106 protein-coding genes and 1 pseudogene (2 of these 107 cut by a window edge) are annotated in these 115,343 nt (G+C 66.5%); 44 read left to right on the top strand and 63 right to left on the bottom strand.

Translation table 11 applies throughout. From position 1 onward, the window contains the following. Both serB and ctaD read right to left on the bottom strand, forming a co-directional pair. On the bottom strand, window positions 1-547 hold the 5' portion of the coding sequence (gene serB / locus FHU31_RS11020; protein WP_167158217.1) for a phosphoserine phosphatase SerB. 686 nt of this gene lie to the left of the window's left edge; only the first 547 of its 1,233 coding nucleotides appear in the window; the start codon lies at window positions 545-547; its stop codon lies beyond the left edge, outside the window. A gap of 4 nt (window positions 548-551) precedes the next feature. Then, on the bottom strand, window positions 552-2,297 hold the full coding sequence (gene ctaD / locus FHU31_RS11015; protein ID WP_167158215.1) for an aa3-type cytochrome oxidase subunit I: 1,746 nt from the start codon (window positions 2,295-2,297) through the stop codon (window positions 552-554). Window positions 2,298-2,436: 139 nt separating this feature from the next. Between ctaD and FHU31_RS11010 the strand changes: the two genes are divergently transcribed. Continuing rightward, window positions 2,437-3,522, top strand: a complete 1,086-nt coding sequence (locus tag FHU31_RS11010) for an iron-siderophore ABC transporter substrate-binding protein (protein ID WP_167158213.1) — start codon at window positions 2,437-2,439, stop codon at window positions 3,520-3,522. A gap of 13 nt (window positions 3,523-3,535) precedes the next feature. Here the strand turns inward: FHU31_RS11010 and FHU31_RS11005 are convergent, their stop codons facing one another. The 10 genes from FHU31_RS11005 to FHU31_RS10960 form a co-directional block, all read right to left on the bottom strand. Continuing rightward, window positions 3,536-4,573 carry an isopenicillin N synthase family dioxygenase gene (locus tag FHU31_RS11005; protein WP_167158211.1) on the bottom strand — a complete coding sequence of 346 codons (1,038 nt, stop codon included), beginning with the start codon at window positions 4,571-4,573 and terminating at the stop codon, window positions 3,536-3,538. Next, window positions 4,570-5,088, bottom strand: coding sequence for a hypothetical protein (locus FHU31_RS11000; RefSeq protein WP_263988032.1), 519 nt, complete (start codon window positions 5,086-5,088; stop codon window positions 4,570-4,572). The genes FHU31_RS11005 and FHU31_RS11000 overlap by 4 nt, the downstream gene beginning before the upstream one ends. Next, window positions 5,085-6,098 (bottom strand): allantoicase, encoded by a 1,014-nt coding sequence (gene alc, locus FHU31_RS10995; protein ID WP_167158207.1) that lies wholly within the window; start codon window positions 6,096-6,098, stop codon window positions 5,085-5,087. The genes FHU31_RS11000 and alc overlap by 4 nt, the downstream gene beginning before the upstream one ends. Window positions 6,099-6,204: 106 nt before the next feature. Continuing rightward, window positions 6,205-7,503, bottom strand: coding sequence for an allantoinase AllB (gene allB / locus FHU31_RS10990; RefSeq protein WP_167160904.1), 1,299 nt, complete (start codon window positions 7,501-7,503; stop codon window positions 6,205-6,207). Continuing rightward, window positions 7,503-8,339: an N-acyl homoserine lactonase family protein gene (locus FHU31_RS10985; RefSeq protein ID WP_167158205.1), complete on the bottom strand. Its 837-nt coding sequence runs from the start codon at window positions 8,337-8,339 to the stop codon at window positions 7,503-7,505. The genes allB and FHU31_RS10985 overlap by 1 nt, the downstream gene beginning before the upstream one ends. Then, window positions 8,339-9,919 (bottom strand): ABC transporter substrate-binding protein, encoded by a 1,581-nt coding sequence (locus FHU31_RS10980; RefSeq protein WP_167158203.1) that lies wholly within the window; start codon window positions 9,917-9,919, stop codon window positions 8,339-8,341. Before FHU31_RS10980 ends, FHU31_RS10985 begins: the two co-directional genes overlap by 1 nt. Further along, complete coding sequence (locus FHU31_RS10975) at window positions 9,916-10,587, bottom strand: cysteine hydrolase family protein (RefSeq protein WP_167158201.1); 672 nt, start codon at window positions 10,585-10,587, stop codon at window positions 9,916-9,918. Before FHU31_RS10975 ends, FHU31_RS10980 begins: the two co-directional genes overlap by 4 nt. After that, the gene (locus FHU31_RS10970; protein WP_167158199.1) at window positions 10,588-11,592 is read right to left on the bottom strand and encodes an ABC transporter permease; all 1,005 of its coding nucleotides are present in this window, start codon (window positions 11,590-11,592) and stop codon (window positions 10,588-10,590) included. Between the two features lie 2 nt (window positions 11,593-11,594). After that, window positions 11,595-12,464: an ABC transporter permease gene (locus FHU31_RS10965; protein WP_167158197.1), complete on the bottom strand. Its 870-nt coding sequence runs from the start codon at window positions 12,462-12,464 to the stop codon at window positions 11,595-11,597. Continuing rightward, window positions 12,464-14,440 (bottom strand): dipeptide ABC transporter ATP-binding protein, encoded by a 1,977-nt coding sequence (locus tag FHU31_RS10960; protein WP_167158195.1) that lies wholly within the window; start codon window positions 14,438-14,440, stop codon window positions 12,464-12,466. The genes FHU31_RS10965 and FHU31_RS10960 overlap by 1 nt, the downstream gene beginning before the upstream one ends. A gap of 195 nt (window positions 14,441-14,635) precedes the next feature. On the opposite strand from FHU31_RS10960, the gene FHU31_RS10955 reads away from it, so the two are divergent. Further along, window positions 14,636-15,304, top strand: coding sequence for a TetR/AcrR family transcriptional regulator (locus tag FHU31_RS10955; protein ID WP_167158193.1), 669 nt, complete (start codon window positions 14,636-14,638; stop codon window positions 15,302-15,304). Here the strand turns inward: FHU31_RS10955 and uca are convergent. Beyond that, window positions 15,295-18,903, bottom strand: a complete 3,609-nt coding sequence (uca, locus tag FHU31_RS10950; RefSeq protein WP_263988033.1) for an urea carboxylase — start codon at window positions 18,901-18,903, stop codon at window positions 15,295-15,297. The genes FHU31_RS10955 and uca overlap by 10 nt on opposite strands. A 151-nt stretch (window positions 18,904-19,054) precedes the next feature. Between uca and FHU31_RS10945 the strand changes: the two genes are divergently transcribed. The 3 genes from FHU31_RS10945 to FHU31_RS10935 all read left to right on the top strand — a co-directional run bounded on the left by FHU31_RS10945 (window position 19,055) and on the right by FHU31_RS10935 (window position 21,953). Continuing rightward, entirely contained in the window at window positions 19,055-19,336 is a 282-nt protein-coding gene (locus FHU31_RS10945; protein ID WP_167158191.1) for a YciI family protein, read from the top strand. 174 nt (window positions 19,337-19,510) lie between these two features. Then, window positions 19,511-20,560 (top strand): NAD(P)-dependent alcohol dehydrogenase, encoded by a 1,050-nt coding sequence (locus tag FHU31_RS10940; RefSeq protein ID WP_167158189.1) that lies wholly within the window; start codon window positions 19,511-19,513, stop codon window positions 20,558-20,560. Between the two features lie 82 nt (window positions 20,561-20,642). Further along, window positions 20,643-21,953 (top strand): cytochrome P450, encoded by a 1,311-nt coding sequence (locus FHU31_RS10935; protein ID WP_263988034.1) that lies wholly within the window; start codon window positions 20,643-20,645, stop codon window positions 21,951-21,953. Here FHU31_RS10935 and FHU31_RS10930 read toward each other — a convergent pair. Together FHU31_RS10930 and FHU31_RS10925 are read right to left on the bottom strand one after the other, a co-directional pair. Beyond that, a complete protein-coding gene (locus FHU31_RS10930; protein ID WP_409371227.1) occupies window positions 21,950-22,288 on the bottom strand; it encodes a DUF3349 domain-containing protein in 339 nt (112 codons plus the stop codon). The genes FHU31_RS10935 and FHU31_RS10930 overlap by 4 nt on opposite strands. Before the next feature lie 94 nt (window positions 22,289-22,382). Continuing rightward, entirely contained in the window at window positions 22,383-23,432 is a 1,050-nt protein-coding gene (locus tag FHU31_RS10925; RefSeq protein WP_167158183.1) for a cupin domain-containing protein, read from the bottom strand. Window positions 23,433-23,646: 214 nt separating this feature from the next. Between FHU31_RS10925 and FHU31_RS10920 the strand changes: the two genes are divergently transcribed. Then, on the top strand, window positions 23,647-24,291 hold the full coding sequence (locus tag FHU31_RS10920; RefSeq protein ID WP_372517238.1) for a response regulator: 645 nt from the start codon (window positions 23,647-23,649) through the stop codon (window positions 24,289-24,291). A 2-nt stretch (window positions 24,292-24,293) separates the two neighbouring features. Here FHU31_RS10920 and FHU31_RS10915 read toward each other — a convergent pair whose 3' ends face one another. Continuing rightward, window positions 24,294-24,650: a response regulator gene (locus FHU31_RS10915; RefSeq protein ID WP_208410199.1), complete on the bottom strand. Its 357-nt coding sequence runs from the start codon at window positions 24,648-24,650 to the stop codon at window positions 24,294-24,296. Between the two features lie 85 nt (window positions 24,651-24,735). Here FHU31_RS10915 and FHU31_RS10910 point away from each other — a divergent pair, with 85 nt between their 5' ends. Then, window positions 24,736-26,226, top strand: coding sequence for a sensor histidine kinase (locus FHU31_RS10910; RefSeq protein WP_308206738.1), 1,491 nt, complete (start codon window positions 24,736-24,738; stop codon window positions 26,224-26,226). On the opposite strand, the gene FHU31_RS10905 is transcribed toward FHU31_RS10910, so the two are convergent. Next, the gene (locus FHU31_RS10905) at window positions 26,216-26,407 is read right to left on the bottom strand and encodes a hypothetical protein (protein ID WP_167158181.1); all 192 of its coding nucleotides are present in this window, start codon (window positions 26,405-26,407) and stop codon (window positions 26,216-26,218) included. The two genes, FHU31_RS10910 and FHU31_RS10905, sit on opposite strands and share 11 nt — an antisense overlap. 261 nt (window positions 26,408-26,668) lie before the next feature. Here FHU31_RS10905 and FHU31_RS10900 point away from each other — a divergent pair, with 261 nt between their 5' ends. Further along, window positions 26,669-27,301, top strand: a complete 633-nt coding sequence (locus FHU31_RS10900) for an SOUL family heme-binding protein (RefSeq protein ID WP_167158179.1) — start codon at window positions 26,669-26,671, stop codon at window positions 27,299-27,301. Between the two features lie 40 nt (window positions 27,302-27,341). Here the strand turns inward: FHU31_RS10900 and FHU31_RS32170 are convergent. Next, window positions 27,342-27,407 (bottom strand): annotated as a pseudogene (locus FHU31_RS32170) (hypothetical protein); the annotation flags it as partial. A gap of 50 nt (window positions 27,408-27,457) precedes the next feature. Here FHU31_RS32170 and FHU31_RS10895 point away from each other — a divergent pair. Together FHU31_RS10895 and FHU31_RS10890 are read left to right on the top strand one after the other, a co-directional pair. Further along, window positions 27,458-28,735, top strand: a complete 1,278-nt coding sequence (locus tag FHU31_RS10895; protein WP_167158177.1) for an AlbA family DNA-binding domain-containing protein — start codon at window positions 27,458-27,460, stop codon at window positions 28,733-28,735. 483 nt (window positions 28,736-29,218) lie between these two features. Then, on the top strand, window positions 29,219-31,141 hold the full coding sequence (locus tag FHU31_RS10890; RefSeq protein WP_167158175.1) for an AAA family ATPase: 1,923 nt from the start codon (window positions 29,219-29,221) through the stop codon (window positions 31,139-31,141). 100 nt (window positions 31,142-31,241) lie between these two features. Here the strand turns inward: FHU31_RS10890 and FHU31_RS31845 are convergent, their stop codons facing one another. Continuing rightward, a complete protein-coding gene (locus FHU31_RS31845; RefSeq protein WP_263988044.1) occupies window positions 31,242-31,430 on the bottom strand; it encodes a helix-turn-helix domain-containing protein in 189 nt (62 codons plus the stop codon). Between the two features lie 453 nt (window positions 31,431-31,883). Here FHU31_RS31845 and FHU31_RS10880 point away from each other — a divergent pair, with 453 nt between their 5' ends. The 3 genes from FHU31_RS10880 to FHU31_RS10870 are packed head-to-tail and all read left to right on the top strand — an operon-like array spanning window position 31,884 to window position 33,734. Further along, window positions 31,884-32,465 (top strand): hypothetical protein, encoded by a 582-nt coding sequence (locus FHU31_RS10880; protein ID WP_167158173.1) that lies wholly within the window; start codon window positions 31,884-31,886, stop codon window positions 32,463-32,465. Further along, a complete protein-coding gene (locus tag FHU31_RS10875; RefSeq protein WP_167158171.1) occupies window positions 32,462-33,307 on the top strand; it encodes a hypothetical protein in 846 nt (281 codons plus the stop codon). Before FHU31_RS10880 ends, FHU31_RS10875 begins: the two co-directional genes overlap by 4 nt. Beyond that, the gene (locus FHU31_RS10870) at window positions 33,294-33,734 is read left to right on the top strand and encodes a hypothetical protein (RefSeq protein WP_167158169.1); all 441 of its coding nucleotides are present in this window, start codon (window positions 33,294-33,296) and stop codon (window positions 33,732-33,734) included. Before FHU31_RS10875 ends, FHU31_RS10870 begins: the two co-directional genes overlap by 14 nt. A 92-nt stretch (window positions 33,735-33,826) precedes the next feature. On the opposite strand, the gene FHU31_RS10865 is transcribed toward FHU31_RS10870, so the two are convergent. From FHU31_RS10865 to FHU31_RS10845, 5 genes are all read right to left on the bottom strand, one after another. Next, window positions 33,827-34,180 carry an LppA family lipoprotein gene (locus tag FHU31_RS10865; protein WP_208410198.1) on the bottom strand — a complete coding sequence of 118 codons (354 nt, stop codon included), beginning with the start codon at window positions 34,178-34,180 and terminating at the stop codon, window positions 33,827-33,829. Window positions 34,181-34,342: 162 nt separating this feature from the next. Next, a complete protein-coding gene (locus tag FHU31_RS10860; protein ID WP_167158167.1) occupies window positions 34,343-34,633 on the bottom strand; it encodes a hypothetical protein in 291 nt (96 codons plus the stop codon). Window positions 34,634-34,750: 117 nt separating this feature from the next. Further along, window positions 34,751-35,713, bottom strand: a complete 963-nt coding sequence (gene nrdF, locus FHU31_RS10855; RefSeq protein ID WP_167158165.1) for a class 1b ribonucleoside-diphosphate reductase subunit beta — start codon at window positions 35,711-35,713, stop codon at window positions 34,751-34,753. Window positions 35,714-35,827: 114 nt separating this feature from the next. Next, window positions 35,828-37,300 carry a flavin-containing monooxygenase gene (locus FHU31_RS10850; RefSeq protein ID WP_167158163.1) on the bottom strand — a complete coding sequence of 491 codons (1,473 nt, stop codon included), beginning with the start codon at window positions 37,298-37,300 and terminating at the stop codon, window positions 35,828-35,830. A 78-nt stretch (window positions 37,301-37,378) separates the two neighbouring features. Beyond that, window positions 37,379-38,134, bottom strand: coding sequence for a TetR/AcrR family transcriptional regulator (locus tag FHU31_RS10845; protein ID WP_167158161.1), 756 nt, complete (start codon window positions 38,132-38,134; stop codon window positions 37,379-37,381). A 128-nt stretch (window positions 38,135-38,262) separates the two neighbouring features. Here FHU31_RS10845 and FHU31_RS10840 point away from each other — a divergent pair, with 128 nt between their 5' ends. After that, complete coding sequence (locus FHU31_RS10840; protein ID WP_167158159.1) at window positions 38,263-39,447, top strand: geranylgeranyl reductase family protein; 1,185 nt, start codon at window positions 38,263-38,265, stop codon at window positions 39,445-39,447. Here FHU31_RS10840 and FHU31_RS10835 read toward each other — a convergent pair. Next, window positions 39,398-40,270, bottom strand: coding sequence for a GNAT family N-acetyltransferase (locus tag FHU31_RS10835; RefSeq protein WP_167158157.1), 873 nt, complete (start codon window positions 40,268-40,270; stop codon window positions 39,398-39,400). The two genes, FHU31_RS10840 and FHU31_RS10835, sit on opposite strands and share 50 nt — an antisense overlap. Window positions 40,271-40,603: 333 nt before the next feature. Between FHU31_RS10835 and FHU31_RS10830 the strand changes: the two genes are divergently transcribed. Continuing rightward, window positions 40,604-41,659 carry a GGDEF domain-containing protein gene (locus tag FHU31_RS10830; protein ID WP_263988036.1) on the top strand — a complete coding sequence of 352 codons (1,056 nt, stop codon included), beginning with the start codon at window positions 40,604-40,606 and terminating at the stop codon, window positions 41,657-41,659. Window positions 41,660-41,679: 20 nt separating this feature from the next. Here FHU31_RS10830 and FHU31_RS10825 read toward each other — a convergent pair whose 3' ends face one another. Both FHU31_RS10825 and FHU31_RS10820 read right to left on the bottom strand, forming a co-directional pair. Next, window positions 41,680-42,567 (bottom strand): phytanoyl-CoA dioxygenase family protein, encoded by an 888-nt coding sequence (locus tag FHU31_RS10825; protein WP_167158145.1) that lies wholly within the window; start codon window positions 42,565-42,567, stop codon window positions 41,680-41,682. A 139-nt stretch (window positions 42,568-42,706) separates the two neighbouring features. Beyond that, complete coding sequence (locus FHU31_RS10820) at window positions 42,707-43,420, bottom strand: LysR family transcriptional regulator substrate-binding protein (RefSeq protein WP_167158143.1); 714 nt, start codon at window positions 43,418-43,420, stop codon at window positions 42,707-42,709. Window positions 43,421-43,463: 43 nt separating this feature from the next. Between FHU31_RS10820 and FHU31_RS10815 the strand changes: the two genes are divergently transcribed. Together FHU31_RS10815 and FHU31_RS10810 are read left to right on the top strand one after the other, a co-directional pair. Further along, window positions 43,464-43,850, top strand: coding sequence for a DUF5997 family protein (locus FHU31_RS10815; RefSeq protein ID WP_167158141.1), 387 nt, complete (start codon window positions 43,464-43,466; stop codon window positions 43,848-43,850). Between the two features lie 129 nt (window positions 43,851-43,979). Further along, a complete protein-coding gene (locus FHU31_RS10810; protein ID WP_167158139.1) occupies window positions 43,980-45,233 on the top strand; it encodes an MgtC/SapB family protein in 1,254 nt (417 codons plus the stop codon). 257 nt (window positions 45,234-45,490) lie between these two features. Here the strand turns inward: FHU31_RS10810 and FHU31_RS10805 are convergent, their stop codons facing one another. Then, window positions 45,491-45,967, bottom strand: coding sequence for a DIP1984 family protein (locus FHU31_RS10805; RefSeq protein WP_090357106.1), 477 nt, complete (start codon window positions 45,965-45,967; stop codon window positions 45,491-45,493). Between the two features lie 240 nt (window positions 45,968-46,207). Here FHU31_RS10805 and FHU31_RS10800 point away from each other — a divergent pair, with 240 nt between their 5' ends. Together FHU31_RS10800 and FHU31_RS10795 are read left to right on the top strand one after the other, a co-directional pair. Next, window positions 46,208-46,564, top strand: coding sequence for a hypothetical protein (locus FHU31_RS10800; RefSeq protein ID WP_167158137.1), 357 nt, complete (start codon window positions 46,208-46,210; stop codon window positions 46,562-46,564). A 3-nt stretch (window positions 46,565-46,567) separates the two neighbouring features. Further along, the gene (locus tag FHU31_RS10795; RefSeq protein WP_167158135.1) at window positions 46,568-47,056 is read left to right on the top strand and encodes a DUF2510 domain-containing protein; all 489 of its coding nucleotides are present in this window, start codon (window positions 46,568-46,570) and stop codon (window positions 47,054-47,056) included. A 122-nt stretch (window positions 47,057-47,178) separates the two neighbouring features. Here the strand turns inward: FHU31_RS10795 and nrdE are convergent, their stop codons facing one another. From nrdE to FHU31_RS10765, 6 genes are all read right to left on the bottom strand, one after another. Continuing rightward, a complete protein-coding gene (gene nrdE / locus FHU31_RS10790; RefSeq protein ID WP_167158133.1) occupies window positions 47,179-49,347 on the bottom strand; it encodes a class 1b ribonucleoside-diphosphate reductase subunit alpha in 2,169 nt (722 codons plus the stop codon). Then, window positions 49,314-49,757: a class Ib ribonucleoside-diphosphate reductase assembly flavoprotein NrdI gene (gene nrdI, locus FHU31_RS10785; protein ID WP_167158131.1), complete on the bottom strand. Its 444-nt coding sequence runs from the start codon at window positions 49,755-49,757 to the stop codon at window positions 49,314-49,316. The genes nrdE and nrdI overlap by 34 nt, the downstream gene beginning before the upstream one ends. A gap of 33 nt (window positions 49,758-49,790) precedes the next feature. After that, window positions 49,791-50,030, bottom strand: a complete 240-nt coding sequence (gene nrdH, locus FHU31_RS10780; protein WP_090357115.1) for a glutaredoxin-like protein NrdH — start codon at window positions 50,028-50,030, stop codon at window positions 49,791-49,793. 376 nt (window positions 50,031-50,406) lie between these two features. Further along, window positions 50,407-53,553, bottom strand: coding sequence for an ATP-binding protein (locus tag FHU31_RS10775; protein ID WP_167158130.1), 3,147 nt, complete (start codon window positions 53,551-53,553; stop codon window positions 50,407-50,409). Between the two features lie 3 nt (window positions 53,554-53,556). Next, on the bottom strand, window positions 53,557-54,810 hold the full coding sequence (locus FHU31_RS10770; RefSeq protein ID WP_167158128.1) for a glycosyltransferase: 1,254 nt from the start codon (window positions 54,808-54,810) through the stop codon (window positions 53,557-53,559). A gap of 100 nt (window positions 54,811-54,910) precedes the next feature. Next, the gene (locus tag FHU31_RS10765) at window positions 54,911-55,450 is read right to left on the bottom strand and encodes an NADPH-dependent FMN reductase (protein ID WP_167158126.1); all 540 of its coding nucleotides are present in this window, start codon (window positions 55,448-55,450) and stop codon (window positions 54,911-54,913) included. Between the two features lie 91 nt (window positions 55,451-55,541). On the opposite strand from FHU31_RS10765, the gene FHU31_RS10760 reads away from it, so the two are divergent. Beyond that, entirely contained in the window at window positions 55,542-56,150 is a 609-nt protein-coding gene (locus FHU31_RS10760; protein WP_167158124.1) for a TetR/AcrR family transcriptional regulator, read from the top strand. Continuing rightward, window positions 56,147-57,184 (top strand): DNA polymerase IV, encoded by a 1,038-nt coding sequence (locus tag FHU31_RS10755; RefSeq protein WP_167158122.1) that lies wholly within the window; start codon window positions 56,147-56,149, stop codon window positions 57,182-57,184. Before FHU31_RS10760 ends, FHU31_RS10755 begins: the two co-directional genes overlap by 4 nt. Before the next feature lie 17 nt (window positions 57,185-57,201). Here FHU31_RS10755 and FHU31_RS31500 read toward each other — a convergent pair whose 3' ends face one another. Then, window positions 57,202-57,645: a GNAT family N-acetyltransferase gene (locus FHU31_RS31500; protein ID WP_208410197.1), complete on the bottom strand. Its 444-nt coding sequence runs from the start codon at window positions 57,643-57,645 to the stop codon at window positions 57,202-57,204. 54 nt (window positions 57,646-57,699) lie between these two features. Here FHU31_RS31500 and FHU31_RS10745 point away from each other — a divergent pair, with 54 nt between their 5' ends. Continuing rightward, window positions 57,700-58,854: an AAA family ATPase gene (locus tag FHU31_RS10745; RefSeq protein ID WP_167158120.1), complete on the top strand. Its 1,155-nt coding sequence runs from the start codon at window positions 57,700-57,702 to the stop codon at window positions 58,852-58,854. Window positions 58,855-58,927: 73 nt separating this feature from the next. Continuing rightward, window positions 58,928-60,460 (top strand): alkaline phosphatase, encoded by a 1,533-nt coding sequence (gene phoA, locus FHU31_RS10740; protein WP_208410196.1) that lies wholly within the window; start codon window positions 58,928-58,930, stop codon window positions 60,458-60,460. Here phoA and FHU31_RS10735 read toward each other — a convergent pair. Beyond that, window positions 60,447-61,310 (bottom strand): SDR family oxidoreductase, encoded by an 864-nt coding sequence (locus FHU31_RS10735; RefSeq protein WP_167158118.1) that lies wholly within the window; start codon window positions 61,308-61,310, stop codon window positions 60,447-60,449. The two genes, phoA and FHU31_RS10735, sit on opposite strands and share 14 nt — an antisense overlap. A gap of 26 nt (window positions 61,311-61,336) precedes the next feature. Beyond that, window positions 61,337-61,981 carry a TetR/AcrR family transcriptional regulator gene (locus tag FHU31_RS10730; RefSeq protein WP_167158116.1) on the bottom strand — a complete coding sequence of 215 codons (645 nt, stop codon included), beginning with the start codon at window positions 61,979-61,981 and terminating at the stop codon, window positions 61,337-61,339. A gap of 133 nt (window positions 61,982-62,114) precedes the next feature. Between FHU31_RS10730 and FHU31_RS10725 the strand changes: the two genes are divergently transcribed. Further along, complete coding sequence (locus FHU31_RS10725) at window positions 62,115-63,596, top strand: cytochrome P450 (protein WP_167158114.1); 1,482 nt, start codon at window positions 62,115-62,117, stop codon at window positions 63,594-63,596. A 67-nt stretch (window positions 63,597-63,663) separates the two neighbouring features. On the opposite strand, the gene FHU31_RS10720 is transcribed toward FHU31_RS10725, so the two are convergent. The 3 genes from FHU31_RS10720 to FHU31_RS10710 all read right to left on the bottom strand — a co-directional run bounded on the left by FHU31_RS10720 (window position 63,664) and on the right by FHU31_RS10710 (window position 66,104). Beyond that, a complete protein-coding gene (locus tag FHU31_RS10720) occupies window positions 63,664-64,050 on the bottom strand; it encodes a homocitrate synthase (RefSeq protein ID WP_167158113.1) in 387 nt (128 codons plus the stop codon). A 159-nt stretch (window positions 64,051-64,209) separates the two neighbouring features. Beyond that, a complete protein-coding gene (locus FHU31_RS10715) occupies window positions 64,210-64,995 on the bottom strand; it encodes a Fic family protein (RefSeq protein WP_263988037.1) in 786 nt (261 codons plus the stop codon). After that, window positions 64,995-66,104: a putative nucleotidyltransferase substrate binding domain-containing protein gene (locus tag FHU31_RS10710; RefSeq protein WP_167158111.1), complete on the bottom strand. Its 1,110-nt coding sequence runs from the start codon at window positions 66,102-66,104 to the stop codon at window positions 64,995-64,997. Before FHU31_RS10710 ends, FHU31_RS10715 begins: the two co-directional genes overlap by 1 nt. Before the next feature lie 142 nt (window positions 66,105-66,246). Here FHU31_RS10710 and FHU31_RS10705 point away from each other — a divergent pair, with 142 nt between their 5' ends. Together FHU31_RS10705 and FHU31_RS10700 are read left to right on the top strand one after the other, a co-directional pair. Next, on the top strand, window positions 66,247-67,782 hold the full coding sequence (locus tag FHU31_RS10705) for an amino acid permease (RefSeq protein ID WP_167158109.1): 1,536 nt from the start codon (window positions 66,247-66,249) through the stop codon (window positions 67,780-67,782). 96 nt (window positions 67,783-67,878) lie between these two features. Then, window positions 67,879-68,613 carry a sulfite exporter TauE/SafE family protein gene (locus FHU31_RS10700; protein ID WP_167160891.1) on the top strand — a complete coding sequence of 245 codons (735 nt, stop codon included), beginning with the start codon at window positions 67,879-67,881 and terminating at the stop codon, window positions 68,611-68,613. A 21-nt stretch (window positions 68,614-68,634) separates the two neighbouring features. On the opposite strand, the gene FHU31_RS10695 is transcribed toward FHU31_RS10700, so the two are convergent. Then, on the bottom strand, window positions 68,635-69,987 hold the full coding sequence (locus FHU31_RS10695; protein WP_167158107.1) for a neutral zinc metallopeptidase: 1,353 nt from the start codon (window positions 69,985-69,987) through the stop codon (window positions 68,635-68,637). Window positions 69,988-70,116: 129 nt separating this feature from the next. Then, window positions 70,117-70,896 (bottom strand): SDR family NAD(P)-dependent oxidoreductase, encoded by a 780-nt coding sequence (locus tag FHU31_RS10690; protein WP_167158105.1) that lies wholly within the window; start codon window positions 70,894-70,896, stop codon window positions 70,117-70,119. A 139-nt stretch (window positions 70,897-71,035) separates the two neighbouring features. Here FHU31_RS10690 and FHU31_RS10685 point away from each other — a divergent pair, with 139 nt between their 5' ends. Next, on the top strand, window positions 71,036-72,553 hold the full coding sequence (locus FHU31_RS10685; RefSeq protein WP_167160889.1) for a molybdopterin-dependent oxidoreductase: 1,518 nt from the start codon (window positions 71,036-71,038) through the stop codon (window positions 72,551-72,553). Here FHU31_RS10685 and FHU31_RS10680 read toward each other — a convergent pair. From FHU31_RS10680 to FHU31_RS10670, 3 genes are all read right to left on the bottom strand, one after another. Further along, entirely contained in the window at window positions 72,550-74,007 is a 1,458-nt protein-coding gene (locus FHU31_RS10680) for a purine-cytosine permease family protein (protein WP_234901184.1), read from the bottom strand. The two genes, FHU31_RS10685 and FHU31_RS10680, sit on opposite strands and share 4 nt — an antisense overlap. Window positions 74,008-74,129: 122 nt before the next feature. Beyond that, on the bottom strand, window positions 74,130-75,911 hold the full coding sequence (locus FHU31_RS10675) for a nitrilase-related carbon-nitrogen hydrolase (RefSeq protein ID WP_208410195.1): 1,782 nt from the start codon (window positions 75,909-75,911) through the stop codon (window positions 74,130-74,132). 178 nt (window positions 75,912-76,089) lie between these two features. Continuing rightward, window positions 76,090-77,013 carry a LysR family transcriptional regulator gene (locus FHU31_RS10670; protein ID WP_167158099.1) on the bottom strand — a complete coding sequence of 308 codons (924 nt, stop codon included), beginning with the start codon at window positions 77,011-77,013 and terminating at the stop codon, window positions 76,090-76,092. Between the two features lie 164 nt (window positions 77,014-77,177). Between FHU31_RS10670 and FHU31_RS10665 the strand changes: the two genes are divergently transcribed. After that, window positions 77,178-78,341: an iron-containing alcohol dehydrogenase gene (locus FHU31_RS10665; protein WP_167158097.1), complete on the top strand. Its 1,164-nt coding sequence runs from the start codon at window positions 77,178-77,180 to the stop codon at window positions 78,339-78,341. 21 nt (window positions 78,342-78,362) lie between these two features. Here the strand turns inward: FHU31_RS10665 and FHU31_RS10660 are convergent, their stop codons facing one another. Continuing rightward, complete coding sequence (locus FHU31_RS10660) at window positions 78,363-78,791, bottom strand: MarR family winged helix-turn-helix transcriptional regulator (protein ID WP_167158095.1); 429 nt, start codon at window positions 78,789-78,791, stop codon at window positions 78,363-78,365. Between the two features lie 97 nt (window positions 78,792-78,888). Here FHU31_RS10660 and FHU31_RS10655 point away from each other — a divergent pair, with 97 nt between their 5' ends. Beyond that, on the top strand, window positions 78,889-79,980 hold the full coding sequence (locus FHU31_RS10655) for a substrate-binding domain-containing protein (protein WP_208410194.1): 1,092 nt from the start codon (window positions 78,889-78,891) through the stop codon (window positions 79,978-79,980). A 43-nt stretch (window positions 79,981-80,023) separates the two neighbouring features. Here FHU31_RS10655 and FHU31_RS10650 read toward each other — a convergent pair whose 3' ends face one another. Next, entirely contained in the window at window positions 80,024-80,476 is a 453-nt protein-coding gene (locus FHU31_RS10650; protein ID WP_167158091.1) for a pyridoxamine 5'-phosphate oxidase family protein, read from the bottom strand. Between the two features lie 103 nt (window positions 80,477-80,579). Between FHU31_RS10650 and FHU31_RS10645 the strand changes: the two genes are divergently transcribed. From FHU31_RS10645 to FHU31_RS10630, 4 genes are all read left to right on the top strand, one after another. Beyond that, window positions 80,580-82,100, top strand: coding sequence for an ATP-dependent DNA ligase (locus tag FHU31_RS10645; protein WP_167158089.1), 1,521 nt, complete (start codon window positions 80,580-80,582; stop codon window positions 82,098-82,100). A gap of 91 nt (window positions 82,101-82,191) precedes the next feature. Next, window positions 82,192-83,631: an LCP family protein gene (locus FHU31_RS10640; protein WP_167158087.1), complete on the top strand. Its 1,440-nt coding sequence runs from the start codon at window positions 82,192-82,194 to the stop codon at window positions 83,629-83,631. Between the two features lie 77 nt (window positions 83,632-83,708). Further along, window positions 83,709-86,003: a carbon starvation CstA family protein gene (locus FHU31_RS10635; protein WP_167158085.1), complete on the top strand. Its 2,295-nt coding sequence runs from the start codon at window positions 83,709-83,711 to the stop codon at window positions 86,001-86,003. Beyond that, the gene (locus tag FHU31_RS10630; protein WP_208410193.1) at window positions 86,003-86,140 is read left to right on the top strand and encodes a YbdD/YjiX family protein; all 138 of its coding nucleotides are present in this window, start codon (window positions 86,003-86,005) and stop codon (window positions 86,138-86,140) included. Before FHU31_RS10635 ends, FHU31_RS10630 begins: the two co-directional genes overlap by 1 nt. On the opposite strand, the gene FHU31_RS10625 is transcribed toward FHU31_RS10630, so the two are convergent. The 3 genes from FHU31_RS10625 to FHU31_RS10615 are packed head-to-tail and all read right to left on the bottom strand — an operon-like array spanning window position 86,137 to window position 89,335. Beyond that, complete coding sequence (locus tag FHU31_RS10625; RefSeq protein ID WP_208410845.1) at window positions 86,137-87,366, bottom strand: cytochrome P450; 1,230 nt, start codon at window positions 87,364-87,366, stop codon at window positions 86,137-86,139. The two genes, FHU31_RS10630 and FHU31_RS10625, sit on opposite strands and share 4 nt — an antisense overlap. Window positions 87,367-87,421: 55 nt before the next feature. Further along, window positions 87,422-88,294 carry an SDR family oxidoreductase gene (locus FHU31_RS10620; protein ID WP_167158079.1) on the bottom strand — a complete coding sequence of 291 codons (873 nt, stop codon included), beginning with the start codon at window positions 88,292-88,294 and terminating at the stop codon, window positions 87,422-87,424. A gap of 3 nt (window positions 88,295-88,297) precedes the next feature. Next, window positions 88,298-89,335: an LLM class F420-dependent oxidoreductase gene (locus tag FHU31_RS10615; RefSeq protein WP_167158077.1), complete on the bottom strand. Its 1,038-nt coding sequence runs from the start codon at window positions 89,333-89,335 to the stop codon at window positions 88,298-88,300. Between the two features lie 58 nt (window positions 89,336-89,393). On the opposite strand from FHU31_RS10615, the gene FHU31_RS10610 reads away from it, so the two are divergent. After that, window positions 89,394-90,902, top strand: a complete 1,509-nt coding sequence (locus tag FHU31_RS10610) for an acyl-CoA carboxylase subunit beta (protein WP_167158075.1) — start codon at window positions 89,394-89,396, stop codon at window positions 90,900-90,902. 30 nt (window positions 90,903-90,932) lie between these two features. On the opposite strand, the gene FHU31_RS10605 is transcribed toward FHU31_RS10610, so the two are convergent. Genes FHU31_RS10605 through FHU31_RS31490 form a run of 3 tightly spaced genes read right to left on the bottom strand, consistent with a single transcriptional unit; the run spans window position 90,933 to window position 93,414 of the window. Further along, window positions 90,933-92,006: a TIGR03857 family LLM class F420-dependent oxidoreductase gene (locus FHU31_RS10605; RefSeq protein WP_409371228.1), complete on the bottom strand. Its 1,074-nt coding sequence runs from the start codon at window positions 92,004-92,006 to the stop codon at window positions 90,933-90,935. After that, window positions 92,006-92,377, bottom strand: coding sequence for a nuclear transport factor 2 family protein (locus FHU31_RS31495; RefSeq protein WP_263988039.1), 372 nt, complete (start codon window positions 92,375-92,377; stop codon window positions 92,006-92,008). Before FHU31_RS31495 ends, FHU31_RS10605 begins: the two co-directional genes overlap by 1 nt. Next, window positions 92,374-93,414, bottom strand: a complete 1,041-nt coding sequence (locus FHU31_RS31490) for a phosphotransferase (RefSeq protein WP_234901182.1) — start codon at window positions 93,412-93,414, stop codon at window positions 92,374-92,376. Before FHU31_RS31490 ends, FHU31_RS31495 begins: the two co-directional genes overlap by 4 nt. Before the next feature lie 66 nt (window positions 93,415-93,480). Between FHU31_RS31490 and FHU31_RS10595 the strand changes: the two genes are divergently transcribed. After that, the gene (locus FHU31_RS10595) at window positions 93,481-94,095 is read left to right on the top strand and encodes a TetR/AcrR family transcriptional regulator (protein ID WP_263988040.1); all 615 of its coding nucleotides are present in this window, start codon (window positions 93,481-93,483) and stop codon (window positions 94,093-94,095) included. Between the two features lie 59 nt (window positions 94,096-94,154). Here FHU31_RS10595 and FHU31_RS10590 read toward each other — a convergent pair whose 3' ends face one another. Both FHU31_RS10590 and FHU31_RS10585 read right to left on the bottom strand, forming a co-directional pair. Continuing rightward, window positions 94,155-94,598: a nuclear transport factor 2 family protein gene (locus FHU31_RS10590; protein WP_167158069.1), complete on the bottom strand. Its 444-nt coding sequence runs from the start codon at window positions 94,596-94,598 to the stop codon at window positions 94,155-94,157. Between the two features lies 1 nt (window position 94,599). Beyond that, entirely contained in the window at window positions 94,600-95,421 is an 822-nt protein-coding gene (locus FHU31_RS10585; protein WP_167158067.1) for a mycofactocin-coupled SDR family oxidoreductase, read from the bottom strand. Window positions 95,422-95,504: 83 nt separating this feature from the next. Between FHU31_RS10585 and FHU31_RS10580 the strand changes: the two genes are divergently transcribed. The 3 genes from FHU31_RS10580 to FHU31_RS10570 are packed head-to-tail and all read left to right on the top strand — an operon-like array spanning window position 95,505 to window position 98,747. Further along, window positions 95,505-96,503, top strand: coding sequence for an aromatic ring-hydroxylating oxygenase subunit alpha (locus FHU31_RS10580; RefSeq protein ID WP_167158065.1), 999 nt, complete (start codon window positions 95,505-95,507; stop codon window positions 96,501-96,503). After that, window positions 96,500-97,090 carry a cysteine hydrolase family protein gene (locus FHU31_RS10575; RefSeq protein ID WP_167158063.1) on the top strand — a complete coding sequence of 197 codons (591 nt, stop codon included), beginning with the start codon at window positions 96,500-96,502 and terminating at the stop codon, window positions 97,088-97,090. The genes FHU31_RS10580 and FHU31_RS10575 overlap by 4 nt, the downstream gene beginning before the upstream one ends. Further along, entirely contained in the window at window positions 97,083-98,747 is a 1,665-nt protein-coding gene (locus FHU31_RS10570) for a medium-chain acyl-CoA ligase Mig (RefSeq protein ID WP_167158061.1), read from the top strand. Before FHU31_RS10575 ends, FHU31_RS10570 begins: the two co-directional genes overlap by 8 nt. Here the strand turns inward: FHU31_RS10570 and FHU31_RS10565 are convergent. Then, entirely contained in the window at window positions 98,734-100,209 is a 1,476-nt protein-coding gene (locus tag FHU31_RS10565; protein WP_167158059.1) for an aldehyde dehydrogenase family protein, read from the bottom strand. The genes FHU31_RS10570 and FHU31_RS10565 overlap by 14 nt on opposite strands. A 177-nt stretch (window positions 100,210-100,386) precedes the next feature. Here FHU31_RS10565 and FHU31_RS10560 point away from each other — a divergent pair, with 177 nt between their 5' ends. Next, window positions 100,387-101,610, top strand: a complete 1,224-nt coding sequence (locus FHU31_RS10560) for a cytochrome P450 (RefSeq protein WP_167158058.1) — start codon at window positions 100,387-100,389, stop codon at window positions 101,608-101,610. Between the two features lie 39 nt (window positions 101,611-101,649). Here FHU31_RS10560 and FHU31_RS10555 read toward each other — a convergent pair whose 3' ends face one another. Further along, a complete protein-coding gene (locus FHU31_RS10555; protein WP_234901381.1) occupies window positions 101,650-103,140 on the bottom strand; it encodes an aldehyde dehydrogenase family protein in 1,491 nt (496 codons plus the stop codon). Window positions 103,141-103,442: 302 nt separating this feature from the next. Between FHU31_RS10555 and FHU31_RS10550 the strand changes: the two genes are divergently transcribed. The 5 genes from FHU31_RS10550 to FHU31_RS10530 all read left to right on the top strand — a co-directional run bounded on the left by FHU31_RS10550 (window position 103,443) and on the right by FHU31_RS10530 (window position 108,831). Next, the gene (locus tag FHU31_RS10550) at window positions 103,443-104,588 is read left to right on the top strand and encodes a thiolase family protein (RefSeq protein WP_167160885.1); all 1,146 of its coding nucleotides are present in this window, start codon (window positions 103,443-103,445) and stop codon (window positions 104,586-104,588) included. A 92-nt stretch (window positions 104,589-104,680) separates the two neighbouring features. Then, a complete protein-coding gene (locus FHU31_RS10545; protein ID WP_167158054.1) occupies window positions 104,681-105,913 on the top strand; it encodes an amidohydrolase family protein in 1,233 nt (410 codons plus the stop codon). Between the two features lie 3 nt (window positions 105,914-105,916). Further along, a complete protein-coding gene (locus tag FHU31_RS10540; RefSeq protein ID WP_167158052.1) occupies window positions 105,917-107,131 on the top strand; it encodes a cytochrome P450 in 1,215 nt (404 codons plus the stop codon). Between the two features lie 36 nt (window positions 107,132-107,167). Then, window positions 107,168-108,391 (top strand): HNH endonuclease signature motif containing protein, encoded by a 1,224-nt coding sequence (locus FHU31_RS10535; RefSeq protein WP_167158050.1) that lies wholly within the window; start codon window positions 107,168-107,170, stop codon window positions 108,389-108,391. A gap of 137 nt (window positions 108,392-108,528) precedes the next feature. Then, entirely contained in the window at window positions 108,529-108,831 is a 303-nt protein-coding gene (locus FHU31_RS10530; protein ID WP_167158048.1) for a PLD nuclease N-terminal domain-containing protein, read from the top strand. Window positions 108,832-108,838: 7 nt separating this feature from the next. On the opposite strand, the gene FHU31_RS10525 is transcribed toward FHU31_RS10530, so the two are convergent. The 6 genes in view from FHU31_RS10525 to FHU31_RS10500 are tightly spaced (at most 15 nt apart) and all read right to left on the bottom strand, a layout consistent with a single transcriptional unit that may run on beyond the window. Continuing rightward, the gene (locus FHU31_RS10525) at window positions 108,839-110,011 is read right to left on the bottom strand and encodes an acyl-CoA dehydrogenase family protein (RefSeq protein ID WP_167158046.1); all 1,173 of its coding nucleotides are present in this window, start codon (window positions 110,009-110,011) and stop codon (window positions 108,839-108,841) included. 2 nt (window positions 110,012-110,013) lie between these two features. Next, window positions 110,014-111,084, bottom strand: a complete 1,071-nt coding sequence (locus FHU31_RS10520) for an acyl-CoA dehydrogenase family protein (RefSeq protein ID WP_167158044.1) — start codon at window positions 111,082-111,084, stop codon at window positions 110,014-110,016. Continuing rightward, the gene (locus FHU31_RS10515; protein ID WP_167158042.1) at window positions 111,084-111,935 is read right to left on the bottom strand and encodes an amidohydrolase family protein; all 852 of its coding nucleotides are present in this window, start codon (window positions 111,933-111,935) and stop codon (window positions 111,084-111,086) included. Before FHU31_RS10515 ends, FHU31_RS10520 begins: the two co-directional genes overlap by 1 nt. Then, complete coding sequence (locus tag FHU31_RS10510) at window positions 111,932-113,554, bottom strand: acyl-CoA synthetase (protein WP_167158041.1); 1,623 nt, start codon at window positions 113,552-113,554, stop codon at window positions 111,932-111,934. The genes FHU31_RS10515 and FHU31_RS10510 overlap by 4 nt, the downstream gene beginning before the upstream one ends. Window positions 113,555-113,562: 8 nt before the next feature. Further along, window positions 113,563-114,813 carry an amidohydrolase family protein gene (locus FHU31_RS10505; protein ID WP_167158039.1) on the bottom strand — a complete coding sequence of 417 codons (1,251 nt, stop codon included), beginning with the start codon at window positions 114,811-114,813 and terminating at the stop codon, window positions 113,563-113,565. A 15-nt stretch (window positions 114,814-114,828) separates the two neighbouring features. Next, window positions 114,829-115,343, bottom strand: partial view of an enoyl-CoA hydratase gene (locus FHU31_RS10500; RefSeq protein ID WP_167158037.1) — the 3' portion only. Its footprint extends 298 nt past the window's final position; only the last 515 of its 813 coding nucleotides appear in the window; its start codon lies beyond the right edge, outside the window; its stop codon occupies window positions 114,829-114,831.

Here is a 115,343-nt window from a genome sequence, read left to right as displayed (position 1 = left end):
GCCGTTTGGCCCGCCGGGACAGGCTGTAGTCCTCCAGCGCGATATCGATGCCCAGTTCGACGGCGACCTGCGCCATCGCCGCCTGCAACTGGCCGTACGCCGCGCCGGCCGGCACCGACACCCGCAGTTCCAAACCGGTCACCGGGTAGTCGGACACGCCCCGGATGGTGTCGATGTTCACACCGAGCCCGGCGGCCTTGCGGGCCACCACACCGAATGCCTCGGCGGTGATCGGCCGGCCCAGCACCACGATGGTGTGGGTGGACGGCTCGCGCATCACCGGCAGATCGGCACTGCGCTCGATGGTGACATCCAGCCCCACCCGGTGGATGGCGGCTCGGATGTCGTCGGCGAACACCGTGCCGTCGGCCACCTCGGCGGAGGCCGAGACGAACACCGCCAGCGTGAGCCGACTCCGGACCACCACCTGCTCGACGTTGAGCAACTCGACGTGATGCCGTGAGAGCACCTCGAAGAGCGCCGATGTGACGCCGGGCTGGTCGAGTCCGGTGACGGTGATCAGGACCGACACCTTCGAATTACTCACCGATTCAGGTGCGGACGTTCTCGTCGTCGAGCCGGGTGACGTCGCCGTCGGCAGGACCGTGTGCCCGGCCGATGTGCGCCTCGGCGCGCATCCGCTCCACCATGTGCGGGTAGTGCAGCTCGAATGCCGGCCGCTCCGAACGGATCCGGGGCAGCTCGGTGAAGTTATGCCGCGGCGGCGGGCAGGACGTGGCCCACTCCAGCGAGTTGCCGTAGCCCCACGGATCGTCGACCACGACGGGCTCGCCGAAGCGCCAGCTCTTGAACACGTTCCAGACGAACGGCAGCGTGGAGATGCCCAGGATGAAGGCGCCGATGGTCGAGATGACGTTCAGCGTGGTGAACCCGTCGGTGGGCAGGTAGTCGGCGTAGCGGCGCGGCATGCCCTCGTCACCCAGCCAGTGCTGGACCAGGAAGGTGGTGTGGAAGCCGATGAAGGTCAGCCAGAAGTGCAGCTTGCCCAGCTTCTCGTCGAGCAACCGGCCCGTCATCTTCGGGAACCAGAAGTAGATGCCCGCATAGGTGGCGAACACGATGGTGCCGAAGAGCACGTAGTGGAAGTGCGCGATGACGAAGTAGCTGTCGGTGACGTGGAAGTCCAGCGGCGGGCTGGCCAGCAGCACACCGGACAGGCCACCGAGCAGGAAGGTGATCAGGAAGCCGACCGAGAACAGCATCGGTGTCTCGAAGGTCAACTGCCCCTTCCACATGGTGCCGATCCAGTTGAAGAACTTGATCCCGGTGGGCACCGCGATCAGGAACGTCATGAACGAGAAGAAGGGCAGGAGCACCGCACCGGTGGCGTACATGTGGTGCGCCCACACCGCCACCGACAGGGCCGCGATACCCAGCGTCGCGTAGATCAGCGTGGTGTAGCCGAAGATCGGTTTGCGGCTGAACACCGGGAAGATCTCACTGACGATGCCGAAGAACGGCAGCGCGATGATGTACACCTCGGGGTGGCCGAAGAACCAGAACAGGTGCTGCCACAGCAGCACACCGCCGTTGGCCGGGTCGTACACGTGCGCACCCAGATGACGGTCGGCGGCCAGACCGAACAGCGCCGCGGTCAGGATCGGGAAGGCGATCAGGATGAGGATCGAGGTCACCAGCACGTTCCAGGTGAAGATCGGCATCCGGAACATCGTCATACCCGGGGCGCGCATGCAGACGACCGTGGTGATGAAGTTGACGGCACCCAGGATGGTGCCCAGACCACCGACGGCCAGGCCCATGATCCACAGGTCACCACCGGCACCCGGCGAGTGAATGGCGTCGGTCAGCGGCGAGTAGGCGGTCCAGCCGAAGTCGGCGGCGCCCCCGGGGGTGATGAAGCCGCCCATCGCGATCAGCGCACCGAACAGGAACAGCCAGAAGGCGAAGGCGTTGAGCCTGGGGAAGGCCACGTCCGGCGCACCGATCTGCAGCGGCAGCACAAGATTCGCGAACCCGGCGAAGATCGGGGTCGCGTAGAACAGCAGCATCACCGTGCCGTGCATGGTGAACAGCTGGTTGAACTGCTCGTTGGAGAGGAACTGCAGCCCCGGCAGCGCGAGCTCGGTGCGCATCAGCAGCGCCATCAGGCCACCGACCAGGAAGAAACTGAAGCAGACGACGCAGTACATGATGCCGATCAGCTTGTGATCGGTCGTCGTGATCAGCTTGTAGATCAGGTTGCCCTTGGGGCCCATCCGCTGCGGGAACGGACGCCGTGCCTCGAGTTCTCCGATTGGGGGCGCTTCGGCTACCAACAGATCCTCCATAAAAAGTCGACGGGTCATCCCGGCACTGGTCTGTTCGTGATCTTATCCCCCGTGACCGCCCGCGGCGGCATGGGTCCTACAAACTGTCGTAGTTTCGCTTCGACGGCTGGATGTTACCGTCGGCGACGTGCTGTTTCCCACCGCGCGCATCGCCCGGCTCACCGGCCGGGTCGTCGGGGTCACGTCCATCGTTTCGGCAGTGGCACTGACCTTGTTGACCGGCTGTGGCAGTCAGGAGCAGGCCGCGCCGAGCCCCGCCTCCGGCGCGCCGGTCACCAGCACCACCCGCATCGCCAGCGCCGGGGTGTTGGGCAACCAGCGCCGCCCCGATGACTCGTGCGCCGCCGAGCCGGCACCGGCCGATCCCGCTCCGCGACAGGTCGGTAACGCCCCGGCCGCCGGTGTGCCCACCACGACGGAGGTACAGGGCGACCCACAGCGCATCGTGGCGCTGTCCGGCGATCAGCTCGACGCGTTGTGCGCGCTGGGCCTGCAGGGCCGGATCGTCGGGACGACGCAGCCGCAACCCTCCTACTTGGGCGCGGTGATCCACGGTTCACCCGGCCTGGGTGATCCGGCATCACCCGATCTGGCTGCCGTCGGGCGTGCCACCCCGGACCTGATCCTCGGCTCGTCGGCGCTGACACCGACCGACTTCGGCGCGCTGAACCAGATCGCGCCCACCGTCTTCACCGGGGCGTCGGGGGCGGGCTGGCAGGACACCCTGCGCACCGTCGCCGCGGCGGTCGGGCGACCCGAAGCCGCCGCCCGGGTGCTCGACGAGTTCACCCAGGACGCCCGCAAGACCGGGCAGCAGAACGACGCCACGCATTTCCAGGCATCGGTGGTGCAGTTCACCGAGAACACCGTGCGGGTCTACGGGGCCGACAACTTCCCGGCGAGCGTGCTGCACGCGGTCGGCGTGGATCGCCCTGCCGCCCAACGCTTCACCGACAAGCCGTACATCGAGCTGGCACCGGATGCCGACCTGTCCGCCGCCGACGGCGATATCGTCTACCTGTCCTTCGACTCCCCCGCCGCCAAGGAGCGCGCGGCCGGCGTGCTGGACAGCCCGGCGTGGCGCAAGCTCTCGGCCAACCGGGACAACCGGGTGTTCATCGTCAACAACGAGGTGTGGCAGACCGGGCGCGGTGTGGTGGCCGCCCGCGGCATCCTCGATGACCTGCGCTGGCTGAACGCGCCGATCAACTAGACCGCGCGCCGGGTCATTCGACGCCCTGCAGCGCCTGCTGGCCGAACTGCCCCAGGCCCAGCGAGCCCTCCGGGAGCACCAGCTGCCCGGTCTCGATCCGGCGCCGCAGATAGGCGAAGGTCTGCGCGGTCTGCGCGAACAGGTGCTCCCCGGCCCGCAATGTCGGGCGGGGCTTGGCATCCGCGGAAGCGAACTGCGGCAGCGGTTTGACCTCGGTGTGGTAGTCGACGTTGAAGAACAGCGGGAACGAGTAGCGCTCTTCGGCGACCTTGCGGACGCGGTGGCTGGTGGCCACGAACGCGCCGTTGGTCCACAGCTCCAGCAGGTCACCGATGTTGACGACGAAGGCCCCGGGCACCGGCGGGACGTCGATCCACTCGCCCGCCCCGTTGAGCACCTCCAGTCCGGGGGCGGTCGGCTTGAGCAGGGTGAAGCACTCGTAGTCGGTATGGGCGCCGATCCCGATGCTGTCCTTCGCATCCGGATTGTGCGGGTAATGGATGAGGCGTAACTGGCTCGGGGTCTTGGTGGCGTGCCGGGAGAACACCTCGGGATCCTCACCGAGCGCGACCGCGAATGCCCACAGCAGCCGCTGCCCCACTCCCAGCAGCGCCTGGTAGTACGCGGTGACCGCCTCGGCGAAACCCGGCAGTGCCGGCCAGGCGTTGGGGCCCAGCATCGGATTGCCGGCCAGGTAATCCGGATCGTCGGCGGGCAGGTCCAGCGCGGTGTCGAACGCCTCCTTCAGATCCGGGGTGGTCCCCTCGAGTCCTTCCTCACCGACGGGCACATAGCCGCGGTGGCACCGGGACAGCCCGATGTAGTTGCGCATCTTCTCTTCCACCGGCAGCGCGAAGAACTCCTTGACCGCAGCCAGCATCTGCTCGAACAGCGACTCGTCGACGCCGGTGCCGCTGATGTAGAAGAAGCCGACCTCCGCTGCCGCCCGGCCGATCTCGGCGGCCACCCGCTCCTGCTCGGTACGCTCCGGTGAGTACAACCCGCTGATATCGATGACGGGCACCGATGTGAATGACGTGACGCCACTCATGAATCCACGTTCCCTTCCGATTTCTCCACTGTCCAGCGCACGCCGTTGGCCTGGATATCCTTGCCGGATATGACGATTCCGAGTGCCCGGTGGTCGGCACCGATGACCACCTGGGTGCGGTCGGCCCAGCCGAACAGGGCTCCGGCACGAACCAGCAGCGCCTGCGCACCGTCCGGCCCGGACAGGTGCAGCGCTCCGGCCGGGGTGGCCGCGCCCGGATCACGGACCCAGTGCTCGACGTAGTCCTCGTGCACACCGGTTTCGATCAGGGTGTCGCCGTCCCACGTCATCACGCCCGCATCCGGGAACGGCCCCGGGGGCTGCACGTCGATGGCGCGGTGCCATGCGAAGATGTCGCCGTTCTGGTGCAGGGTGCCCGCGAAGCCGCGCGAGTCGACATAAGCCGTCGGCCCCTGCAGCCACAGCACACCGGGTTCGGTGTTGCGGGTGCCATCCGGCTCGATCAGCAGGGTGCGCCGCCACAGCCCGACGCAATCGGTCATCAGGACCGTCACGAACTTTCCTCCCATCGGTCCCGCAGCGTGCGCAGTCCGTCGGCGGTGGGTACGCCGAACGCCCGCACCCGGGCGATTCCACCGTCGGGGTAGGCCTGCACCCGTAGCGCCGTCACGGCGGGCACGTCGACGCAGAACACCTGCCGCGCGTCGGGGATCAACCGGGTGCGCGACAGCACCGGGACGTCGAATGCGACCAGCCCCCAGCCGTGTTCACGATCGGGCGTACACCGGCTGCCCAGCACCGACACCTCCCGACTGGCGTTGAACACGAAGTACGACGTGTCGACCTCGATCTGCCGGAGGTCGGCGGGCACCGCGAAGGAGATGATCACCGCATCATGGGTCTCGGGCCCGATATCGCGGCGCCTGCGGGTCTCCCAACCGTCGCCCATATTGTGCGGCCGGTTCGGGGCGACCAGCGAAGCGGCGCTGGAATAGAAGCTGTCGCTGCACCATTCGACGCACCCGCCCTGCTCAAGGCCGGACACCTCGACGGTGACATCGGCCCACAACGCCGGGTCCGGCACCACCTCGCCGTAGGCGCGTAGCCGGGCGACGCCGCCGTCGGACTGTAATCGCAGCCGCAGGTGCGTCCACCGGCGCCGATCCGTCACGGCCAGCAGGTTGTGCGAATCCGCTTTGAGCGCCGTCGTTTCCACCACCGGCGTCCAGACCACCGCAGGTCCGGCCGGATCGTCGGTGCGGTCCAGGGCACACGCGTCCACCGCGCAGGCGGTCGGGTGGTTTCCGGAGAAGAACCGGGTATCGACGTCGACGGTGTGCAGGCGGCCGGGCACGCCCAGCCGGATGATCACCCAGTCACCGCCGGGCCCGGCGTGCCGGCGGGTCTCCCACCCGTCGACCACTTCACCGCGCAGGTCATAGGTGCCCGGCACGAAGGCGGGTTCCGACGGGTCGACGAGCCGTTCCTTGAACCCGAAGGATTCGTCGCTGGCGGCCACCACACTGCCACCGACGACACGGGAGGCGAGATCCACGTCGGTCACAGGTTCAACGATCCCGAGAGCGGCCAAGGGCTGCGCGGGTTGGCCGCGTCACGACATCCCTCACCCCGACCGCCGACAGATAGAGAGGGATTGAGCACCAGGAATCTCACACCGGCTCTCCTATCCGGGTCAGGGCCGGTACACCGGCCACCCACGTCTGCAGCACCGCACCCCGCAGACTGACACCCTCATACGGGCTCACCGGGTGCCGGTGCCGCAGCGCGCCGGCGTGCACCGTCTCGTGCGCGTCGGGGTCGAAGGCACACAGATCGGCCCGCAGGCCCAGCGCGATCCGGCCCCGGTCGGCGTAGCCGGCCAGTGCGGCGGGCCGCTGCGACATCCACCGACTCACCTCGGCCATCCCGAAACCGCGTCGGGCGGCCTCGGTCCACGCTGCCCGCGGACCGAGCTGCAACGAGCTGATACCGCCGAAGGCGCGTCCGAAATCTCCGGCCGCCTTATCGCGCGGGGCGCACGGCGAATGATCGGACACCACCAGGTCCAAGGTTCCGTCCGCCAGTGCCGACCACAGCAGTTCGCGATTGGCACCGTCGCGGATCGGCGGGCAGACGGCGAACTCGGTGCCGCCGTCGGGCACCGTCTCGGCGTCGAAAGTCAGGTAGTGCGGACAGGTTTCGGCGGTGACGGCCACGCCGTCGGCTTTGGCTGCGGCCAGCAGAGGCACCACGTGGGCGCTGGAGACGTGCACGATGTGCGCGCGGGCTCCGGTCTCGCGCGCGGTCTCGACGACGAGGCCGACCGCGTCCTCCTCGGCGGCATCGGGTCGTGACGCCAGGAACGATCGGTAGGAACGGCCGACCGGGCGGGGGCCGGCGTCGATCACCGCATGGCTCTCGGCGTGCACCAGCAGCAGCGAGTCCAGGTCGGCGATGCGGGCCATGGCGGCACGGAACTGCGCGGGACTCAGGTGGCCGAAGTCCGGGTTGCCCGAGTCGGCGAGAAAACACTTGAAACCCCGCACGCCGGCCCGTACCAGCGAAGCGAGTCGGTCCAGGTTGTCCGGGACGACACCACCCCAGAACCCGATGTCGACAACACAGTTGCCTTCCGCGGCCGACCTTTTGAGATTCAAGGCGGACACACTGGTGGTCACCGGGTCGGAGTCCAGCGGCATGTCGACCAGTGTGGTGATACCGCCCGCGGCCGCGGCCGCGGTGGCACTGGCGAAGCCCTCCCAGTCGGTGCCGGGATCGTTGATGTGCACGTGGGTGTCGACGAATCCCGGCAGCAGCACCGCGTCGGGCGGCAGCCGGATGTCCTGTGCCGCCGAATGATCGGCGTCGAGGGCGTCGATGTGGGCGATCTGCCCGCCGGCGATCCCGACCGACGCCGGAACCAGGTGCCCGTCGATGAGCACCCGGTCCGCGCGCAGAACGCACTCCATCACGTTCCGACCGGCCCGAACCTGTCGTGGAAATGCTGGGTGAGCTCGGGCCACACGTGCGGATCGTGACCGGGGATCAGCTGGTAGCCCTTGTCGGCGGCCAGCCTCTTGAGCCTGCGGATCGGCTCGACGGTGTCCTGCGGATCGACGTCGATGAATCCACCGATGGCCAGTTCGTGCTCGATGTTCTCGGTGAGATCGGCGGCGTCGAACGCGAACACGAAACCGTCGCCACCCACCGACTCGTCGAGCTCCACCACGAAGCTCTGATGCCCCGGGGTATGCCCGTAGGTCGGCACGGCGGTGATACCGGGGGCGATCTCGGCCTCACCGTCGGCCAGGCGCCACTCGATGTTCGGGTCATCGAAGTCCACCCGCACGATCGCATGGCGTTCCGGTTCCGGATGATTCGACAGCCCGTACTCGAGTTCACGACGCTGGGCGTGCACCGGCACCTTGCCGGCGAACAACTTCAGCCCGCCCGCATGGTCATGGTGCAGGTGGCTGACGGCGACGGTGTGGATGGCATCGAAATCCACCCCCACCTCGGCAAGCCGCTGCTCGATCGGCTCGCCGGGCCCGGGCAGCACCGGGCGGTACTCCACCGTGGGGAAGAACCGCCGGTACAGCGCCGGGTCCCGGACCAGGGCGGTGTTGAAGCCGGTGTCCAGCAACACCCACCCGCCGTCGGTCTGCAACAGCACACCGGGCACCGGTTCGCGCAGTCGTTCCTCGGGCGGGGCGCCGTACACCGACACCGACTTCGGCAGTTCCTCCCAACCCAGCGTGAGCAGGATGATCCGGCGCACACCACTCTTGCGGACCAGCGTGGCCATCAGCCCACCGACAGCGCGGCCAGCCGCAGCGAGTTCGGGTTGGTGACCACGTGGGACTGCTCGACGCCCTTGAGCCAGGGCTGGGCCACCATGAAGTCGTTGACATCAGCGACGTTCAGCCAGCAGCCCGTCTTGACCGCTTCCTCACCGGCCGTCGAGAAGTCCGCGTCCGAATCGGCGGGCAGACCCTTGGCCAGGGCCGCGGTGACCGCCGGCGACGAGCAGCCGAAGAAGTTCAGACCGCCGTCGGCGTCCCAGGAGATATGGCCCCAGGTGTAGGGCGACGGGGCGTCCGGCCAGCCCACATAGGTCATGATCTCCGGCGCCGACTGGCCGTCGCTTCCGACCCAGCCATAGATCTCCGAGGTGGGATAGGCCTGCACCTTGGCGTTCAGGCCGGCCGCGGCCAGCTGCGTCTGGATCAGGTTGCTGATCAACTGATTGTCGGGATTGCTGGAGTCGTAGCCGATGGTGACGGCCTTCTGGTCGGCGGGCAGCCCGCCGGCGATGCCGGACAGCACCGACGGATCGTGCGCCACGTTCTGCTTGCCGAACTCGGCCGCCATCATGTTCGGCGGGTAGATCTGCTCGGCCTTCTTGCCGCGCCCGAAGTACGTCTGCTTGACCAGTTCGTCGACGTCGATGGCCTGCAGCACGGCGGTGCGGTTCTTGGCGTCGGTCATCATGCCCTTGCGCGGGTTGATGTAGACGTAGTTCGCCATCATCGACGGGAGTGAGTAGTTCGTGAAGGACTTGTTGTCCAGGTAGGACTGCACGGCCGAGGACGGCAGGTCGTGCAGGATCGCCGCGATCTGACCGTTGTTGAACTGCAACTGCTGCGCCGATACGTCGGTGATGACCGGGAGCTCGACCTTCTCGAAATACGGCTTGGCACCCCAGTAGTCACCGAAAGCGGTCAGCTCGTACTTCGAACCCACCTCGGCGGCGGTCAGCGTGTACGGGCCGGTGCCCAAGTCATGGTTGGTGAGATAGCCCTGCGCGTTGTCGCTGCCGCCGTTCTTCTTCAGGCCTTCCGGACTGAGCATGCGCGGCCCGTACGGGCAGGCGAGGTAATCCAGGAAGGCCGAGTTGGGCGCCTTGAGCGTGACGGTGACACCGTAATCGCCTTGGGTGGTGACCGATTCGACGTCGGTGACCATATACGCCGGGCCCTGATTGACGGCCGCCCTGCGGTCGAAGGAGGCCTTGACGGCGGCCGAGGTGAACGGCGTCCCGTCATGGAACTTCACCCCTTCGCGCAGGGTGAACGTGAACACCTTGTTATCCGGTGAGGCCGTCCACTTGGTGGCCAGCAGCGGCTCAAGTTCGGGTTTGTCGGTGCCCGCCTTGTACTGCAGCAGACCCTCGTAGGTGTTCGTGGTCAATAGCAGACCCTGCCCCGCGTAGTAGATGTCGGGGTCCGGTGGCTGCCCCGGATCCTGCAGGAACGACAGGTGCAACACCTTGTCGGTGGGTGCCGCGTTGGGTGTGCTGCTGCCGCCGGAATTCGATCCGCCGCAGGCGGTCAGCATCAGGGCGGTCGCCGCGCCGATGGCGACTATCGTGCGCAGTTTCTTCATCGTGCGGCTCCTTCGAGTACCGGGGTGGTCAGGGAAGCGCCGGAGCCGCTCTGGCGGCGACATCCGGCAAACGCGTCGAGGATTTCCGCGGTGGTGCGTACCGCACCGGTCTGCAGGTACTCCATGGCATCCAGCGCCGCGTCGTGCCGGTACTCCGAGGAGCCACCGACACAGTCCTCGACGACGCGCACGTAGAAGTCGCGTTGGTGCGCATCGGCGAAGGTGTAGTGCACGCACACGTCGGTGAGCCCGCCGATCAGGATCAACGTGTCGGCCTTCAGACCGGACAGCACGATCTCGAATTCGGTGCCGATGAAACCCGAGTAGCGCCGTTTCACGATGTGGAACTCACGGTTGGGCCCGTCGAGATCGGGCAGCAGTTCGGGATGCAGCGGAGTGCCGGGCCGGCCGTCGATACAGTGCGGACCCTCGACACCGTCGAGTTCGCGGCCGAAGTCGATCCCGTTGGCACGGTGCACTTCCTGGAAGAACACGATCGGGATGTCGGCCGCCCGTGCCGCGTCGATCAGTTGCCGCGCCCGGCCGATCCGGTCGGCGTATCCGGCCATGTGCGGGATGCCCACCTCTTCGACGGGCATATCGCCGGACTCCTGCATGTCGACCACGACAAGCACGGGATTTCCCACGATGAGTGGTTGTTTCGGCACCTAACCTCCTGTGACTGCGATACGGGGATCTGCGGCGGCCTGGAGCAGGTCCACGGCCGTGTTGATGAAGACGTAGAGGGCACCGAGCATCAGGGTGACTCCGGCGATCGCCGGGAAGTCCGCGACGGGGATGCTCTGGGCGATGTACTGACCGATGCCGGGCCAACCGAACACCTGCTCCACCACGAGCACACCGGAGAACATCAGGCCGACCTGCAATCCCGTCATGGACAGCGCCGCGCCCACGGAGTTGCGCAACACGTGCTTGGCCATGATCCGGCCCTCGGAGAGGCCTTTGGCCCGGGCCGTGCGGGCGTAGTCGCTGTCGATATCGGTCATCAGGCTGCTGCGCAACACCCGCCCGATCGCGACGGCCGGGCCGATCGCGATGACCAGCGCAGGCAGGATGAGGTGGTGTACGGCGTCGGCCACCACGTCGAACCGGGCGTGCAGCAGACCGTCCACCGTGAGCAGCCCGGTGGGCCCGTCGGGTGGATTCGGTACCGCGATACGGCCGTTGGCGGGCACCCAGCCGAAGGTCTGGTAGAAGACGATCAGCCCGACGATGCCGAGCAGGAACATCGGGGCCGACGACCCGGTGAACAACACCGCCCGCAGCACCCCCGCACCCCGCCATTTCAAGGTGGTGCTGAACGCCAGCAGCACCGCGAGCAGGATCGCGATCACCAAACCGCTCAATGCCAGTTCCAAGGTGGCGGGGAAGAACGAGCCGAGATCGGACATCACCGCGTGCCGGGTGCGGTAGGAGGTGCCCAGATCGCCGGTCACCGCGCCGGACAGGTAGTGCCAGAACTGCACCAGCACAGGGTCGTTCAGCCCCAGGGCTTCGCGACGGGCCGCCACGGCCTGGGCCGAGGCCTGTGCCCCGAGCTGCGCCTTGACCGGATCCAGCGGGGAGATGTTCTGCAGCACGAACAGCACCGCGGTGAGGGCGACCAGGATCGCGGCCATGGCACCGAGCCGGGAGGCTATGAAGGTCTTCATGGTCAACTCGTCTTCATCAGGTTGCGCAGACAGTCACCGGAGATGTTGGCGACCAGCGCCAGCACCAGGACACCGAGACCCGGCATCACCGGAATCCACCACTGCTGCAGGAAGTAGCTGAGGTTGCGGGCCGAGTCGGCACCCAGTTCGGGCGCCGGCGCCGCCTGGCCCAGTCCGAGGAAGGACAGCGCGGCCAGGGTGAGGATCAGGGTGCCGATATCGAGGCTGGCGGCGACCAGCGCGTTCGGCACCGCACCCGGCAGCAGGTGCCGGCCGGCGAGCCGAAATCTGCTGACACCGGCCAGTCTCGCCGCTTCCACATGCGGCCGGGCGGCCAGTCGAGCGACCTCCCCGCGGACCAGCCTGGCGTAGAACGGCCACCACACGATGGACACCGCGATCAGCGTGTGCAGGAAACCCGGTCCGAGTGCGGCCACCACCGCGATCGCCAGCACGGGTGCGGGCAGCGACAGGAATCCGTCGGTGATGCGCATCAGTGTGGCGTCCACCCAGCCACCGGTGGCACCGGCGATGAGGCCGACCAGCCCGCCGATGAACAGCCCCAGCGCCACCACCGCCAGTGCAGCGAACCAGCTCGAGCGGGCGCCGTAGAGCACCCGGGAGAAGATGTCGCGGCCGACGCTGTCGGTGCCGAGCAGGAACCCGTTCTTGCCGGGCGCCTGCAGGGGTAGCCCGACCGGGGTCAGCGGGTCGTGCGGCGCGATCAGGGGTACCGCGATGACCACCAGGGTCACCGCGATCACCAGGGCGAATCCGGTCCAGTTGACGATCGCCGACCGGGATTGCGGCAGGGACGGCCGCCAGCGCGTGCCACCGCGGACCAGGCCGGGAGCCGAGATCGCGATAGCCATCAGACCGCTTTCCGTTCGATACAGGCGACTTGGTGCGGATCGCCGGGGAAGCCTTCCAGGCGGACATCGAGCTCGTCACCGTTGCAGGCGTCGACGGAGATGGGGCACCGCGGGTGGAACGCGCACCCGGTCGGTGGTGACAGCGGGCTGGCGGGTTCGCCTGCCAGCACGCGTGATTCGCGGCCGAGGTCGGGAATGGAGTCGACCAGCGCCCGGGTGTAGGGATGGGCTGGATCGCCGATGACCTGCTCGGCGGGGCCGATTTCGACGATCCGGCCGAGGTACATCACCGCGATGCGGTCGGCGACCACCCGGGCCACCGACAGGTCGTGCGTCACGAACACCACGGACATGTCCAGCTTGCGGCGAAGGTCGCCGATCAGGTTGAGCACCGAGGCGGCCAGCGAGACGTCCAGGGCGCTGGTGGGCTCATCGCACAGCAGCACCGGAGGGGGCACGACGGTGGCCCGGGCCAGCGAAACCCGTTGCCGCTGACCGCCGGAGAGCTGACCGGCTCGTGATTTGGCCACCTCGGCGGGCAGCCCGACCCGTTCGAGCACCTCGATGACGGCCTCGCGCCGCTGCGCCCGGGACATCTTCGTGCCACGCAGGCGCTCGGCGATGAGTTCACCGACCGACAGCCACGGGGTCAGCGACGCGCCCGCGTCCTGGAAGACCATCTGCGGTCGTTGCTCGCCGGCGAGTTTCACCGTGCCGGAGGTGGCCTTCTCCAGACCGGCGATCACGCGCAGCAGGGTGGACTTGCCCGAGCCGCTCTCCCCGACCAGTGCCACCGATTCGCCGTGCCCCACCCGCAGCGTGACCCCGCGCAGCGCCTGCAGCTTGCCACGGCGGGCGACCGCGAAGGTCTTGAGGACATCGGCCAGTTCGATCGCCGCGGGCGGGTCGGCATCCGGCGGCGAAACCGCTTGTTCGGCAAAGGGTCCGCCGTCCGGGGCGGCCTCGGACACCGCCTGCCGCTCCGGCGGCAGCAGGCAGGCGCTGACCCGCCCGGGAGCCACCGAGATCGGATCCGGGGGTGTTTTCGTGCAGTCGTCGGTGGTGAGTTCGCAGCGGGGCGCGAACGCGCATCCCGGCAGCGGCACCAGAGGGCTCGGCACCGAGCCCGGAAGCGCGGCCAGGCGCCGGCCCCGCGCGGTCTGCAGCGTCAGCCGGGAACGCAGCAGGCCACGCGTGTAGGGATGGGCGGGCGCCTGCAGCACCTCGGCGGTCGGCCCGATCTCGGCGATGCGGCCCGCGTAGAGCACCGCGATGCGGTCCGAGATCTGCGCGGCCACGCCGAGGTCGTGGGTGATGAAGACGATGCTGCAGCCGATCTCGTCGCGCAGTCCCTGCAGCAGCGTCAGCACCTGAGCCTGCACCGTGACATCGAGCGCGGTGGTGGGCTCGTCGGCGATGATGAGCTCGGGGTCACCCGCGATGGCGATGGCGATCATCACCCGCTGGCGCAGGCCGCCGGACAGCTCATGCGGATAGGAACGTATCCGCCGGGCCGGCTCCGGGATGCCCACCGCCGTCAGCAGGCGCAGCGCTTCCTCTTCGCTGCCCGCGGCCTCCGCGACCTGCTTGCCGATCCGCATGGTGGGGTTCAGCGAGGTCATCGGGTCCTGGAACACTGCGCCGAGGTCGAGCCGGCGCACCTTGCGCAGCATCTTGGCGTCGCCGTGCACCATGTCCGAGCCGGCCACCGAGATGGTGCCGTCGATGCGGGCCTGACGGGGCAGCAGCCCGAGCAGACCGAAACCCAGCACGCTCTTCCCCGAGCCGGATTCGCCGACCAGTCCGAGGATCTCGCCGGGGGCCACGGCCAGGCTGACCCCGCGCAGGGCGTGCACATCGGTGCCGTTGCGGCGGAAGGTGACATGCAGGTCGCCGATGGCGGCGACGGGATCAGCGTTCGGCGGCGCCGCGGAGTGCACCTGCTCCACGTCGACCGCGGAACCGACGATGCCCATGAGCGCTCTCCCGGGTAGTTCGCGGTGCCATGGCTGGCCTGTCAGTTGACAGTTTTCACGGCAAGCAGGCTCGGTGGGTGTCGCTGGCGTAACCAATTCGGGGCCGTAGGTAACCGAGGCGTATCGCGCGTTTCTGTCGTGTGACAGATACGCTCGTGCGTACCGATCGGGTAGGCCATGGGTCACGATGGGACCATGCCGCTCACCCGCGCAGGCCGGCCCCGACTGCAGACGCAGCGGCGCCCCGGTATGACGGCCCGCGACGAAATCCTGGATGCGGCAAGCGAACTGTTCACCACAACGGGCTACGCGGGCACATCCACACGCAGTATCGCCGAGTCGGTCGGCATCCGGCAGGCCTCGCTGTATCACTATTTCAAGACCAAGGACGACATCCTGTGTGCTCTGCTGAGCCAGACCGTCACACCGACACTGTCGTTCATCCCGACCCTGCTGGGCGCCACTCCCGCGTTGACCGCAGCCGAGCACCTGCACGCGCTCGCGGCATTCGACGGCGATCAACTACTCAGTGGGAGTTGGAATCTGGGCGCGCTGTACCTGCTTCCCGAATTGCGTGATGCTCGCCTGGAGCCGTTCTGGTCGGACCGGGAACGCCTCCGGCTGCACTACCTGGCACTGAGCCGGGCCGTGTTGGACCGCACCGGGGTCCACCCCGCCGCCGCCGATCTGCCGTTCCGGCTGGTCGAGTCACTGGTCAACATGTGGTCGGTGCCGCACGGCCCGGAGCGCTCCGAGCTGCCGGTACACGTGGCCGACGCATGCCTGCGGGTGCTCGGCGATGCGACGGCACCCGAGCTACGGGACCGCAGCCGGCAGCTGATCGAACGCCACGCTCAGAGCTGACCGACCACCACCAGCGGTGTCCCGGGTTCCACCTGATGGCCCGCCTCCACCAACACATGAGTGACGACCCCGTCGGACGGTGCGGTCAGCACGGTCTCCATCTTCATCGCCTCCAACGCCACCAGCGCCTGGCCCGCGACGACGCGTTCCCCCACCGCCACATCGACCTTCCAGACACTGGAGGAGAACGGTGCGTCCACCCGGTGCGCCGCATCGTCGAGCACCAGGTCCTCGGCGGTCGTCGTGGCCCGCGACTGGGCGCGCTCGGCCCGGTCGAATTCGCCTGCCGCGGCCCACGCGGCGCGTTCGGCGGCGAACGCCGCAGTCTGCACCGACTGGAACCGCTGGATGTCCTCGGCGTGTTCGGCGAGGAAGCGTTCATGCTCGGCCAGCGAGAAGGTGCCCGGTGTGATGTCGACGGTGCCGCGGCCCGCGGCGATATCGGCCCGTAGATCCAGCAGTTCGTCCGGGCTGACGGGGTACCACGAGATGCGATCGAAAAACCTGAGAAGCCAGGGATTTTCATCGGCATCACGCGGATAGCGGCGCCAGACCTGCGTGGTCCGGCCGACGAACTGATAGCCGCCCGGCCCCTCCATCCCGTAGATGCACAGGTAGGCCCCGCCGATGCCCACGGAGTTCTCCGCCGTCCAGGTGCGGGCCGGATTGTATTTGGTGGTCACCAACCGGTGCCGCGGGTCCAGCGGAGTGGCCACCGGCGCACCGAGATACACGTCACCGAGGCCGAGGGTGAGGTACTCGGCGGCGAACACGATGTCCATCACCTCGGCCTGGGACGCCAGACCGTTGACCCGGCGGATGAACTCGATATTCGACGGGCACCACGGCGCGTCATCGCGCACCCCGGAGGTATAGCGTTCGATCGCCTCGCGGGTCGCGGGGTCGTCCCAGCTCAGCGGCAGCCGCACCGAGCGGCTGGGCACCACCAGATCAGACAGGGCGGGCAGGTCGTCCTCGAGCTCGCGCAGCAGCCCGAGCAGCCGGGTGACGGGCAGGATGTCCGGATCGACATGCACCTGCAGGGAACGGATTCCCGGGGTCAGGTCGACGATTCCGGTGACCGATCCGTCGCGCACCGCGTCTGCCAGTCGCCCGTGCAGGGCGTGCACACGGGCCCGCAGGCCCAGATCGAGCACCATCTCGCCGTACTCGACGAGCACGTTGTCATCGCCGCTGCGCCGGTACACCACTGCCGGCGCGTCACCCGGGGCACGGCGGTCAAGGATGCCGTCGTCACGGTCGCCACCGGTGCGGGCCACCGGACCGGTGGCGCCGCGGTTGACGCCGATATCGGTGCGCGACGGTGCATCTTGGGCCCGGATCGGCACGAATCGCACGGTATCCCCCGGGCGCAGCTGCCCGAGTTTCCAGCGCTGCGCCGCGATCACCGTCACCGGGCAGACAAAGCCGCCCAGGCTGGGACCGTCGGGGCCGAGCAGGATCGGGGTGTCACCGGTGAAATCCAGTGCACCGACCGAGTAGGCGGTGTCATGGATGTTCGACGGGTGCAGCCCGGCCTCGCCGCCGTCGCCGCGCGCCCACTGCGGGGTGGGCCCTTCCAGGCGCACGCCGGTCCGGGCGGAATTGAAATGCACCCGGTAGCGGGCCGAGTAGAGGGTGTCGATATCGGTGCGGGTGAAGAACTCCGGTGCCGCGTGCGGACCTTCGGTGACCGCGAGTTCCCAGTCCGAGGGCATCGCGGGACGCAGTTCGGCCGGCACCGGCGCGGACGGCACGGCGCCGGCCGGCGGGACGACACGCACCACGTCACCGGTGACGAGCTGACGTCCGCCGTGGCCGCCGAAGCGCCCCAGGGTGAAGGTCGACGCACTGCCGAGGTAGTGCGGGATGTCCAGCCCACCGGCGAACAGCACGTAGGTGCGCAGTCCCGCAACCTCGGCCGCGCCGATGTCGAGCAGCCCGTCGGCCGGGACCTCGACGGGTTCCCACATCGGGGCCGGCACCCCGTCGATGGTGACCAGACAGTGCGCCCCGGTGACACACACCGTCGTCGGCCGGGTGAAGCGCAGCGCGGGACCGGTTGCGGTGCACTCCAATCCGGGTGCCCCGTCGGGGTTTCCGAGGGCTCGGTTGCCGAGCCGGAAGGACAAGTCGTCCATCGGACCGCTGGGTGGGACGCCGACATCCCACCGCCCCACCCGCCCGGGCAGGTCCTGCACGGTGGTGAGCAGTCCCGGCCGTTCGACCGTGATCCGCGGGCGTGGATCCGCCACGGCCGCCAGTGTTGCCGTGGTGTGCCGGGCCGCCCGCACGTCGTCGTGCCCGAGCGCGGCACGCACGGTGCCGATGTTGACCTCGATACCGTGCAGCACGGTGTCGGCTAGGGCGGCGTCGAGGGCGTCGAGGGCCGCCGCGCGGTCGGGCGCGGTGCCGATCACCTTCGCCAGCAAGGGATCGTAGGAGGCCGACACCTCGGTGCCCTGCTCCACCCAGGTGTCCACCCTGATCCCGGCCTGGGCGGGAAAGGCCACCGCGGTGAGGGTTCCGGTGCTCGGGCGGTACTCCCGGGAGGGATCCTCGGCGTAGATACGGGCTTCGACGGCGTGGCCGGACGTCGGGATCGCGGCCGGTTGACCGTCCAGCAGGTCGCGTTCACCGCGGGCCAGCCGGAACATCCACGCGGCCAGGTCGATTCCGGTGACCGCCTCGGTGACGGGGTGTTCGACCTGGAGGCGGGCGTTGACTTCCAGGAAGGATGCTTGCTTGCTGCGGGGGTCGTAGATGAACTCCACGGTGCCGGCGGATCGATAGGACACCGCCGCGGCGAGTGCCCGCGACGACGAATGCAATTGGGCCCGTAGCTCGTCGGGCAGTCCCGGGGCCGGCGCCTCCTCGATCACCTTCTGGTTGCGCCGCTGCAGGGAGCAGTCCCGGTCACCGAGGGACACCACCCGCCCGGTCCCGTCGCCGAAGATCTGCACCTCGACGTGACGGGCGTCGGCGACGTACCGCTCGACGAACACGCCGGCCGCGGCGAAGCTGCGCCCGGCCAGGCGCGACACCGCGTCGTAGGCGGCGCGCAGTTCGGCCGGGTCCCGGCACACCTGCATGCCGATACCGCCGCCACCACCGGTGGCCTTGAGCATCACCGGGTAGCCGATATCGGAAGCGGCGGCAAGCGCCGCGGTGGCATCGTCGAGCAGTCCCGACCCGGCGAATACCGGGACACCCGCGGCCACCGCGGCCGCCCGAGCGGTGTGCTTGGCCCCGAACACCCGCAGCTGTTCGGGTGTCGGGCCGACGAACACCAACCCGCAATGTTGCACCGCGGCGGCGAATTCGGCGTCCTCGGAAAGGAATCCGTAGCCGGGGTGGATCATCCCGGCGCCGGTGGCGTGCGCGGCATCGAGGATCGCGTCCACCCGCAGGTAGCTTTCCGACGGAGCCGGCGGGCCCAGCCGGACCGCCGTATCCGCCATCCGCACGTGCGGTGCCGCGCGATCGGCGTCGGAGAACACCGCGACGGTCCGCAGATCCAGCGCGCGGGCGGCGCGGATCAACCGGACGGCAATCTCACCCCGGTTGGCAATCAGAACCGTGCCGGCGTCGCTGCTCACCGGACTCCCCCCAGTCGGCATCATTTCTGTCAATCGACAGTTTGATGGGCGGGACGGACTCCATGGTTGCGACGGCGTAACCGATCCCCGGCGGCACGTTAACGCCGTGCAACGGATGTGACTGGGCGATGACGCCGGTTACCCTCACGACGTGTCCGGACTTTTTCATGTGCTCAACCTGACCTACCTGCAGCCCGACGACGTCGTCGATGCGACCAGGCCGGCTCACCTGGCCTGGCTGACCGAGGAGGTGGCCGCGGGCCGCATCCTGCTCGCCGGACGCACGCAGACCCGGGGTGCGGTGCTCATCACCGGCGATATGTCCGCCGAAGAGGCCGACGCCCTCGCCGCCGCCGACCCGTACACCCAGGCCGGTGTGGCACGGTATGAGCGGGTCAGTGTCAACGCCGGATTCCGGGCGCCGGGGCTATAACCCGATTCACACCGTGAACCGGGACTAGACCCCGCGAGGCCGCTGTTGCACCGACCGGCGGTGCAAAGTCGCGCCCGTCACCGAGCCGTGCTCGGTCACCTTCGCTAGCGTTGAGCGAAGGCACGTGATGCGCACTCAAAGAGGCATGTCGAAGAAGAAGAGGATCACCACACCATGACCACCACCGTTTCCGCCTACGCCGCCAACGAGGCGTCCGGCCATCTGACCAAGACCACCATCGAGCGCCGCGCCGTCGGCCCGCACGATGTGGCCTTCGACATCAAGTTCGCGGGTATCTGTCACAGCGATATCCACACCGTGAAAGCCGAATGGGGCACCCCCAACTACCCGGTGGTACCGGGACACGAGATCGCCGGCATCGTCACCGAGGTCGGCTCCGAGGTCACCAAGTACAAGGTCGGCGATCACGTCGGCGTCGGCTGCTTCATCGACTCGTGCCGCGAATGCGACAACTGCAAGGCCGGTCTGCAGCAGTACTGCACCGGCGAGTACGGCATGCACGGCACCTACAACTCCACCGAGCGTGACGGCAGCCCCACCTACGGCGGCTACAGCACCGCCATCGTCGTCGATGAGAACTACGTCCTGGGCATCCCGGATTCGCTCCCGCTGGACAAGGCCGCTCCCCTGCTGTGCGCCGGCATCACCCTGTTCTCCCCGCTGCGGCACTGGAACGCGGGCCCGGGCAAGCAGGTGGCCGTGATCGGTCTGGGCGGCCTGGGTCACATGGGCGTCAAGTTGGCCCACGCCATGGGCGCGCACGTCACCGTGCTGAGCCAGTCGCTCAAGAAGATGGAAGACGGTCTGCGCCTGGGTGCCGACGAGTACTACGCCACCTCGGACCCGGACACCTTCACCAAGCTGGCCGGCACGTTCGACCTCATCCTCAACACCGTGTCGGCCAACCTGGGCATGGGCGACTACCTGGGCCTGCTCAAGGTGGACGGCACCCTCGTCGAGCTGGGCATCCCGGAGCACCCGCTGGAGGTTCCGGCGTTCCCGTTGGCCGGTGGACGTCGCAGCATCTCGGGATCGATGATCGGCGGCATCCCCGAGACCCAGGAGATGCTCGACTTCTGCGCCGAGCATGACGTCACCCCGGAGATCGAGGTCGTCGACGCGTCCTACGTCAACGAGGCCTACGAGCGGGTGCTGTCCTCCGACGTGCGCTACCGCTTCGTCATCGACGCGTCCACCATCTAGTCGCGCGCCCGCCCCGGAGCTTGGCCGCTCCGGGGCGAATCCGCCGGCGAACGAGCCCCGTCCACGGCGTTACCATGGCCGTGTGACCGGCATCACCGCCGCCCTGCCGCCCGGGCCTCCTCTTCCCCGGGCGGTCCAGGCGGCCCTGTTGGCGCGGTACTGGCCACGGTTCGTGGCGGCATGTCACCGGCGCTACGGTGCCGCGTTCACGCTGCGGGTGTCCTCACTGGGCACGATCGTGTACCTGGCCGACTCCGCCGACATGAAGGCGGTGTTCGCCGGCAGCCCGCACATTTTCCATGCGGGCGAAGCGAATTCGATGCTCAGCGGGCTCCTCGGTGACAGCTCCGTGCTCGTCATCGACGACGAGGTACACGCCGACCGGCGCCGCCTGATGATGGCCCCGTTCACCCGCGCGGCCGTCGACCGCCAGGCCGCCGCGATGGCCGAGATCGCCGCCGAAGCCATCACCGGGTGGCCGGTGGGACGGAGTTTCGCGGTGGCGCCGCGGATGTCGGCGATCACCCTCGAGGTCATCCTGCGTACGGTGATCGGCGCCAGTGACCCGGCCCGGCTCGCCCAGCTGCGCACGGTGCTGCCGCGCCTGCTGAACCTCAACACCGTCGAGAGCCTGTCGATCGCCGACAGCCGTCTGCTGCAGCGCAGGCCGTGGCGCGGTGTGCGGGACCGGATCGCCGCGGCCGACCGGCTGCTCTACGCCGAGATCGCCGAGCGGCGCGCCGATCCGGCGCTGGCCGACCGTACCGACGCGCTCGCGATGCTGATCCGCGCGGCCGGCGAGGACGGTCGTGCGATGACCGACCGTGAACTGCGCGACCAGCTGATGACCTTGCTCCTGGCCGGCCACGATACGACCGCCACTGCACTCTCGTGGGCGTTGGAGCGGCTCACCCGCCACCCCGAGATCCTGGCCAAGGCCACCAACGCCGCCGAGACCGGCGACGACGACTATCTGGATGCGGTGGCCAAGGAAACGCTGCGCATCCGGCCGGTCGTCTTCGACGTCGGCCGGGTGCTCACCGAACCGGTCGATATCGCCGGCTACCGCCTGCCCGCGGGTGTCATGGTGGCGCCCGGTATCGGGCTGGCGCACGCGGACGCGGCGCGCTATCCGGACCCCGGCCGTTTCGACCCGGATCGGATGGTCGGTACCACGCCTGGTCCCACCGACTGGCTGCCGTTCGGCGGCGGTAACCGGCGCTGCCTCGGTGCCACGTTCGCCCTGACGGAGATGCGCGTCGTGCTCCGCGAGGTGCTACGGCGCGTCGACTGGGAAACCACCGACGAGCCGGGCGAACGCCAACGCGTCAAGCACGTCGTGCTGACCCCGCACCGCGGGGGCCGGGTCACGGCCCGCGCGATTGACTCTTAGTTCTCGGTCTCCTCGAGCCCCTCGACTCCCGACAACGGCCAGCCGGCCGCGGCGAGCTTGGCCGCCACCCGGCGCACGTTCTCCGGGCCCGCGTCGTGATGGGTGACCTCGGCGATGAACGCCTCGATCTCGTCCTTGTCGATCTCGCCGTCGGTCAGCGCGGACGAATCGGTGGCGGTGATGTGGGCCACCACCTCCTTGACCTGATCCTCGGTCAGTGGAGTGTTACGCAGCAGCGCCAGCAGCGGCACCCGGTCGGCACCGGGTACGCCCTCGGGGTAACCGGCGCGCAGCCAGTCCAGAATTCGGGCGACGAGCGAAGTCGAGGTGGTCACGCGACCAGTTTCTCGGGTCCAGCCGATATGCGCTACCACCGATGACATAGTTCTCCCGTCATTCACCGCGGGTTCATCCGATGCCCCGCACCGATCAGTCCACGGGGTTGCTCTTGCGGACGATCAGCGGATCGCCTGGGGTGAACGGGAAATTCGGCAGGTCGTCGATGTGGGTGTTGAACGTCGCGGCCAGCACTTCCCGGGAATACGCACTCGCCGAGGCGCGGTAGCCGATATCCGCGGGGAACGGCTGGTCGAAGAAGATCAGGAAGTGCCAGTCATCGGTGCCGATGTTCTCGATGTGGTGCGGGTAGGCGCGCGGGATGAAGTACATGTCCCCTGTCGTCATGTTCCAGGTGTCCAGCGTCCCATCGGGATTCATGATCGTCATGCGCGCGTCGCCGTGCTGCACATAGCCCATCTCGGCGGTCGCGGGGTGCCAGTGCGGTTCACGCATCCCGTCCTCGGCCACCCGCAGCGAGTACATCGAGATGTCCTTCAGCGCGGGCCAGTACTGGTCCCGGGCGAATCGCGCGTTGCCGTAGGCGTAGGTCAACCCGGCGGGCTGGCCCTCGATATCGAACTTGTGCGGATCTTTGAAGTAGGCGCCGGACGGAATCTCCGGATCGCCGATCCGGGCGGCGAGTCTGTGATCCGTGCGCGAGGTGTCACGCCGGATCGTGGCCATATCGGAGGACGGCAGGTCATAGGTGTTGCCCAGCACGGCATCGGTGAAGGCGCCGAACGTTGCACCGAGCCCGAAGTCCTCGGGGCGTTCGTTGCGGAAGGCGATGATGAATTCGGCCGGCTCGTCGCCGATGTTTTCGATGTGGTGCAGCGAGCCGGAGTCGATGTGGAACATCTGCCCCGCGGTGATGACGAAGCTGGAGAACTCGCTGTAGTTGTCGAGCACCGAGACCAGAGCCGTACCGGACACGCAGTAGGTCAGCTCATTGGCGTTGGCGTGCCAGTGCGGTGTGCGCATGGCGCCCGGGTTCAACACCACCCGCTTGATGGACAGTCGGTTCAGGATGGGCAGGTTGTCGGCGGTGACGCGGCGCATGGAGCCCAGCTCGTTCTCTTCGACGATCTCGCCGTCGAGCAGAGACAAGGTGTGCGCGCTGCGGCTCAGTGATGTGGTCATGGCGATCTCCTCGGTGACTGATTTCGACGAGTTCACTTTCCTCCTCCCTCGCCGCGGCGTCTGCGGTGCTGGCTGCCAACATGGCGGGAGCGCTCGCCGTACCGGCCGGGTAGGGCCAGCCCCCATATCGGGCGCGCGCCCTGACGCGCGCGCGGCAAGATGCGAGAATGTCGCGGCTGCAACGGCAGCACCTGGAAAGGGCGTGCGGGTGGCTATACGAGTTGTCATCGCAGACGATGACGTGTTGCTGCGCGAGGGGCTCGCCAGTCTCTTGCAGCGGTCGGGTTTCGAGGTGGCCGGGCAGGCCGGCGACGCGGAAACGCTGCTCGCCGCGGTGCGTGAACACGGGCCCGACCTGGTGCTCACCGATATCCGGATGCCACCCGCGCACAGCACCGAGGGGCTCGACGCCGCGCGCACCATCCGCGCCGAATTCCCCGACACCGGGATCGTGGTGCTCTCGGCGCACATCGACGTCGAACACGCCACCGAGCTGCTCGCCGGTGGCCGCGCCATCGGCTATCTGCTCAAGACCCGTGTCACCGATGTCGAGGATTTCGTCGACACCCTGAACCGGGTGACCGCGGGGGCCTCAGTCATCGATCCGGCTCTGGTCACCGAGCTGGTGTCGGCCCGGCGACGCAATGATCCGCTGGCCGCCCTCAGCGCCCGCGAACGCGAGGTGCTGTCCCTGATGGCCGAGGGCCTGTCCAATGCGGGTATCGGCCGGCGGCTGTGGGTGACCGAGGGCACGGTGGAAAAGCACGTGCGCAGCATCCTGACCAAACTGGACCTGCCGGAGACCGGGGACGATCACCGGCGGGTGCGCGCGGTGATCGTCTACCTCGACTCGCTCTGAGCTCAGCGGACCAGCAGGCCGCGGATCGCGTCGGGCGACAACGCGAACTTCGGCAGGAACCCGCGGGCCGAACTGGTCGCGATCATCTCGGCGAAGTCCTGCTCGTCGTGGGTGGAGATGAGGATCACCGGGACGTCGGTGAGTTGCTCGGCCACGTCGAAGCCGCTGTCGGCGCCGAGGTCCACATCCACCAGTGCGACATCGGGCCGCAGTGCACGGCTGGCGTCGAGTGCGCCGGCACCGTCGGTGGCGGTGCCGACCACGGTGATTCCGCCGTGAGCCAGCATCGTGGTCGCCGCATCGCGGAAGGCGGCGCTGTCATCGACGATCAACGCGCGCACGACGTGGGAACCGGACATGACTCGAGCTTGGCAGGATCGGGGTCCGCGGGCATTACCGCTAGCCGGAAAGGTTTCTGTGAACATCCGCAATAACATCTGCGGGGTGAACTGGCGTTCGTGGTCAACTCGGCTCCTGGCGATGATCGTGCGGCCGACCGCCCGGCCCGTGGGCTGGGGCATCGTCGTCGCGGCCGCCTTCATCGTGACCGAGACGCTGCTGGTGCTGGCGCTCAAGAAGGTGGCACCCGACGACGCGTTCGGCGCGGTGTTCCTGCTCGGGGTGCTGGTGGTGTCGGCCGGGTGGGGGTTCGGGCTGGCGCTGGCAACGTCGGTGGCCAGCGCACTGGTCTACGTCTACTTCCATCTGGACGGCCGCGACACCCTGGCCCCAGCGGTCGGCGTGTTCCTCACCCTTGCCCTGGTGACCAATGTGCTCGTCGGACAGGCGCGCCTGCGTACCGCGGAGGCCGAACAACGCCGCCGTGAGGCCTCCGCGCTGGCCGATCAGCAGGCCGCGCTGCGTCGGGTGGCAACGCTGGTGGCCCGCGGCGCGGCCTCCTCGGATGTGTACGACGTCGCCGTCTCCGAGTTGGCGCACAGTCTCGGGGCCGAGCACGTCACGCTGCTGCGTTACGAATCCGACGAACACGCGGTGGTGCTCGCTGCCAGCGATTCGGGGATTCTCGCTGTCGGACAACGGTTCTCGACCCAGGGTGACAATGTCAGTGCCCGGATCCGCAGTGCCGGGGCGGCGGCCCGTATCGACGACTACAGCACGGCGACCGGCGAGGTGGCCACCGCACTCAGCAACCACGGGATGCGTTCGGGCTCCGGGGCGCCGGTGATCGTGGACGGCGAGATCCGGGGCGCGCTCATCGTCGCCTGGCCGGCAGCACACGCGATCCCCGAGCACACCGAAGCGCATATTCGCGATTTCGCCGACCTGGTGTCCACCTCGATCGCCAATGCCGAGACCCGCGCCGAGCTCACCGCGTCGCGGGCCCGCATCGTGGCGGCCGCCGACCAGGCCCGGCGCGGATTCGAGCGGGACCTGCACGACGGCGCACAGCAACGGATCGTCGCGCTGAGCCTGCAGCTGCGCGCCATCGAAGCCGGCGCCGACGGCGCCATGCGTGCGCAGTTGACGGCGTCGATCGAGGGGCTGGCCGGGCTGTATGCGGACTTGCAGGAGCTGTCCCGGGGCCTGCATCCGGCCATTCTGTCCAAGGGCGGGCTCGCCCCGGCGATCAAGACGTTGGCGCGCCGGTCCCCCGTCCCGGTCGAACTCGATCTGCGGGTGACGGGGCGCCTACCCGAGTCGGTCGAGGTGGCCGCGTACTACGTGGTGGCCGAATCCCTCACGAACGCGGCCAAGTACGCGAACGCCGAGGCGGTCACGGTGTGTGTGGTCGCCGATGACACCACCCTGCGGCTGTCGGTGAGCGACGATGGGGCCGGTGGTGCGGTGGCGGGCGCCGGGTCGGGTCTGGTGGGTCTGCGCGACCGAGTGGAGGCGCTGTCCGGTGAGTTCGGCGTGGTCAGCCCTGTCGGCACGGGTACCACGGTCACCGCGAGGATCCCGCTCAGCGCTTGAACGGCAGCACCTGGCAGATGTGCTCGGACACCGGCGCGGGCGCCGGGGTCGGACGTGCCATCGCCACGTTGCCGATCGAGGACGGGTGCCGGCGCTTGGCCTGGAGCAGCGCGCGCATGTTCTGGCGGGCGCGGCGGGGCGCGAGTTCGACGACATTGGTGTCGACTCTGTTCATTGCCATGTCTGTCCTCCTCGTGCCGGTCGTTCAACCGTCACCATTGAGGTTCCGCCCCCAATGGAGGAGGACCTTCAATAGAACCCGTGAACTCCCTGAGAAGTGCCCGATTGGCAGTGACGACAAACACAATTTCGGCCGGTGCGGGCCCCGGGTGACGACAGCAGTCACCGTCGACACGCAATCCGGCCCTCGGTCGACTCCGAATATCTAGGGAATCTGTCGGGTGGACGACGCCGGCAGCCGCTTTCCGGGAAAGGAGTTGCCATGGCCGATGTGCAGACCGTAGCCAAGCAGCTGGTGGAGACCATCGGCTCGGTGGCCGGGATCAGGTTCGGTCTCGAAGAACCGCGGTTCGACGCCGTCGAGCTGGCCCGGGGTGCGCAGGTGCGCCAGTACGGTGAACGGATCGCGGCCCAGACCAGGGTGCCCGCGCTTGCCGAGGAGCAAGCCCGGTCCACCGGGTTCCGCCGGCTCGCCAAGTACATCTTCGGCGCCAACCACGGCAGTCGGAGCATCTCGATGACCGCTCCGGTGGCGGTGCAGACCGGACGGGCCAACGGCACCAGCATCGCCATGACGGCGCCGGTCGCCCAGCACCGTGACGCGGGCGAATGGGTCATCCGCTTCTTCATGCCGTCGCAGTGGACTCTGGAGACGCTGCCGGAACCCGACGACGACCGTGTCGAGCTGGTGGTGGTTGCGCCGGAGAAGTACGCGGTCCTCAGGTTCAGCGGCGGCTACGGGACCCGGAGGGTCGCCGAACAGACCGAGAAATTGCGGAACATCCTGCGCGAGACCGGTTTCGAACCGGCCGGCGAGGCGACCGCCTGGTTCTACGACCCGCCGTGGACCCTGCCGTGCCGTCGCCGCAACGAAATCGCCATCCCGGTCACGTGAGCGTGCCGGCGCGACCCGATCGCTTCCGCCACTGGCGTGACTAGAAGTCCCAGTCCTCGTCCTCGGTGACTACGGCCTTGCCGATCACGTAGCTCGAACCCGAGCCGCGCTCCGCAATCCCGATTCTGACCCTGGCTTGTGGCTAACGTCTGAATCATGATGTTCACTGCCCTGCACCGTGCTCTGGGATTTCCGCCCGGTCCGATCACAGTCGAATTGCTTGACACCGCCGTTGAACGTGAAATCGAGGAGGCAGACGATCTCGATTGGAAGTCCAAACTGCCAGCGGCGGCTGATCTCAAGAACTCTGACTTCTCAAAAGACATCACCGCTATGGCGAACAGCGGCGGCGGAGTCATCGTCTACGGCGTTACAGAGAACCAGAAGAGAGCGAACGGACGGAGGGACACCGGGGAACTTTCCGAGGCTCACGAACGGAGCCTGCATCAGATCGCTGTAAGTGCGGTTAGCCCACCTTTGTTCGGACTCAATGTGATCCAGGTAGGTGAGGACGGAAACCGCGCCGTTGTCGTGGTGGTGCCATCTAGCACTGAAGGTCCGCATCTCATCTATCGCGGTGAATACTTCGGAGCGCCAATCCGCAACAACGCCGACACCGTATGGATGCGCGAGCGTGAAGTCGCTGCGCAGTATCGTGCTCGATTCGACGCGGCACATAACCCGTCCACATATCTATACGAGCTATACGACGAGACTTCGACCGACCGCGACACCGCCGATCGAGCATGGTTCATCGCGGTCGCTCACCCGAAAAGTGGTGCTTCGAGGACCGTTCGATGGTCTCAAGAGCAAGCCCGAAACATCTTCAAGGACGCCGAGAAGTACACCCTCGCGGTCGCCCCGCGCACCACCGCACACCCACTGGAATTTGTGGACCGTGAGAACCCTCGCCCAGGACTACGCCGCTGGATCGCACCAAACACACAGATCACGGACAGCGTTCGGTCCGCCGAGTCGTGGATCAGCGTCCATTTCGACGGCTCGGTCACCCTCGCGGCGGTTGTAGGAGGCCGCTATAGGAACCCCGTGCCCCACGGCGAAAGCCCCACACACAAAGCGTGGCAGATCAGCGAACAGGTCATCGAAGCCGCCGTTTCGGACTTCATGGCACTGATCCGCTCAGTCGGCACAAGAATCGGCGCAGTCGAGTACGAAGTCCGTATCGGACTGCCGTGGCACGGAGCGGAGCCCCTCACCCTGTATCGCCATGGCGCGTACGGTCTTGACGAGTTCAACGGGTCGGTGCCGATTCATCGGTTCATTCCGGTCGAAGCCACTGTAGAAGTCCGTCCCAACGATGACGACCGCTTCTGCCAGCAGGTTGGTGACTTGGCGCTGGACTGCATCAACCAGGGCGGCGTGAAGTTCCTTCACCTAATCAAGCAGAGTGACGACGACGCGGCGATCAAGTAGTTGAGGATGCGATGGCACCACGTCCCTCGCGCGGTGGTCCGCATAGACGACTCCGGGCATCACGGTCGCGACTTGCGGACTACGGCTAGGTCGAGTTCAGCCCACACCTTAAACTCAGCCAACACTCGTCCTTGGTGTGCTCCAGGATGCAATTCAAACGACGCAGGATAGTGAACGGCAAGATCACGGTCGCCTTACTGATTGGGCTAATACGCCCCCTTCAGCAGGTCGGCAATATTCCATATGAAAGTTGGCAATGGTCTGCACCATTGCGTTTAGTCCGTCCCCGTGTCGTTATGTGCCGTGAAAATTGCCGGAGCGATCGAGGCGCATACCGGCGCTACGTGAGACATCTGCGACCTACTGAGCCCGACACGTAATGCGACACCGACGAGTTTTCGTTGACTCTGGCAATCTGGTCATTCAGTCCCCGGCTCTTCAGGGTTATGGGGTACGCAACCATGCGAACTAGCGAGGAAGTGCATGCACTGCATACGAGTACGGTTTGAGGGGTTCAAGCGTCTCGCCAACACCGGATGCAACACAGACAGCCCGATACTTGCTTTCGTCGGATCGAATGAATCTGGTAAATCCACCCTGCTGGACGGCTTGGAGTGGCTAACGAATGATCTCGAAGATCCACTATCACCGATCTTTGCCAACCGAACATCGCCGCCGAGCGGGGTGGTTGTTGAGGCGAAATTCGAACTCGACAAGTCTGACCAAGCCGAACTCGCCGACCTTGACCTCGCCACACCCCCCGAAACGGCGCTGATACAGAAGCATGCGGACGGCTCGTTCCGTCTGGGCGTTTTCCCCGAACCAACCCGAAATCCGACGCCGTTCGAGGACGTCACCAAACGACTCGAGGGCACTCATCGCAAGTTGTCTGCCCAGTTCTCCGGTGAATCAGAAGAAGGCGCGGAGAACGGGACTCCCGAATCCTGGCTCGAGATCGTCACCCGGGCGCTCGAAGACCCCAACCGAGTCTGGACCGATGAGATCAGCTCAGCGAGCGACTTGCTGAGTACGTGGCTCGAATCAGTATCACCGACCAGCAGAAGCGGGAAGCCACGCGACGAAAAGGCCGCAGAGTTGTTGCGGCAAGTCACCCATGTCGCTCAGTCGCCTCACCCGGCCAAAGCTGCCCGAGCCCGCGTGCTTTCACGAATACCAAAATTTGTGGCGTTCCGCGATGCAGATCGTGTCTTGTCGACGTCCCACCCAATTATTGACGGAGAAACCCGGGCTAATCCACAGCCTGCCCTAGCCAACGTGCTCAGGATCGCGAACCTGGATCTCAACCGGCTATGGAGCTTCGTCGAGCGGGGCGACAGCAGCAACCGGGAGTCTTACATCGAAGAGGCGAACGAGCGACTGGAAGACTTCTTCACACAAGCGTGGAACCAGTCCGAACTGACGGTCCGCCTAAAGGTCACCGAGTCAACGCTCGAAGTCCTGTTCAAGGAGATGCGTAGAGGGGGTCCCGTAACAAACATCGAGGAGCGAAGCGACGGCCTTCGTACATTCGTCGCGCTGGCGACTTTCCTCGCCGCACAGCGTTTGGATATTCCGCCAATTTTGCTAATCGATGAGGCCGAGACCCACTTGCACCTGGACGCTCAGGCCGATCTCGTGGGCGCGCTGCTGAAGCAAATCAATGCCACCCAGGTCTTTTACACGACGCACTCACCTGGGTGCCTTCCAACTGACCTTGGCACCGGAATCCGACTGTTGCGTAGAGATCCGCGCCGCCAGAATGCGAGCGAGATCCGCTCGGACTTTTGGACTAACCAAGAACCAGGGTTTGCTCCTCTGCTGTATGCAATGGGCGCGTCAGCTGCGGCGTTCTCGGCCTGCCGCCACGCTGTGCTTGCAGAAGGCGCAGCCGACATGATCCTTCTCCCGACGCTAATCAGAATGGCCACCGGTCTTTCGGATCTGACATACCAGATAGCGCCAGGTCTCGCGGCTGCGAATACCTACGATATGCGCGTCGAAGAAGTTGCCGCCAAGGTTGTCTACCTGACAGACGGCGACGCCCAGGGTGACACGTATGCCCAACTATTGATTGACTCCGGGGTCCGCGAGGACCGCATCTTTCGTCTCCCATCAGGCTGGGCGAGCGAAGACCTCGTTAGCCGAGCCGCATTTGTCCAGGCTGTGAACACCTTGATGGGTGGCGGTCAACAAGTGACAGAGGCCGATCTCGGGCAAGGCAAGCCGGTTGTCAAATTTCTTGAGGAGTGGAGCGTACGGGTCGATCGCAAGGCACCAGGCCACGTCGCAATCGCTTACGGGCCGATAAACAGCCCCGAGCATCTCGAACTCGCTCCCGGCGCAAGAGAAGTGCTTCAACGATTACATCGGGAATGGACGGCAGTGTTCGGAGGGCAGGCTCAGTAGCCCGATACCGGCCGACTCCGCGCATCGAAAGAACCGGACCGTTTCGCATTCCGCCACTCAATCTGTTGCTCTTTGCGGTTGCCAGGGACGGGTGGATGACTCATATGGCAGCACGGTCGCCAAGGTAGCGGTAAAGGGTGGCCCGGCTGACATCGAGGTACTTGGCGATGCCCTTGGCGGTGTGTCCGTCGGCCTTCATCCGCCTGACGGTAGCGATGTGTTCGGCGTCGTCGACCTTCCGGGGCCGCCCGAACTTGGTGCCGTTGGTCCGAGACGCCGCCCGCTTCAGCGCGGTCCGCTCCTTGATCAGCTCCCGCTCGTACTCGGCGAGGGAGCCCAGGACGCCGGTGTCTCAGAGTTGATCGTTTTCGAGACGCGCGGTACCCCTGACGATCCCCCAACGCACCATCGATTGACCCTTCACGATGGGCGTGACTTCAGGGCGGCGATTTGAGCGTCCGCACGGCGACCGAACCTTTATGGCGAGGGTGTCCATCGACCAAGCCCATCAGAGTCCAGCGCCCGAGGAGCGCGATCCATGTAGTATCCGCCCATGTCGAGCCGCGCTTCAAGCACGCCGACTCGACCTTCGTGGGTGCAGGGCATGCGGCCTGTGCGCGAAGGTGATCGGCACCCGCTCAGCTGGCAAGAGCTTTTGTTCCGTCGACTCACGGGTCGATGGGGTCTCCCAAGTGGCGAAACCACCCTGGAAGCTGAGCGCGTCCTAGAGTTCCAGGAGCCCATGACCTACTTCTTCGTTGGGCGCTGCGTGCCTAAGTTTGGTTCGAACACGATCGCAAGTGGGCTACCAGTTGAGATGGCGTGCGACGGCCCGTTCACCACCCCGTTTGATACCGGCGCTCTCGCGAAGGGTGACAAGATTGCCGTATCGCCCGCCCTCGACCCCGGAAAATCCGCCGAGTTCGTCACAAACCACACATATGTAGGCCGCAAGTACGTTGACCCCATGGCAGCTTGGCTCGCCACAGCATTTGAGTCACCCACTGACTACGCCGACGGCAAAACTCCTACCGTACATGCGGTGCCTGAGATTACCTTGGAGGGATGTAGCGGCGACGCCCGCGTCTGGACATGGGAAGGGCGGATACCGGCGAAAGACTACGAGGAATCGCCCGTCAGTGTTCGGCAAGTCTACTTTTCTGAAGGCAAGCGGGAGCCCTATATCGACTGGGTCCGTGACACTGACCTAGTCACGAAGCGCGAAGGTCGGCAGCACATGCGGGACGTCTACGCTTACAGTGCGGAGCTAGATGATGCCGCGATTGGAATGCTTGATTTTCTAAGAAGGGAGCTCACAGCGTGAACGAGCAAGTACTTCTTGGCTATATCGGCGACATCGATGGCAACGATGGCAACCTGGTGGCAATGGATGCCGTGGCGGAGGATGCTGAGGGGCTCTTCCGCTACCCAGCTTCAGGCGGCGATCGAATCGCGATCGATACTAGTGATCTCGACTTTGTGCACAAGTGCACTCCCGAGTTGGCGAAGCGTTGGGCTCCTGGTGACGTTATCTGGTTCGCAGGAAGGCACCTCGTCGCCCGCTCCATCACCGATGTGGTGCTTCGTCGGTTTGCGGCAACCTGGACTCTGACCGCCCAGGGCCACCGGATGCGGACGGGTAAAGCCTCAGAACTCCGGCGCTGGCGGGATCACAACGCAGGACGGTTATCGGCGTATCTATACCGCTACCTTACGGAGCCGATGGAACGAGAGGTTGGGCAGGCGCAGACGACGTTGGAGCTGTATCTCGCGATCGAAAACACCGCAGAACCACGACGCTTCCTAAACACTGCGCTTTTCTACCACGAGCAGTATGACTACGAAGCATATGAGTTTGAGCGCGAACGGGCCGTTCGGAGTGGCGCGTTCGCGAACCTCGAAGAGTTCGATACGCAATTCGGCGAGCTGCGCACTTTTGTTCGAAGCGACCGCCTGTTGGACGTCAACGGAGCCGTACTCCCGCAGAGAGGACTGGCCCGAAACGATGAGACGATCGGCGCGTTGAAGGTGCTGCTGATGGTGCGAAGCAAGCGAGGTTCGCAGTTCGAGTGGGACGACTTCTACACTAGATTGCAGCTGCCGCGGCGCGGCGACTCGCTCGCATCTATCGTTGAGGATGCGGGAGTGCTTGATGAGCGCGTCTGACGAGACCGATCCCGCCTCCAAGCCTAAGCCTGAGTCACAAGCGCCAGTAGAGCAAGGCGTTGATCTTGTTGCCTTTCAGAACTTTCTGGACGAACGACAAGAAATGGCGGAGCAGAAGTACGCGGCGGTCGCGACATCCAGCGACTACCCGACACTTCTGTCGGAAGCTCTCGCCCATTATCAGGACGTTCAGCAGTTCAGTGCAGGCGACTTCGTACAATGGAAGCCTATGATGCGCAACAGGCGGTTCCCGCTTGAATCAGTGCCTGCGATCGTTGTGGACCATATCGATCCGCCGCTAACCACGAATGCCGAGGGCAATCGGCTCATTGAGCCACGCGATCTTCTCATCGGATTTATCGATGGCGACCAAGACTTCATGCTGGCCCAAGTCCCGTCGCGACGCTTCACCGAGTGGAAGCAGTAAGCGAAACTTCTGGTAGTCGACTGACCGGTCGAGCTCCGTGGCCGGAAGCTAGCGCGCCGGGGCGCGAGTGCGCGAAGCGACTTGCCAGTGGCCTATTTCTTCGCGGCGGGCAGTCTGCAGCCGGTGCTGCAGGTGATAAGCGCTGCGGCTTGTGAGCCGAACCGCAAAATGGTCCCGGTTTCACCGCTGAACTGCAGATCGTGATTGTTTGATGCGTCCTTGAAGACGGTCAGAGTCGTCGCGCCGAGGGAGCGGGCGGCTTGCTGGGCCAAGTCAAAGGCCTGCTTCCAACTCTGCTCCGGGATTGGCGTGTCCGAGACGTAGTTCCGCAGGAGAACCTGCTCGCCGTCAGATTGTTCGTATGGCGGGTTGCAGCCGCTCCTGCTGTCTTCGCGCCGCCACTCAAAGAGCACCTCTGGTGCAATGGCCGGTGATCTGATGGCCAAGCGCGACGGTTTCGACCTGGGTCTAGGTGTCCTCCAGAGACGGCAGAGTCGTCAACGCGGTCGCGGCCTTGCTTACGTCCGTGGGTTCCGTTGGCTTATAGGGATTTTTCACGTGACAGCCTGTGGCGAGTAGGGCGAGCGAGACCGCGCAGATGAGGGCGCTCAGTCGGCGGTGTGGGATCGCTGGGGTGCGAGGTCATCTAGGCGCACGTGGTGGGCACGCTTCACCGCGGCGGCACCGATGGCCTTGCGCTCAACGGTGGACTGGCCCAACTCAGCCATCCACGACTGCACGGCGGTGGGCTTGATGTCCACCAAGGCAACGCGACCCCAGCGCGGTTGCACGCGCACTCGCCACGTTGTCTCCATCACTACGTAGCCAGACGGCTTGAGGTGGCTCTTGTGTCGCTCCAGCTCGCCCTGCTTGGTGTCGTACGCAGCGACCACCGCCACGCCGATCACTGTAGAGAAATGTGGGCAAAAGCCTCGCCGCCACAGTCCCAGCGAACGCTAAATGCGGACCGTTTCCAGTCCGCCTTTTGCTCAGAATACTGCTCTGAGCAGGGAAAACTAGAAGTCCCAGTCCTCATCTTCGGTGACCACGGCCTTGCCGATCACGTAACTGGAGCCTGAGCCGGAGAAGAAGTCGTGGTTCTCGTCGGCGTTGGGGCTCAGCGCCGACAGGATCGCCGGGTTGACGTCGGTCTCGTCCTTGGGGAACAGCGCCTCGTAGCCGAGGTTCATCAAGGCCTTGTTGGCGTTGTAGCGCAGGAACTTCTTGACGTCCTCACTCAGTCCGACGGCGTCGTAGAGATCCTGGGTGTACTCCACCTCGTTGTCGTACAGCTCGAAGAGCAGCTCGTAGGTGTAGTCCTTGAGTTCCTGACGCTTGGTCTCGTCGACCAGGGCCAGGCCCTTCTGGTACTTGTAGCCGATGTAGTAGCCGTGCACGGCCTCGTCGCGGATGATCAGCCGGATCATGTCGGCGGTGTTGGTCAGCTTGGCCCGGGACGACCAGTACATCGGCAGGTAGAACCCGGAGTAGAACAGGAAGCTCTCCAGCAGCGTGGAGGCCACCTTGCGCTTGAGCGGGTCGTCGCCCTTGTAGAAGTCCATCACGATCTGCGCCTTGCGCTGCAGGTTCGGGTTCTCCTCCGACCAGCGGAACGCCTCGTCGATCTCGCTCGTCGAGCACAGCGTGGAGAAGATGTTGCTGTAGCTCTTGGCGTGCACCGACTCCATGAACGCGATGTTGGTGTAGACGGCTTCCTCGTGCGGGGTCAGCGCGTCGGGGATGAGGCTGACGGCGCCGACGGTGCCCTGGATGGTGTCCAGCAGGGTCAGGCCGGTGAACACCCGCATGGTGAGTTGTTTCTCCGCGGCGGTCAGGGTGCCCCAGGACGGGATGTCGTTGGACACCGGCACCTTCTCGGGCAACCAGAAGTTGCCGGTCAGGCGGTCCCACACCTCCGCGTCTTTGTCGTCCTGAAGCCGGTTCCAGTTGATGGCCGAGACCCGGTCGATCAGCTTCATTCCATCGGACACCTTGGACCCCAATTCGAAACGTGATGAGTACTGCCCCAACACTACAACTGGGGGGCTGCGACGCGGCGCAACACAACCACTTGTGGTGTCGTGTCGCGCGAACTACTGGCTGAACTCGTACTCGGCGGGCTCGAAATGCCGGGTCGCCAGCCAGTACTGCCAGGTCATCCCGCCCCACAGGGTGCGGTTGACACCATGGGCGTCCAGGTACCAGCTCTGGCAACCACCGGTGTTGAACACGGTGCCGGCCAGATCGTGCTGCAACTGGGTGTTGAAATCGTCCTGGGCGCGCCGGGTGGGCGCCAACGCCTTGGCTCCGGCCGCGTCGGCGGCGGCGATGGCTTGGGCAACATAGCGGATCTGCGATTCGATCATGAACACCACCGAGTTGTGTCCCAGCGCGGTGTTGGGCCCCAGCAGGAAGAACAGGTTGGGCATGCCGGCCACGGCGATACCGCGGTGCGCGGCGATCCCCTCCCTGTTCCAGCGGTCCACCAGGTCCTCGCCACCGGCGCCCTTGATGTCGACATAGGTGTAGGAGTCGGTGACATGGAAGCCGGTGGCCCACACCACGACATCGGCGGGTTGCTCGACTCCGTCGCGGGTGACGATGCCGGTCGGTGTCATCCGGGCGATGCCCTCGGTGAGGACATCGGCCTTCGGGTCGGCGATCGCGCGGTAATAGGTGTCGGAGTTGAGGATTCGCTTACACCCGGCGGTGTAGCTCGGTGTCAGCTTGCGGCGCAGGACGGGATCTTTGATGCTGCGGTTGATGTTCCAGCGGCCCAGAAGTTCACCGATCTTGAGCAGCCGCGGCTGCTTGGTCATCGCGAAACCGACACCCTCGTGAATCCAGTAGATGCCCGCACGCATCAGCGCCCTGGTGCCCGGAACATAGGTGAACAGCTTCCGGATCCATTGCGGGAAGGCGTTATTGGGCCGGGGCATCACCCAGGCCGGGGTGCGCTGGTACAGATCCAGCCCGGCCACCTGGTCGATGATCGCCGGCACGATCTGGATGGCGCTGGCACCGGTACCGATCACCGCCACCCGCTTGCCGGCGAGGTCCACGCGGTGATCCCACTGGGCGGAGTGGAACATCGCGCCGGTGAAGGTGTCGGCACCCTCGACCTCGGGAATCGACGGGATGTGCAGCCCGCCCGCCCCCGAGATCAGGAACTGCGCGATGAACTCCTGCCCCGACTTGTCGAAGACATGCCAGCGCGCATCGCCCTCGTCCCAGTGCGCGCGATCCACGTGGGTGTTGAACCGGATGTGGCGGCGCAGCCCGTGCTTGGCGGTGACGCCCTTGAGGTAGTCGAAGATCTCCGGCTGAAACGACCACATATGGGTCCAGTCGGGTTTCGGCTCGAACGAGAAGGAGTACATGTGCGACGGGATATCGCACGCGCACCCGGGGTAGGTGTTGTCCCGCCAGGTGCCACCGATCTCGTCGGCCTTCTCCAGGATCAGGAAGTCGTCGCCCTTGAAGCCTTGTTTCTGCAGGGCGATTCCCATGCCGAGCCCGGAGAACCCGGATCCGATGATCAGCGCGCGCGTGACGACGGCCGACATAGCTCACGCCCTTTCCCGGAACGGCGGTACCGGGTACCAGTATTCAGACTGCGCGCGCCGGGGTGCAACAACCCCAGGTCAGGCGCGCAGATCGATCTGCTGCAGCTTCACGGCGCTGCTGATCGGCTGGTCGGGGTCGATCACCACACCGACGAGTTCCCCGGTGCCGTTCACCGCGCCCATCATGATCGTCGTCATATGCGCGACGAACTTGTCCATCGGCATGCGGCGCACACCCTCGTCGGTGGCGCCCAGCCACCAGTCGGTGGCCGCGGCCGCGGTTCCGAACAGCGCGAAGGCGGCCAGCTCGAACACCTCGGGGTCCAGATGCATGTCCTCGAGCTCGCCGCTGACCATCTCGGCGATGGCCAGGGTGATGTCGCGGCCGCGGTTGACCGTGCTCATCGCCGCCGACGACTGGTCGGCGAACCGGCCCTGCAGCAGGAAGCGGACGACATTGGGGTGCTGGTCAACCAGCTCGACATAGTGCTCGACGGCCCGGCCGATGATCTGGCGGGCGGAATCCTTCTCGATGTCGATCGACGGGATGACCGCAGCCCACAGCATGTCGCGCATGCGCTCGCCGATCTGGGCGAACATATCGGATTTGTCGGTGAAGTGCCGGTAGATCTTCGGCTTGGCGGTGCCGGCTTCCTCCGCGATCTCCCGGACGCTGACGTTGGGGCCGAGCCGGTCGATCGCCCGGAATGCGGCGTCGATGATCTCGGCACGCACCTTCTTGCGGTGCTCCCGCCACCGCTCACTGCGCGCATCGACCTTCACTCCGGGTTGCCCACCGGGCAGCGGAATGGCGGGAAGAGATGGTCTGCGCACCCACCTACTGTACCGGGCTGGCCGTCTCTGACCTGCTCCGCGCGCACCGAGTGCGATCCGCCGGCAGATCAGCTACGAATAGCTTCGGTAACATCGATCGGACACACTCCCTTTCAACGAGGCGGAAGATGACGGCCAGATACGACCTGGTCATCGCAGGTGGGGGTCCGTCTGGTTCAGCGGCCGCATGGCAGGCCGCGCAGACGGGCGCTCGGGTGATCGTCTTGGACAAGGCGGATTTCCCCCGGGACAAACCCTGTGGTGACGGATTGACCGCACGCGCGGTCAGTTATTTGCAGAAGATGGGCTTGGCTGACGAGGTGGCGAAATACCACCGGATCAACAAGGTCACGGTGTACAGCCCGAGCGCGTGGGAGCTGTCGTTTCCGCGCCGCCCCGGGATGCCCGATCACGGTCACACCGCCAGCCGCACCGACCTCGATCTGAAGCTGCTCAAGCATGCCGAGTCGGCGGGCGCCGAGGTGCGCCAGGGCGCCGAGGTCGCCGGCCCGGAGTTCGACGCCAACGGCCGGGTCGTGGGTGTCGTGCTCAAGAGCGGGGAGAAGGTGTTCGGCGACGCCGTCATCGCGGCCGACGGCGCGTACTCGCCCATCAAGCGGGCGCTCAAGCTGGATTCGCAGTACAACGGGTACTCGGCGATCGCGATCCGCTCGGAGATGCCCGCCAACCGTCCCGACGGCGACAGCATGGACATCTACCTGAAGCTGCAGTTCCAGGGTGACCAGCTGCCCGGCTACGGCTGGGTGTTCCCGATGGGCAACGGCGTGTTCAACATCGGGCTGGGTTACGTCAACAGCTACAAGAACTGGCAATCCATCAACGCCACCCAGTTCCTCGGCGAGTTCCTGCGTTCACTGCCCCGGGACTGGGAGCTGCCGCCGATCGAGGAGCTCAAGAAGAACAAGAGCGTGCGGGCGTGGCGATTGCCGATGGGCTTCACCGCGTGGCCGCCGTGGCGCCCGGGCGTGCTGTTCACCGGCGACTCTCTGGGGGCCGGCAAGCCGGCGTCCGGGGCGGGCATCTCCAAGGCGCTCGAATCCGGCTTGGCCGCGGGCGAATGCGCCATCGCGGCGCTGCAGAACGGCGGCCCCGACGACTTCACCAACTACGCGCAGCGGATGGAAGCCGCGTGGGGCCGCGAGTACCGCCGGGGCCGTTATATGCACAAGCTCATCGGATACCCGAAGGTCGCCGACGCCGGCATCAAGCTGATCGACAATGCGGCGTTCCGGGACCGGTTGCTCAAGTCGCTGTACAAGAAGGCACAGGGTCCCGACCACCACAAGGTGTGAACGCGTACTGCAGGTGCTCGTCGACGGCCGTGAACCCGATCCGCTGGTAGACGCGGTTGGCGACCGAGTTGGCCGCGTCGGCGAACAGCACGACCTCGTCGGCACCCCGCTGGTGGGCATGCCGGGCGGCCGCGGCGGTCACCGCCGCGGCATAGCCGTGCCCGCGGTGCTCCGGCGGCGTGTAGACGGGGCCGATGCGGGACACGCCCGCCAGCGGGGCGTGCACGCGCGCCATGCTGACGGGAGCCAATCCGGCGGTCCACACCACGATGTCCCCGTCGGCGACGGCGATCTCGTCCAGGTAGGCCCGTCGTGCAGTTCGGTCGGATGGCAAGCCGAACGCCTCGACGAAGAACGCGTCGAGCCAGTCGACGAGCAATTCCACCTCGCGGCCGACCGCGAGCCGGCTCTCCCCCGCAACCCCGGTCGGCGCCGCGAGGTCGACCAGCCGGTACAGCGGCTCCACGTCGGTCAGCTCGGCTGCGGCCCCCGTGAGCGCACTCCACGCCGTCACGAACGCCGTGGAGCTGCACCGCGTTCCACGGACGGCGGGCAGGTGCGGATGATCTGCAGCCAGTGCCGCGGCGACATCGGTGGCGTGCGCCGGGGCCAGTCCACTGGTGAGCAGCGCGGCGTTGCTCACCTGTACCGCCGCGCCGATCGCGGCGTCGCCGTCGGCGACCGACAGCAGAATCCGCGAACCATCGGCGGCGGGCAGCCGGAGGGTGGTCAGCTCGACCGTGTAGGCCACCGGGTCGGGGCGATACACCACATCGACGACCGCACCGAACTCGCGCTCGGACGGATGGAGTCGAACCTTCATACCTACGAGAGTGGCGACGGAAGCTGGCAATCGCCAGCGAATATTCGCCCGGTGTGGGGCGGAGTCGAGGCGATGCGGGCCGCCGACGGCTGAGCGCGTGGCACCCTACTGACGCTCGCGCAATTTTGCCCAAACGGAAGCCCCCGCCCGGGTAAGGCCCGCCCACGGCGCATACCATCGACCAGAGTTCAGTCACCTGTTGGTTGCTGACTGGTCACTCGTAGCGAAGGTTGCGGGCAGCCAACTCGCCGAAACGAGAGCGGGGTCGTGGTAGGGGTTCTTCGCAGCTGTCGGGTGTTCGCACGAGGTGTCGCCACATGGTGGCGCGAACCCGTGGACTACCCCGGACAGGTGCAGTACTTCGCGCGCCGCTCGCTGGCCAGCGCGATACGCATGCTGATCGGGACCGGTTCAGGTCTGATGGCGCTCATAGCGCTGGCCGTGCTGCTGCCCGGCGCCGGACGGACTTCGTCCTCGGCGCACGTCGCCCTCGGGCTGTTCGTGGCGCTGGCGAGTGGGTGGGCCGTCGTATGGTGCACCCGCGCATGGCCTTCGCAACGCATGTCACGGGCGTTCGTCCTCTCCGCGGACCTCGGCATCACCATGGTCGCCCTCGTCGGCCCCACCTGGTCCTCCGGGCTGTTCGCGCTCAACTGCTTCGCGCTCGTCTCCGCGTACTTGTCGTTCTTCGACGGAGCGAAGGCACTCACCCTGCACACCGCACTGATCCTCGCCGCGACGACCTCCTTCATCACCCAGCTCTCCGTCGACGACCACCTGACCAGAGCGAGCCTGGCCGCCACCATCCTCGGCGCCGCGCTACCCACAATCCTGACGCCGCTGGGCATCCAACTCGGCATCTGCACATTGCGGAGAGATGCCAACGAATCGGTCACGGACCCGCTGACCGGGCTTCTCAACCGTCGCGGCCTCCACCTGCACTTCGCAGGACTGCTGATCATGAATCACAGCGCGGCGGCTGCCCTCACCGTGATCGTCGTCGACCTGGACCGGTTCAAGGACATCAACGACACGTATGGCCACGCCACCGGCGACGAGGTGCTGATCCGATGCGCCCGGCGCATCGTGGCAACGGTCGACAACGGCTCGGCGCTGGTAGCCCGGATCGGCGGTGAGGAGTTCGTCGTCGTTCACCTTGCCGACCCGTACCTGGCCGACGAATTACCCGAGCGGATCAGACACGCCATCGCCGCTTCTGGCGAATACCCCTGTGTCACGGCGAGCCTCGGTGTCGCCAACGTGGCCCACGAGTACCTTCCGGCTCCGGACGCGGATCCGGCCGTCGTGCTGGATGACGCCATCGCGCGCGCCGACGAGGCGATGTTCGATGCGAAACGTGTCGGCGGCAACGCAATCCGTCAGATCTGAGCACGCTTCACGCCGCGCCCTCACTGACTGTGCGTGATCTGGTCGGCGAATGCCGCACCGGCATCGCCGTTGAGCTTGGCCGCGTCGAAGCCGTAGGCCACCTCGTCACCGCGGATCGCACGCAGCGGATCCTCGAAGTCCCGGAAGTAGCCCATCGCCCACGCACCCTCCTGATAGCCGATCAGTTTCAGCAGATCGTCGTCGAGTGTGCGCGCGACTTCGTGTGGTACCGAAAGGAATTGGTTCTCCTCCTGACGCACCCAGCCGACGCAGTAGTTGATGTTGATGGCACGGCGGACCCGGTCGCTGCGGTTGGCGGCACCGCTGTGCACGATCTTGCCGGAATACAGCAGCACCGACCCGCGCGACATCTCGGCTTGTACGCACTCGACGTCGGCGTAGTCGGTCGGCTTCTTGTCGCCGACCTGACTTCCCGGTACCACCCGGGTCGCACCCATCTCCGCGGTGTAGTCCGTCATCGCCCACAGCGTGTTGCACTGGACGTGATAGTCATCGGGAAACGGGTAGAAATCGAAGGCATTCTGGTCGCGATGCAACGCCTGGTCCGACTCCCCCGGTTCGATCGAGATCACCTGGGTCAGCATCAACTGAAAAGCGCTCGCGTGTCCCAGGAAGTCCTTGCACACACCGAGAATGGTCGGATCCTGGACCAGCGTGCGGCAGGCCGGCGAGCGCGCGATCAGCGCTCCGGTACGCCGCGTGTTGCGGCCGATCATCGCGTTGTAGCCCATCGGTGTCGCGTCGAGGTAGGGCGCCAGTTCGGCACCGATGGTGTCCATCAACGAGTCCGGAACCAGATCGTCGACGATGACATAGCCGTCGCGGCGCAGATGGCCGGCGAGGTCGGTCGCTGACGTGGTGGCCGGAACATGGTTCAGCACGGTCATGGCTGCAAGTATTTCCGAGCATGTGTGTTGACCAGGTAAAACCGCGTCACGCGGCAGTTACGGCCGGACGTCGCACCGACTGTGGGTGCTACGCACGCGAAACCGTCCGCGGACGTACACAACCCCCACACTCGCGGGCTCAGTGCCGCCCGCGCTTGGTCGGCCCCGGCTTGCGGGCCACCTTGCCCGCGGCCGCCCGGGCGGCCTGTTTGGCCAGCGTCTTCTCGCGTGCGGTGCGTTTCGGCGCCGGCTCGGCCTGCCCCCGCGAGGAACCGGGTCTGCGGCCGCGGACGATCCCGGTGAACTCCTCGATCAGCGCCGACTGCGGGCCTTCCGGGAAGGCAAGCCCCACAGGGCAGGTGGGCGCGTCGGTGATCGGGCGGTACGTGAGGTCCTTGCGGTGATACAGCCGGGCCAGCGATTGCGGAACGATGAGTGCACCGAGTCCCGCAGCGACGAGTTCTATTGCGTCCTCAGTGGTTTCGGGTCGATGCTCGATCGGTGTGCCAGGAGCGCCCGCCCAGGCGACGACATCGTCGAGTGGGAGCAGCGTCGGCTCTCCGTCGAGGTCCGCGGCGGCGATCTCGTCGGCCGCGGTGAGAAGGTGATCGGCCGGTACCACCGCCACCGTCATCTCCTCGTAGAGCGGGATGACGGCCAGCCCAGCGGTATCGGCCGTCGTCCGGAGCACCGCCAGGTCGACGGCGCCGCCCCGCACTTCGGCGGCCGCGTCTGCGGCGGCAACGGCGCGCAGGTGCAGCGTCACCTCGGGATGGCGCTCCGCCCAGATCTTGGCCCACTTCGCGGGCGTCCCGCCGGGCACATACCCGAGGGTGAGGGACAGCGGGGTCACCGCCTCAGGCTACCGATAAGCGGCTACGGATAAGCTCTGTGCCATGAGCAGGCCGAACGCGCAATCCATGAAACCCGCCACCGCGGCGAAGAAGCTGGACGTGTACCTGCCCGCCACGCCTGCGGAGTTCCAGGAGAACCCGATCACCCGCACCGAACTCGCCGCCCTGCAGGCGGATCCGCCGCAGTGGCTCAAAGACCTCCGCAAGAACGGACCACACCCGAAGAACCTCGTCGCAGCCAAGCTCAGCGTCTCGATCGCCGGCCTCGCCCGCGGCGGCGTCGAGGATGCGCTCACCACCGAGCAGATCGATGCGTTGCTCGCCGAGAAGCCGGACTGGCTGGTCGCCGAACAGGAGAGCTACCAGAACGTGCTGCGCGAGGAACGGCGTCTGAAGGCGTTGCGTGCCGAGCAGGCCCGCGACAACTGATTCGACGTCGGCGGTACTGAACCAACCGATCTGCTCGCCGAGATAGGTTGCCAGCTAGGGTTTCTACATCGCGCGGGATCCCGGTGACGGACCGGAGGACCGAGACCGTCCGGGCAACGAGGAGTCGGTGTGAACTGGCAGCACTTCGAGCCGTTCCTGGTGGCGCTGGCCATCGGGCTGTTGCTCGGCCTGGAGCGGGAACGCAGCCACACCCGCGATCTGCCCGCCGGCTCACGCTCGTTCGCATTGTTGTCTCTGGCCGGGGCGATCGCCTCCGGTATCGACGCCAGGGTGGTGGCGGCCGGCGCGATCGGCGTCGCGGTGCTGCTGGCCGTCGCCTACCGTCGTACCAGGGCCGACGACCCGGGAACCACCACCGTGATCGCCGGTCTCGTCGCCTACCTGCTGGGCGCACTCGCCTACACTCGCCCAGCCGAGGCGGTGGCGCTCGCCGTGGTGGTCGCGGTGTTGCTGGTGTCGAAGGCCCGCATTCACCGCTTCGCCCGAGAGATCGTCAGCGAGGTGGAACTCGAGGACGCGATCAAGTTCTTCGTGGTGGCCTTCGTGATTCTGCCCCTGCTGCCCGACCAGGCGATCGGGCCCTACGGCGTGCTCAACCCGTCGAGAATCTGGCTGCTGGTGGTGCTGCTGACCGGCATCGGCTGGCTCGGGTACATCGGCGTTCGGGCGCTCGGCCCACAACGCGGCCTGCTTGTCACGGGCCTGGCCGGTGGGTTCGTCTCGGCCAGCGCAACGACTGCGTCGATGGGCCGGCTCAGCAAGACCGAGACGGGCCTGCGCGCCGCGCTGGCCAGCGCGCTGGTGGCCAGCCTGGCCACCTTCGTACAGTTGCTCCTGGTGATCGGCGTGGTCGACATCGAGGTGTTGCGCCTCTTGTGGCCCCCCGTGCTGGCGGGCGCTCTCGTCCTTGTCGGCGTTGCCGCGTTCGTGTACCGCGGTGGCACTCGGCCCGACCACACCACAGCCGAGGATCAGGACACCCCTGACGAGCCCACCATGCGGCCGTTCGCACTGCGGCCGGCACTGGCGCTGGCCACCGTGCTGACGCTGGCATTGCTCGTCAGCCGGTGGGCGGCTGACATGCTCGGCCCCAACGGGCTCGTGCTCGCGACCTTCGCCGCGGGTTTGGCCGACGCGCACGCCGGCGCGGTCGCAGCCGCCAGCCTGGCCGCCAAGGGCGATGTCACGGTCGACGCCGCGTTGATCGGCGTCGCCGCCGCACTGGGATCCAACCTTCTGGTGAAGGTCATCCTGGCGTTCGCGTCAGGCGGTCGGCGGTTCGGGTTGGCGTTCCTCGCCGCGATGGCCGCCCCCGCGGTGGTGTTCGGTGTCGCGCTGACGTTGGTCGTGACATTGGGTTGAGGCGCCCGGCGGGGCCGGATCGATCACGATCCGACCCCGCCGAGCGCTGCTGAGAGGTGTGCCCCGTGCCCACCCTCGTCGTCACGGATCTGCACATGGTGATGTGTTGTGCGCCTTGCCCTGTCAGCGGTGCACGATGCGGAGCTTGCGTTGTGACGAGGGATTCGAACCCTCGGCGCTGCCCTGCGCGCACCAGAAGACCGGCGGACCCGCCGGTTGGGGGCGTGCACGCCTCCGTGTCGACTACCTGCTTCACCTCACTGATCGAGAAGATCGACTTCCCAGTTCTTCTGCTGAATCCGCACATCGAGCTCGCGCAGATCCCGTGCGGTGGCGTCGGCTCGGGCCCGCAGCTCAGCCACGGGCAACGCCGCGAGCATCTTCAGTTCCGACCGCAGCTGCCGGGCGTAACCCTGCTGCTTACCGCTGCCGGCCGCGGCGTCGGCGGCCGTGGACAGCAGGTGCCGCCGCCACCGCAGCGCATCACGACGGCCCAACGCATCGGTCAAGGTGCCGTCGGATCCCATTTCGGTGGCCGCGTTGGTGCGGTTGATCGCCTGGATCAGGTTCTGCCAATCGTTCACGGCCGCTTCGGCTTCGATCAGCAGCGCCGCCGCATCCTCGGCGGGCTCCTCACCCTCCTGGAAGCGGGCATTGTCGGCGATGCGGGTGCGCAGCGCCTCCAGATGCCGCAGCGTCGCGCTACGTAGCGACAACGCCTCAGCCAACTTCATGATCGTCCTGCCTCCTTTCGTGGATACGCCTGGCTTTCTCCGTCCAACATCGTTGAGCCGCAGCGGCGCTCACCCATGATGAGCGTCGGGTGTCTGGCGGGCAACATATTTTCTGATCGGTGCCACCAGACGCAGCCACCTGTGCGCGTGCACCCGAAGTGTCGAGAATTCAGTGTCCGACACACCCTCAACTCTCCCTTATGCTGCGCAGTGGGGAGAACACGAATACAGGGGGAATCCATGTCAGAACCTTTTGCGCCGACGAACCAGCAGGCGAATCCGTACGCGTCCTACCCGCCGCCTCCCGAGGTACCGACCTTTCAGGTCACCACGATGAGTCACGTCGGCGCGTTGATCTTCTGGTTCAACCAACGTCGCACCGTTCAGGGCAGCTACGCCCAATGTGATTCCGCGCTGCGGTCGGCCCAGACCCAGAACCTGATATTCGGCTGGTGGAGCTTCTTCTCGATTCTGATCCTGAATTGGGTGACGCTCTTACATAATTCGAACGCACGCAAACGGCTGAACCGAGACGCACAGCAGGCACGGGAGTACGCCCTCTGGTGGCACACCTATGTCGGCACGAATCAGCGTTAGACCATGCCCGAAACTCAGGGCACACCCCCGGGATGGTTCTCCGATCCGCTCTCCGGCGGCCTGCGATGGTGGGACGGCCGGCAATGGACCGAGCACCGTCAACCGGCCGCTTACGCGCAGAGCGCTCCGGTATCGACCGGCGCCCAGGCGCCGTGGTTCGCTGAGGTCCAAGCGGCTCAAGCGGCACACAAGCGACGCACCCGCTGGATGGCTTTGATCGCCGCCGTGATCCTGGTGGCAGGCGGGATCGGTTGGTACTTCCTGGCCCAGAACTACACCTCTCCTGATTGGTATCAGGAGGGCTATGACATCGGCTACCACACCCCCTTGGTGGGGTCGTCAGTGGACGGCGCCTGCGACTTGGCATTGCTCGGAAAGATCAAGCTCGGCGACAATCCCCGGTTGCGGCGCAACCGCGAACTCAGACGCGGATGCGTGCAGGGCGTGCTGGATTACGCCAGGGAACACAAACCACTCCCCACGCTGAAGTAGTGAGCAGATGATCGCCCGCAACGCGGGTGAGTGCGGTGCACGCGCCGCTGCGGCGTTGTCGCCGAAATAGGCGCAGGCCAGGAGAAAAGTCTCTCCTGGCCTGCGGCCTCAACGCATCCGCGTCACAGCATGCAGCTGACGCAACCCTCGACTTCGGTTCCCTCCAAAGCCATCTGGCGCAGCCGGATGTAGTACAGCGTCTTGATGCCCTTACGCCACGCGTAGATCTGCGCCTTGTTCACCTCGCGGGTGTCCGCGGTGTCCTTGAAGAACAGCGTCAGGCTCAGCCCCTGGTCCACATGCTGGGTGGCCGCGGCGTAGGTGTCGATGATCTTCTCGTAGCCGATCTCATACGCGTCCTGGTAGTAGTCCAGGTTGTCGTTGGTCAGATACGGCGCCGGGTAGTACACCCGACCGATCTTGCCTTCCTTGCGGATCTCGATCTTGCTCGCCACCGGGTGGATCGAGCTGGTCGAGTGGTTGATGTAGCTGATCGAACCGGTCGGCGGGACGGCCTGCAGGTTCTGGTTGTAGATGCCGTGCTTCTGCACCGACTCCTTGAGCAGCTTCCAGTCATCCTGGGTCGGGATGTGGATCTCGGCGTCGGCAAAGAGCTGACGCACCTTGTCGGTGGCCGGCTCCCACACCTGGTCGGTGTACTTGTCGAAGAACTCACCCGAGGCGTACTTCGACTGCTCGAACCCGCCGAAGCGCGTACCCCGTTCGATCGCAATGAGATTCGAGGCGCGCAGCGCGTGGTAGAGCACCGTGTAGAAGTAGATGTTGGTGAAGTCCACGCCCTCTTCGGAGCCGTAGTGGATCCGCTCCCGCGCCAGATAGCCGTGCAGGTTCATCTGCCCCAGGCCGATGGCGTGCGAGCTGTTGTTGCCCTGCTCGATGGACGGCACCGACCAGATGTGGGTCTGGTCGCTCACCGCGGTGAGCGCCCGGATGGACACCTCGATGGTCTGGGCGAAGTCCGGTGAATCCATCGCCTTGGCGATGTTCAGCGAACCCAGGTTGCACGAGATGTCCTTGCCCACCTTGGCGTAGGACAGATCCTCGTTGAACTCCGAGGGCGTGGACACCTGCAGGATCTCCGAGCACAGGTTGCTGTGGGTGATCTTGCCGGCGATGGGGTTGGCCCGGTTCACCGTGTCCTCGTACATGATGTACGGGTAGCCGGATTCGAACTGCAGCTCGGCCAGTGTCTGGAAGAACTCACGCGCCTTGATCTTGGTCTTACGGATCCGCGCGTCATCGACCATCTCGTAGTACTTCTCGGTGACCGAGATATCGGCGAACGCGACACCGTAGACCTTCTCGACGTCATACGGCGAGAAGAGGTACATGTCCTCGTTCTTCTTGGCCAGCTCGAAGGTGATGTCCGGGATCACCACGCCCAGCGAGAGCGTCTTGATCCGGATCTTCTCGTCGGCGTTCTCGCGCTTGGTGTCGAGGAACCGGTAGATGTCGGGATGATGCGCGTGCAGGTACACCGCACCGGCACCCTGGCGGGCGCCGAGCTGGTTGGCGTAGGAAAACGAGTCCTCCAGCAGCTTCATGATCGGGATGACGCCCGAGCTCTGGTTCTCGATGTTCTTGATCGGCGCGCCGTGCTCCCGAATGTTGGTGAGCAGCAACGCGACTCCACCGCCACGCTTGGACAGCTGCAGCGCCGAGTTGATGGAGCGCCCGATGGACTCCATGTTGTCCTCGATGCGCAGCAGGAAGCAGGACACCGGTTCGCCGCGCTGCTTCTTGCCCGAATTGAGGAAGGTCGGGGTGGCCGGCTGGAACCGGCCGTCGATGATCTCGTCGACCAGCTTCTCGGCCAGCTCGGTGTCCCCGGCGGCCAGCGTCAGCGCCACCATGACCACCCGGTCCTCGAAGCGCTCCAGGTAGCGCTTCCCGTCGAAGGTCTTCAGCGTGTAGGACGTGTAGTACTTGAACGCCCCCAGGAAGGTCGGGAAGCGGAACTTCTTGGCGAAGGCACGGTCCAGCAGCGACTTCACGAAGTTACGGGAGTACTGGTCGAGCACCTCGCGCTCGTAGTACTCCTTCTCGATCAGGTAGTCGAGCTTCTCGTCCTGCGAGTGGAAGAACACCGTGTTCTGGTTGACGTGCTGCAGGAAATACTCCCGCGCGGCCAGCACATCCTTGTCGAACTGGATGTTGCCGTTTTTGTCGTACAGGTTGAGCATCGCGTTGAGCGCGTGGTAGTCCGTCTCCCCCGGGAGCGCATGCGCGCCGGTGGTTACAGGCTCTGCAGCTGTGACGGTTGGTGGCACGTCTGTTCCTTCCAGAAATCTTGCAATCCCGCACGGACGGCATCCACGTCGTCCGGAGTTCCCATGAGTTCAAAGCGGTAGAGGTAGGGCACTCCGCACTTGGCGGAGACCACTTTGCCCGCGTAGGCGAATTCCTCACCGAAGTTGGTGTTGCCCGCAGCGATGACGCCTCGGATCAACGACCTGTTGTGCTCGTCGTTCAGAAAAGCGATGACCTGTTTGGGGACGTAGCCACCATTGCTGACATCGGGTGTCGCACGCCCCCCTCCGTAGGTGGGCAGTACCAGCACGTAGGGCTCATCGACCTGGATCCGCCCTTTGAGCGGGATCCGGGTCGCCGGGATGCCCAGCTTCTCGACGAAGCGGTGGGTGTTCTCGGAGACGCTGGAGAAATAGACCAAGCTGGTCATCCGTCAACCCCCCTCCCGGTGTATCAGCGGTGACTAAGCGCTGACAGCCGCCGCGCTCAGCGCCTTGATGCGGTCCGGACGGAAGCCCGACCAGTGCTCGTTGCCGGCCACGACGACCGGGGCCTGCAGGTAGCCCAGAGCCATCACGTAGTCACGGGCCTCGGGGTCAACGCTGATATCGATCACGTCGTAGGCGACACCGGCCTTGTCGAGGGCCTTGTAGGTGGCGTTGCACTGCACGCACGCCGGCTTGGTGTACACGGTGACCTTCATCTGCGTGGCTCCTCTGCGAATGGGACGGGCAACTTAGTTGTTAAAGCGTTCCTGCGGACCCGGCCATTCCGGTTCGCAAGGCCCCGATTCCAGCGGATTCCATCCGGTCGATCGTCGGTTCCGGGGCCCCGGCCGACCCGTACTGCTTGGGGTCTGTCGGTTCGCCAAACACTACACCTAGTGTCCGACAAACCGAACAGATACCAGATGTTCTGAACAACATTCATGAAATTCCCTGGTCGTAAGCCCTGCCGAGCGCGACACGCCCGGCGTGTCGCACGTCACATCCGGGGTGTGTCGGGTCACCACCTCGGTCTATCACCAGGCACCGACAAGTCCGGCACACCTCGACCGGGCAGCAAAAGGGTGCGGAGCCTCACACCATCGCCGACGCCACCGCGATATGGCCGTCGAAATCACACGCTCGGGCGAGCGCCAGATAGCCCGCCGTCCAGCGCCGGTACCCGTCCTGGTCACCCTCGGCCCTCGCGAGCAGAGCCCGCAGTCGGCGCAGCGTCACCTCGTGCAGGACGAACCCGGAGTCCACCGGATCCCCGTCGAGCCGCGCGATGGCCGCCCGGGCAGCCTCGAGATCGCCGGGAGCGCCGCGGCCGAGCAATGCCTCGATCAGCACGCTGGTGGCCGGACCACGCCACACCACCGAGCCGAGGGCGAACAGTTCGTCCACCGTGGCCGACGCGAGCGCGACCGCGCCGTCCACCTCACCGAGCGTGTACCGCAGATGCGCGAGATGGATGTCGGCGATCAGGACGATCGACGAGTTGCCGCACCCCAGCAGCGCAGCCTCGCGAGCTCGACGCAGGTGCTCATACCCCGCATCGCGCTCAGCGCCGTCCCGGGCCACCAGCACGATCCCCCGCGCCAGATGTGCGTGCACCACCGTGAAATCGTCACCGGATCGTTCAGCCACAGCCAGTGCCGACGCCGTGTCGCGCAGCGCATCAGGACCGGACTGCAGCGCACCCAGACCGATCTGCGCGTACTTGTGCAGATTGGTGACCACATACATCAGCGGATCGAGCTCGCGCGCCGTGTCGATGGCACGGTCGAGATCGGCCTTCCATCCCGGCAGGCCCAGCGACATCCCGGCGACGCCCCGTAACGCCATCGCCAGCGCTCGCGGCGAGCTCACGAACTTCATGCCCTCGGCCGTGTCGGTGTCGTGGTCGATGACGCGCTGCGCCACCGCGAGGACGTCGCGCACTTCCCCGGTCTCCCACTTGGCCGCCAGAATGCCGAACGACGCCGCCACCGCCAGAGCGTCGTCGTCGATGTTCTCAAGCAACCGCTGCAGTTCGGAGGCGAGCTCGGAGGCCACCCGAGGATGATTGTGCATGGTCAGGGCCATCATGTAGCCCGACATCCCGATGGCCAACGATCGCCGGTCACCGTGCTCGGCACACAGGCTGCGGAGCTCGTCGAAGTTCTGCTCCGCCTCCGCAAGTCCGATGCGCCAGGCAGTGCCACACAACGCCGTCCCGACGTCGATCAGCATCGCCAGCCGATCCGGGGTGTCGACCGGAAGTCGCCCCGCCAACCGCCCGGCACGTCGCCAACTGACCCGGGCGGCATCGATATCGCGCAGCGCCAACCGGTTTCCGGCCCGCATCTGCCAGCCGAATGCGGCGGCCAGGTCGCCGGCGCCCTCGTGGTGCGTGGCGATCAACGCAGCATTCGCATCCGGGGTGCCGGGCCCGTCCCGCTCGATCGTCGCGGCCAGCTGACGGTGCAGTCGGGCACGCTCCGAACGCAACTGCGACTCATAGGCGACCGTCCGGATCAACGGATGACGGAAGCCGTATTCGACACCGCCGTCGCAATCCAACTTCTCGATCATGTCGGCTTCGAGCAATTCCTCGACACACAACCGTTCGACCAGCCCGGCCAGCAGGTCGCCGGAGAATCGCGTCCCGATGACCGCCGCCGCGTTCAGTGCGTCCTTGGGCGCATCGCCGAGCCTGTCGATGCGCGCGGCGATGGTGGCCTGCAACGTCGGGGGCACACCCGTCACGGTGGCATTGTCACCGGCCACGAACGATCCCGGACTGCCCTGCAGGACACCGCGTTCGGCGAGATCGCGCACGATCTCCTCGGCGAAGAAGGGATTACCCGCCGCGTGCTCGGCGATCTCGGCGGCCAGCGATCGCACCGACGGATCGGTACCGACGAGTTCGCCGATCAGTACCGATGCCTGCGAATCATCCAGCGGACCAAGCATGATCGCGTCAAGCGAGGTGATCTGGACCAGCTTGCCGTGATACTCGGGCCGATAGGTGATCAACACCATCGAGCCGGTGAGCGCCGACAGGAAGTCGGCGATGGTCGACTCACTGGCTTCGTCCATCCAGTGTGCATCCTCGACGACGTACACATCCGGGGCGCTCCGGGCGGCTGACGCACAGGTCAGCAGTGCCGATACGCGTCGCCTGCGCGCATCGGGATCGATGACGGGCACGTCGATCCCGGGTTCGGAGATGCCCAGCAGGTCGTCCAGCAGCACCAGGTCGGCCGGATCCGCGCCGGGAAGCTGTCTGCGGACGTGGTCGCGCGCGGCATGGCCCTGCAGGTTCGCCACCCCGGTGAGGCTGCGGAACAGTCGCGCCGCCGCGTGGAACGGAACATCGCGGGCATGCGATTCGCAGACCGTGGACACCACACCGACACCGCGGGCCGCGCCCAGCCTGAGCACCTCGGCCACCAGCCGGCTCTTACCGATGCCCGGTGCGCCGACCACGCCCACGACGGTGCCCGCACCGGCCAGCGCCGAATCCAGCCGGCTGCTCAACGCGCGTACCTCCGCCTCGCGCCCCACCAGCACGGACTGCGATCGCACGCCGGCCGCGACGCTGGTCGCGGCGGACAGCAGCCGTCGCGCCGGCACCGGCACCTCGGAGTTCTTGACACGCAACTGCTCTGGTGCGCCCAGTTCGACGATGCCCTCGACGAGGTGCGCCGTCGAGCCGCTGAGCAGCACGCCGCCAGGTGGGGCCGCTGCCTCCATCCGTTGCGCCATCCCCACGTGGGCGCCGATGACGGTGTAGTTACCCGGACCGGCACCGATATCGCCGGTGATCACCTGCCCGGAGTTCAGTCCCACCCGCAGTTTCAGCCGGACGGCATCACGCCTGTGCAGTTCGGCGGCCAGCGCGGCGGCCTCCGTCTGTAGGTCCAGCGCAGCCAGGCAGGCCCGGACGGCGTGGTCCTCGAGGGCGATCGGTGCGCCGAAGGTGGCCATGATGCCGTCTCCGGTGAAGTCGACCGAACCACCGAAATGCTGGACGACACAACGTGATCGACGGAACAGCTCGCTCATCACCTCGCGCAGGCGTTCGGTGCCCAGTGCCGCCGCCAGGTCCATCGACCGGACCACATCGGCGAACAACACGGTGACCTGTTTGAACTCGGGGTGATGAAACACCGGGGTGATCGGGGTGCCGCAGGCGTCACAGAATCTCGCGCCCGCACGCGGCGCGGTCCCGCACTGCGCACAGGCCGCGCCCACCCCTCATCCCTCCGCCGCGGTGACGTCGAGTAGCCGCCGCTCCACGAGGTCCGCTCCACGCCTGACGCCACCGGCCGCGGCGAAGCCGGCGGCCACCCGCTCGGCGCCCGCGCGCATCGTCATCGCCTCCGAGATGGCGGCTCGCAATCGGGACGGGTTGAGCCGGTGGGCCGACAACCGACTGCCGCATCCGGCCACCTGGACCCGACGCGCCACCTCGAACTGGTCGCGACCATAGGGCACCACACACACCGGAACCCCGCGGGCGAGGGCCTTCTGGGTGACACCCATACCGCCGTGGGTGATGGCACACACCGCGTGGTCGAGCACGGCCCCGTGGTCGACGAAACGGCGGACGGTGGCGTTGGCAGGAACGTCGACACCGGCGGGCACTCCGCAGGGAAAGGTCGCCACGACGCGTACCGGTTCGTCGGCCAGCGCCGCGAGCGCCGTCACCGGCAGGGCGTCGTCGCCCTGGCGTTCCGAGGATGTGGTCACCAAGACTGTCGGCCCGGGAAAGACCTCGGTGGGTGGGCCCGCGGATCGATGCTCGCACGGACCGATCAGGACGACCCGCTCGTCCCAGTCGGGATGCGGGTACTCGAACGGCTCGGCGGTGCCCACCAGCACCAGCGGTGCGCGCAGCACGAAGTCGTCGCCGGACGTCAGAGGTGTGGTGCCGACCATCCGATGCAGCCGATTCACCGGCTCCAGCATCTCCCGCTCAAGCAGCCGACGGGTCATCGCGCCCACCGCAGCGTCACGCCACCGGCCCAGCACTCCCGATCTCGGCGCCAGCCCCGGTCCGAAGGGTGGACTGGTCCGCGACGACAGGTACGGCGGGTAGGGCCAGAACGTCGCCCAGGGCAGCGCCGCGGCTTCGGTGGCCACCGGGGCGCCCCAACAATTCGTGTCGAGGATGACGGCATCCGGCGACACGGCCTCGATGGCGCGGCGCACATCTCCCACCTCGAGCGCCGCGCGTTCGGCGAAGACCTCGAATCCGCGCCGAATAGCTCCCAGCCCGGTGCGCGCCGTCCAGTCGGTCATCGCGACCGCTTCGATTCCGGGATCGACGGCCGCGGTGTCAAAACCCGCGGCTGTGCCGATCGGCACGCCGGCGGTCAGGGTGCGGACCACGATCCGGTGGCCGCGCCGGCGCAGCTCCGTCAGCAGCGCGACAATCGGGTACAGATTGCCCAACGCCGGAGAGGTGTACGCCAGGATTGTGGTCGGCCGGTCCTGTGAATGTCGCACGTCAACATCCCACGCTTGGGAGCCGAGCCGAATGCGACGGCCCCTCGAGACGGCAGTCTATTGCCTCGACGAGGGGCCGGTGGCGGGATGGCGAACTGGGTCAGCCGACCTCAGCGGCCAGCTTGCCCACCACATCGCGCACACTCGCCACGACATCGGCGTTCTCGCGCGGGTGCTTACCGTCGAATGCCTTCGCCGGGATCGCCAGCTTCTCCTCGATCACCCGCGGTCCCGCGATCCCGAACGATTTGCGGGTCTCGTCGTGCGCCCACACGCCGCCGTACTGGCCCGCCGAGGAGCCGATGACCGCGACCGGCTTGTCCTTGAGCGCACCATTGCCGAACGGGCGGGACAGCCAGTCGATGGCATTCTTGAGCACGCCCGGGATGCTGCCGTTGTACTCGGGCGTGACCACCAGCGCGGCATCGACACCGGCCGCGGCCTCACGCAGGGCCACCACCGAGGCCGGAGCATCCTCGTTGTCGATGTCCTCGTTGTAGTGCGGCAGCTCCCCGAGTCCCTCGTAGAGGCGCACGTCCACCCCTTCCGGGGCGGACTCCACGGCCAACTCGGCGAGTTGGCGGTTCACCGACGCGGCACGCAGGCTGCCCAGCAGAACCAGAACCTTGGTATCCGACATTTTCACTCCCCAGTCTGTACGGTCGTTCGTATCGTCACATACCTTAACCGGACTGTGGTCCGAATAATTCCGACTGAGTTAAAGTGCAGGTATGGGCGCCCCTGACCCCCTCATCGCGTTGCCGTTGACCGGCGCCGCCCCGCAAGAACGGGGTGACGCCGCGCGCAATCGCGCCCTCCTGCTGGACGCGGCCCGGCGGCTCATCGCAGAACGCGGTGCCGACGGGATGTCGATGGACGATGTCGCCGCCGCGGCCGGGGTCGGCAAGGGCACCTTGTTCCGGCGCTTCGGCAGTCGGGCCGGCCTGATGATCGTCCTGCTCGACGAGGACGAGAAGGCCGAACAACAAGCCTTCATGTTCGGCCCGCCCCCACTGGGCCCTGGGGCCCCACCCTTGACCCGCCTGCTCGCCTACGGCCGGGAACGGCTGCGGTTCGTGCGCACGCACCACGCGCTGCTCTCGGATGCCAACCGCGACCCGCAGATGCGCTTCAACTCCCCCGCCACCCTGCACCACACGCATGTTCGGATGCTGCTCGAATCCGCGGGAACCACAGGCGATCTCGATGCCCAAGCGGACGCTCTCCTGGCGCTGCTGGACGCCGACTACGTCGAACACCAGATCCATGACCGTGGCCACGACCTGGACCGCCTCGGCGAGGCGTGGGAGTGCGTGGCCCGCAAACTCTGTGGCACGTGAAACCCTGGATTCTGCACGTCGACCTGGACCAGTTCCTGGCTTCGGTCGAATTGCGACGCCACCCCGAACTCGCCGGCCTGCCGGTGATCGTCGGCGGCTCGGGCGATCCGACCGAACCCCGCAAGGTGGTCACCTGCGCCTCATATGAGGCCCGCGAGGTCGGCGTGCACGCCGGCATGCCCTTGCGCACCGCGGCCCGGAAATGCCCCGACGCCACCTTCCTGCCGTCGGATCCGGCCGCCTACGACGAGGCCTCCGAACAGGTGATGGGCCTGCTGCGTGATCTCGGCCATCCCCTCGAGGTGTGGGGCTGGGACGAGGCGTACCTCGCTGCCGCCGTGGACGATCCGTTCGACCTGGCCGAGCGGATCCGTACGGTGATCGCCGCCGAGACCGGGCTGTCCTGTTCGGTCGGCATCAGCGACAACAAGCAACGCGCCAAAGTGGCCACCGGTTTCGGCAAGCCGGCCGGCGTGTACCAGCTCACCGACGCCAACTGGATGACCGTGATGGGCGACCGCCCGGTCGACACCCTCTGGGGTGTCGGGCCCAAGACGTCGAAAAAGCTTGCCACCCTGGGTATCACCACCGTCGCAGACCTGGCGTCCACGGACGCGACCACCCTCGTCGCCGCCTTCGGCCCCAGCACCGGACTCTGGATCCTGCTGCTGGCCAAAGGGGGTGGCGACGATACCGTCAGCACCCAACCGTGGGTGCCCCGCTCACGCAGTCATGTGGTGACCTTCCCCCACGATCTCGTCGACCGCGCCGAGATGGACGCCGCCGTCACCGAACTGGCGCAGCGCACCCTCACCGAAGTCGTCGAGGCCGGCCGCACCGTCACCCGGGTCGCGGTCACGGTGCGAACCAACACCTTCTTCACCCGCACCAAGATTCGCAAACTGGCCGTGGCCGGCACCGACCCCGGCCCCATCGCCGCGACGGCGCTGGAACTGCTCGGGGAGTTCGACCTGGACCGCCCTATCCGCTTGCTCGGGGTACGGCTGGAATTGGAGATGCCGCAGACGCATTGAGCACCGGACGGCACCGGTCACAGATCGGCGCTGAGCCAGACCGAGTCCTCGATACCGAACCCGTGGCGCTGGTAGAACCGGCGAGCGGCCGAGTTGCGCGCCTCGGTCTCCAAGAACACCGATGCCGCGCCGGCCTCTCGTGCCGCAGACATCGCGTGGCGCAACAGCGCACTGCCCAGGCCACCCCCGCGTTCGCTGACATACAGCTCGTCGACCAGACACTCCAGGCCCCCGGATTCCAGCGACCAACCCCAGGTCGTCACCGTGTAACCCACCGCGGCGCCCGCGCGCATACCCAGCCAGACCTGTCCCCGCCTGTCGTCTTGCAGCAGCGGCTCAAGGCCCGCAGCGACCCGCTCGGCGTCGAAGTGGTGGCCGTCGATTACATAGAAATCGGCGATGAGCTGAAACAGCGTGCCGCGGTCGTCCACACCGGCCCGCCGGATATCGAAGTCAGGCACCGCCAGAACATAACGTAGCCCCGAGTGTCGGGGCCAGCCAATAACCTGGGCGGCATGCTGAGCACCATCGCGATCCGCGGCTACCGCTCGTTACGCGACATCACCGTGCCGCTGGGCGATCTGACCGTCATCACCGGCGCCAACGGCACCGGAAAATCCTCGGTGTATCGGGCGTTGCGCCTGCTGGCCGACTGCGGTCGGGGCGCGGTGATCGGCTCGCTGGCCCACGAGGGCGGACTGGAATCGGTGCTGTGGGCCGGCCCCGAGCAGACCTCCGGCGCCCGTCGCACCGGCAAGAGTACCGGCACCACCCGCACCCGCCCGGTGTCGCTGGAACTCGGGTTCGCCTCCGATGATTTCGGCTATCTGATCGACCTCGGCCTGCCCCAATACGCCGGGCCGAACTCCGCCTTCGCCCGCGATCCGGAGATCAAACGCGAAGTGGTGTTCGCGGGGCCGGTGGCCCGGCGCAGTGCCGTCCTGATCCAGCGCGCCGGTGAATACGCCGAGGTCAGCGCGGAGTCCGGCCGCGGCTTCGATCCACTGACCCGCGGGCTGCCCGGGTACCACAGCGTGCTGTCTGAATTCGCGCATCCCGGAACACATCCCGAGCTGGCGGCCGTCCGCGATCGGCTGCGCGGCTGGCGCTTCTACGACGGTTTCCGGGTCGACTCCGGCGCCCCCGCACGCCGACCACAGATCGGCACCCGCACCCCGGTACTCTCCGACGACGGCGCCGACCTGGCTGCCGCCGTGCAGACCATCCTCGAGGTCGGCCAGGGCGATCTGGCCCGCGCGGTGGCCGACGCTTTCGACGGGGCCACCATCTCCGTGGCCGTCCACGACGGGCTCTTCGAACTGCACCTGCACCAGCAAGGCATGCTACGCCCCCTGCGCGCGGCCGAATTATCCGATGGCACACTGCGATTCCTACTCTGGGGTGCGGCGTTGACGTCCCCCCGCCCGCCTTCGCTGATGGTGCTCAACGAGCCCGAGACCTCCCTGCACCCCGATCTCGTCGCGCCACTGGCAGAGATGATCCGCTCCGCCGCCACCCGCACACAGGTCGTCGTCATCACCCATGCCGCGGCACTGGTGCAGCGGTTGGCCGCGGATTCGGAAGTGGCGCTGTACAAGGAGTGGGGTGAGACCCGTGTGCAAGGACAGACCCTGCTGACCGCGCCCGCCTGGGACTGGGGTAAACGCTGACCGTTCGCGTCCGCGTCAACTCGCGTTCATCACGGTCCCGTTGAATCTGCCAGTCGACAAGCAGGTTCCGGGAATGGGGAACGGTGTGAACATCAACGGCTATCTGAAGACCGCGGCCCTCGTTGCGGCGGCGTTGGCGCTGCCGCTGGCAGCCTGCAGCGGCGACGGCAAGGTGCCCGGCAGCGGGAAACCGGTGCAGCGCGCGGCATCCGGTGACCTCGCCGGCACCGGCGGTGCCCGCCGGTTCGAGGGCGACCAGAGCGGCGCGATTCGCGACGCCATCAACGCGACCGGCGCCAAGAACGTCATCCTGCTCATCGGTGACGGCATGGGCGATTCCGAGATCACGCTGGCCCGCAACTACGACCGCGGCGCGGGGGGCTTCTTCTCCGGACTGGATGCGCTGCCGCTGACCGGGCAGTACACCACCTACGCCCTACGCAAGGACGGGAAGCCGAACTACGTCACCGATTCCGCGGCTAGTGCCACCGGATGGAGCACCGGCACCAAGACCTACAACGGCGCCCTCGGCATCGATATCGCGGGCAACCCGCACAAGACGATCCTGGAGCTCGCCCGGGAGCAGGGCTTCGCCACCGGAGATATCACCACCTCCGAGATCCAGGATGCCACTCCGGCCGCTCTGTTCTCACATATCAGCGAGCGCGACTGCTATGGCCCCGTCGAGACGTCGAAGGAGTGCAGCAAGGAGGCCATCGAGCACGGCGGCCCGGGATCGGTGACCGAGCAGCTGTTGGCGGCCAGGCCGGATGTGACCATGGGCGGTGGTGCCGAGACGTTCGCCCAGACCGCCGCCGGCGGCGACTACAAGGACAAGACGCTGGAGGTCCAGGCCAAAGAGCGCGGCTACCAGATCGTGCGCACCGCAACCGAACTCGACGCCGTGAACAAGGCCGACCAGGACACCCCGCTGCTGGGCCTGTTCGCCGACGGCAACCTGCCGGTGAGCTGGACGGGCCCCGAGGCCGTGCGGCAGGGCTACCTGCAGCCGGCCGGGAAGTGCACCCCGAACGCCAAGCGCGGCGCGGCGGTACCGGAGCTGGCGGCCATGACGCAGAAGACCATCGACCTGCTCAAGGCAAACAAGAAAGCGCAGGAGAAGGGGTTCTTCCTTCAGGTGGAGAGCGCCTCGATCGACAAGCGCGATCACATGGCCGACCCGTGCGGCCAGATCGGCGAGACGGTCGCATTCGACGCCGCTGTCCAGAAGGCCCTTGAGTTCGCCAAGGCAGACGGCAACACCCTGGTGATCGCCACCGCCGATCACGGGCACAGCAGCCAGATCGTCGAGCCGATCTCCCAAGAGGATCTGGCCGGTATCGCCGAGGAGGCCAAGCTGCCCATCGAGCGGGTCCGCGACATCATGTACCCCGGGCTGACCAGGGTGCTCACCACCGCCGATGACGCGGACATGGTGGTCAGCTACGGCACGTCGGCCGATGTCGGTGTCGAGGACCAGACCCACACCGGTACCCAGGTGCGGATCGCGGCCTTCGGTCCGCGCGCCGCCAACGTGGCGGCGCTGACCGATCAGACCGATCTGTTCTTCACCATGACCGACGCACTGGGTATCAGTCGCGGTTAGTAGACCGGCCCGGCCGCAGGGCACGGGTGAACAACAGGTTCGCCCGCCTCATGGCCATGCTGTAGGGCCCCCACGCGATCCGCTTGAACAGGTACAGCGCCCGGATATCGGCTGAGGTGTAGATCAGGAACCGGTTGCGCGTCACGCCGTGCAGGATCTTGGCGGCGGCGTGTTCCGGGGACACCGCATGCCCGGCGAAGCGGTTCACCCATTTCGCCACGCTGGGATGGTCGCGGTCCACCCCGGCGATGTGAACCGTTTGCACCAGAGGAGTTTTCACCGCACCCGGCACCACGACGGACACCCCGATGCGGTGTCGGGCCAGGTCGAAGCGCAGTACCTCGCTCAGGCCCCGCAACCCGTACTTGCTGGCGCTGTAGGCGGCGTGCCAGGGCAACGCGACGACGCCGGCCGCCGAGGACACGTTGACCAGATGCCCGCCACGGCGCGCGGCCACCATCGGGGGCAGGAATGTCTCGATGACGTGGATCGGTCCCATCAGGTTGACGTCGATCATCGACTTCCAGTGCTGATGGGTGAGCGTGGATACGGTGCCCCACGCGGAGATGCCCGCGATATTGCACACCAGGTCCATCGAGCCGTGTGCGGCGTGGATGTCGGCGGCGAAGGCGCTGACCGCGTCGAAGTCGGAGATGTCCAGCACCCGGTGCAGCAGCACTTTGCCGCCCAGCGCCTCGGCGTCGGCGACGGTGACCGCCAGCCCGTCGGCATCCCGGTCGGTGAGGAACAGTTCGGCGCCGTCGGCGGCCAGCCGGAGCGCGGTGGCGCGACCGATACCGCTCGCCGCCCCTGTCAGGAGGCAGCGTTTGCCCGCGAACGTATCCGGCATGGTCCAGATGCTACCGGCGGTACCGGTCAGACGGTGTTACCGCCCCACAGGGCATGCAGCCACAGCTTCTCCAGCACGCTGACGATGCGGTCCCGGTCATTGCCGGGCCCCAGGGACGGCAGGTCACCCGAGAACGCCATCACCGTCGTGGCGCCGAGGGTCCGGATCAGCGTCGGGATGTCCTCGGAGATCGGGTGGGCGTTACCGGCCGCGATCTCGCCCTCGACCACCGCGATGATCTGTTCGATCACCGTCAGCATCTGTTCGTCCTGGATGCGGCGGATCTCGGCGTCGGTGGCACGGGCGGCGTAGCAGGCCGACATCACCGGATCGTTGTGCGCGATTGTCAGCGCGGCGCTGCCGACCATCCGCTTGGCGAAGGCCGCCGGGGTCTCCTCCGGCCCGCGGGGCGCGAAATGCTGGGTGAGCTCCTCGAGTTCGCGCGTCGCCTCGTCCAGGATCTGGGCCAGCACCGCATATTTGGTGTCGAAGTAGAAGTAGAAACCCGACCGGGCGACGCCGGCGCGCTCGCTGATCATGCTCACCGACAGATCGGCGAAGGGCTTCTCCTCGAGCAGTTCGCGAACGGCGGCGACGATGGCGTCGCGTTGCCGGTCCCCCCGGCTGCGACGGACCGGCGGATCCGGCACCGATTCCGGCTGTGCAGTCATGAATTAGACCTTTGCATCGCGGCGCGCCATTGCAAAACTTGACATGCGTCAAGTCTGGCATACAGGATGACTTCCACGAGTGACATCGACCACACGTCTGTTAGCCCGACGATCTTCTCAGGAGCTCCGCACGATGCCGACAATCAGCACTCCGGCCTACCTTCTCGATCAGGCCAGGCGCCGCATGACCCCGACCCCGGTGACCATCCCCGGGATGGGCACCCTCGAGAAGCGGTTGCTGGCGCACGAATGGGATGAGTTCCCGCTGGCTCCCGCGCCGCCGGAAAGCGGATTGAAAACGGTCATGGGCGACGCCGGACTACCGGTGTTCGGGCACATGATCGAGATGTTCCGCGGCGGTCCGGACTTCCTGCTGCACCTGTACCGCAAGTACGGCCCGGTGCACTACATGTTCTCGCCGGTGTTGCCCGCGGTGCTCGCGCTGGGGCCGGATGCCACCCAGGCCGTGTTCTCCAACCGCAACAAGGATTTCTCGCAGCGCGCCTGGGATCCGGTGATCGGGCCGTTCTTCGAGGGCGGGCTGATGCTGCGCGACTTCGACGACCACATGTTCCACCGCCGGATCATGCAGGAGGCGTTCACCCGCAGCCGGCTCACCGGCTACGTCGAGCACATCGACGCGGTGGCCAGCCACGTGCTCGCCAATGACTGGGTGGCCAACGACAAGCGGTTCCTGTTCTTTCCCGCGGTCAAGGAGTTGACGCTGGACATCGCCTCGGTGGTGTTCATGGGCCACGAACCCGGTGCCGACCGGGAACTCGTCACCACGGTCAACCACGCCTTCACCACCACCACGCGCGCCGGGAACGCGATCGTGCGCAAGCCGGTGCCGCCGTTGAGCTGGTGGCGCGGGATCAAGGCCCGCGAGACGCTGGAGAACTACTTCAACAGCCGGCTCGCCGAGAAGCGCGCATCGGGCGATACCGACATGTTCAGCGTGCTGTGTCACACCGAGGACGAGGACGGTCAGCGCTTCACCGACGAGGACATCGTCAGCCACATGATCTTCCTGATGATGGCGGCCCACGACACCTCGACGTCCACCCTGACCACGATGGCGTATCACCTGGCCGCCAACCCGGAGTGGCAGGAGCGCTGCCGGGAGGAGTCCGAGCGGATCGGCGACGGCCCGCTGGACATCGAGGCGCTGGAGAAACTGGAAACCTACGATCTGGTGATCAACGAGGCCCTGCGGATGCAGACCCCGCTGCCGTTCAACTTCCGCCAGACCGTGCGTGACACCGATCTGCTGGGTTACTACCTCCCGGCCGGGACGAACGTGATGACCTGGCCGTCGATGAACCACCGGCTCGAAGAGCTGTGGACCAACCCGGAGAAGTTCGATCCCGACCGCTTCACCGAACCGCGCAATGAGCACAAGGGACACCGGTACGCGTTCGCGCCGTTCGGCGGGGGTGCGCACAAGTGCATCGGCATGGTCTTCGGCCAGCTGGAGATCAAGACCGTCATGCACCGCCTGCTGCGCCGCTACCGCCTCGAGCTGACCCACCCCGGGTACAAGCCGCACTACGACTACGGCGGCATGCCCGTGCCGATCGACGGTATGCCGATCGTGCTACGCCCCATTCGCTGAGCAGGCTCGACTGGCCGGTTATGGCACACGCTTCACGAAAACGCGTGCCATAACCGGCCTTTCGGCGTTATGCGAGCCGGTTCGCGCAGGCGACGAACGCGCGCAGCGCGGATTCGGTCGGCGACTCCGACCAGCCGATGGCCCATTCGGTGCGGACGCCGTCGGTGCCGCGGATGAAGGTCGCGGTCTGCCCGCCGGCGCGCAACTGGTGGAAGTTGAGCATCTCGACGGCGCAGCCCTGCTCATAGAGCAGTCCGGTCAGGGCGGCGAGCGGGGCCGGCGCGGAGGCCAGGGCCGCGGCGGTTCGGTCGTCCAGACTCAGCGGTCCGGCACCCGAGAAGGTGGTGGCGACGTCATCCCAGGACATGTCGCCGGCCAGCTCGCGCAGGCCGCGCGGCAGCGGGGTGTCGAAGAAGTCGGCGAAGCGGGGGCCGGTGAGGGTGGTGGTGTGCATGGTCTCGGTCTTTCGGCTCTTCGGGAGCGACCGACGGGTAGTAGCGTGCGACCCACAGCGGGGGGTCGGTCTGGATCAGACCCCGCTGCGGAGAGCTACTACGACGATGCGATGCACGTGGGCGAGGTTAGCCGCAGGTTCGGGGTCCGCGCAACCCTTTTACGGGTCGCCGACCGCGCGCACCAGCAGCGGGAGGAACGGCCGATGGTTGGCTCGCCCGTCCCGGCGGAACGGCATGCTGTCCGCCGACGCGCTGTACCAGTCGGCGCGGGTGATTCCGGAGAGGTCGAGCGGATACCCGCACTGGGCCGACACGGTGTGCAGCAGCAGGGTCCCGGTGCGACCGTTGCCCTCGCGGAACGGGTGCACCTGGTTGTAGTCGGCATAGAGCCGGGACAGCTCATAGGCCAGCGCCGGCGCGTCGGCCGGCCGGTCGGTCACCAACGCGCGCGCGTGCCCGGTGATCTCGTCCATCCGCGCGCCGATATCGGCCTGCCATCCGAAGGCCACGTCACCGCGGCGCAGTTCGGTGATCCGGTACTCCCCCGCCCACGCGTACACATCACCGAACACCTGCTGGTGGATCACCCGCGCATCGAGATCGGCGGAGCCGACCTGCCCGGCGGCGATCCGCTGCTGCCACCCGAGTATGCGGCCCGCGGTCGCGGCGAACTCGAGCTCGATCAGCACTGACGGCTCGGTGACGCCGAAATTGTTGCGCAACAGCGTGGTTCCCGGAATCAGATACGGGATACGACGTCGCAGCACCCAGCGCCGCGGTGCCGGCGCGGGCGGTGGATACCGGGCCCGGTAGCTGGCCAGATACTCCCCGAAACTCAGCTCGGCACGCGCCAGCCGGCCCAGGTCGGCCAGCTGCTCGTCGGTGGGCCGCCAGCCCTCCAGCCGTTGCGCGGCGACGGTCTGGCGCAGCGCGCCGGCTTCCACTACCGGAACGCCGACGTCGATGCCAGGAAGGTGAGCTTGCGGCTGATCCCTGCCACCTCGCGGTGCACGCCGCGCAGAACCGCCCGTTCGTGCGGGGCGATATCGGCCAGGCTGACCACGTCCGAGACCGGCCTGCCCTGCAGCCACGGACCGGCCCGCAACCGCCAGCGAAACCGGGTCAGCCACAGGAAGCACTCGTGCAGTGTCGAAACATCCTCGGCATCAAGGATATTGGCCGCACCCGCAGCGTCCAGGCGATCGAGGGTGGACACTGCCACCGACCCCGCAGACAGGCCGGCCCAGCGGGCGATCTTCACCACCGGGTCCACCATCGCGGGCTTCATATCGACGGTGTCGGCGTGCCGGGAGAAGATGCGCAGCCGGGACGGGAAACCGGCGCGCAGGGTGGTGGCGTCGTCGAGCATCGCCTGGCGCGCCGCATAGTGGCGCTGCGCCGCCTCGACCGTGCGGGCGCGCAGCACATCCTCAGCGATCCCGGGGTGTCGTCCCGCCACGGCCGCGTCGGCCAATCCCGCCACGGCCGCGTCGGCCAATCCCACCGCGGCCGCGTCGGCCATCAGTCCGGTCATCACCACCCCGCGGTCCTCGCGCGGGTCGGCCGCCCAGCGTTCGATGCCCTCGGTCCAGCTGGCCATCCGGCGGCAGAACCGCGGCCGGCTGGCCAGCACCCCATTGCCGTCGCCCTGGATGCCACAGCGTTCCAGCAGCGCGTGTACCTCGGCGGCCCGCGCCATCAGAGCCACCTTGCGCTCGTCGGAGACGGCGTCGGACAGGGCGACCATGGTCTCGACATCGGAACCGGGCGCGGCCTCACCGCGCGCGACGCTGCCGGAGACGAACCAGTTCCAGTCCGGCGCACCGTCGATCGATGTCAACCGAACCGCTGCGGCGACGCCGCCGCGCAACACCTCCGACCAGCCCGCGGCCAGAGCCGGCGCCGGCGTGTGCGCCGCCAGCTCCGCGGTCACGGCCTGCCGGGCCCGGCCGACCCCCGCACGCAGCGCGGCCTCGTCACCTGCGGCGTCGATGGCTCCGAGGGCTGCGGCGACACCGCGACCGGACGGGGTGTCGGGACTCTCTGGAGGCACGGACTCGATTGTCACTCGCTTGCTCCCACGGTGCAGGTCACACAGATGTGACAGCTTCGAAATGCGCGGATCAAAAACACAGGCTAATTTCTATCGCACGATAGTTATTCCATCCAGCTTTTCCTCACCCCAGGAGCACCGTATGTCCGCCACCTTCGATCCGGCGATCTCCTCACAGGAGGACGCCGCCACCCTGGAGGAGCTCGGCTATACGCAGGAGCTGCACCGCGGCATCGGCGGTTACGCCGCTTTCGCCTCGGGCTTCTCCTTCGTGTCGATCCTCACCACCGTGTTCGCGTTCTTCCCGCTCGGTTTCGCACTCGGCGGGCCGGCATTCTTCTTCACCTGGCCCATCGTGTTCATCTGTCAGTTCTGCGTGTGCCTCGTCTTCGCCGAACTGTCCGGCAAGTTCCCGGTCGCCGGCGCCATCTACCAGTGGTCGCGGCGGCTCGCCGGTAACGCCGTGGGCTGGTTCGCCGGTTGGTTCATGCTGATCGGCTACATCGTCTCGATCGCCGCGCTGGCCATCGCCATGCAGACGGTGCTCCCGCCGATCTGGAGCGGATTCCAGATCGTCGGCACCGATATGGATCCGCTGTCGGTGGACGGTGCCACCAACGGCATCATCCTGGGGGCGGTCACGATCGTGCTGTGCACCATCATCAGCGCGGCCGGTGTGCGGTTCATGGCGCGTATCACCGTCACCGGCGTCACCCTGGAGATCATCGGCGTCATCCTGATCATCGGCGCCATGTTCTTCACCGCCGAGCGCAATCCGGTCCAGGCCGTCGCCGACACCGGCGGCCACGGCTCCGGTGTCCACTACCTGCCGGCCTTTCTGGCCTCGATGTTGATGGCCGCCTACGTGATGTACGGATTCGACAGCGCCGCAGAGCTTTCCGAGGAGACCAAGGACCCGCGGCGCACCGCCCCGAAAGCGATCGTGAACGCCCTGCTGGTGTCGTTCGTCGGCGGTGGACTGATGATCGTCGCGGCCCTCATGTCGGCTCCCGCACTCGGTGACGACCTCGCCACCGGCGGTATGGCCTGGGTCATCGAAAGCCAGCTCGACACCTGGCTGGGCAAGACCCTGCTGGGACTGGTCGCCGTCGCCATGTTCTCCGCCACGCTGGCCATCCAGGCCTCCGCCTCCCGGGTGATGTTCTCCATGGCCCGCGACAACCGGCTGCCGTTCGGCACGTTCCTGGCCAAGGTGAACAAGCGCACCGGCACCCCCGTGATCACCGGGGTGGCGGTCAGCCTGCTGGCCATCGCCGTCCTGCTGGTCAACCTCGGGCAGGCCAGTGTGTTCGCGGCCATCGCCTCGGTCTCGGTGGTGATCGTCTATCTGGCCTATCTGATGGTGACCGTGCCGGCGTTGATCCACCGGCTGCGGGGCACCAGCCTGTCCCATGGCAAACCGGTGATGGATCTGGGCCGCTGGGGCATCCCGGTGAACCTGGTCGCGGTGGTGATGGGCGGGCTGCTGGTGGTCAACATCGGCTGGCCCCGCCAGGAGGTCTACAACCCGGCCGGCGACTCGTGGTTCCTGCAGTACTTCGCGGTGATCTTCGTCGCACTGACCTTGGCTGTCGGGTACATCGCCTACCGGGTGGTGCGCGATCGCGAAGGCGCTCCCGACCCAGCTGACGCGCTGGTTTCCCCCAAGAAGAAGTAGCAGGACGGCACCGGAATCCCGGCCCCGCATCGGCGGGGGCGGGATTCCGCCGGTGCGGGGGCGCTGGGCCAGGATGGGCCGGTGACGTGGTCGGAGATGCTGCTGTTGTTCGCCGCCGGAATCGGCGGCGGACTGACCGGCAGCATCGCCGGGCTGGCGTCGGTGTCCACCTATCCGGCGCTGTTGCTCGTCGGGCTGCCGCCGGTGACCGCCAATGTCACCAACACCGTGGCGCTGGTGTTCAACGGCATCGGTTCGGTGTGGGGTTCGCTGCCCGAGCTGCGCGGCCAGCGCGCCAAGTTGCGCAGGATGATCCCGACGGCGGTGCTCGGCGGAGCAGCCGGCGCGGCACTGCTGCTGTCCATCCCCGCCGAGGGGTTCGAGAAGGTGGTGCCGGTGCTGTTGGCGGCGTCATCGGTGGTCATCGCGCTACCCGTGCGCAACAATGCCGACCGGCCCCGCCACACCGGACACCTGGTGCTGCAGGCCCTCTCGGTGTTGGCGATCTGCGTCTACGGCGGGTTCTTCGGAGCCGCCGCGGGAGTGCTGCTGCTGGCGCTGTTCCTGCGCACCGGCAGCGCCACCCTGGCCGACGCCAACGCCACCAAGAACGTGGTGCTCGGCGTCGCCAACGCCGTGGCCGCGCTGGGCTTCATCGTGTTCGCCCCGGTGAGCTGGGCCGCCGTGGTGCCACTGGGACTGGGTTGCCTGATCGGCTCACGACTGGGGCCGGCCGTGGTGCGCCACGCCCCGGCGACGCCGCTGCGCCTGCTCATCGCCCTCGCCGGGCTGGGCCTGGCCGTCAAACTCGGCTATGACACCTACCGCTGAAGCCACCTATTGCTGGTGTCGTCAGTGCTGGTAGTCCAGGCACGCCTCAGCACCGTTGATGACGCCCTCACGGAAGGCACGCACCCGGTCGAATCCCGCGCCCTGGCGGTCGGCGTCGTCGGCGCCACGGAACACCAGCAGCGCCTTGATCCCCTCATCGAGATCACCCGGCGAGATCGACCACGAGCTGGTCTCTGCCCGGTTGTGCAGGATGACGCTGGCGGTATAGGCCCCGGCGAAGCAGTCACCCCGCGCGGTCGAGGTCTTCTCGTCGGACTCGTCGCCCAGGCGCGTCAACGCGGCCAGCCCGTACTGCGTCGCGAGCAGGGTGGCCACCGCGTAGTCGCCACCCTGCTCGTACACCCGCGGCATCGTCTGCGCGTTGTCCCAACCGATGTAATCGTCGGGCACGCAGTAGAACAGTGAGAACCCCTCGGCGGACTGGTCACCGCAGTTGGGTGGACTCGAAGGGTCGAACGGCTCCAGGCCGTGCACCGGTGGCCACGCCTGTCCGTCGGCGATCTCCGGATACACGTGAGTCCAGTAGTCCTCCAGGTCGTACGGCACACCGTTGACGATCGAGTCGTACGGGGCGTCACCGCCGTTGGCCGCATCTTCGGGATCGTTGAACGGCAACGCGAGCACCATGGGATCGTCGTCGCGGTAGTCCTTGCATTTCGTGACGCCGTTGTCGAAACCGTCCTGGAACGCGCCGACGCGGTCGAAGCCACTGCCGTGCGCCGACGGATCGAGCTTGTCGGTGCCCACCGGGTCGCGCAGATCCAGGATGCCCGCCAATGCGGTGTCCAGTTCGCCGCTGGTCACCTCGAACACCTTGTCGTCCTTGACATGTCGAGCCCAGGCCCCCGCGAAACAGTCGGCCTGCAATTCCCGGGTGACGGTGCGGGCAGTGAAATTGGACCGCTCCTGGACGGCGTGTCCCCACTCGTGCGCCATCACGATCGGGATGACGAAATCGCCGTACTTGGCTTGCAGATCGGGGAACAGGCCGCTGGAATCCCAGGCGACGACGTCCTTGGAGCCGCAGTAGAAGGCGTTGCCCGCGACATCGTCAGGACTCGCGGCGCACGGCGGGGTGTCACCGGTTGACGGGTCCACCGCGAAGAAGCCACCGGCCACCGGCTCGTACTCCTTGCCGTAGAGGTCGGGGAACTGCTTGCCCCAGAACTCCTGCAGGTCCGCGATGGCCTCGATCGCCAGCTGGTTCAGCGGGCCCGATGCCTCACCCTGCACCTTGACACCACTGGTGTCCGGCTTGGCCAGGGCCGAGGATGTGGGGATCTCGATCTTGGGGCTACCGCACGCGGTCACCATCACGACGGCGGCGCACGCCGCGGTGATTCGCTTGAGCATGGGCAAACAGTAGTGCGCCGGCTTGGAATTGGCTTGGAAAAGGCTCCGCAAGTGGTGGACGCGTTTTATCAGCGACTTCGGTGTGATCGGCTGCGCTTACCGCAACCGATCACACCGACATCCTCGGGTCTACTTCGGGGCGAACCGCTGGCCGGCATCCAGGCGTAGACACTGGCCATTGAGCATCGGGTTCTCCACGATCGCCACCGCGAGCTTGGCGTACTCCTCGGGCTTGCCCAGGCGCTTCGGGAAGGCGGCATCCTTGGTCAGCACGGTGGCGAACTCGTCCGGAATACCCTCGGTCAGGCCGGTCGCGAACAGGCTGGGCGCGATGGCCAGCGCGCGAATGCCGAGGCTGCCGAGGTCTCGTGCCATGGTGAGCGAGATTCCGGCGATCGCTGCCTTGGCCGCCGTGTAGGCGACCTGGCCGATCTGGCCCTCGAACGCCGCGATGGACGCCGTGTTGATGATGACGCCGCGTTCCTCGGCCTCTCCGCCGTCTTCCGAGTCGACAAGCTCGTTCTTGCTCATGTGCCATGCCGAGAGGCGGCTGATGTTGAACGTGCCGATGAGGTTGAGGTCGATGGTCTTACGGAACGACTCCAGGCTGTGTGGCCCGTCCTTCTTGACGGTGCGCTCACCGATACCGCCGCCTGCGGTGGTGACCGCGATGTGCAGGCCGCCGAGGGCCTCGACCGCAGCTTCGAGCACCGTCTCGGTGCCGTCGAAGTCGGTGACGTCCACCTCGAGGAAGGTGCCGCCGATTTCCTGCGCCACTTCCCTGCCCTTCGATTGCGGCCGGTCCAGGATGGCGACGCCGGCCCCCCGCTTGGCCAAGGCCTCCGCGGTGGCGCGACCGAAACCGGATGCCCCACCGACGACGATGGCCTTCTTACCCGAGATCTCCATCTAGTTCCCTTTCGCGGTCATGTTTCCAAAATAGGGTCAGACTGTAACGCCGACCTTCCGGCGTCACTGTACGGTAAGCCTTTCGGGGACTTCGCTGGGCTAGCGTGGTTCTGTGACAGCCATCGCCCCCGGTACCCGAATGCTCTGCGGAATCTCCGCCGCGGCGATCACCCTCGGTGTCAGTGCGCTGGCGGCGATCCCGCTGGGCGCGTCCGCCGACGCCCGGACCGCCGTCGGATCGACCGTCATCGACCGCACCCCGGGCCCGGTGAAGGAATGGGCGATCCAGACCTTCGCCACCTTCGACAAGCTGTTCCTCACCTCAGCGGTGCTCGTCGTCATCGCGATACTGGCTGCGCTGGCCGGGCTGCTGGAGCGCCGCCGGGTGCCCATCGGCAGCGTGATGTTCGCCGCCGCGGGCGCAGCCGGCTGTGCGGCAGTGCTGACCCGCACCGGCGCCGGCCCGCTGGACCTCGTCCCCACCGTTCTCGGCGCGGTGGCCGGAATCGCGGCCCTGCGGTTCTTCATCTCGGGACGGCTGCTCGACGGGGCGGCCAGTGCCCCGACGAGCACCACCGATACCGATCCGGGCCGCCGGTTATCCCTGGCTGCACTGGGATTGCTCGGCCTGGGGACCCTGGCCACCGCACTCGGGTCCGTGTACGGCGGACGGCTGAATTCGGTGGCAGGCGACCGGAAGTCCTTCACCCCGCCGCCGCTGGCCAAGCCCGCACCGCCGGTGCCGCCCGGTGTACAGCCGCCCGGTGTGGACCTGCCCAGCTTCGTGACGGACAACGCCGCCTTCTACCGGATCGACACCGCGCTGTCGGTCCCGCAGTTGGCCAGAGGCGATTGGCAGTTGCGCATCCACGGCCTGGTCGATCACGAAAAGACCTACCGCTTCGACGATCTGGCCTCATTCGAGCTCATCGAGAAGATGGTCACGCTGACCTGTGTGTCCAACCCGGTGGGTGGCGACCTGATCGGCAACGCCGTGTGGACCGGCTACCGGGTGCGCGATCTGCTGGCCGCCGCCGGTATCCATCCCGACGCCGATATGGTGCTGTCCACCTCCAGTGACGGATTCACTGCGGGCACCCCGGTGCAGGCCCTCACCGATGACCGCGATGCGCTACTGGCGATCACCATGAACGGCCAGCCCCTGCCCGTCGAACACGGCTACCCGGTGCGCCTGGTGGTGCCGGGACTGTACGGGTACGTCTCGGCCACCAAGTGGGTGGTCGACCTCGAACTCACCAGATATGACCGCGCACAGGCCTATTGGACCAAGCTGGGTTGGTCTCCCAAAGGCCCGATCAAGACGGAGTCCCGCATCGACGTGCCCCGCAGCGGAGCCGACGTGCCGAGGGGTCCCACCCGGTTCGGCGGGGTGGCCTGGGCCCAGAATCGCGGGGTGCGGGCCGTCGAGGTACGCATCGATGACGGGCCTTGGCAGCCGGCCACTCTCGGGGCGGCGTACTCGAACGACACCTGGCGGCTGTGGAGTTTCGACTGGCAGGCCGAGCAACCCGGCCTACACACCATCACGGTGCGCGCCACCGACAACACCGGTGCGGTGCAGACCGCCGACCTCGCCGACGTGGTGCCCGACGGGGCGACCGGCTGGCACAGCGTCGACTTCGCGGTGAAAGGCTAGACGCCGTCGACGACGCGCGCGTCCGTGTCCTGGCGCACCTCGCCGGACCGCTCGAGCCGTACCCCGTACTGGCGGCCCCGGGTGGCGATCGTCAGCGGAATGTAGATCACCGGACCGAGCAGCATGGCGGCAAACGATGCCAGGTACATCGGGTACAACCCCGCCACACCGAGCGCTCCGACCAGCAGGCTGGATCCCAGTGCCACCATGCCGCAGACGTTCCAGTCCTTGACCATTCCGTCCCGATATTCGATGTCGTGAGCGGGAGCGAGGTTGAGCAGCTTGCGGCACACGTAGTAGTCACTGAGCAGGATGAAGATCCAGGTGTTGGTCATGATCCCGGTGACGGCAAGGAACTCCCCGGTGTACTGCAGGATGTTCACCGGGTAGCAGGCGATGCCGGCGACGCACAACGCCACCATCCACCATTGCCGACCAACCCGCCTGGACGCCAGCGCATCCCATGCGTTGGACAGCGCCAGTGAGCCGGAGTAGAGGTTCATGACGTTGATGCGTACCTGCGTGATGACGGCGAAGACGACTCCCAAGACTCCCATCACGACCGCGAAGATCAGGCCGGGATCGGTTGCCGAGAGCTGACGTTGCGTATCCGTACCGTCGAAGTGCCCGAGCATGGTGAAACCGAGCAGCACACCGAACAACATGACGACCACGATCATGGCCAGCTCGACGAACATGAGACCCGCAGTGCCGGCATAGCCGACCGAACGCTTGACGAACCGGCCGTAGTCGGTCGCGATCAACGCCTGGAAAACCACCTGGCCATTGGCGAGGCTCATCGCCTGCCACATCGACGTCGCGGTCAGCCCGCCCTGCGCCGCCCACTCCCCCGGGCCCACCAGCACGTAGCCATTGGCCAGCATCACCATGCCGATCACGAACAGGATGACGAAGATCGGCAGCCCGAAGCGTTGTAGCAGATTCATGGAGTGCATTCCGCGCCAGGAGAAATACAGTGCTGCGGCGGCGATCACGGCGAAGACGACCGTCGCCTGTCCCGAGTCGATCGGGATACCCAGAAGGTGGCTCAGGCCGTGCGAGACGATGCTGCCCTCGAAGACGAAGTAGAAGACATAGTTGACGGCGTACACGATGGAGGCGATCGCCGACCCCTTGGCGCCGAAGCCGAGGCCCCGCGACAACAAGGTGAGCGACAGGCCTTCCTGGCTGGCGATGCGCATCACCAACGCGCCGATGATCGTCGCGCCGATCACCATGTAGGCCACCGGAATCAGGAACATCGGCCAGCCCACCAGGAAGCCGATCTGGCCGCCCAGGGCGAACCAGAACATCGCCGTGATGTTGCCGCTCAGGACGAGGAGCACGGCGGGGCGTCGCCACCGTTGATCGTCGGGCACGCGGGTGGTCGCATAACTCTCGACCTGCTCGTCGAGACTTGTCGCAGGACCCTGGAAATAGCTTTTGAGGGACAAGGATTCACCTTCTTCGGATGGACACCCATTTTTGGGTGTGACGTAGCGACCGTCGGCATGAGCTGACACGACGGGACCGTGTGGACGCCGCCGGTGGCGTCCACACCCGTGCGGCATCGGGGTTAGATCACTGCCGGGCTCGGTTCGTGAACCCGCCAGTCGACGAGCTCGGCGCCGGCGTCGCGCACCGGCGCGTCAGGGCCCGACAGCGCGCCGTACCAGTGCGGCAAGCGCATGGTGACGAGATCTTTGCGGCGCACCACGTTCGACGGGTAGGCCGAGGCCGCATCTCTCGTGTCGATGCGCACGGCGGCCACACCCTCCTGACCGGCCAACACCTGTTCGTGACGCGGGAACGCGAAGGTGTCCGGACCGAACACGCCCGAGCACCCACCGGCTCCGTCGGCATCCACGGTGTTCGCGAAGGCGAGGTAGACGTTGTTCTCACCCGCTCGCACCCGCATGTGGTGCCAGTGCGTCAACGACGGCCCGGTGGGAATCGGATAGCTCTGTGCGACTGCGCTTCCGCTGTGGCCCATCATGATTCGCTCGCGATTGTCTGCGCTTCCCGCGATGACATCGCAGGCGTTGAGGGCCAGGATCCGGCCGGATTCCGGTAACAGGAGGTCGTCGCCGTGCAGTAGTCCGACGCGGCCGAGCGGGATGTCTGCATAGGTCCAGGCTGACCCCGCTTCGAACCGCGCACGTTCACCGTCTCGGAGGTGGATCTTGCGGTGCACTGCCTCGATGCCGTCGGGACCGATCAGGACCAGTGAGTTGTACTGCCGCCCCTCGACGGGATCGGACTCTGCGAGACCCACGACCAGCCACGCCGATGCCGCGGCGGCCGCCTGCATGAGTTGTCCGACAGCTGGATCCTGCAGCGTCACCGCCCGGGTGGTCAGCGACAGCTCCGGAAAGACGACGAGTTCGGCACCGCGTTCGGTGACAGACGACCTGAACAGCCGGCTGATCGTGGCGAGATTGGCGTCAAGATCGGGCGCCGGACTGAATTGCGCCACCGCCACCGTCGCCGATTTGCCCGCCGGCAGTCCGCGGTGGCCGTAGAGACCGAAGAAGTCCTTCGGATTCCACAGGTAACTGTTGATCTGCAACTGACGGTAGAGTTCGGGCCGCCGCGCGCGGAGTGCGGGACGATCCGCCCAATCCTGGTGTGCAGCATCGACGGTGATGGTCGCCGTGGCGAGGCCGTCGCCGGAATCGATCTGGTCGAGAATGGTGGCGTCAGGTGCGATGACGCAGCTCCCGCCACTGAACTGCACGCCCCGCTCCAAGCCCCACCGATTGCTTTCGATGACGTAGCAACCATTTTCGTAGGCTCGCGAAATCCAATACGGCGCTGGGGTGCGTTCGGCCAACCAGTTGCTCAGATGACAGATCACCTCGGCTCCGCCCACCGCGGCCAGTCGTGCGGTCTCGACGAAGTGGATGTCCATGCAGATGAGCACGGCGATGCGCCCGATCTCGGTGTCGAATACCTGATGCCCGAGGTTTCCGGGGGCCGCCCACTTCGGTTCCGCGATGTACGCGTGCGTCTTTCGGTGCTTTCCGATGAACCCATCGGGACCGACGAACGCCGCGGTGTTGTAGAGCAAGCCGGTCTGCTCATCACGCTCCGGCATCCCGAACACGATGTAGCAGTGGTGTTCACGGGCGATCTGGGCGAACCGGTCCGTGGTGGGACCGGGCACCGGCTCTGCCATCCGCTCGGCCTCGCGCTGGTCGAAGAAGCAGTAACCCGTGGTGCACATCTCGGGAGCGGTGATCAGTTCGGCGCCTCCGGCGGCCGCGCGGGTGACGAGCTCTGCGACACGGTCGATGTTGCCCGGCTTGTCGAACAGAGTCGGCTCGAACTGAACGGCGGCGACCTGAATGTCTTTCACGTGTGCACCTTTCCGGCCGGGAATCTGCGTCCCGGTCCGCTCGTGATCGAAAGCACACGCTAGCCAGTTCACGATCAGCGCTGAAGACATTTGTGTTACGTATCGGTTAACTACTCCTCAGTATGTTTCGGTGATGTTACGTGCACTTCACTGAAGTGGGATTTTAAATGTCTAGAAACTATTCTCTTGATGACACATCGAGGCGTGACCGGCGCCTGGGCGGCCTCAGCTGGGGATGCGCCAGGACCAAGTCGTCCAACAGGGCGCGCAACGCACGCACGCGCGCCTGCCGCGATATCTCGCGGGGAACGACCTCCCAGTAGTGCCGGGTGACCGCGAATTCCGTTGGCAACACCCGGGTCAGCGTGTCGTCGGCGTCACCGATATAGGTGGGCAGCGGCGCGATACCCAAACCGGCGCGTACCGCGTGGTGATGCCCGGTGATGTTGGTGGTCTGCACACGGGCACGGATACCGGGTAGCAGACCACCCAGGAACCGCAGCGGGGCAACGTCGAGCAAGGCCTCGACATACCAGATGACGACGTGCGAAGCGAGGTCACCGAGACTGCGCACTTCGGCATGTTCGCCGACGTACGCCGAGGCGGCATACAGGCCCAGCTCATAGTCGGCGAGCGGACGTACCACTCCCGCGTGGGGCGAGGGTTCCTCCAACGTGATGGCCAGATCGAAATCACGCATCGTGAGCACACCGTGGGCGGTGGCCGTGACCACGGCGACCTCCAGGTCCGGATGTTCGTCGGTCAGGGGTAGCAGACCGGGGGTCAGCAGATAAGCCCCGAACCCGTCGGACGCGACAATCCGCAACTGTCCGCGCAGCCCCTGATGCCGATCGGAATCCCGAAAAGCCGACACGACCGCAGCGTCGATGGCCTCGGCATGCGGCAGCATCCGCCGGCCGGCGTCGGTCAACTGCCACGCACCACTGGAGCGATCGAACAGCCGCTCTCCCGACGCTCGCTCCAGGCTTGCGATGCGGCGGGTCACGGTCGTGCGGTCCACCCCGAGACGTCGTGCGGCATCGCTCGGTGAGCCCGAGCGCGTCACCTCGAGCAGATAGCGGAGGTTGTCGGCAGATTCCATGACCCCCATCTTGGTCGTGCAGATCTGCACGAGCAATGTGCGGATCTGACTGTTGACTGGTGCATATTCGCCCATGAAGCTGATACCGAGTCCCTTGTCGGTCGGCGCGGGCCACGGGCCCGGACCGCTACGAACCGAGTCAGCAATCGAGATCGAGGACACCTATGACACATGCCATTTCCGTGCCGCGAACCATGAGGATCGGCGGCGGTTCCGTCGACCAGACCGGTGCAGTGCTCAGCGACCTCGGCGCCCGGCGTCCCCTGATAGTGACCGACGCGTTCCTGGTCAGCACCGGCCAGGTCGACAGACTCGTCGCAGCCTTGGAAGCCGACGGGGCGAGCGTCGCCGTGTACTCCGACACCGTGCCCGATCCGACCACGGACTCGTTGGCCCCCGCCAAGTCGGCGCTGGCTGCACATCGCGCCGACAGCGTCGTCGGATTCGGCGGAGGCAGCCCGATGGACACCGCCAAGGCACTGGCCGTGCTGGGCGTCAACGACAAGCCGATGCGAGAGTTCAAGGCGCCCAACGTCTACACCGGTCCCGCGCTACCGATCGTGGCGATCCCGACCACGGCCGGCAGTGGATCGGAGGCCACTCAGTTCACCGTCATCACCGACAGCGCCACCGACGAGAAGATGCTCTGCATCGGGACGTCGTTCCTGCCGATCGCCGCGATCATCGACTACCGCCTCACCATGTCGATGCCGGCACGACTGACCGCCGACACCGGTATCGACGCGCTCACCCACGCCGTCGAGGCCTACGTCAGCCGCAAGGCCAACGCGTTCTCCGACGGTCTGTGCCTGCTTGCCATCCGGGCGATCGGCCAGAACATCCGGCGGGTGGTCGCCGACGGGCACGACGAGCAAGCACGTGCGGCCATGATGATCGCGGCCACGCAGGCCGGAATGGCGTTCTCGAACTCCAGCGTCGCCCTGATCCACGGCATGAGCAGGCCGATCGGCGCGCATTTTCATGTGGCACACGGTCTTTCAAATGCCATGCTGTTTCCCGCGGTGACGCGGTACTCGATCGACGGTGCCGCCGACCGGTACGCAGACTGCGCCCGTGCCATGGGTCTGGCCACCGAGCACGATCCGAGCGCGGTCGCCGCCGCGAAGTTCGTCGAGGGGATATCCGAACTGTGCCGCGACCTCACCGTGCCGACGCCCCAGCACTATGGCATCGCTCGCACCGACTGGGATCGGCTCATCCCGACCATGGCCGAGCAAGCCCTGGCCTCGGGGTCCCCGGCCAACAATCCGCTCGTTCCCGACGCCGAGGACATCGCAGCGATCTACGACGAGATCTATGCCTGGTGACCGAGCCCGGCGGCGGGATCCCTACGCCGGGATCCCGCCTTTGCTCGGGGCGGACTCCGCCACGTCACGCACCAGGTCGCACAACGCCGTCAACTTCTGCAACTGGTCTTGGTCGTACAGCAGATCGCAGCGATCCACGGTTTCGGCCAGCTGCCGGTACGCACTGGCGCCCCGCGAGGTCAGCCGAAGATTGATCTTGCGCCGGTCGACGTTGTCCGTCCGGCGATACACCAGGTTGTTGGCCACCATGCGGTCGACGATCTTCGTCAGTGCCGACGGCGGAATCGATGTCGTCTCGCTGATCTCCGACATGGCGAGCGCCCCAGAGTCCTTGAGACAATCCAGGATCCGCCACTCCTCCAGGGTGCATCCCCCTGCGGCGAGCACCTCACGAACCCGCTCCAGCAGCGAGTTCTGAATCGCGCTCAACGCCAGCGCAGCCTGGCTCACGGTTCCCAACTGTCGTTACCTCCCGCCGTGGATTACCGTAGCGGGTGGTTCAGGGTAATCGAACGACAACCCCGACCTGGTGGTGGAGATGGGCCGCATGAACAGCAACGCACGGACGGAATCGAACGCCGTCGTCGTCGGCGTGGTCAATCCGCTGCAGGGACCACTCGGGATCATCGGTCCGTCGGCGCAACTGTGTGCGGAACTGGCCGCCGAGGAGATCAATCGCGAGGGCGGCATACTCGGCCGCGAGGTGAAACTCGTGCACGTCGACGGCGGCGCGCAGGTAGACAAAGTTCGAGCGCAGGTGCTTGAACTCGCCATGGCAGGCAGGATACAAGCGGTCGCGGGCGTACACACGTCCACCGTGCGGGAATCACTGGCGTCGGCCATCGGTGGCGCGATCCCCTATATCTACAACTCGTTGTACGAGGGCGGTGAGCGGCGCCCGGGCGTCTTCGTCACCGGCGAGACGCCGGAGACGCAGCTGTTGCCCGCGATGACACTGCTCGCTGGGGAGAGGCGCATCTCCCGCTGGGCGTTGGTCGGCAACGACTACGTGTGGCCACGCGGCACCGCGAACACCATCCGAGGGCATCTCGCCACGACAGGCTCCGGGAGCCTCGTCGATGAGATGTACGTTCCGCTGGGCACGTCGAGTTTCGACGCACAGCTCGACCGGCTCGAGCGCTCGACCGCCACGGCGGTGGTCGTTCTGCTGGTCGGGCAGGACGCCGTCGAATTCCATCGGCAGTACGCCGCACGCGAACTGGACGCCAAGGCGGTCCGCCTGACACCCCTGATGGACGAGAACATGCTGCTGGCCGCGGGCGATCACAGTTGCCGCGACCTGTACGTCGGCGCCGGCTATTTCTCGTCCCTGTGCACCTCCGACAGTCTCGACTTCGTCGGGCGATATGCCCGCCGGTTCGGCGCTGACGCCCCGTTGGTGGGGACTATGGGTGAATCGTGCTACGAGGGATTGCATCTGCTGGCGGCGCTCGCGCGTACCGCGGGCACCCTCGACGTGAACGTGATGACCACGCTGTCGAATTCGCTGGTATACGAATGCGCTCGCGGCGTGCAACGCCTCGACGCCGGACACACCGCCCCCCGAACGTATCTGGCCGAAGCCGACGGGTTCGACTTCAACGTGCTCACCGAGATGACTGCCGTCCCACTGGGTTGACCGGCACGAAACAGTCCACCCGGACCGGCCACGCGGTGCTCGGTTACTGAGCGGACTCCGACACGGCGGCCGCGTGGTAGTGCGGGCTGGCCGGGTCGCGGAACTCACGCCCGGTCATCTGCTCGGTCTTGATCCGAATGAAGTGGTCGCGCCGGCCGGTTACCCACGGCGTGACGAAAGTACCTGCCACCTCGACTATTTCATCGATATCGGTGATGGGCTCCGCATGGCCGACGATGGTCACACTCCATCCGGAACGGAGGTCCTGGTCCAGGTCATCGGCTTCGAAGGCCACCACCTGATGGTCGGCTGCAGCGGCGAGTTTGCCTCCGCCGGCGACCCGGATCACCACATCGTGATGCCACAGCCGGAAATTCACCGGTTGCACCGCGGGCAGCGCCCCCTCGGTGAAGATGAGCCGACCGACGCGGGTGCTCTGCAACCGGTCCAGGCATTGCCGTCGGTTGAGCACATCCAGCTCGTGTGTGTTCGACATGTTCGCCGCCTCTCTCGCTCCTGGTGACACTCTGCGCGCCCGGCGGCGTCGCACACAGGGCCGAAAGTCCCGACTTGTCTGTGCCTCGTGGCACCGTGGAGACATGTTGCTCAGCGCAGTGGCGGATGCCTCGGCCGAGGTGGGGGCGTCGTCCTCGCGGCTGGCCAAAGCGGCGCGGGTGGCCACGCTGCTGGCCCACTCCGATCCCGGCGACGTCGGCATCGTGGTGTCCTGGCTGGCGGGTGAGCTTCCGCAGCGCCAGATCGGTGTCGGGTGGGCCGCCTTGAAGGTGCTGCCCGAACCCGCCGCCGTGCCGGAGCTGACGGTGTCCGGCGTCGATGACACCCTCAGCAGGATCAAGACCACCACCGGCAAAGGTTCGCAGGCACTGCGCACCCAGCTGCTCGCCGAGCTGTTCACCGCGGCCACCGGCGCCGAACAGACCTTCCTACGGCGGCTGCTGTCCGGCGAACTGCGTCAGGGTGCACTCGCCGGGGTGATGGCCGACGCCATCGCCCGGGCCGCCGCGGTACCCGCCGCCGACGTCCGCCGGGCTGCGATGCTGGCCGGCGACCTGTCCGCGGTCGCCGTCGCCGCACTGTCCGAGGGCGCCGCCGGTCTGGTCCGGTTCACCCTCACCGTCGGACGCCCGGTCGGGCCGATGCTCGCACAGACCGCGACCGGTGTCGGTGACGCTCTCGAAAAACTGGGTGGCGACACCGTTTTCGAGACGAAGCTGGACGGCGCCCGGGTTCAGATCCACCGTCGCGGCAACGACGTCACGGTGTACACCCGCAGCCTCGACGAGGTCACCGCGCGCCTGCCGGAGGTCGTCGCGGCCGCACGCGCCCTGCCGGTCACCGATCTCATTGCCGACGCGGAGGCCATCGCATTACGGCCGGACGGACGCCCGCACCGGTTCCAGGTGACCGCCTCGCGGTTCGGCACGACCGGTCGAGGCGAACCGCCGTTATCGGTGTTCTTCTTCGACCTGTTGCATCACGACGGCACCGATCTGCTCGATCTGCCGACCACCGAACGTCTGGCCGTCCTCGACGCGGTGGTACCCGCCGCGCAGCGGGTGGACCGGCTGATCACCGCCGATCCAGCTGCAGCGGCCCGGTTCCTGGATGCCACGCTGAGCGCGGGGCACGAAGGGGTGATGGCGAAATCGCCGACCGCACCGTATGAGGCCGGTCGCCGCGGGTCCGGGTGGCTGAAGGTCAAACCGGTGCACACCCTGGATCTGGTGGTGCTCGCCGTGGAATGGGGCTCGGGTCGGCGCACCGGCAAGCTGTCGAATATCCACCTCGGGGCCCGAGATCCGGCGACGGGCGGATTCGTGATGTTGGGTAAGACCTTCAAGGGCATGACCGACGCCACGCTGGACTGGCAGACCCGGCGGTTCACCGAGCTGGCCGTCCACGGCACCGACGGTTATCTGGTCGAGGTACGCCCGGAGCAGGTCGTCGAGATCGCTTTCGACGGCGTGCAGGGTTCGACGCGGTATCCGGGCGGAATGGCGCTGCGGTTCGCCCGGGTGTTGCGTTATCGGGACGACAAGACGGCCGGTGAGGCCGACACCATCGACACCGTGCGGGCGTTGTTCCAGCGGGCCGACTGACCCCGCAACCCCCAGCACGCTGCGAGGATGCTCACAGCTACGGGTGCGATCATCTCGGTGATGCCGACCCCGCCGCGGAGATGACCACGCAATGATTCGTAAAGCGATCGGCGTCTTCTCAGCGCTCGTCCTGGTGCTGACCGGTGCCGGTTGGTGGCAGGTGTATCGCGCAGTCGGCGGTATCACCGTGTCCGATGCGCTGGGCGCCCTGGGTGTCACCGCACACTCCACCGGCGGCGCCATGAATGTCCTGCTGATCGGCCTGGATTCGCGCAAGGATCAGAACGGCAACGACCTGCCCCAGGAACTACTGGACAAGCTGCACGCCGGCGACTCGGATTCCGGCGGCTACAACACCAACACGCTGATCCTGGTCCACATCTCCCCCGACGATCACGTCACGGCGTTCTCGATTCCCCGCGACGACTATGTGGACGTCACCGGCATCGTGCCCGGTAACGACAACATCAAGATAAAAGAGGCGTACGGCCTGACCAAGGCCGCCGCCGAAGACACCCTCGTCAACGACGGGGTCGGCGATCAGTCCACACTGGAGTCCAAGGGGCGTGAGGCCGGCCGGGCTGCGACGCTGAAGGTGGTACAACGCCTCACCGGGGTCCCGATCGACTATTTCGCCGAGATCAATCTGGCGGGTTTCTACGACCTGGCCGACAGTCTCGGTGGCGTCCAGGTGTGCCTGAATTCGGCGGTGTCCGACGACTATTCGGGCGCCCACTTCCCGGCGGGCAACCAGACTCTGGATGCCGAACAGGCAGTCGAGTTCGTCCGGCAACGCCACGGCTTGGACAACGGCGACCTCGACCGCACCCACCGCCAGCAGGCGTTCCTGGTATCGGTGATGCGCCAGCTGCAGGACAGCGGAGCGCTGGCGGATGTCGGCAAGCTACAGAGCCTCATCGGGGTCGCGCACAAGGACATCGTGTTGTCGAACGGCTGGGGCGCGGACCAGTTCCGCCGGGTGGCCGAGCTTGCGGGCGGCCATGTCGAATTCCAGACCCTGCCGGTCCTGCGCTATGACAATGTCGACGGCCAGGCCGTCAACATCATCGACCCCGCGGCGATCAAGGCCGAGGTCAGCGCCGCCTTCTCGGGTGATCTGCCCGACTTCACCGCACTGCCCACCAGCACCGTCGACGTGATCAACGCCGGCGGCACCGAAGGACTGGCGGCCACCGTCTCGGATGCCCTGCGCGCCAAGGGCTTCAATATCGGCGACGTCCGCAACGCGACGGCCGCGGATCCGACCGCCACGACGGTGGACGGCGGCGCAGGCACCGGGACCGATGTGCATGCCGTCGGAACGCTGCTCGGTATCGACTCCACGCCCACCCCCGATGACGCTGTCGGCGCCGGGCATATCCGGATCGTCCTCGGCGCGGACTACGTGCCACCCGGTACCGTCACCGCGGCCGGATCCACCGAGGCCGTGTCCGGGTCGGGCCCAGACACGCCCGACGTGCCCAACCCGGGTAAACCCATCGACAACGGGCAGATTCCCTGCGTCGACTAGTGGCGGGACCCACGATCGGACGCGGGAATTCCACAGTTCGGTCACAGTCCGGATTTGCGCGATGCAAGGATCGGGGTATGGCCGGACCTTCTACACCTTCTGCGCGTGGGCTCGAAGAGCACAAGGGTGACATCACCTATATCCGGACGGAGCAGGATCTACCGCCGGTCGCGATCATCGACCGCTCCCCGATCACCGTGCGGCACCGCGTCATCTTCGGCGTCATCGCACTGCTCGGCGCGGTGGCCTGGGCGCTCATCGCCTTCGTGCGCGGCGAGACGGTCAACGCGGTGTGGTTCGTCATCGCCGCGATCTGCACCTACGTCATCGGCTTCCGGTTCTATGCGCGGCTGATCGAGAACAAGATCGTGCGCCCGCGCGATGACCATGCCACCCCGGCCGAGATCTTCGAGAACGGCACCGACTACATGCCCACCGATCGGCGGGTGCTGTTCGGGCATCACTTCGCCGCGATCGCCGGCGCGGGCCCGCTGGTCGGGCCGGTGCTGGCCATGCAGATGGGCTATCTGCCCGGCACCATCTGGATCATCGTGGGCGCGTTGGTCGCGGGCTGCGTCCAGGACTACCTCGTGCTGTCCATCTCGGTGCGCCGCCGCGGCCGCTCCCTGGGGCAGATGGCGCGTGACGAGCTCGGCAGCATCGGCGGCGTCGCCGCGATCGTCGGCGTCCTGGTGATCATGGTGATCCTGCTCGCCGTGCTGGCGCTGGTGGTGGTCAACGCCCTCGCCGAGAGCCCGTGGGGCGTGTTCTCCATCGCCATGACCATCCCGATCGCCCTTTTCATGGGGCTGTACCTGCGCTTCATGCGGCCCGGCCGGGTGTCGGAGGTGTCGCTGATCGGTGTGGTGCTGCTGCTGCTCGCGGTCGTCGCCGGCGGCTGGGTCGCCGAAACCGACTGGGGAACAGACTGGTTCACGCTGTCGAAGGTGACGCTGTCGTGGTGCATCATCGTCTATGGCCTGGCCGCCTCCGTGCTGCCGGTGTGGTTGCTGCTGGCCCCGCGGGACTATCTGTCCACATTCATGAAGGTCGGCACCATCGTGCTGCTGGCCATCGGCATCCTGCTCGCGCGCCCGCTGATGGCGGCCCCGGCGGTCTCGCACTTCGCCAGCAGCGGCTCCGGCCCGGTGTTCGCCGGCGCACTGTTCCCGTTCCTGTTCATCACCATCGCATGTGGAGCCCTGTCCGGCTTCCACGCGCTGATCTCCTCGGGCACCACGCCGAAGCTGCTGGAGAAGGAATCTCAGATGCGGCTGATCGGCTACGGCGGCATGCTCACCGAGTCGTTCGTGGCCATCATGGCGCTCATCACCGCGGCGATCCTCAACCAGCACCTCTACTTCGTCATCAACGCACCGTCGGCCCAGACCGGTACCACGGCACAAACCGCGGCCGACTATGTCAACGGCCTGGGCCTGTCCGGGCAGCCGATCACCGCGGGTGAGATCACCGACGCGGCCACCAGTGTCGGTGAGAAATCGATCGTCTCCCGCACCGGCGGCGCCCCCACCCTGGCCTTCGGGATGTCCGAGGTGCTGCACCAGGTGTTCGGCGGCGCAAGCCTCAAGGCGTTCTGGTACCACTTCGCGATCATGTTCGAGGCCCTGTTCATCCTGACCACCGTCGACGCGGGTACCCGGGTGGCCCGGTTCATGTTGTCCGACGGGCTGGCCAATCTGGGCGGGCCGCTGAAGAACCTGCGCGACCCGAGCTGGCGCGTCGGCGCGTGGCTCTGCAGCATCATCGTGGTGGCGGCCTGGGGCAGCATCCTGCTGATGGGTGTCACCGATCCGCTCGGTGGCATCAACACGTTGTTCCCGTTGTTCGGCATCGCCAACCAGCTGCTCGCCGCGATCGCGCTGACCGTGGTGACGGTGGTGATCATCAAACGCGGGTTGGTGAAGTGGGCCTGGATCCCCGGTGTTCCGCTGCTGTGGGACCTGACGGTGACGATGACCGCCTCGTTCCAGAAGATCTTCTCCGGCGATCCGAAGGTGGGCTACTGGACCCAGCACGCGCAGTACGTCGCTGCGAAGGACGCCGGCAAGACGGCCTTCGGCGCCGCCAAGAATGTCGATCAGCTCGACGCCGTCATCCGCAACACGTTCATCCAGGGCACCCTGTCGATCATCTTCGCGGTGCTGGTGCTCATCGTGTTCCTGGCCGGCGTCGTGGTGGCGCTGCGGACCCTGCGCGGGGCCGGCCGGCCGCTCTCGGCCGATGATCCGGTGCCGTCCCGGCTGTTCGCCCCCTCGGGCCTGATCCCGACCGCCGCCGAAAAGGAGGTGCAGAAACAGTGGGACGCCTTACCGCCCTCATCCACAAATTCAGTTGGTACTGCTCATCATTGATGGGCGACAACCACTATCAGCGCTACGTCGAGCACCGTCGGCGCACCCATCCCGGCGAGCCGGTGCTCAGCGAGCGGGAGTACTGGCGGATGCGCCACGCGGCCGCCGACGCCAACCCGGGCGCCCGCTGCTGCTAGCGCAGCCGGTACCGGATCGGCAGGTGCTTGAGACCGCCGACGAAGGTGGTGGCGATGTGTTCCGGGGTGCCGGCCAATTCGATCGATTCCAGTCGCGGTACCAGTGCGGAGAAGAAGCTGTTCACCTCCAGACGCGCGAGTGCCGCGCCCAGACAGAAGTGCACGCCGTAACCGAAGGCGATGTGCTTGTTGGGATCCCGGCTGATATCGAACCGGAACGGATCGGCGAACACCTCGTCGTCGCGGTTACCGGATACATACGACAACAGCACCGAGTCACCGGCCGCGATCCGCACTCCGCGGATCTCATAGTCACGCTGGGCCGTCCGCATGAACTCCTTGACCGGTGTGGTCCAGCGGATCATCTCCTCGACCGCCAGCGGCATCAGACTCGGATTCTGCTGCAACCGGGCCAGTTCCTCCGGGTGCTCGAGTAGCGCATGCATACCACCGGAGATGCTCGCACTCGATGTGTCATGTCCGGCCGCGGCGAGAATGGCGTAGTACGAGACGGTTTCGATATCGTTGAGCGGCTCGCCGTTGATGGTGGCGTTGGCGATCGTGGAGGCGAGGTCCTCGGTCGGATTGGCTCGACGTGCGGCGGTCAGCTCGGTGAAGTACTGGAACATCTCCAGCAGGGCCAGGCCACGTTCCGCCATGCTGGTACCGCGCTGGAATTCCTCGTCGTCGTTGCCGAAGAGTTCCTGGGTCCAGTGCAGCAGTGAGGTGAAGTCCGCCTCGGGCACACCCAGCAGCGTCATGATCATGTAGAGCGGGTAGTTGACCGCCACCTGCTGGACGAAATCGCATTCGGGTCCCTGCGCCGCCATCCTGTCGACGAACTGTGTCGCCAGCTCGTCGGCGCGGTCCTTCAACGCGCGCATGGCCTTGGGCCGGAACCAGTTCGCCCCGATCGCCCGGAAATCGCGATGCTGCGGGTCGTCCATGTGAATCAGCGTCTTGATCCCGATCGCGGCCTGCTGTTCGTCGCCCTCTCGGGTGACCAGGACCGGCCGCGGCGAGTTGGTGAAGACCTCATTGGCGCGTTCGATCTCCATGATGTCGGCGTGCTTGGTGATCGCCCAGAACGGTGCGTAGTCCGCCACCTCAACCCAGGCCACCGGAGCGTTGGCGCGCAGCTGGCTGAGCACGACGTGCAGCCCGGCTTCGTCGGTGTAGGCCTTCGGGTCCGCAAGAACCTTTGCGGCCTCGTCCATGGTCGGCATGCTCACCGGCGGCTCCTCGCTGCTGGGATATTGACTGACATTATTACTGTAAGCACTACCGTTGAATATCCCGGGTATCCCGATCCGCATCGTCGACCACCCCGAGCGCCGCCTGAGCCCGGTCTTCGTAGCCTTGACGCGCGGCGGTGTCGAACTCCAGGAACACCTTGTCGGTGCCGAACCGGCGGCCCACCCAACGCCGGCCCCGCGGTCCGAGCAGACCGAGCGGCCCGAGCACGAACCGGATTCCGCCGGGCACGGTGACATGCGTCTTGGGCCTGTCGAGCGTCTTGACGATCGCCGCGGCGATGGCCTCGGGTTCAACGGGCCGGTTCGTCCTGGTCTGCGCCGTGCCGGAGATCAGTTCGGTGCGGGTGAACGGAGGCATCACCACGCTGACCTGCACACCGCGGGCGGCGAACTCATCAGACATGGCACTGGACAGGCTGATCACGGCGGATTTCGTTGCGGCGTAGACGGTCTGGCCGGGCACCGGCATCAGGCCGGCCAGCGACGCCACGTTGACGATGTGACCGCGGCCGCCCTCGATCATCTCCGGCAGGACCAGCTGACAGCCGGTGACGACGCCGTAGAAGTTGACCTCGATCGCCGAGCGCAACGCCCGTTGCCCCTGCTCCAGGAATCCGCCGATCGGCATCACCCCGGCGTTGTTGATCAGTACGTCGACCCGGCCGCCGTCGGCGCGCACGTGGGCCAGAAAGCCCGAGAACGACTCGCGGTCAGTGACATCCAGCGGGTGACCGCTGACCCGCCCACCCAGTGACGTCACCGCCGACTCCAGGGCGGCGACGTCGCGATCGCCGATCACCACGCGCGCCCCACGAGCGAGCAGCGCCTGCGCGGTCGCGTAGCCGATCCCCCGCGCCGCGCCGGTGATGGCCACCGTGCGACCGCTGATGTTGTCCACACTCTATCCCCTCGCCAAGATCCGAAGTTCCTGCAGCACATCAGATATCGCCGCCTCCGACAGGCCGGCCGGGAAGCCGGGCAGTACGCGGTCGATGACCCCGGCGCAACGTTGTCGCAAGGCAGCGGCCACCTCCGGCAGCGGTGCGACCACGGCGAACGCCCTCAGCACCTCGTCATCGATCAGCCCGGCCATGGTGTCCCATTCCCCCAGCCGCGATAGGCGGTGCAGCTCGGTGTGCAGGTCGCCCCAGCCGTGCAGGTCCAACACCCGGCGGTAGGCGGGGGTGGATCCATAGAAGGCGATCTGCTTGCGGTGCGCGCCGGCCGCGGCGGCGAACTGCTCCTCGGTCTCGCCGGTCACGACGAAGACCGGGCAGGACACCTCCAGTGCGCAACGGTCCCGACCGGACCGCGCCAACCCTGCCTGCACCGCGGGGACGGTCACCTCGTCGAGGTAACGCCTGGTGGTGAAGGCGTGCGCAATGAGCCCGTCGGCCACCTCACCGCACAACTGTGTCATCGCATCGCCGACGGCGGCCAGGAAGATCTTCGGCAGGCCATGCGGATGCGGCTCCGGGGTGAACATCGGGGTCATCAGCCGGTGCGTATAGAACTCACCCTCGAAGGCGAGCCTGCTGTGGTCGCGCCAGGAGGCCCAGATCGCCTGCACCGCAGCGACGAACTCGCCCATCCGGCGCACCGGCTGCCCCCACGGCATGCTGAACCGCTTTTCGATATGCGCCTGTACCTGGGTGCCGAGACCGAGGATGAATCGGCCTTGCGAATAGGACTGCAGGTCCCAGCCCAGACCCGCGACGATCATCGGATTGCGCGCGAAAGCCACCGCGATGCTCGTGCCGAGCTGCATCCTGGTGGTGTGCTCGGCGGCAAGAACGAGCGGCAGGAAGGGATCATGGTTGATTTCACCGGTCCAGCACCCGTCGTAGCCCTGTTCCTCCAGCGTGCGCGCCACAGTGGGCACCTCATGCAGGTCGCTGGGGATGCCCCGATCAATGGCGAGCCGGGCGCGGTTACCCATGCTGGGGACGCTACAGTAAGCAATTCAGTATGGTCAACGCCACAGACAAGGACGGGTGATGGCGAACGCTTCGGACTGGCAGGAAACCCTCGACGATCTCGATCGCCGACGACGGCACACACTCGGCATGGGTGGCCACGAGCGGGTCGCCAAGCACCATGCCAAGGGCAAGCTCGACGCCCGCGCCCGGCTGGACCGCCTGCTGGACAAGGGTTCGTTCCGTGAACTCGGCATGCTCGCCGGCGAGGATATCGCCGCCGACGGCATCGTGACCGGCTCCGGGCTGATCAACGGCGCACCGGTGATGGTGGGCGCCGAGGATTTCACCACCCTGGCCGGCAGCATCGGACCATCGGGTAACGCCAAGCGGTACCGGGTGGCCGAACTCGCTCTGCGCGACAAGATTCCGTTGGTCATGTTGCTGGAGGGCGCCGGCCACCGCGCCAGCGGCGAGCGGTACGGACGTACCCCCACCGATCTGCTGGCCCAGGCACAGTGCTCTGGCCGGGTGCCGACGGTGGCCGCTCTGCTCGGTCCGTCGGCGGGACACGGCGCACTGGTGGCGCCGGTGAGCGACTTCCGCATCATGAGCAGCCAGGGCGCCATCTTCACCGCGGGTCCCCCGGTCGTGAAGGAGTCCACTGGTGAGGACATCACCAAGGAAGACCTCGGCGGACCGAACGTCGCCCTCTACAGCGGAGTGGTCCACAACCTCGGCGAAGACGACGAGGCCGTCCTCGACGACATCCGGCGCTACCTGTCGTACTTCCCGTCGAGCGCGTGGTCCTATCCGGAACAGGTCGCAGAGGACATCGCAGAGGACGGGGAGACCGCGCCCCGACCGACCCCAGAGCTGTTGGACATCATCTCCCGCGACAATCGGCGCGTCTACAACATGCGCTCGGTGCTCGACGTCGTCTTCGACAACACCGATTGGTTCGAGGTCCAGCCGTATTTCGGCAAGGCCATCATCTGCGCACTGGCACACCTGGGCGGGCATCCGGTCGCCGTGGTCGCCAACCAGCCCAACGTGCTGGCCGGATCCATCGATGCCGATGCCGCCGACAAGGCAGCACATTTCATCATGGTCGCCGATTCCTTCCATCTGCCGATCGTGTTCTTCGCCGACAACCCGGGCATGCTGCCCGGCAGCCGCTCGGAGCGCTCCGGTGTGCTGCGGGCCGGCGCCCGGATGTTCGCCGCGCAGACCGCCGCCACCACGCTCAAACTGCATGTCACGCTACGCAAGGCGTACGGCTTCGGCTCAATGGTGATGTCCCTGCTCGGATTCGACGGGCAAGAGGCCACCTTCGCCTTCCCCGGCGCCACCATGGGCGCCATGAGTGCGGCGGCGCTGTCGAAGGCCTCGCACGCCGAGGAGAATCTTGCCGCCAGACTGCGTGAGGCAGAGCTCACGGCCTCGTTCCGGTCCGCCGGGCATCTCGGTTTCGATGAACTCATCGACCCGCGCGAGACCCGCGACCAACTGCTCGACGCGTTGCGACGGGGACTGCGGGCCCGCCAGGCGGCCGCCGAACCGGTGCAGCGCACCGTCATCCTGCCCTGAGGCGGTGCTGGTGTGGCGGCGCCCGAAGACTCAGGACTGCCGGTAGGCCGTCACGATCGGTTCGAGCTCGTCCGGGGTCGCACCGTGCAGGATCACCGCGTCGGCACCGTAGCCGAACTCCTTGCGGATCCGGTCCACACACTGGCGCGCCGATCCGGTCGCCGAGGGCTCCAGCCATTCGTCGGGGATCAGGGTGGCGATGTGCTCGATCTGCGCGGCGGTGGCCTTGTGGTCGATTCCGCCGGGGATCGAGGTGACCACGGCGTCCTGGCGGAAGCGTTGCAGCACAGCAGGATCCCACTTGTTCGTGGCGACCAGGAGATCACCGTAACCCTGGAGGTAGGTGGCCAGGCGGGCAACGGTCTTCTTCAACCGCAGTTCCTCGGGTAGGTGGTCGCCGACAGTGGCGAAACATGACCACACCCGCACGCTCGCGGGATCTCGGCCGGCTTGCTCGGCGGCGTCTTTGACCGTGTTGACCGCGCGCTGCAATGTCTCCGGTGTGAAGTAGGTGTGCAGGATGACATCGTCGAAGGCGCGGCCACCCAGGGCCAGCGTCTGGGGTCCGAACGCCACGATCGCCAATCGGATGTCCTCCCGGAAATCGGGATCCAGGAACAGCACCTGGTACTTGCCGATCGGCCCGTCGTGGTTGAAGATCACCTCGCCGTGCCACAGCCGACGCATCACCTGCGCGAAGTCCTCCATCTGCGCGGTCGTCACCGCGGGCACCCCGAAGGCGTGGTAGATGGCCGCGATCCCGCGCCCGATGCCCAGGGTGAACCGGCCCCTGGACAGCTTGTGCATGGTGGTGGCCCAGGATCCGGTGATCAACGGGTGACGGGTGTGGTGATTGGTGGCGGCGGTGGCGATCTGCATCCGGTTCGTCACCGCGCACGCGGCACCGGTGAGCGACGAGGCCTCCTTGACGTTCCAGCGCTCGGAGATGAACGCGGTACCGAATCCGAGCTCCTCGCCCCGGCGCGCCTCGTCCATCAGCGTCGCCGGACCCTCACCCCCGGCGCCGGCCAGCAGGTAGTAGCCGAGTTCGTCGAGTACCGCTGTGCCAATCCCCATGTCGCTTCGCTCCTGACCGCCGGACATCACGCCCAAACTCCGTGCTTGTAGCCACAATTCCACACCTCGGTGATACGGCCGTCGCGCACCCGGAAGATCTCGATGCTGCTGATGGTGGTCGCGGCGCCGTCCTTGAGCATCATCGGAGACTGGTAGACGATCGCGACGTGCTCACCGTCATCGCCGGCCACCACCAGGTTCAGGTCGAACCGGATGGTGTCGAACATCGCCCAGTGGTCCACCACCCGCTGGACCGCTTCGGCGTGGGTGAGGGTGGTGGACTCCCCGACGTCGTGCCGGACCACATGCTCGCCCAGCAGTTCTTCGGCCAGCGCGAAGTCACGTTCGTTCCACACCACCAGGTTGTACTGCTCCACCACTTGCCGTGCGGATCTCACCGGAACTCTTCCAGCGCACCGGTGTCCTCGATAGCCGCGACGGCGCGGTCGATCAGCGTCACACACAGCCGCCTCGACCGGTCGGGCACGATATCCCAGGTGAGCAGGGCGACCACCGGCATGTACATCAGAAGGGCGACGCCGAATCGGTAGTGCCGCCATGCCTGCTCGAACGAATAGTCGTCGACTCCATGGTATTTCAGTTGTGTCACGCATTCGCGCACCAGGTCAGGGTCCTTGCCCCGGCGCACCTCGGTCGGCAGGCCCTGGCTGACCAGGTAGGCAATATCGGCCGCCCCGGCTCCGCGCACCGTCAACTGAAAATCGACGATCTTGAGAGCGTCGTCGCGGAAGAACATGTTGTCGGCGCGGATGTCGCCGTGCAGCAACATCGCCCGTTCGGTCAGCGCGGTCAGCGCCTGCGGCGCCAGTTCACCGAACCGCTCGGCGAACCGGGCCACCTGGTCGGGCACCGGTTGGTCGGTCTTGTCCAGATACAGTTGCCAGCCGGGAGTGAAGGCGGGTAGGAACAAATTCCTGGTCAGCGCATCATCGATCACCGGAAAGCGTTGCAGGGAAGCCTCTTCGGCATCCGTCTCGGACCACGCGTGCAGGCTTGCCAGTGCGTTCAGGGCGGTCCGGACCCGTGGCAACGACAGGCCGGCGAGATGGTCGGCGTTCTCCCAGTCCCGCAGGTCCTCCAGCACCAGCACGAAATCGTCGCCCGAGATCAGCGCGGCGTGACAGGCCGGGACGGACAACGGCGCCACAGCTGCGATGTGGCGGTAGAAGTCGAACTCTCGCCGGTATCCGCCGAGCAGCGCCATACCGCCGCGCGCCTCCGATTCCGCGGGAAGTTTGACGATCACGGTCTCGGGAACATCGGTCCCGGTCAACTGCAACCGGTAGAGCAGCGCCGAGAATCCGGTGTCCTCGGCGATCCGCTCGGCCCGCGCGGTGGTGACGGTGCCGGGCAGCGCCTCCGACAGCCAGGCCGCCGTCACCTCACCGATACCGGACGGGACCACCGAAGTCATCGTCGACCTTTCGGGAAATTTGACGCTGAACAACTAAGTTAGTTGTCGGCCCACTAATATGCAAGGGTGCCGTCCCCCGCCCAGGGCCTGACCCAACCAGAACGCGTCGAGATGTCCGCCCAGCGGCTGCTCATCGCGGCCGCCGAATTGATCGTCGAAAAAGGCTGGGAGGCAACGACGGCGGCGGAGATCGGGCGACGCGCCGGGTACAGCCGGGCCATGGTGCACGCCCGCTACGGCAGTAAGGACGCCATCCTGACGGCGTTCCAGCAGACCTATGTGGCCCGGCTGAACCCCGATCCGGAGCCCGACGCCGACGGTCTGGCGCAGGTGCTCGCGCATTTCGAGCGCATCCAGGAGATCCACGCGGTGGACCCCGCGCTCATGCGGGCCATGTTCGTGTCGGCGTTCGAGGCGGTCAAGACCGTCTCACCGCTGCGCGAGGCCGTCCGCACCCAGCTGCGCGAAGCGGCCGGCAAGATCGAGGCCGGCCTGCGCACCGGCATCGACGACGGATCGATCCGGCCCGATATCGATATCGACAGCGCACGGGAGGACATCACCGCGTCGGTCTTCGGGATCGCCTACCAGTGGATCGTGGTGCCCGAGGATCACGATCTCGACGCCGAGATCAACCGCGTTCGGGCACGGCTGATCTCAAGCTACGCACCGGCGCCCTGACCGACTGCGGGAACCGGTCGCCACCGGCGGCATCGGCATTGCGCAATTCCGCCGCGCGGCTAGCTGCCGGCACTGCCCGCGGTGAACCGCAGAATGGTGCGCGTCAGATGCAGGCTGGTGATCACCCATGTGCCCGCACGCTTCTCGTACGTCTCGTGATAGTGGCCGGCCCCGAACAGTTCGCCCCCGTTCGGGAACAACAGCAGATCCTCCATCGCCCAGATGGCCGATGCGGTGGTGTCGGAGGTGAGGTCGATCTCCGGGGTGTGCACATGATGCTTGGTCTGCGCGTGCTCGACACCGCCGAGCACCACCGGCACGAACTCGTCCAGTCCGTTCAGATCGGGTGCGGTCTGACCGTCGGCTCCACCGGTGGAGATCGCCATGTCCAGCCTCACCACGACATCGGGAGCGAACAACCCCTTCCACGCCTCGTAGTCCTTGGTGTCGAGGAACCGGCAGTACCGCGCCTTGAGTCGGCGAATTGCCTCAAGGTCGTCCATATCAGAACTGTGCCATTCCGTTGTCGATCGCCAGCGCCACGGCGGTGATGTGGCGGGCCTCGTCAGAAGCCAGCCAGACCGCGGACGCGGCGACATCCTCGGGTTCGACGCCCCAGTCCGGAGTGAACGGGGTCCCCATCTGCACCAGCGTGGGGTTCGTCTCAAACGCCTTGCTCAACGCCACCAGCATGTCTCCAGAACCCATCGCGGTGGGCACCGGGCCGGGATGCAGGCTGTTCACCCTGATGCGATGCCTGCCGAGCTCGGCGGCGAACGCACGCGCCATCCCGGTGACAGCGTGCTTGCTGGCGGTGTAGTGCACCATGAAGGCCTGCATCTTCACGCCCGCGAGCGAACTCACCAGGATGATCGAGCCGCCATTGCCGCCGTCGATGATGTGCTGCGCACCCGCCTGGACGGTGTTCCATACACCGGTGACATTGATGTCGATGACGTCGCGGAAGGACTCCGGGGTGATGTCATGCCAGGCCTCGGGGATGGTGATGCCGGCGTTGGCGACGATCACATCGAGGCGGCCCAGTTCGGCGACACCGTCGTCGACAGCGGACTTCAGGCCCTCGAAGTCCCGCACATCCACCGCGCGGTGAAAGATCCGCCGCCCGGTCGCCTTCACCAGATCGACCGTCTCCGCGAACTCATCGGGCGTGGCCGACAGATAGGGCACCTTCGGCGGCAGGGGTCCGGCGATGTCGACCGCGATGATGTCCGCACCCTCTTTCGCCATCCGGACCGCGTGCGCACGTCCTTGACCACGTGCCGCTCCGGTGATGAACGCGACCTTGTCGGTCAACAACCCTGGCATCGCGCTCCTTTGCATTTCACGGCAATTGCGGATGATACTACTGTAAGCTGTTCAGTATCTTGGCCGGATCGCGGAGGTTGGTCGTGAAGGTTCCGTTCACCTGGAAGGTCACCGGCTGGTTCGTCATCGGCTGGTCGGCGGAGTTCCTCACCGGCGAAACCCGAGCCCTCCGATACTTCGGTGCGGACCTGGTGGCCTGGCGGGACGAGTCGGGTGAACTGCACCTGATGGAGGCACACTGCAAGCATCTCGGCGCCCACCTGGGCCACGGCGGCAAGATCGTCGGCGACTGCGTCGAGTGCCCCTTCCACGGGTGGCGCTGGGGACCCGACGGCACCAACAGGTTCATCCCCTATCAACCCGACCGGCCCAACCGTGGAGTCCGCCTGCGTGTCTACCCGGTGCGGGAACAACACGGTGTGGTGTTCATGTGGCATCAACCGCACGGGGCGGCGCCGCAGTGGGAGCTGCCCGATATCTTCGACAAGTTCCCCCAGTTCCCCACCGACCCGGACAGGTACTATCGCCCGTTCCCCGAATTCTCCCGGTTCGCCGAGAACGAGCCGGTGCATCCGCAGATCGTCGCCGAAAACGGGCCCGACAGCGCACATTTCCGCTATGTGCACCGCGCCACGGTCACGCCGGTGTGCCTGGACTGGAAGGTGGTGGACAACGAATGGCGGTTCCTCACCGGGTGGCCCGACGCGCGCAGTGCCGACCCCGACCGGATGGCGCTCTACATCCACAGCCACTTCTCCGGCCTCGGCTTCGCCATCAGCGTCTTCGAAGGTGCCGCCAACCACCGGCTGATCTTCGCGTGCACACCCGTCGACGACCAGGTGTCGAACATGTTCTATTCGATCTGGTGGCCCAAAGAACCCGGCGACACCTCCGATATCCCACCCGAGGATGTCCGTAAGCGGGTGGAGCAGCAGTACCTCGTCACCGTCTGGGACGACCTGGAGATCTGGCGCTATCAGAAATACGTCGAACGGCCGTCGCTGTCCAAGATAGATGCGAAACCCTATATGGCCATGCGTAAGTGGGCCACCCAGTTCTACGAGGTCGGCGCGGACGCGTGACCACGGCCGTCGTCACCCAGGAACTCCAGGGTGCGGTGGTCGGGCCCGACGCCGGGCTGGCCCTGCTCGCCGAGGAGGCGCGGCGGGTGGCACTGCCCAACATCGCCCGGTTGCTGCCCGCGGCCCGTGCCGCCGGCCACCACGTCGTGCACTGCCTGGTGCAGCGCCGCCCGGATGGGTTGGGCTCCAATCACAATGCCCGGCTGTTCGCCGCGGGTAAGCGCTCCGTCGACATCATCCCCGGTAGCGCCGGTGCCACTCTGCTGCCCGAATTCGGCCCGGAGCCCGCCGATCTGGTGCTGTCACGCTGGCACGGCGTCGGCCCGATGGGCGGCACCGATCTGGACGCGATCCTGCGCAATCTGGGTGTGACCACCATCGTCGCCGTCGGCGTCTCGCTGAACATCGCCATCCCCAACCTCGTGATGGACGCCGTGAACGCCGGCTACCGGGTCGTGCTCCCGCGCGACGCAGTAGCGGGATTCCCGGCCGAGTACGGTGCGGCCGTCATCGACAACAGCCTGTCCCTACTTGCCACCGTCACCACCACCGACGATCTGATCGCGACCTGGAGTACACATGCCTGAGGTAGCAACGCAATTCACCGTGACTGCCGTGGCCGAATCGGTCGCAACCGCAATACCGGACCGCACCTTGGTCAGCCAGGGCGACCGCCGGTACAGCTACCGCCATATCGTGGGCCGGTCGAATCGGCTGGCGGCCTACCTGCATTCGCGCGGTCTGGGCTGCCACACCGACCGCGATGCGCTGGCCGGCCATCAGGTGGGCCAGGATCTGCTCGGCATCTACGCGTACAACGGGCCGGAGTTCGTCGAAGGACTGCTGGGCTCCTTCCGCGCCCGGGTGGCGCCGTTCAACGTGAACTACCGTTACGTCAAAACCGAATTACAGTATCTGCTGGCCGATTCCGAGGCTTCGGCATTGCTGTATCACGCGGCGTTCGCACCCCGGGTCGCCGAGATCCGGGCTGAGCTGCCGAACCTCAAGGTGCTCATCCAGATCGCGGACAGTTCCGGCAATGAGCTGCTCGACGGCGCGGTCGACTACGAGTCGATTGTCGCCGAGAATGTCCCGGCACCCCCGGTGCAGCCCTCCCCCGACGATCTCTACGTCCTCTACACCGGTGGCACCACCGGCATGCCCAAAGGCGTCTTGTGGCGCCAGCACGATATCTTCATGACCGCCTTCGGCGGCCGCAACATGGTGACCGGCGAGCAGGCCGGCTCGGTCGACGAGATCGCGCGACGGGCGGCCGAGAACCCCGGCACCAAACTGCTGATTCTGCCGCCGCTCATCCACGGCGCCGCCCAGTGGGCCGCCATGACGGCGATCACCACCGGCCAGACGCTGGCCTTCCCCAGCATCGTCGATCGTTTCGACACCGATGATGTGGTGCGCACCATCGAGCGCGAACAGGTGCTGGTGGCCACCGTCGTCGGCGATGCCATGGCCCGGCCGCTGCTGACCGCGATCGAAACCGGTCTGCGTGACGGCGCCGCAGATGTCTCCAGCCTGGCTGTCGTCGCCAACGGTGGCGCGCAGCTCACTCCGTACGTCAAGCAGCGATTGATCGACGCCAAACCGGGACTCATCGTGATCGACGGCGTCGGCTCTTCGGAGACCGGTGCGCAGATGAGCCACATGTCGGCTCCCGGCGCCGTCTCGACCGGCATCTTCAATGCGGGACCCGATACCTGTGTGGTGGCCGAGGATCTCAGTTCCGTGCTGCCGCCGGCGCACGACGGTCTGGGCTGGCTGGCCCAGCGTGGCTACGTCCCGTTGGGTTACAAGGGTGATGCGGCCAAGACGGCGGCGACCTTCCCCGTCATCGGCGGCGTGCGCTTCGCGGTGCCGGGTGACCGTGCTCGCCATCTGGACAGCGGTGCCATCGAACTGCTCGGCCGGGATTCGGTGACCATCAACTCCGGCGGCGAGAAGATCTTCGCCGAAGAGGTCGAATCCGCGATCGCCTCGCACCCCGCGGTGGCCGATGTCGTGGTCGCCGGCCGGCCCAGTGAGCGGTGGGGCTCCGAGGTCGTCGCGGTGGTTGCGCTGGCAGACGGCGCCCACGTCGACGCCGAAGAGCTCATCCGGCACGCCGAGAAGTCCATCGCGCGTTACAAACTGCCCAAGGCCGTGGTGTTCCGGCCGGTCGTTGAGCGCAGCCCGGCGGGCAAGGCCGACTACCGGTGGGCCCGCGAGCAGGCGATCACTGATTCCTGAGCCTGCGATGGGTGCGCCGGCGCGCCATGGCGAGGGTGGCGTCGGCGTACATCCGCATTCCGCGCCGGAACGGCGGCGCCGCGCTGCCGGTCATGCTGAACGGCAGGTCGGTACCCACCACCGTGCGCTGGTGACTGAACGCATCGAAGCCGGCCTTGCCGTGATAGGCGCCCATACCGCTGCGCCCGACGCCACCGAATGGTGCCGCCGACGGAATCATCTGCGCGGCGAAGTCGTTGCGGGCCACACCACCACTGCGGGTGTGGCTCACGAAGGTCCGGAACGCCGTACCGTCGGGTCCATACCAGTAGGCCACCAGGGGCGCGGGGCGGGCGTTGATGTAGTCGATCGCCTGTGTCAGCGTGGCGTACCCGTGCACCACCAGGACGGGTCCGAAGATCTCCTCCCGGGCGATCCTCATCGTGTCGTCGATATCACGCACGATGGTCGGTGCGATCTTGCGGCTCGTCCGGTCCGGCAGCGACTCTCCCGGCGGCGCAACGGCTTCCACCGTAGCCCCGCGGGTGCGCGCATCGTCGATCAGCCCGACCACCCGGTCGAAGTTGGCGTCGTTGACGCTCGAGCAGTAATCGCCGTTGCCGACGATCGACGGGAACATGGTGCGCAACGTCTGGCGGGCGACGTCGACGAATTCGCCGATCTTGTGATCTGGCACGAAGACGTAATCGGGACAGACGCATACCTGTCCGCCGTTGACCATGCGTGCCTGAGCGATCCGGGTGGCAGAGCGGCGGATATCGGCGTCGGACGCCACCACCACCGGGTTCTTGCCCCCGAGTTCGAGGGTCACCGGGACCAGGTTCTCCGATGCAGCGCGCTGCACCAGTGCGCCGACCCCGGGCGAGCCGGTGAAGAAGAGGTGATCCAACGGCAGTGTCGAGAACTCCGCGGCCGTGTCGGCGCCACCGACCAGTACGGCCAGTTCGGTCTCGTCGAAATAGTCGGGTGCCTTCGCGCACATCACCTCTGCTGTGTGCGAGGTGATCTCGGACATCTTGATCATCACCCGGTTTCCTGCGGCGAACGCCGCAGCGGCCGGCAGTACCACCAGATTCAGCGGGAAGTTCCATGGACCGATGATGCCGACGACACCCAGCGGCGCCGGCTCCACCTCGGCTCGCAGGCCCGCCACTCGGGCGGCACGCATCAGCTTGGTCGCCCGCATCCATTGCGCCACGTGGGCTCTGGTGTGTTCGATCACCGGGATGATCCCGACGACTTCGGTGAACAGTGATGCCGACCGGGACCGCGTGCCGAAGTCGGCGGCCATCGCGTCGGCGAACTCGTCGGTGTTGTCGAGCACCAGCGCCAACAACCGGTCGATGCGGTGTCGCCGGACCGCGACGTCCGGCGGTCCGTCGGCGATGAAGGAGCGCCGCTGACGGTCCAGCAGGGCACGCATGTCCACCTGTCCACTCACCCGTTCGTCGGTCGTGCCCATATCTGCCCACTCCCTCCCGGTGGCTGCCACGGTAGCAGCCCGCGCCGTCCCGTGACGCTGACACCGTCCAACGACATCCCCGCTGGAAAGCGAGGTGTTTCGCCCTGACGGCACGCTCTACTGTAATCTTTACCGTAATAGCGATTTCGTACGATCGCACCAACGCGGGGAGCAGGCGTGGAAAGCCAGATCGAGGATCCGACCGGTACCCCGGACGTCCTGGGCGGATCCTTCAACCTCTTGCGGGATCCGTATCCCCTGTTCGCGTACCACCGCGCCCGCAACGGCGTGTTCGAGGGCAGTGTCATGGACTGGCGCAAGACCCCCGAGTCTCTGCGCGCCGAGCATCAATTCGCCGCGGTGTCGTTCGATGCGGTCAGCACCGTCTTCCGGGACGGCAAGTCCTTCAATTCGAAGATCTACGACGCCACCATCGGTCTGTTCATCGGACCGTCCATCCTGGCCATGGAGGGCAAGCCGCACCGGGACCATCGAAACCTCGTCACCACGGCATTCAAGACGAAGTCGCTGGCCCGCTGGGAACCCGAGATCGTGCGGCCCATCTGCGAGGCGCTGATCGACGAGTTCATCGAGACCGGGCGCGCGGACCTGGTCCGCGATTTCACCTTCGAGTTCCCCACCCGCGTCATCTCGAAACTGCTGGGCCTGCCCGAAGAGGACCTGGCCTGGTTCCGCGCGCGTGCCGTCGAATTGATCAGCTACACAGTCAAATACCAGCGCGCCTTCGAGGCGTCCGCGGCGCTCAAGGACTACTTCCTCAACCAGATCGAACTTCGCCGTTGTGCACCCACCGACGACATCATCGGAGACCTGGTGACCGCCGAGGTCTCCGGCGAGAAGCTCACCGACGAGGCCATCTACTCCTTCCTGCGACTGCTGCTGCCCGCCGGACTGGAGACCACCTACCGCTCTTCGGGCAATCTGTTGTATCTGCTGCTGACCCATCCCGAGCAGTTCGCGGCCGTCCAGGCCGACCGGGGACTGCTCGGCCAGGCCATCGAGGAAGCTCTGCGGTTCGAGACACCGCTGACCACCGTGCAACGTTCGGCCAATGTCGAGACCGAGCTCGACGGGGTGAAGCTGCCCGCGGGCGCCGTGATCGACGTATGTATCGGCTCGGCCAACCGCGACGAAACCCGTTGGGAGCGGCCCGGAGAATTCGACATCTTCCGCACGCGGGTGCCGCACATCACCTTCGCCGCCGGCGAGCACACGTGCCTGGGCCTGCACCTGGCCCGGATGGAGACCCGGGTGGCGATGGAGTGCCTGCTCAACCGTGTCACCGATATCGAACTCGACACCAGTACCGATCCGCATATCTTCGGGCAACCGTTCCGCTCACCCACCGCCATCCCCGTCACCTTCGAACCGGTCATCTAACCAGCGCCGCGGCCGACGACGGCAACCTTGTTGTCCGTCCTACCTCTTCGTGGCATCGTTCTGCACTGCGGACTGCCGGGGCAGCCGCCATCCGATCGTCTTGGTCTCGGTGTACTGCGCAAAGCCCTCGATACCGCACTGCCGGCCGACGCCGCTGTTCTTGTAGCCGCCGAACGGAGCGTCGGCTCCGTAGTACATGCCGCCGTTGACACCGACGGCGCCGCTCCGGATCCGGCGTGCCACAGCCATCGCACGCTCCGACGATGTGGACACCACCGCTCCGGCCAGACCGAAAGCGCTGTCGTTGGCCAGCCGTACCGCCTCGTCGTCATCGTCGAACGGGATGAGCACCAGGACCGGACCGAACACCTCGTCCTGCGCGATCGACGACGACGGATGCGCCCCGACGATGACCGTGGGCGCCACGAAGTGGCCACCGGCCAGATGAGCCGGCAACCCCTGTGGCACAGCGCCGCCCACCACGATCTCCGCTCCGTCACGGCGGGCGCCCGCGATCGCGTCGAGCACCCGCTTCTGCTGGGCCGCACTGATCAAAGGGCCCACCAGCGTGGTGGGCAGTACCGGATCGCCGACCGGCACCGCGCCGAAGGCCATCGTCACATTGGTGACGGCCTCATCGAACAGGCTGCGGTGCACCAGCATCCGGGTGTTCGCCGCGCATGCCTGCCCGGCGTGCACGCACGCCCCGATCGCACCGGGGATGATATGGGCCGGGTTGGCGTCGTCGAGCACGATCATCGCGGACTTGCCGCCCAATTCGAGGAATGTGCGCTTCATGGTGTCCGCACCGACCCGCATGAGGTGCTTGCCCACGGCGGTCGACCCGGTGAACGACATCATGTCCACGCGCGGGTCGGTGCCGAGCAGTCCGGCGACCTCGTTGGACGGCGTCGGCACCACATTGACCACCCCGGCCGGGAAGTCGGTGCGCTCGGCGATCAGACGACCCAGCCGGGTGGCGTTCCATGGCGTGTTCGGATCGGGTTTGAGCACCACCGTGTTACCGGCCGCCAGGGCCGGGCCGAGCTTGTTGAGGATGACCTCGATGGGGAAGTTCGACGGCGTGATCGCCGCGACCACACCGACCGGTTCCTTGACCACCGTCCGGGCGTTGCGCTCACCGAACAGGCCGCCCCCCACGAGTGCGCGCTCCCATTCGAATTCATCGATCAGTCGGGCGGGGTAACGCAGCGCATCGGCGAGCGGCCAGTCCAGTTGTGCATTCTGCGTCGTCATGGCCGGGCATCCGACCTCGGCGATCAGTTCCTCACGCAGATACTCCTTTTCGGCCTCGATGGCGTCCTGCAGCTGCAGCAGCACACGCCGGCGCAGTGCCCGATTGGTCGACCACTCACTCTCGTCGAAGGCGCGCCGGGCGGCGCCGATCGCGGCGTCCATATCCTCGGCATCGGCCGCCGCGGTCGCGCCCAGCACCAGCCCGGTCGCCGGGCTGACGTTGTCGAACTCGGCGCCGGAGGCGGCCGCCACCAACTGACCGTCGATCAACATGCGTTTCTCCGCACGGCTCGCCGCACGCCGCCCGATCTCCACGCTCGTGCTCTGCTCTGCGACGAGCTCGCTCACCACAACCTCCATCACCCCGGCTTCGTGGCCTTACCGACCAGACTCGATATACGATACTGTAAGAATTACAGTTGGCTTCTACAGTTCACCGAATCGGCAGGAGGCGCCCCCATGCGGACAGCACTGGCACCGGAGATCTCGACATGGCCGCCGTACAAGGGGCCCACCGGAAAGGATTTCGTGCCGGTCGCGTTCGCCCCTGTGCAGGAGGGCCGATGAGCTCCGGCGTGAACGATGTGGCGATCATCGGGGTCGGCCTGCACCCGTTCGGCCGGTTCGAGGGCAAGTCCGCCATGGAGATGGGAGTGGACGCGATTTGCGCGGCCGTCGCCGACGCGGGAGTCGAATGGCGCCACATCCAAGCGGCAACGGGCGGCAGCTGGACGGTCGCCAACCCCGACGCCATCGTCGGCATGGTGGGACTGTCCGGAATCCCGTTCACCAATGTGTTCAACGCGTGCGCCACGGCCGCGTCCGCGGTCAAGGTGTGCGCCGACGGTATCCGGCTCGGCGACTACGACATCGGCATCGCCGTCGGGCTGGACAAACACCCGCGCGGCGCGTTCACCGAGGATCCGGCGCTGGTCGGGATGCCGAGCTGGTACGCCGAGAACGGCCAATACCTGACCACCCAGTTCTTCGGCATGAAGGCCAACCGCTACCTGCACGACCACCACATCTCGGCGCGCACGCTGGCCAAGGTGGCCAACAAGAACCTGCGCAACGGCGCACTCAATCCGAATGCTTTCCGGCGCAAGCCGATCGCCGAGGACGACATCCTCAACTCGGCCATGCTCAACTATCCGCTGACGCAATACATGTTCTGTGCGCCCGATGAGGGCGCCGCCGCGGTGGTCATGTGTCGCGCCGACATCGCACACCGCTACACCGCCAAACCGGTGTACCTCAAGGCAGTGGAGGTCCGCACCCGCCGCTACGGGGCCTATGAGGTGAACACCACGTGCGCGCCGGTGGAAGAGGACGTGGCACCCACCGTGTACGCCGCCCGAGCCGCATTCGAAAAGTCCGGTGTCGCACCCGAGGACGTCGATGTCGTGCAGTTACAGGACACCGACGCGGGCGCCGAGATCATCCACATGGCCGAATGCGGGTTCTGTGCCGACGGCGACCAGGAGAAACTCCTCGCCGAGGGCGCCACCGAGATCGGCGGCTCACTGCCCGTCAACACCGACGGCGGATTGATCGCCAACGGCGAACCGATCGGCGCGTCCGGTCTGCGGCAGATCCACGAACTGGTGCGCCAGCTGCGAGGCGAGGCCGGTGATCGTCAGGTCCCCGGCACGCCGAGAGTCGGCTTCGCCCAGCTCTACGGCGCCCCCGGCACCGCGGGCGCCACCGTCCTGACGCTCTGACCCACCCCCGCCGAAATGAACACACGGGCCGCAAAGTGCGAGTAGATCTGGCCGTTTCGTCGATCTCGGCATCCTAAGAAAGGCAAACCCCGATGACCGGACAGTTCCGGGACGCACCGATCTTCGACGCGGACCAACACATGTACGAGACCGGCGACGCGTTGACGAAGTTCCTACCGGACAAGTACAGCCGCGCCGTGCAGTACGGACGGTTCGGTAAGCAGACCCGCATCGTGATCAACAACCGCGTGACCGACTTCATCCCCAACCCCACCTTCGAACGAGTGGCCGCCCCCGGAGCTCACGAGAGATTCTTCGCGGGTGAGAACACCGAAGGCCAGACCCTGCGCGAGATGCAGGGCCAGGCCATCGATGCACCCGAGGCGACGCGGAATCCGGTCGCACGACTCAAGGAGCTGGACCACCAGGGGGTGACCGAAGCCCTGAACTACCCCACCCTGGGCAGCCTGGTAGAGCACTCCAGCGCCGATGACCCGGCCCTGACCCTGGCGATCATCCACGCGCTCAACGAGTGGATTCACGAGCACTGGAGCTTCAACTACGAGAACCGGGTGTTCACCACCCCGATCATCAACCTCTCCGAGGTCGATGCCGCCCAGCGCGAGCTCGCCTGGCTGCTCGAGCGCGGCGCGAAAGTTGCGCTCATCAAGCCCGGTCCTGTGAACGGCCTGCACGGTTGGCGCTCCCCGGCTCTACCCGAATTCGACCCGTTCTGGCGTGATGTCGAAGCGGCCGGGTTACCCATCGTGTTGCACGCCAGCTACCCACCGTTGGACGACTACGTCGGCAAGTGGGAACCGCCGTACACGCAGAACTTCATGACGCAGAGCGCCTTTCGCTGGATGGTTCTGGGCCACCGCGAGATCGCCGACATGATCACCGCTCTCATCTGTCACGGCACCCTGACCCGGTTCCCCAGGCTGCGCGTCGCCAGCGTGGAGAACGGCAGTGGCTGGATCTTCCCGCTGTTCAACGATTTCGAGGACCTGCAGAAGAAGATGCCGCAGAACTTCCCCGAACATCCGCACGACGTGTTCCGGCGCAATATCTGGGTCAGCCCGTTCTGGGAGGGCTGTGTCTCAGATGTGGTGAACACCGTGGGCTGGGACAAGGTCATGTTCGGTTCGGACTACCCACACCCGGAGGGGCTTGCCGAGCCGAAGGGCTTCTGGAAATACGCCGAAGGGATGGACGTACGTCGCACCTACGACTTCATGGGTGACAACGCCCGCCGGTTCATGGGCCTGCCGTTGGCGAATCCCGACCCCGCCGCGGCGCAGCCGCCCGCCCTGGCCGAGATCTGAGCTATGACCACGGCGACCTCACCCACGGTCGAATTCGACCCGTTCTCCGAGGACTTCTTCGCGAATCCGTATGACATCTATCGCCGGATGCGGCAGGAGACCCCGGTTTACTACAGCGACCGGTACGACTTCTACGCGTTGTCCCGCCACCAGGACGTCGCAGCGGCGTTCAAGGATTACGAAACCTTCTCCTCCGCTTACGGTGTCGATCTGGCGCAGGTACGCAAAGACGTAGTGACCGAACACGGGTCGATCATCGCCATGGACCCGCCGGCACATCGCCGGATGCGCAGCCTGCTCAACAAGGTCTTCACCCCGCGCGCCATCGAGGCCCGCCGCGAGTTGGTCACCTCGTCGGTCGAGCGGCACTTGGCGGCGGTCGACCCGCGCGGGTTCGACTTCGTCCAGGACTTCTCGGCACGGTTCCCGGTCGACGTGATGACCATCATGCAGGGCGTACCCGAGCCGGACCGTCAGCAGGTCCGGGTGTGGATCGACGATCTCCTGCACCGGGACCCCGGCCAGGTCGACATGAGCGAGTCCGGTCTGAAGGCCGGGGTGGACATGGCGGTCTACTACTACCGGCTGGTCAAGCGGCGCCGCGGTGAGCTTGGTGATGATCTGTTGAGCACCCTGATCGCCGCCGAGATCGAGCGCGACGGCGGTGCGATGGAACCGCTGACCGACCTCGAAATCACCGAATTCGCCATGCTTTTGGGCGGCGCGGGTGCCGAAACCGTCACCAAATTGCTCGGGAACGCGGCCGTCGTATTTGCGCAGAACCCGGATCAATGGCAGAAGCTGCTCGACGACCGCAGCAAGATCCCGCTCGCGGTGGAAGAGCTGTTGCGCCTCGAAGCACCCGCACAGTACAACGTCCGCCGGGCGCTTCGGGACGTCACGCTGCACGGCGTGACCATTCCCGCGGGCAAACCGGTCTTCCTGCTGGGCGGCTCGGCCAATCGAGATCCCCAGGCCTGGATAGATCCCGACCGATTCGACATCACGCGTGACCGCACCCAGGCACAGAATCTCGGGTTCGGCTACGGAATCCACAGCTGTTTGGGGGCGGCGCTGGCCCGGATGGAGAGCGTGGTGGCACTCGAGCGGATGCTGGACTTCATGCCGCAGTACGAGGTCGACTGGACCGGATGCAAACGCGTCAACATGCAGAACGTCGCGGGATGGAGCCACGTGCCGGTCAGAGTACTTCCCTAGCTCCCACTTGTCGGTACCCTCTGTGATGATGGGTTCATGTCCGGTACCGCAACATCTTTGGCCGCCGGACAGCGGCTGGAGGTGTTGTTCGACGAGATCGCCGAGTTGTGCGGGCAGCGCAACGCGATCGACGGGCGCCTGGTGCAGATCGTGGCCGAGTTGGAGCGCGAGGAGCTATGTGGCCTGACCGGTGTCCGTTCCCTGTCGGCGTTGGTGGCGTGGAAAACCGGGGTCGCCCCGCGTAACGCCGAGACCGTCGTCGCGGTGGCACGACGGTTGCAGGAGTTCCCGCGCTGCGCCGAAGCCCTGCGTGAGGGGCGGTTGTCGCTGGATCAGGTCGGGGTGATCGCCGAACGTGCCGCCGAGGGCTCCGATGAGCACTACGCCGAACTCGCTGCGGTGGCCACCGTCAGCCAGCTGCGCACCGCAATCACGATGGCACCGCGACCCGATCCCGAGCCACCGCCCGAATCAGGACCGGAGGTCACGAAAACCTCCACCGGGGACCGGTACACCACCTACCGGATCCGGCTACCCCGTCTGGACGCCGCGACATTCGATGCGGCCGTGCAGTCCCACCACGACGCGTTGATCGCCGAACACCCCGCCGACACCGAAGACAGCACTCCGTTCCCGACTCGGGTGGATGCGTTCATGAGCCTGGTCGAGGCCGGCTGGGACACCGACGTGGCCCGGCGCCCACACGGCCAGCACACCACCGTGGTCGTGCACCTCGACCTCGACAAGCCCGCCGCCGCACTACACCTGGGCCCGCTCCTGTCCGAGGGCGAACGGCGCTACCTGCTCTGCGATGCCACCTGCGAGGTCTGGTTCGCACGCCACGGCCAACCGATCGGCGCTGGCCGGTCCACCCGCACCATCAGCCGCCGGCTGCGCCGCGCCCTGGAGCACCGCGACCGCTGCTGTGTGGTGCCCGGCTGCGCTGCCACCCGCGGACTGCACGCCCACCACCTCCAGCATTGGGAAGACGGCGGCCCCACCGAACTGTCCAACCTGGTGCTGCTCTGCCCGTTCCACCACCGCCTGCATCACCGCGGCGGCCTCACCCTCACCGGCCCCGCGGACCGGCTGGTCGTCACCGACAGCGACGGCCGAAAACTCGACGGCGGCGCCTTGGCCCGCCCACCCACCACACCGGCACCCGTGGTCCCGCCCTACCCCGGACCGACCGGCGAACGCGCCCAATGGTGGTGGTACCCACCCTTCGCACCACCACCACCGGCATCCGACCAGGGGTGACATCCGCGCAGGTCAGGCCGTCCTGCGGCGCGCGCCCGCGCCGCGTTTGCTAGATTCGCAGCATATGAGTCGGCCCATCGTTGCGCCATCCCGTCGATCACGCCACTGACCGCCGGCCTACGAGAGGACCACTGCCCGTGCCCTACCTGGGATTGCTGGTCACCGCGCTCATGGTGATCGCCATCGTCGATATCGCCCGCGCTGACGAAGCGCGCATCCGCGGACTCCCCCGCGCCCAGTGGACATTGCTGGTCGCCCTCATTCCGGTGGCAGGCGCGCTCGCGTGGTGTATCGCGGGGCGTCCATCGCCCGATCGGAGTGCACCCGACGAGCTGATCACCGATCCGGGTGCGGAAGAAGAATTCCGCCGGCGGTGCCGGGAGCGCGCCGAGATGCAACGCCGGGCCGCGCGGTCGGGGCGGGACAACTCGACCGACTGACAGGTCGTCAGGAGACCTTCTGGCGCGGCGGCGCGTAGGCCGGCTTACCCAGCCCCAGTACGTGCTGGGCGATCATATTGCGGAAGACCTCGAGCGTCCCGCCGTAGATCCCCACCAACGGCGCGAAGCGGTACACGTACTCGCTGCGGTCGTCCAGCCCGCCCTCGGCTCCGATGGGCAGTGCGGCAGCCGGTCCGGCGATATCCATCAGATCAGGTGCCACATCCCGCATGGTCTGCGCCAGCGCGACCCGTCCGAAGATGCTGGACGCGGACAGCGACGCCTCGATCCGAGCGATGCTGCGGCCCAGCCGATAACCGACCGAGGTGTCCTGCGTGGCCCGCGACCCCACCAGGGCGGCGATGTTGTCGGCGGCCTCCACCATGAATCCGGCCTGGTGCATCATGATCGACACATCGGCCAGCCCGTCATCGGCGGCCGCGACCGCGCCGTGCTCGGCGTCCAGGGGTTCACGCACGACCGTCCAGCCGCCATTGACCTCGCCCATGCGGTACTTGTCGTCGACGCGGACATCCGAGTAGTACACGATGTTGGTCCGGTCGCCGTCGACGGTGCGGATGCCCTGGATCTCGATACCCGGCAGATCCAGGGGCACCAGAAACATGGTGAGGCTCTTGTGTTTCGGTGCGTCGGGGTCGGTGTTGGTGATCAGGAAGACGTACTTGCAGTTGTGCGCCCCGGTGGTGAACATCTTGGATCCGTTGATGATCCACGCTGATCCATCGCGCACCGCGCGGGTCTTGCACGTGGCGACGTCGGAGCCGCCCTCCGGTTCGGTGTAGCCCAGGCACAGTCGCACCGTGCCGTCGAACACCCCACGCAGCACGTCGTCACGGATCTCGGGCTGGGCGAATTTCGCCACCGACCGAGCCACCATCGAGGTGGTTCCCCATGTCACCCACGGCACCTCGGCACGGCGCTTCTCCAACTGCCAGATGCGTGACTGCACCCGGCTGAAGCCGCCGTCGGCTTCGGTCTTCCATTCCTTTTCCAGATACCCGGCGGCGGCGAGGGCCAGATGCACACCCTCGTCGAAGTTGTCACCGGTCTCCCGGTCGCGACGGATGACGTCCTCGGTCACCACGGCAGCCAGGAACTCGCGCACCTCGGTGCGAAAGGCCTCGTCCTCGGCGGATAGTTCAACTCGGGAGAAATCCATGCCTAATCCTCTTTCTTCTGGACCGAACGGCTCTCGCGGGCCGCGACGATCTGGGCGATGTGTATCGCCGTGGCGCCTGGGTCACCGCCGGCCAGCGCCCAGCCTCGGGCGCGGACCAGGTAGGCGGTGGCCGCGGCCTCGGCCGACACGCCAAGCCCACCTTGTATGTGCACGGCCATGGTGGCGGCCTTGGCGGCCTCCTCGGCCATGAACACGAATGCAGACGGTGCCAGTTCGGGCCGTTCGGCCGGCTCGTTGTCCAGGAACCACGCGGCCCGCCGGGCCAGACCACGACCGCTCTGCACGGTGATCGCGATATTGGCCAGCGGGTGCGAGATCCCCTGCAGCGTCCCGATCGGCACACCCAGGGTGTGGCGGGACTTGGCGAACTCCGCGGCGATGGTCATGGTCTCCTCGACCAGGCCGACCAATGCCGACGCGGTGAGCAGACGCCATTCATCCAGTGCGCGTTGGTATTCGACGACGGCGGTGTCACCGCTGGCAAGTACCACCCGGTTGTCCGCACCGGCCGGGTCCACCCACGCCATCGGCAACTTGCCGATGTTGTCCACCTTGGCCGGCAGACTCGAGAACTGGAGGAGCACGATCGCTCCATCTTCTTCGCCGTCACGGGCGATCACCCGGTCAGCGAGGGATCCGGCCGGGATCAGCCGGGCGCCCGACGGCGCGACCTGCTGCGGGTCGAACGCGACAAGCTGCGTTCCCTGCACGATCTCCTGCGAATCCAGCGCTCCCAACCGCGCCAGGAGCCGGGACGCGACCACATGATCGATCCACGGCACCGGCGCCAGCGCCCGTCCGATCTCCTCGGCCACCAGGGTGAGATCGACAAGGGTGGCACCATCGCCTCCGACGGACTCGGGCAGCGCCATCGTGGTGGCCCCCATGGCGCACAACCGTTCCCACAGACTCTTGTCGAAGCCGCTCGGCTCAGCCGCCCGCACCGTCTCAATATCGCAGTGCGACGTGAAGAACTGCCGGTAGGCGGTCTGCAGATCGACATGGTCCGCGGTCAGGCTGTAATCCAGTCGGCGCAGTTCGAAGCGATCCATCACTTCTCCTTCTCTGAGCGCTCGCCGAAGAAGAACTCCGCGGCATTGTTGAACAGGTAGTTGTCCAGCACGTCGGCGGGAAGATCGAGGGCCAGCGCCTCCGGCACCACCCGCTCCATCCGCAGCACCGGAAAGTCGGAGGCGAAGATGACCTTGCCCTTGCCACGCGTGCGCATGTAGTGCAACAGGCTCTCCGGCAGGCGTTTCGGCGACCACGCCGACGTCATCAAGCGAAGGTTCTGATACTTCATCAACATCCGGATCGCGATATCCCACCACGGGTCGGCGCCGTGAATCATGCACAGCTTGAGTTCGGGGAATCGTACGCAGACCCGGTCCAGGTGAATCGGGTTCTGCACCTCGCCGGGGATCGGCGGTCCCGGGATACCGGTGTTGACGCACAAGGGAAGTTCCCATTCGGCGCACTTGGTGTAGAGCGGGTAGTACACCGCGTCGCTCGGCGGATACTGGCCGTCGCCCCAGAAGCTCGGTCCGACAACGGCATACGCGACGGGTAGATCGTTGGCGATGGCCGCGAGCTCGCGCAGCGACGGGATGGGCCGTAGCAGGTTCACCCCGCCCATCGCCAGCGCGAAGCGGTCGGGATGGGCATCGACGAACTTGCGTGCTGTCACCGACGGCTTGGCCAGCGAGTCCATCAGGATGGCGCGCCGCACACCGTGGGTGTCCATCTCGTCGAGCAGTTCGGCCAGATCGATGGGGTCGTACATCGATTTCGGGCCCTTGAAGTAGTCGTCGCGCACCTTCGTCATGAAGGCAGGCTGGTTCTCCGTCTCACCGAAATGCACGTTGGCCAGACAATCGATGACTGGACGGGCGCTACTTGTCATGCCTTGACTCCTTCGACCGCGCATTCTTTGGCCCACCGATAGTCGGCCTTGCCGTTGCCGAGCCTGCGGATCTGATCGACGTACAGCACGTCCTTGGGGATCTTGAAGCGCGCCAACCGTGTCGCGCAGTGCTCGCGAAGCTCCTCGGTGCCCACCTCGGTCCGCGGCCGTACCGAGACGATCCCGACGACCTCTTGACCCCAGCGTTCGCTGGGCCGACCCACCACCAGAGCATCCGCAACGCCGGGGTGCGCACGCAGCACCTCTTCGACCTCCTCGACGAAAACCTTCTCACCACCGGTGTTGACAACCAGCGAATCCCGGCCGTACAAGCGCAGCGACCCGTCGGGCTCCAGGGCCGCACGATCACCCGAGACCACCACCCGCTGCCCGGCAACCTCGGGGAAGGTACGGGCGGTGGCGGCCGCATCGTTGAAGTAGCCCAGCGGGATTCGCCCGTTACGGGCCACCCAGCCGACCTCGGGCTCTCCCGGTGTCAGGAACCGGGAGTAATCCTCGGCGAGCACCAAACCGCCGGCCCGCAGCTGGAAGGTATCGGCGGTGGGGGTCTCACGCCGGGTGTGCCCGAACCCCATGTTTCCGGTCTCGGAGGAGCCGAAGCCGTTGATGATGGTGATCTGCGGTATGTGTTCCAACAGCGCCCGTTGGTGTGTGGGATTGGTCGCGGCACCGCCGGTGCCGATCGCGAACATCGACGACAGGTCGTAGGACCGCCGTGTCAATTCCTCCACCAATGGTGCGGCATAGGCATCGCCGACCAGGGTCATCAGGCCGATCCTCTCGCGCTCTGCCGTGGCAAGCACCGTCCGCGGATCGAACTTCGGCTTGGTGTCGTGCAGTACGACGGTCTGGCCGGACAGCAGACCGGAGAACGCGGTCCACATTCCCGCGGCATGCATCAGCGGGGACACCGCGAACCAGGGCGGCCCGGCTTGGGTGACCTTGGTGTGGATCTCCTCGACCGCGTCGTGATCGGCCCCGTTCATCGACGACACGTAGATGTCACCTTGACGCCACAGCACCCCTTTGGGACGGCCCGTGGTGCCACCGGTACAGATCATCAGCAGGTCGTCCGGAGACACCGGACCCACGCAATCGGAATCACCCTGGGCCAGTGCGTCGTCCAGTGAGATCGAACCCGCCAGCTCGGGGCCTTCCCCATCGTCGACCGAGATCAACAGATCGCCGCTCCGTGCCGCATCGCGCAACACAGAAGCGAACCTCGCGCCCAGCGAACGGTGATAGATCACCGCCCGCGGCGCCAGGTACGCCAGCAGGTCGGCGACCTCTCCGGGCGAGTAGTAGTAATTGACGTTGACCGGCACCGTGCGTGCCTTCAGGGCGCCGATGACCATCTCCGGGTACAGGTCGTTGTGCATCAACAGTGCAACCCTGTCCTGGCCGCACTCCCAGCGGTTCAGCTCACCGCGTTCGGTGTGCGCGCCGAGTCCGTTGGCGGCCAGAAAGTTCGCCAGCCTGCGGGTTCGGTCCGCACCGTCGGCAAAGGTCGTGCGCCGCGATCCGCACACCGTCATCTCACAGTCCGGAACCGCGTCGGCGATGGCGTCGATGACGGCGCCGATGGTCCACTCGGGCACGGCGGGAGCTAGGCCGGCACCGTCAGATGTGCGACACCGGGCGCGATTCGGTGCAGATCACCGAGGAGTTCGAGTGCGTTGTCGCGCATCACCTTTCGAGTGTCTTCGAGGCTGAACTCGGGGAACTGCGGAATATCGGCGGTGAAGGTGGTCGGGTCGGCCAGCCCCTCGCCGTGCGGCCAGTCCGAACCGAACAGGATTTTGTCCACGCCGATGGTGGCCGCGAGCAGTTTGACGTCATCCTCGTAGTACGGCGCGATCCAGACATTGTTACGCAGCTGCTCGACCGGATCCTCCTTGAAGTGATACGGCGCGTTGTTGGCCGCCTTCTTCAGACGCTTGATCAGCCGGTAGACGAAGTACGAACCGTTCTCGATGCTGGCGACCTTGAGTTTGGGGTGCCGGGTGAAGACCTGGTGCACGATCATCGACGCCATGGTGTCGTGGATCGCGCGGTCGTCCATGATCACCATGTCCAGCGGATCGCGCTTGCCGAATCCCTGGAACACGCCGCTACCGCCCCACAACGCGGGGATCGCCATGTAGCCGGAGTCGGACAGATGGAAGACCACCACGACACCGGCCTCGGCCAGCCGGGCCCACACCGGATCGTGGGCGGGATCCCCGAGCGACCGGGGCCGGACCTCGCCCGGAACCGGCGCTGGTCGCACGCACACCAGCTTGGCTCCCCGGCCGATCACGAACTCGACCTCCGCGACCGCCTTGACGGGGTCGGCCAGCGAGATGATCGGAGCCGACACGAAGCGGCCGTCGGGTCGCTCGAATCCCCAGTCCTCATCCAGCCACAGGTTGAACGCGTGCACCGAGGCCATGGTGGCCTCGATATCGTGTTTGAGGCCCTCCTCCACTCCGCAGGCGAAGGTCGGCAGCATGAACACCGTCTCCAGGTGTTGCCGGTCGAGCACCGTCAGCCGGGCGTCCCGGTTCTGATACTCGGGATGGTCGGCCAGCCGGTCCACCTTCATCAGCGAGGCCGGATCGACACCCTCGGGGATCTCACCGCGGAACAGCAGATCCAGGCAGCCGGGTTCGATGATCGGGTCGAAGGTCGGGTTCGGGATGAAGTGGTTGACCGTGCCGCCGAACACCGCGAGCGTGCGTTTGCCGTCCTGCACCATCTGGACGCCGCGGCTGCGGAATTCCTTGGGCAGGTGCCGGGTGAACGCGTCGATCGGCTCGTAGTAGTGGTTATCGACGTCGACGGCCAGGTACGGGAGGCGCTCGGGTGTATCGGTCATGGTCATTCCTTCCAATCAAGCAAGCGGCGGGAAATTCGGGGGGCGTTTCTCGAAGAATGCGGTGATGCCTTCGACAAGATCCGGCCGGACCATCGATTCGTGCATCAGGGTCTCGGCGCGGGAGCTGACGTTCACCACCTCATCGGTGGCATCGCCGTAGAGCTGTGCCTTGATCACGGCCATGGACGCCGGCGAGCAGTTGCGGGCCAGGTCCTCGGCATACTCCAGCGCGCGTTTCAACAGATCCTGCGGCGCCACAACCTCTTTCACCAAGCCGAGCCGCTGAGCCTCTTCCGAGTAGAAGGTGCGCCCGGACAGCAGCAGATCCGCCGCCGCACCCCAGCCGGCCAGTCGCGGCAGGATCCAGGTGATGCCGTACTCGCCGATCAACCCACGGCGCGGAAAGGCCGTCGCGAACTTCGCGCCGGACGCGGCGAACCTGACATCGCACATCAGTGCGTGGGTCAGTCCGATCCCGACGCAGGCACCGTTGATCGCCGCGATGACGGGTTTGCGCAGGGCGGTCAGGA

This window comes from Mycolicibacterium fluoranthenivorans (genome assembly GCF_011758805.1).
Taxonomy (GTDB): domain Bacteria; phylum Actinomycetota; class Actinomycetes; order Mycobacteriales; family Mycobacteriaceae; genus Mycobacterium; species Mycobacterium fluoranthenivorans.
This window is presented reverse-complemented; position numbering and strand designations above follow the sequence as displayed.

Coding starts and splice junctions, on each gene's coding strand:
- FHU31_RS11005 (WP_167158211.1), bottom strand. CDS start 4,573: ATGAGTGGCGTCACGTCATTCACATCGGTGCCCGTCATCGATATCAGC.
- allB (WP_167160904.1), bottom strand. CDS start 7,503: ATGGAGTGCGTTCTGCGCGCGGACCGGGTGCTCATCGACGGGCACCTG.
- FHU31_RS10985 (WP_167158205.1), bottom strand. CDS start 8,339: ATGGCCACGCTGGTCCGCAAGAGTGGTGTGCGCCGGATCATCCTGCTC.
- FHU31_RS10980 (WP_167158203.1), bottom strand. CDS start 9,919: ATGAAGAAACTGCGCACGATAGTCGCCATCGGCGCGGCGACCGCCCTG.
- FHU31_RS10970 (WP_167158199.1), bottom strand. CDS start 11,592: ATGAAGACCTTCATAGCCTCCCGGCTCGGTGCCATGGCCGCGATCCTG.
- FHU31_RS10965 (WP_167158197.1), bottom strand. CDS start 12,464: ATGGCTATCGCGATCTCGGCTCCCGGCCTGGTCCGCGGTGGCACGCGC.
- FHU31_RS10960 (WP_167158195.1), bottom strand. CDS start 14,440: ATGGGCATCGTCGGTTCCGCGGTCGACGTGGAGCAGGTGCACTCCGCG.
- FHU31_RS10955 (WP_167158193.1), top strand. CDS start 14,636: ATGCCGCTCACCCGCGCAGGCCGGCCCCGACTGCAGACGCAGCGGCGC.
- FHU31_RS10940 (WP_167158189.1), top strand. CDS start 19,511: ATGACCACCACCGTTTCCGCCTACGCCGCCAACGAGGCGTCCGGCCAT.
- FHU31_RS10925 (WP_167158183.1), bottom strand. CDS start 23,432: ATGACCACATCACTGAGCCGCAGCGCGCACACCTTGTCTCTGCTCGAC.
- FHU31_RS10915 (WP_208410199.1), bottom strand. CDS start 24,650: ATGTCCGGTTCCCACGTCGTGCGCGCGTTGATCGTCGATGACAGCGCC.
- FHU31_RS10905 (WP_167158181.1), bottom strand. CDS start 26,407: ATGGCAATGAACAGAGTCGACACCAATGTCGTCGAACTCGCGCCCCGC.
- FHU31_RS10900 (WP_167158179.1), top strand. CDS start 26,669: ATGGCCGATGTGCAGACCGTAGCCAAGCAGCTGGTGGAGACCATCGGC.
- FHU31_RS10895 (WP_167158177.1), top strand. CDS start 27,458: ATGATGTTCACTGCCCTGCACCGTGCTCTGGGATTTCCGCCCGGTCCG.
- FHU31_RS10890 (WP_167158175.1), top strand. CDS start 29,219: ATGCACTGCATACGAGTACGGTTTGAGGGGTTCAAGCGTCTCGCCAAC.
- FHU31_RS10880 (WP_167158173.1), top strand. CDS start 31,884: ATGACCTACTTCTTCGTTGGGCGCTGCGTGCCTAAGTTTGGTTCGAAC.
- FHU31_RS10870 (WP_167158169.1), top strand. CDS start 33,294: ATGAGCGCGTCTGACGAGACCGATCCCGCCTCCAAGCCTAAGCCTGAG.
- nrdF (WP_167158165.1), bottom strand. CDS start 35,713: ATGAAGCTGATCGACCGGGTCTCGGCCATCAACTGGAACCGGCTTCAG.
- FHU31_RS10850 (WP_167158163.1), bottom strand. CDS start 37,300: ATGTCGGCCGTCGTCACGCGCGCGCTGATCATCGGATCCGGGTTCTCC.
- FHU31_RS10840 (WP_167158159.1), top strand. CDS start 38,263: ATGACGGCCAGATACGACCTGGTCATCGCAGGTGGGGGTCCGTCTGGT.
- FHU31_RS10835 (WP_167158157.1), bottom strand. CDS start 40,270: ATGAAGGTTCGACTCCATCCGTCCGAGCGCGAGTTCGGTGCGGTCGTC.
- FHU31_RS10825 (WP_167158145.1), bottom strand. CDS start 42,567: ATGACCGTGCTGAACCATGTTCCGGCCACCACGTCAGCGACCGACCTC.
- FHU31_RS10815 (WP_167158141.1), top strand. CDS start 43,464: ATGAGCAGGCCGAACGCGCAATCCATGAAACCCGCCACCGCGGCGAAG.
- FHU31_RS10805 (WP_090357106.1), bottom strand. CDS start 45,967: ATGAAGTTGGCTGAGGCGTTGTCGCTACGTAGCGCGACGCTGCGGCAT.
- FHU31_RS10800 (WP_167158137.1), top strand. CDS start 46,208: ATGTCAGAACCTTTTGCGCCGACGAACCAGCAGGCGAATCCGTACGCG.
- FHU31_RS10795 (WP_167158135.1), top strand. CDS start 46,568: ATGCCCGAAACTCAGGGCACACCCCCGGGATGGTTCTCCGATCCGCTC.
- nrdI (WP_167158131.1), bottom strand. CDS start 49,757: ATGACCAGCTTGGTCTATTTCTCCAGCGTCTCCGAGAACACCCACCGC.
- nrdH (WP_090357115.1), bottom strand. CDS start 50,030: ATGAAGGTCACCGTGTACACCAAGCCGGCGTGCGTGCAGTGCAACGCC.
- FHU31_RS10765 (WP_167158126.1), bottom strand. CDS start 55,450: ATGTCGGATACCAAGGTTCTGGTTCTGCTGGGCAGCCTGCGTGCCGCG.
- FHU31_RS10760 (WP_167158124.1), top strand. CDS start 55,542: ATGGGCGCCCCTGACCCCCTCATCGCGTTGCCGTTGACCGGCGCCGCC.
- FHU31_RS10745 (WP_167158120.1), top strand. CDS start 57,700: ATGCTGAGCACCATCGCGATCCGCGGCTACCGCTCGTTACGCGACATC.
- phoA (WP_208410196.1), top strand. CDS start 58,928: ATGGGGAACGGTGTGAACATCAACGGCTATCTGAAGACCGCGGCCCTC.
- FHU31_RS10735 (WP_167158118.1), bottom strand. CDS start 61,310: ATGCCGGATACGTTCGCGGGCAAACGCTGCCTCCTGACAGGGGCGGCG.
- FHU31_RS10730 (WP_167158116.1), bottom strand. CDS start 61,981: ATGACTGCACAGCCGGAATCGGTGCCGGATCCGCCGGTCCGTCGCAGC.
- FHU31_RS10725 (WP_167158114.1), top strand. CDS start 62,115: ATGCCGACAATCAGCACTCCGGCCTACCTTCTCGATCAGGCCAGGCGC.
- FHU31_RS10720 (WP_167158113.1), bottom strand. CDS start 64,050: ATGCACACCACCACCCTCACCGGCCCCCGCTTCGCCGACTTCTTCGAC.
- FHU31_RS10705 (WP_167158109.1), top strand. CDS start 66,247: ATGTCCGCCACCTTCGATCCGGCGATCTCCTCACAGGAGGACGCCGCC.
- FHU31_RS10700 (WP_167160891.1), top strand. CDS start 67,879: ATGCTGCTGTTGTTCGCCGCCGGAATCGGCGGCGGACTGACCGGCAGC.
- FHU31_RS10695 (WP_167158107.1), bottom strand. CDS start 69,987: ATGCTCAAGCGAATCACCGCGGCGTGCGCCGCCGTCGTGATGGTGACC.
- FHU31_RS10690 (WP_167158105.1), bottom strand. CDS start 70,896: ATGGAGATCTCGGGTAAGAAGGCCATCGTCGTCGGTGGGGCATCCGGT.
- FHU31_RS10685 (WP_167160889.1), top strand. CDS start 71,036: ATGCTCTGCGGAATCTCCGCCGCGGCGATCACCCTCGGTGTCAGTGCG.
- FHU31_RS10670 (WP_167158099.1), bottom strand. CDS start 77,013: ATGGAATCTGCCGACAACCTCCGCTATCTGCTCGAGGTGACGCGCTCG.
- FHU31_RS10665 (WP_167158097.1), top strand. CDS start 77,178: ATGACACATGCCATTTCCGTGCCGCGAACCATGAGGATCGGCGGCGGT.
- FHU31_RS10655 (WP_208410194.1), top strand. CDS start 78,889: ATGAACAGCAACGCACGGACGGAATCGAACGCCGTCGTCGTCGGCGTG.
- FHU31_RS10650 (WP_167158091.1), bottom strand. CDS start 80,476: ATGTCGAACACACACGAGCTGGATGTGCTCAACCGACGGCAATGCCTG.
- FHU31_RS10645 (WP_167158089.1), top strand. CDS start 80,580: ATGTTGCTCAGCGCAGTGGCGGATGCCTCGGCCGAGGTGGGGGCGTCG.
- FHU31_RS10640 (WP_167158087.1), top strand. CDS start 82,192: ATGATTCGTAAAGCGATCGGCGTCTTCTCAGCGCTCGTCCTGGTGCTG.
- FHU31_RS10635 (WP_167158085.1), top strand. CDS start 83,709: ATGGCCGGACCTTCTACACCTTCTGCGCGTGGGCTCGAAGAGCACAAG.
- FHU31_RS10630 (WP_208410193.1), top strand. CDS start 86,003: ATGGGCGACAACCACTATCAGCGCTACGTCGAGCACCGTCGGCGCACC.
- FHU31_RS10625 (WP_208410845.1), bottom strand. CDS start 87,366: ATGCCGACCATGGACGAGGCCGCAAAGGTTCTTGCGGACCCGAAGGCC.
- FHU31_RS10615 (WP_167158077.1), bottom strand. CDS start 89,335: ATGGGTAACCGCGCCCGGCTCGCCATTGATCGGGGCATCCCCAGCGAC.
- FHU31_RS10610 (WP_167158075.1), top strand. CDS start 89,394: ATGGCGAACGCTTCGGACTGGCAGGAAACCCTCGACGATCTCGATCGC.
- FHU31_RS10605 (WP_409371228.1), bottom strand. CDS start 92,006: ATGTCCGGCGGTCAGGAGCGAAGCGACATGGGGATTGGCACAGCGGTA.
- FHU31_RS31490 (WP_234901182.1), bottom strand. CDS start 93,414: ATGACTTCGGTGGTCCCGTCCGGTATCGGTGAGGTGACGGCGGCCTGG.
- FHU31_RS10590 (WP_167158069.1), bottom strand. CDS start 94,598: ATGGACGACCTTGAGGCAATTCGCCGACTCAAGGCGCGGTACTGCCGG.
- FHU31_RS10585 (WP_167158067.1), bottom strand. CDS start 95,421: ATGCCAGGGTTGTTGACCGACAAGGTCGCGTTCATCACCGGAGCGGCA.
- FHU31_RS10570 (WP_167158061.1), top strand. CDS start 97,083: ATGCCTGAGGTAGCAACGCAATTCACCGTGACTGCCGTGGCCGAATCG.
- FHU31_RS10565 (WP_167158059.1), bottom strand. CDS start 100,209: ATGGGCACGACCGACGAACGGGTGAGTGGACAGGTGGACATGCGTGCC.
- FHU31_RS10555 (WP_234901381.1), bottom strand. CDS start 103,140: ATGTTGATCGACGGTCAGTTGGTGGCGGCCGCCTCCGGCGCCGAGTTC.
- FHU31_RS10545 (WP_167158054.1), top strand. CDS start 104,681: ATGACCGGACAGTTCCGGGACGCACCGATCTTCGACGCGGACCAACAC.
- FHU31_RS10540 (WP_167158052.1), top strand. CDS start 105,917: ATGACCACGGCGACCTCACCCACGGTCGAATTCGACCCGTTCTCCGAG.
- FHU31_RS10535 (WP_167158050.1), top strand. CDS start 107,168: ATGTCCGGTACCGCAACATCTTTGGCCGCCGGACAGCGGCTGGAGGTG.
- FHU31_RS10525 (WP_167158046.1), bottom strand. CDS start 110,011: ATGGATTTCTCCCGAGTTGAACTATCCGCCGAGGACGAGGCCTTTCGC.
- FHU31_RS10520 (WP_167158044.1), bottom strand. CDS start 111,084: ATGGATCGCTTCGAACTGCGCCGACTGGATTACAGCCTGACCGCGGAC.
- FHU31_RS10515 (WP_167158042.1), bottom strand. CDS start 111,935: ATGACAAGTAGCGCCCGTCCAGTCATCGATTGTCTGGCCAACGTGCAT.
- FHU31_RS10505 (WP_167158039.1), bottom strand. CDS start 114,813: ATGACCGATACACCCGAGCGCCTCCCGTACCTGGCCGTCGACGTCGAT.